At 42.3% G+C, this 115,343-nt stretch carries 95 protein-coding genes, 1 tRNA gene and 3 pseudogenes (1 of these 99 running past the window's edge); 52 read left to right on the top strand and 47 right to left on the bottom strand.

Annotation, left to right across the window (positions count from 1 at the left end; translation table 11 throughout):
• Nucleotides 1–878: 878 nt before the first annotated feature.
• The 5 genes from AC1F2U_RS00005 to AC1F2U_RS00025 all read left to right on the top strand — a co-directional run bounded on the left by AC1F2U_RS00005 (nt 879) and on the right by AC1F2U_RS00025 (nt 7,609).
• Nucleotides 879–1,742, top strand: a complete 864-nt coding sequence (locus AC1F2U_RS00005) for a hypothetical protein (RefSeq protein ID WP_480259273.1) — start codon at nt 879–881, stop codon at nt 1,740–1,742.
• Between the two features lie 342 nt (nt 1,743–2,084).
• On the top strand, nt 2,085–3,512 hold the full coding sequence (locus AC1F2U_RS00010; protein WP_480259274.1) for a hypothetical protein: 1,428 nt from the start codon (nt 2,085–2,087) through the stop codon (nt 3,510–3,512).
• Between the two features lie 880 nt (nt 3,513–4,392).
• On the top strand, nt 4,393–5,739 hold the full coding sequence (locus tag AC1F2U_RS00015) for a P-loop NTPase fold protein (protein ID WP_480259275.1): 1,347 nt from the start codon (nt 4,393–4,395) through the stop codon (nt 5,737–5,739).
• On the top strand, nt 5,696–7,393 hold the full coding sequence (locus AC1F2U_RS00020) for a tetratricopeptide repeat protein (RefSeq protein ID WP_480259276.1): 1,698 nt from the start codon (nt 5,696–5,698) through the stop codon (nt 7,391–7,393). The genes AC1F2U_RS00015 and AC1F2U_RS00020 overlap by 44 nt, the downstream gene beginning before the upstream one ends.
• 15 nt (nt 7,394–7,408) lie before the next feature.
• Nucleotides 7,409–7,609, top strand: a complete 201-nt coding sequence (locus AC1F2U_RS00025; protein ID WP_480259277.1) for a hypothetical protein — start codon at nt 7,409–7,411, stop codon at nt 7,607–7,609.
• Nucleotides 7,610–7,614: 5 nt separating this feature from the next.
• Here the strand turns inward: AC1F2U_RS00025 and AC1F2U_RS00030 are convergent.
• Nucleotides 7,615–7,686 (bottom strand): annotated as a pseudogene (locus tag AC1F2U_RS00030) (type II toxin-antitoxin system RelE/ParE family toxin); the annotation flags it as partial.
• A 133-nt stretch (nt 7,687–7,819) separates the two neighbouring features.
• A complete protein-coding gene (locus AC1F2U_RS00035) occupies nt 7,820–8,008 on the bottom strand; it encodes a hypothetical protein (protein ID WP_094347334.1) in 189 nt (62 codons plus the stop codon).
• A gap of 189 nt (nt 8,009–8,197) precedes the next feature.
• Here AC1F2U_RS00035 and AC1F2U_RS00040 point away from each other — a divergent pair, with 189 nt between their 5' ends.
• Both AC1F2U_RS00040 and AC1F2U_RS00045 read left to right on the top strand, forming a co-directional pair.
• On the top strand, nt 8,198–8,413 hold the full coding sequence (locus AC1F2U_RS00040) for a hypothetical protein (RefSeq protein ID WP_292819901.1): 216 nt from the start codon (nt 8,198–8,200) through the stop codon (nt 8,411–8,413).
• The gene (locus tag AC1F2U_RS00045) at nt 8,397–8,807 is read left to right on the top strand and encodes a type II toxin-antitoxin system VapC family toxin (protein WP_480259278.1); all 411 of its coding nucleotides are present in this window, start codon (nt 8,397–8,399) and stop codon (nt 8,805–8,807) included. Before AC1F2U_RS00040 ends, AC1F2U_RS00045 begins: the two co-directional genes overlap by 17 nt.
• A gap of 326 nt (nt 8,808–9,133) precedes the next feature.
• On the opposite strand, the gene AC1F2U_RS00050 is transcribed toward AC1F2U_RS00045, so the two are convergent.
• From AC1F2U_RS00050 to AC1F2U_RS00085, 8 genes are all read right to left on the bottom strand, one after another.
• A complete protein-coding gene (locus AC1F2U_RS00050; protein WP_480259279.1) occupies nt 9,134–10,999 on the bottom strand; it encodes an ABC transporter ATP-binding protein in 1,866 nt (621 codons plus the stop codon).
• Nucleotides 11,000–11,087: 88 nt separating this feature from the next.
• Nucleotides 11,088–12,086, bottom strand: a complete 999-nt coding sequence (locus tag AC1F2U_RS00055) for an aldo/keto reductase (RefSeq protein WP_480259280.1) — start codon at nt 12,084–12,086, stop codon at nt 11,088–11,090.
• 117 nt (nt 12,087–12,203) lie between these two features.
• Nucleotides 12,204–12,806, bottom strand: a complete 603-nt coding sequence (locus AC1F2U_RS00060) for a GDSL-type esterase/lipase family protein (protein ID WP_480259281.1) — start codon at nt 12,804–12,806, stop codon at nt 12,204–12,206.
• A 151-nt stretch (nt 12,807–12,957) separates the two neighbouring features.
• Entirely contained in the window at nt 12,958–13,626 is a 669-nt protein-coding gene (locus AC1F2U_RS00065) for a carboxylesterase family protein (protein ID WP_480259283.1), read from the bottom strand.
• Nucleotides 13,627–13,785: 159 nt separating this feature from the next.
• A complete protein-coding gene (locus AC1F2U_RS00070) occupies nt 13,786–15,324 on the bottom strand; it encodes an amidohydrolase family protein (protein WP_480259285.1) in 1,539 nt (512 codons plus the stop codon).
• A 252-nt stretch (nt 15,325–15,576) separates the two neighbouring features.
• Complete coding sequence (locus tag AC1F2U_RS00075; protein ID WP_480259286.1) at nt 15,577–16,941, bottom strand: LLM class flavin-dependent oxidoreductase; 1,365 nt, start codon at nt 16,939–16,941, stop codon at nt 15,577–15,579.
• A gap of 1,129 nt (nt 16,942–18,070) precedes the next feature.
• Nucleotides 18,071–19,672: a B12-binding domain-containing radical SAM protein gene (locus AC1F2U_RS00080; protein ID WP_480259287.1), complete on the bottom strand. Its 1,602-nt coding sequence runs from the start codon at nt 19,670–19,672 to the stop codon at nt 18,071–18,073.
• Nucleotides 19,673–20,347: 675 nt separating this feature from the next.
• Nucleotides 20,348–21,331: a CHAD domain-containing protein gene (locus tag AC1F2U_RS00085; protein WP_480259288.1), complete on the bottom strand. Its 984-nt coding sequence runs from the start codon at nt 21,329–21,331 to the stop codon at nt 20,348–20,350.
• A 284-nt stretch (nt 21,332–21,615) separates the two neighbouring features.
• On the opposite strand from AC1F2U_RS00085, the gene AC1F2U_RS00090 reads away from it, so the two are divergent.
• Complete coding sequence (locus AC1F2U_RS00090; RefSeq protein ID WP_480259289.1) at nt 21,616–22,683, top strand: DUF3616 domain-containing protein; 1,068 nt, start codon at nt 21,616–21,618, stop codon at nt 22,681–22,683.
• Nucleotides 22,684–22,713: 30 nt separating this feature from the next.
• On the opposite strand, the gene AC1F2U_RS00095 is transcribed toward AC1F2U_RS00090, so the two are convergent.
• A complete protein-coding gene (locus tag AC1F2U_RS00095; protein WP_480259290.1) occupies nt 22,714–23,118 on the bottom strand; it encodes an NIL domain-containing protein in 405 nt (134 codons plus the stop codon).
• A gap of 757 nt (nt 23,119–23,875) precedes the next feature.
• Between AC1F2U_RS00095 and AC1F2U_RS00100 the strand changes: the two genes are divergently transcribed.
• From AC1F2U_RS00100 to AC1F2U_RS00110, 3 genes are all read left to right on the top strand, one after another.
• Entirely contained in the window at nt 23,876–26,977 is a 3,102-nt protein-coding gene (locus AC1F2U_RS00100; RefSeq protein WP_480259291.1) for a response regulator, read from the top strand.
• Nucleotides 26,949–27,335 (top strand): response regulator, encoded by a 387-nt coding sequence (locus AC1F2U_RS00105; RefSeq protein ID WP_480259292.1) that lies wholly within the window; start codon nt 26,949–26,951, stop codon nt 27,333–27,335. Before AC1F2U_RS00100 ends, AC1F2U_RS00105 begins: the two co-directional genes overlap by 29 nt.
• Before the next feature lie 431 nt (nt 27,336–27,766).
• The gene (locus tag AC1F2U_RS00110; RefSeq protein ID WP_480259293.1) at nt 27,767–28,525 is read left to right on the top strand and encodes a sterol desaturase family protein; all 759 of its coding nucleotides are present in this window, start codon (nt 27,767–27,769) and stop codon (nt 28,523–28,525) included.
• 91 nt (nt 28,526–28,616) lie between these two features.
• On the opposite strand, the gene AC1F2U_RS00115 is transcribed toward AC1F2U_RS00110, so the two are convergent.
• Both AC1F2U_RS00115 and aroF read right to left on the bottom strand, forming a co-directional pair.
• Nucleotides 28,617–28,973, bottom strand: coding sequence for a hypothetical protein (locus AC1F2U_RS00115; protein ID WP_480259294.1), 357 nt, complete (start codon nt 28,971–28,973; stop codon nt 28,617–28,619).
• Nucleotides 28,974–29,301: 328 nt separating this feature from the next.
• Nucleotides 29,302–30,171: a 3-deoxy-7-phosphoheptulonate synthase gene (aroF, locus tag AC1F2U_RS00120; protein WP_480259295.1), complete on the bottom strand. Its 870-nt coding sequence runs from the start codon at nt 30,169–30,171 to the stop codon at nt 29,302–29,304.
• 996 nt (nt 30,172–31,167) lie between these two features.
• On the opposite strand from aroF, the gene AC1F2U_RS00125 reads away from it, so the two are divergent.
• From AC1F2U_RS00125 to AC1F2U_RS00145, 5 genes are all read left to right on the top strand, one after another.
• On the top strand, nt 31,168–31,662 hold the full coding sequence (locus tag AC1F2U_RS00125) for a hypothetical protein (protein ID WP_480259296.1): 495 nt from the start codon (nt 31,168–31,170) through the stop codon (nt 31,660–31,662).
• Between the two features lie 163 nt (nt 31,663–31,825).
• Complete coding sequence (locus tag AC1F2U_RS00130) at nt 31,826–32,473, top strand: pentapeptide repeat-containing protein (RefSeq protein WP_094347732.1); 648 nt, start codon at nt 31,826–31,828, stop codon at nt 32,471–32,473.
• 104 nt (nt 32,474–32,577) lie between these two features.
• Nucleotides 32,578–32,868, top strand: a complete 291-nt coding sequence (locus AC1F2U_RS00135; protein ID WP_480259297.1) for a hypothetical protein — start codon at nt 32,578–32,580, stop codon at nt 32,866–32,868.
• 95 nt (nt 32,869–32,963) lie between these two features.
• Nucleotides 32,964–33,818, top strand: coding sequence for a DUF72 domain-containing protein (locus AC1F2U_RS00140; RefSeq protein WP_480259298.1), 855 nt, complete (start codon nt 32,964–32,966; stop codon nt 33,816–33,818).
• Between the two features lie 82 nt (nt 33,819–33,900).
• The gene (locus AC1F2U_RS00145; protein WP_480259299.1) at nt 33,901–34,341 is read left to right on the top strand and encodes a hypothetical protein; all 441 of its coding nucleotides are present in this window, start codon (nt 33,901–33,903) and stop codon (nt 34,339–34,341) included.
• Between the two features lie 254 nt (nt 34,342–34,595).
• Here AC1F2U_RS00145 and AC1F2U_RS00150 read toward each other — a convergent pair whose 3' ends face one another.
• Genes AC1F2U_RS00150 through AC1F2U_RS00165 form a run of 4 tightly spaced genes read right to left on the bottom strand, consistent with a single transcriptional unit; the run spans nt 34,596 to nt 36,430 of the window.
• Entirely contained in the window at nt 34,596–35,075 is a 480-nt protein-coding gene (locus AC1F2U_RS00150; protein WP_480259300.1) for a VOC family protein, read from the bottom strand.
• A 17-nt stretch (nt 35,076–35,092) separates the two neighbouring features.
• On the bottom strand, nt 35,093–35,503 hold the full coding sequence (locus AC1F2U_RS00155; RefSeq protein ID WP_480259301.1) for a VOC family protein: 411 nt from the start codon (nt 35,501–35,503) through the stop codon (nt 35,093–35,095).
• 22 nt (nt 35,504–35,525) lie between these two features.
• Nucleotides 35,526–35,969 carry a YybH family protein gene (locus tag AC1F2U_RS00160; RefSeq protein ID WP_334893915.1) on the bottom strand — a complete coding sequence of 148 codons (444 nt, stop codon included), beginning with the start codon at nt 35,967–35,969 and terminating at the stop codon, nt 35,526–35,528.
• Nucleotides 35,970–36,004: 35 nt separating this feature from the next.
• Nucleotides 36,005–36,430: a YciI family protein gene (locus AC1F2U_RS00165; RefSeq protein WP_480259302.1), complete on the bottom strand. Its 426-nt coding sequence runs from the start codon at nt 36,428–36,430 to the stop codon at nt 36,005–36,007.
• 208 nt (nt 36,431–36,638) lie between these two features.
• Between AC1F2U_RS00165 and AC1F2U_RS00170 the strand changes: the two genes are divergently transcribed.
• The 4 genes from AC1F2U_RS00170 to AC1F2U_RS00185 all read left to right on the top strand — a co-directional run bounded on the left by AC1F2U_RS00170 (nt 36,639) and on the right by AC1F2U_RS00185 (nt 41,683).
• Nucleotides 36,639–37,799: an RNA polymerase sigma factor gene (locus AC1F2U_RS00170; protein WP_480259629.1), complete on the top strand. Its 1,161-nt coding sequence runs from the start codon at nt 36,639–36,641 to the stop codon at nt 37,797–37,799.
• Between the two features lie 571 nt (nt 37,800–38,370).
• Complete coding sequence (locus AC1F2U_RS00175) at nt 38,371–38,811, top strand: protein tyrosine phosphatase family protein (RefSeq protein WP_292740392.1); 441 nt, start codon at nt 38,371–38,373, stop codon at nt 38,809–38,811.
• The gene (gene chrA, locus AC1F2U_RS00180; protein WP_480259303.1) at nt 38,808–40,028 is read left to right on the top strand and encodes a chromate efflux transporter; all 1,221 of its coding nucleotides are present in this window, start codon (nt 38,808–38,810) and stop codon (nt 40,026–40,028) included. The genes AC1F2U_RS00175 and chrA overlap by 4 nt, the downstream gene beginning before the upstream one ends.
• 437 nt (nt 40,029–40,465) lie before the next feature.
• Entirely contained in the window at nt 40,466–41,683 is a 1,218-nt protein-coding gene (locus AC1F2U_RS00185) for a glutathione S-transferase family protein (protein ID WP_480259304.1), read from the top strand.
• Between the two features lie 83 nt (nt 41,684–41,766).
• Here AC1F2U_RS00185 and AC1F2U_RS00190 read toward each other — a convergent pair whose 3' ends face one another.
• The 5 genes from AC1F2U_RS00190 to AC1F2U_RS00210 all read right to left on the bottom strand — a co-directional run bounded on the left by AC1F2U_RS00190 (nt 41,767) and on the right by AC1F2U_RS00210 (nt 48,074).
• Nucleotides 41,767–43,074, bottom strand: a complete 1,308-nt coding sequence (locus AC1F2U_RS00190; RefSeq protein WP_480259305.1) for a CO2 hydration protein — start codon at nt 43,072–43,074, stop codon at nt 41,767–41,769.
• Nucleotides 43,075–43,208: 134 nt separating this feature from the next.
• Nucleotides 43,209–44,705 (bottom strand): NADH-quinone oxidoreductase subunit M, encoded by a 1,497-nt coding sequence (locus tag AC1F2U_RS00195; RefSeq protein ID WP_480259306.1) that lies wholly within the window; start codon nt 44,703–44,705, stop codon nt 43,209–43,211.
• Nucleotides 44,706–44,875: 170 nt separating this feature from the next.
• The gene (locus tag AC1F2U_RS00200; RefSeq protein WP_480259307.1) at nt 44,876–45,589 is read right to left on the bottom strand and encodes a carbonic anhydrase; all 714 of its coding nucleotides are present in this window, start codon (nt 45,587–45,589) and stop codon (nt 44,876–44,878) included.
• A gap of 51 nt (nt 45,590–45,640) precedes the next feature.
• Complete coding sequence (locus AC1F2U_RS00205) at nt 45,641–47,518, bottom strand: NAD(P)H-quinone oxidoreductase subunit F (RefSeq protein WP_480259308.1); 1,878 nt, start codon at nt 47,516–47,518, stop codon at nt 45,641–45,643.
• Nucleotides 47,519–47,888: 370 nt separating this feature from the next.
• A complete protein-coding gene (locus AC1F2U_RS00210) occupies nt 47,889–48,074 on the bottom strand; it encodes a hypothetical protein (protein WP_480259309.1) in 186 nt (61 codons plus the stop codon).
• Between the two features lie 380 nt (nt 48,075–48,454).
• On the opposite strand from AC1F2U_RS00210, the gene AC1F2U_RS00215 reads away from it, so the two are divergent.
• The 7 genes from AC1F2U_RS00215 to AC1F2U_RS00245 all read left to right on the top strand — a co-directional run bounded on the left by AC1F2U_RS00215 (nt 48,455) and on the right by AC1F2U_RS00245 (nt 54,759).
• Entirely contained in the window at nt 48,455–48,694 is a 240-nt protein-coding gene (locus AC1F2U_RS00215) for a hypothetical protein (RefSeq protein WP_094347747.1), read from the top strand.
• Nucleotides 48,691–49,149, top strand: coding sequence for an HNH endonuclease (locus AC1F2U_RS00220; protein WP_480259310.1), 459 nt, complete (start codon nt 48,691–48,693; stop codon nt 49,147–49,149). The genes AC1F2U_RS00215 and AC1F2U_RS00220 overlap by 4 nt, the downstream gene beginning before the upstream one ends.
• Before the next feature lie 156 nt (nt 49,150–49,305).
• A complete protein-coding gene (locus AC1F2U_RS00225) occupies nt 49,306–49,530 on the top strand; it encodes a hypothetical protein (protein ID WP_480259311.1) in 225 nt (74 codons plus the stop codon).
• Between the two features lie 75 nt (nt 49,531–49,605).
• On the top strand, nt 49,606–51,675 hold the full coding sequence (locus tag AC1F2U_RS00230; RefSeq protein ID WP_480259312.1) for a pentapeptide repeat-containing protein: 2,070 nt from the start codon (nt 49,606–49,608) through the stop codon (nt 51,673–51,675).
• A 58-nt stretch (nt 51,676–51,733) separates the two neighbouring features.
• Nucleotides 51,734–53,275, top strand: a complete 1,542-nt coding sequence (locus AC1F2U_RS00235) for an FAD-dependent monooxygenase family protein (RefSeq protein ID WP_480259313.1) — start codon at nt 51,734–51,736, stop codon at nt 53,273–53,275.
• A gap of 29 nt (nt 53,276–53,304) precedes the next feature.
• Nucleotides 53,305–54,009, top strand: coding sequence for an actin-binding WH2 domain-containing protein (locus AC1F2U_RS00240; RefSeq protein WP_480259314.1), 705 nt, complete (start codon nt 53,305–53,307; stop codon nt 54,007–54,009).
• A 42-nt stretch (nt 54,010–54,051) separates the two neighbouring features.
• Nucleotides 54,052–54,759 (top strand): actin-binding WH2 domain-containing protein, encoded by a 708-nt coding sequence (locus AC1F2U_RS00245; protein WP_480259315.1) that lies wholly within the window; start codon nt 54,052–54,054, stop codon nt 54,757–54,759.
• A 225-nt stretch (nt 54,760–54,984) separates the two neighbouring features.
• Here AC1F2U_RS00245 and AC1F2U_RS00250 read toward each other — a convergent pair whose 3' ends face one another.
• Nucleotides 54,985–55,407, bottom strand: a complete 423-nt coding sequence (locus tag AC1F2U_RS00250) for a lysozyme inhibitor LprI family protein (protein ID WP_480259316.1) — start codon at nt 55,405–55,407, stop codon at nt 54,985–54,987.
• Nucleotides 55,408–56,165: 758 nt separating this feature from the next.
• Between AC1F2U_RS00250 and crtR the strand changes: the two genes are divergently transcribed.
• On the top strand, nt 56,166–57,197 hold the full coding sequence (gene crtR / locus AC1F2U_RS00255) for a beta-carotene hydroxylase (protein WP_480259317.1): 1,032 nt from the start codon (nt 56,166–56,168) through the stop codon (nt 57,195–57,197).
• 172 nt (nt 57,198–57,369) lie between these two features.
• Here the strand turns inward: crtR and AC1F2U_RS00260 are convergent, their stop codons facing one another.
• Both AC1F2U_RS00260 and AC1F2U_RS00265 read right to left on the bottom strand, forming a co-directional pair.
• Nucleotides 57,370–58,296 carry a phosphodiester glycosidase family protein gene (locus tag AC1F2U_RS00260; protein ID WP_480259318.1) on the bottom strand — a complete coding sequence of 309 codons (927 nt, stop codon included), beginning with the start codon at nt 58,294–58,296 and terminating at the stop codon, nt 57,370–57,372.
• 85 nt (nt 58,297–58,381) lie between these two features.
• On the bottom strand, nt 58,382–59,635 hold the full coding sequence (locus tag AC1F2U_RS00265) for a DUF4912 domain-containing protein (RefSeq protein ID WP_480259319.1): 1,254 nt from the start codon (nt 59,633–59,635) through the stop codon (nt 58,382–58,384).
• Between the two features lie 650 nt (nt 59,636–60,285).
• Here AC1F2U_RS00265 and AC1F2U_RS00270 point away from each other — a divergent pair.
• Together AC1F2U_RS00270 and AC1F2U_RS00275 are read left to right on the top strand one after the other, a co-directional pair.
• A complete protein-coding gene (locus tag AC1F2U_RS00270; RefSeq protein WP_480259320.1) occupies nt 60,286–60,486 on the top strand; it encodes a hypothetical protein in 201 nt (66 codons plus the stop codon).
• 733 nt (nt 60,487–61,219) lie between these two features.
• Nucleotides 61,220–66,628: a translocation/assembly module TamB domain-containing protein gene (locus AC1F2U_RS00275; protein WP_480259630.1), complete on the top strand. Its 5,409-nt coding sequence runs from the start codon at nt 61,220–61,222 to the stop codon at nt 66,626–66,628.
• 246 nt (nt 66,629–66,874) lie between these two features.
• Here the strand turns inward: AC1F2U_RS00275 and AC1F2U_RS00280 are convergent, their stop codons facing one another.
• The 6 genes and pseudogenes from AC1F2U_RS00280 to AC1F2U_RS00305 all read right to left on the bottom strand — a co-directional run.
• On the bottom strand, nt 66,875–67,807 hold the full coding sequence (locus AC1F2U_RS00280) for a polysaccharide deacetylase family protein (protein WP_480259321.1): 933 nt from the start codon (nt 67,805–67,807) through the stop codon (nt 66,875–66,877).
• Nucleotides 67,808–68,385: 578 nt separating this feature from the next.
• Nucleotides 68,386–68,580: a 30S ribosomal protein S21 gene (rpsU, locus tag AC1F2U_RS00285; protein WP_480259322.1), complete on the bottom strand. Its 195-nt coding sequence runs from the start codon at nt 68,578–68,580 to the stop codon at nt 68,386–68,388.
• Nucleotides 68,581–68,703: 123 nt separating this feature from the next.
• Entirely contained in the window at nt 68,704–69,018 is a 315-nt protein-coding gene (locus AC1F2U_RS00290; RefSeq protein WP_292779617.1) for an RNA recognition motif domain-containing protein, read from the bottom strand.
• A 402-nt stretch (nt 69,019–69,420) separates the two neighbouring features.
• Nucleotides 69,421–70,281 carry a 3'(2'),5'-bisphosphate nucleotidase CysQ family protein gene (locus AC1F2U_RS00295; RefSeq protein WP_480259323.1) on the bottom strand — a complete coding sequence of 287 codons (861 nt, stop codon included), beginning with the start codon at nt 70,279–70,281 and terminating at the stop codon, nt 69,421–69,423.
• Between the two features lie 95 nt (nt 70,282–70,376).
• Nucleotides 70,377–71,234: a sugar kinase gene (locus tag AC1F2U_RS00300; protein ID WP_480259324.1), complete on the bottom strand. Its 858-nt coding sequence runs from the start codon at nt 71,232–71,234 to the stop codon at nt 70,377–70,379.
• Nucleotides 71,235–71,360: 126 nt separating this feature from the next.
• Nucleotides 71,361–71,894: pseudogene (locus AC1F2U_RS00305) on the bottom strand (PadR family transcriptional regulator); the annotation flags it as partial.
• A 343-nt stretch (nt 71,895–72,237) separates the two neighbouring features.
• Here AC1F2U_RS00305 and AC1F2U_RS00310 point away from each other — a divergent pair.
• From AC1F2U_RS00310 to AC1F2U_RS00325, 4 genes are all read left to right on the top strand, one after another.
• On the top strand, nt 72,238–72,651 hold the full coding sequence (locus AC1F2U_RS00310) for a hypothetical protein (protein WP_335009134.1): 414 nt from the start codon (nt 72,238–72,240) through the stop codon (nt 72,649–72,651).
• Nucleotides 72,652–72,670: 19 nt separating this feature from the next.
• The gene (locus tag AC1F2U_RS00315) at nt 72,671–72,862 is read left to right on the top strand and encodes a hypothetical protein (protein ID WP_480259640.1); all 192 of its coding nucleotides are present in this window, start codon (nt 72,671–72,673) and stop codon (nt 72,860–72,862) included.
• Complete coding sequence (locus AC1F2U_RS00320; protein WP_480259325.1) at nt 72,862–73,824, top strand: DNA polymerase III subunit delta'; 963 nt, start codon at nt 72,862–72,864, stop codon at nt 73,822–73,824. Before AC1F2U_RS00315 ends, AC1F2U_RS00320 begins: the two co-directional genes overlap by 1 nt.
• A 169-nt stretch (nt 73,825–73,993) precedes the next feature.
• On the top strand, nt 73,994–75,187 hold the full coding sequence (locus AC1F2U_RS00325; protein WP_480259326.1) for a Coenzyme F420 hydrogenase/dehydrogenase, beta subunit C-terminal domain: 1,194 nt from the start codon (nt 73,994–73,996) through the stop codon (nt 75,185–75,187).
• Between the two features lie 117 nt (nt 75,188–75,304).
• Here the strand turns inward: AC1F2U_RS00325 and AC1F2U_RS00330 are convergent, their stop codons facing one another.
• From AC1F2U_RS00330 to AC1F2U_RS00340, 3 genes are all read right to left on the bottom strand, one after another.
• Entirely contained in the window at nt 75,305–75,664 is a 360-nt protein-coding gene (locus AC1F2U_RS00330) for a VOC family protein (protein ID WP_480259327.1), read from the bottom strand.
• Between the two features lie 212 nt (nt 75,665–75,876).
• Nucleotides 75,877–77,526, bottom strand: coding sequence for a hybrid sensor histidine kinase/response regulator (locus tag AC1F2U_RS00335; RefSeq protein WP_480259328.1), 1,650 nt, complete (start codon nt 77,524–77,526; stop codon nt 75,877–75,879).
• Nucleotides 77,523–81,857: a PAS domain S-box protein gene (locus AC1F2U_RS00340; RefSeq protein WP_480259329.1), complete on the bottom strand. Its 4,335-nt coding sequence runs from the start codon at nt 81,855–81,857 to the stop codon at nt 77,523–77,525. The genes AC1F2U_RS00335 and AC1F2U_RS00340 overlap by 4 nt, the downstream gene beginning before the upstream one ends.
• Nucleotides 81,858–82,076: 219 nt before the next feature.
• Here AC1F2U_RS00340 and ldpA point away from each other — a divergent pair, with 219 nt between their 5' ends.
• The 7 genes and pseudogenes from ldpA (at nt 82,077) to AC1F2U_RS00375 (ending at nt 94,438) form a co-directional block, all read left to right on the top strand.
• The gene (gene ldpA / locus AC1F2U_RS00345; protein WP_480259330.1) at nt 82,077–83,246 is read left to right on the top strand and encodes a circadian clock protein LdpA; all 1,170 of its coding nucleotides are present in this window, start codon (nt 82,077–82,079) and stop codon (nt 83,244–83,246) included.
• Nucleotides 83,247–83,329: 83 nt separating this feature from the next.
• A complete protein-coding gene (locus AC1F2U_RS00350) occupies nt 83,330–85,063 on the top strand; it encodes a R3H domain-containing nucleic acid-binding protein (protein ID WP_480259631.1) in 1,734 nt (577 codons plus the stop codon).
• Between the two features lie 255 nt (nt 85,064–85,318).
• Nucleotides 85,319–85,723: pseudogene (locus AC1F2U_RS00355) on the top strand (IS4 family transposase); the annotation flags it as partial.
• Between the two features lie 403 nt (nt 85,724–86,126).
• Complete coding sequence (locus tag AC1F2U_RS00360; protein WP_480259331.1) at nt 86,127–87,749, top strand: tetratricopeptide repeat protein; 1,623 nt, start codon at nt 86,127–86,129, stop codon at nt 87,747–87,749.
• A 192-nt stretch (nt 87,750–87,941) separates the two neighbouring features.
• Nucleotides 87,942–88,445, top strand: coding sequence for an MOSC domain-containing protein (locus AC1F2U_RS00365; RefSeq protein WP_480259332.1), 504 nt, complete (start codon nt 87,942–87,944; stop codon nt 88,443–88,445).
• 44 nt (nt 88,446–88,489) lie between these two features.
• Nucleotides 88,490–88,579 carry a 3-alpha domain-containing protein gene (locus AC1F2U_RS00370; RefSeq protein ID WP_480259333.1) on the top strand — a complete coding sequence of 30 codons (90 nt, stop codon included), beginning with the start codon at nt 88,490–88,492 and terminating at the stop codon, nt 88,577–88,579.
• A gap of 390 nt (nt 88,580–88,969) precedes the next feature.
• Nucleotides 88,970–94,438, top strand: coding sequence for a trifunctional serine/threonine-protein kinase/ATP-binding protein/sensor histidine kinase (locus AC1F2U_RS00375; RefSeq protein ID WP_480259334.1), 5,469 nt, complete (start codon nt 88,970–88,972; stop codon nt 94,436–94,438).
• A 253-nt stretch (nt 94,439–94,691) separates the two neighbouring features.
• On the opposite strand, the gene AC1F2U_RS00380 is transcribed toward AC1F2U_RS00375, so the two are convergent.
• Entirely contained in the window at nt 94,692–95,492 is an 801-nt protein-coding gene (locus tag AC1F2U_RS00380; protein ID WP_480259335.1) for an RMD1 family protein, read from the bottom strand.
• A 229-nt stretch (nt 95,493–95,721) separates the two neighbouring features.
• Between AC1F2U_RS00380 and AC1F2U_RS00385 the strand changes: the two genes are divergently transcribed.
• Together AC1F2U_RS00385 and AC1F2U_RS00390 are read left to right on the top strand one after the other, a co-directional pair.
• Nucleotides 95,722–97,209, top strand: coding sequence for a CIA30 family protein (locus AC1F2U_RS00385; RefSeq protein ID WP_480259336.1), 1,488 nt, complete (start codon nt 95,722–95,724; stop codon nt 97,207–97,209).
• Nucleotides 97,210–97,288: 79 nt separating this feature from the next.
• Nucleotides 97,289–97,636, top strand: a complete 348-nt coding sequence (locus tag AC1F2U_RS00390; protein WP_480259337.1) for a hypothetical protein — start codon at nt 97,289–97,291, stop codon at nt 97,634–97,636.
• Nucleotides 97,637–97,837: 201 nt separating this feature from the next.
• Here the strand turns inward: AC1F2U_RS00390 and AC1F2U_RS00395 are convergent, their stop codons facing one another.
• From AC1F2U_RS00395 to AC1F2U_RS00405, 3 genes are read right to left on the bottom strand one after another with little or no spacing between them, the layout of a single operon-like run.
• Entirely contained in the window at nt 97,838–99,352 is a 1,515-nt protein-coding gene (locus tag AC1F2U_RS00395) for a GH3 family acyl-acid amido synthetase (RefSeq protein ID WP_480259338.1), read from the bottom strand.
• Nucleotides 99,352–99,960, bottom strand: a complete 609-nt coding sequence (locus AC1F2U_RS00400; protein ID WP_480259339.1) for an acyltransferase — start codon at nt 99,958–99,960, stop codon at nt 99,352–99,354. The genes AC1F2U_RS00395 and AC1F2U_RS00400 overlap by 1 nt, the downstream gene beginning before the upstream one ends.
• Nucleotides 99,957–100,709, bottom strand: a complete 753-nt coding sequence (locus AC1F2U_RS00405; protein WP_480259340.1) for a sterol desaturase family protein — start codon at nt 100,707–100,709, stop codon at nt 99,957–99,959. The genes AC1F2U_RS00400 and AC1F2U_RS00405 overlap by 4 nt, the downstream gene beginning before the upstream one ends.
• A gap of 319 nt (nt 100,710–101,028) precedes the next feature.
• Between AC1F2U_RS00405 and AC1F2U_RS00410 the strand changes: the two genes are divergently transcribed.
• On the top strand, nt 101,029–102,669 hold the full coding sequence (locus tag AC1F2U_RS00410; protein ID WP_480259341.1) for a purple acid phosphatase family protein: 1,641 nt from the start codon (nt 101,029–101,031) through the stop codon (nt 102,667–102,669).
• Between the two features lie 49 nt (nt 102,670–102,718).
• Here AC1F2U_RS00410 and AC1F2U_RS00415 read toward each other — a convergent pair whose 3' ends face one another.
• Both AC1F2U_RS00415 and AC1F2U_RS00420 read right to left on the bottom strand, forming a co-directional pair.
• The gene (locus AC1F2U_RS00415) at nt 102,719–102,985 is read right to left on the bottom strand and encodes a hypothetical protein (protein ID WP_480259342.1); all 267 of its coding nucleotides are present in this window, start codon (nt 102,983–102,985) and stop codon (nt 102,719–102,721) included.
• Nucleotides 102,986–102,994: 9 nt separating this feature from the next.
• Nucleotides 102,995–103,927, bottom strand: coding sequence for a serine hydrolase (locus AC1F2U_RS00420; RefSeq protein ID WP_480259343.1), 933 nt, complete (start codon nt 103,925–103,927; stop codon nt 102,995–102,997).
• A 9-nt stretch (nt 103,928–103,936) separates the two neighbouring features.
• Between AC1F2U_RS00420 and AC1F2U_RS00425 the strand changes: the two genes are divergently transcribed.
• The 3 genes from AC1F2U_RS00425 to AC1F2U_RS00435 all read left to right on the top strand — a co-directional run bounded on the left by AC1F2U_RS00425 (nt 103,937) and on the right by AC1F2U_RS00435 (nt 107,079).
• Entirely contained in the window at nt 103,937–104,665 is a 729-nt protein-coding gene (locus AC1F2U_RS00425) for a C40 family peptidase (RefSeq protein WP_480259344.1), read from the top strand.
• Between the two features lie 14 nt (nt 104,666–104,679).
• On the top strand, nt 104,680–105,693 hold the full coding sequence (locus AC1F2U_RS00430; RefSeq protein WP_480259345.1) for a glycosyltransferase family 2 protein: 1,014 nt from the start codon (nt 104,680–104,682) through the stop codon (nt 105,691–105,693).
• Nucleotides 105,694–105,825: 132 nt separating this feature from the next.
• The gene (locus tag AC1F2U_RS00435; RefSeq protein ID WP_480259346.1) at nt 105,826–107,079 is read left to right on the top strand and encodes an MFS transporter; all 1,254 of its coding nucleotides are present in this window, start codon (nt 105,826–105,828) and stop codon (nt 107,077–107,079) included.
• 39 nt (nt 107,080–107,118) lie between these two features.
• Here the strand turns inward: AC1F2U_RS00435 and AC1F2U_RS00440 are convergent.
• Nucleotides 107,119–107,192: transfer RNA gene (locus tag AC1F2U_RS00440), tRNA-Arg, on the bottom strand.
• 34 nt (nt 107,193–107,226) lie between these two features.
• On the opposite strand from AC1F2U_RS00440, the gene moaC reads away from it, so the two are divergent.
• Nucleotides 107,227–107,736 carry a cyclic pyranopterin monophosphate synthase MoaC gene (gene moaC, locus AC1F2U_RS00445; protein WP_480259347.1) on the top strand — a complete coding sequence of 170 codons (510 nt, stop codon included), beginning with the start codon at nt 107,227–107,229 and terminating at the stop codon, nt 107,734–107,736.
• Between the two features lie 151 nt (nt 107,737–107,887).
• On the opposite strand, the gene AC1F2U_RS00450 is transcribed toward moaC, so the two are convergent.
• On the bottom strand, nt 107,888–108,580 hold the full coding sequence (locus AC1F2U_RS00450) for a Uma2 family endonuclease (RefSeq protein WP_480259348.1): 693 nt from the start codon (nt 108,578–108,580) through the stop codon (nt 107,888–107,890).
• A 124-nt stretch (nt 108,581–108,704) separates the two neighbouring features.
• On the opposite strand from AC1F2U_RS00450, the gene AC1F2U_RS00455 reads away from it, so the two are divergent.
• The 3 genes from AC1F2U_RS00455 (at nt 108,705) to AC1F2U_RS00465 (ending at nt 109,885) form a co-directional block, all read left to right on the top strand.
• The gene (locus AC1F2U_RS00455) at nt 108,705–108,962 is read left to right on the top strand and encodes a hypothetical protein (protein WP_480259349.1); all 258 of its coding nucleotides are present in this window, start codon (nt 108,705–108,707) and stop codon (nt 108,960–108,962) included.
• Nucleotides 108,963–109,081: 119 nt separating this feature from the next.
• Nucleotides 109,082–109,390 carry a DUF3181 family protein gene (locus AC1F2U_RS00460; RefSeq protein ID WP_480259350.1) on the top strand — a complete coding sequence of 103 codons (309 nt, stop codon included), beginning with the start codon at nt 109,082–109,084 and terminating at the stop codon, nt 109,388–109,390.
• A gap of 279 nt (nt 109,391–109,669) precedes the next feature.
• Entirely contained in the window at nt 109,670–109,885 is a 216-nt protein-coding gene (locus AC1F2U_RS00465) for an acetyltransferase (protein WP_292731719.1), read from the top strand.
• An 85-nt stretch (nt 109,886–109,970) separates the two neighbouring features.
• Here the strand turns inward: AC1F2U_RS00465 and AC1F2U_RS00470 are convergent, their stop codons facing one another.
• Both AC1F2U_RS00470 and cobW read right to left on the bottom strand, forming a co-directional pair.
• A complete protein-coding gene (locus AC1F2U_RS00470; RefSeq protein ID WP_480259351.1) occupies nt 109,971–110,453 on the bottom strand; it encodes an ABA4-like family protein in 483 nt (160 codons plus the stop codon).
• Nucleotides 110,454–110,722: 269 nt separating this feature from the next.
• Nucleotides 110,723–111,763 (bottom strand): cobalamin biosynthesis protein CobW, encoded by a 1,041-nt coding sequence (cobW, locus tag AC1F2U_RS00475; RefSeq protein WP_480259352.1) that lies wholly within the window; start codon nt 111,761–111,763, stop codon nt 110,723–110,725.
• Nucleotides 111,764–111,870: 107 nt separating this feature from the next.
• Between cobW and AC1F2U_RS00480 the strand changes: the two genes are divergently transcribed.
• Complete coding sequence (locus tag AC1F2U_RS00480) at nt 111,871–113,106, top strand: tetratricopeptide repeat protein (protein ID WP_480259353.1); 1,236 nt, start codon at nt 111,871–111,873, stop codon at nt 113,104–113,106.
• A gap of 158 nt (nt 113,107–113,264) precedes the next feature.
• Here AC1F2U_RS00480 and AC1F2U_RS00485 read toward each other — a convergent pair whose 3' ends face one another.
• From AC1F2U_RS00485 to AC1F2U_RS00495, 3 genes are all read right to left on the bottom strand, one after another.
• Nucleotides 113,265–114,095 (bottom strand): acyl-CoA dehydrogenase family protein, encoded by an 831-nt coding sequence (locus AC1F2U_RS00485; protein ID WP_480259354.1) that lies wholly within the window; start codon nt 114,093–114,095, stop codon nt 113,265–113,267.
• A gap of 156 nt (nt 114,096–114,251) precedes the next feature.
• Nucleotides 114,252–114,656, bottom strand: a complete 405-nt coding sequence (locus AC1F2U_RS00490) for an acyl-CoA dehydrogenase family protein (protein WP_480259355.1) — start codon at nt 114,654–114,656, stop codon at nt 114,252–114,254.
• A gap of 338 nt (nt 114,657–114,994) precedes the next feature.
• Nucleotides 114,995–115,343: the end of an SfnB family sulfur acquisition oxidoreductase gene (locus AC1F2U_RS00495; RefSeq protein ID WP_480259356.1), read on the bottom strand. 860 nt of this gene lie beyond the right edge of the window; only the last 349 of its 1,209 coding nucleotides appear in the window; its start codon lies off the right edge, out of view; it ends in the stop codon at nt 114,995–114,997.

Below are 115,343 nucleotides of genomic sequence, written 5' to 3' on the forward strand. Positions count from 1 at the left end.
CCAATTCTAAATTATTGCTGGGATTCAATCAATTAATTAGTGCAATGAATCAATTTAAAACCTGTTATGCTTCTGGATAATTTCACTTTGTTACTACTTGCTTATTTCGGAAAGTGACAGAAGAGGGCTAAGTAAATCGGTAAGAATAAATCAAACTAGATTAAGTAATGTAAAAAATCTTGAGATTATTTTGTAGTGAGGGCTTTAGTCCTCTTCTGAGGGCTTCAGCCCTCACTACAAACCTTGAATTATTCACGCCGTTCTACTTAATATGATGCAGCGTATTGCAGTGTATTAGAAACCGTGCTATTTATTGTTATCAGTCTGGCGGTATTACATCGGCTAAAAGTGATAGAAGCCCGGTTAAACGCAAATTAATTAGATATCTAAAAATTTGGTAAATTTATCAAAATATTATTCATTGCAATATAATGTCTAACCAAGTTGAATTCTGTTATTAAGTAGGTAGGCGGGAAAATTCATAACTACGTTATTACGAGTGGAACAAAGCAACCGCAAAGGTTTTGAGCCTTTTATGCTTAGTTACATAGTTTAAGTTTATTTATCTACACCTACTTACAAACATATCAGTTAATTTTTTAAATTCTTGTCTAAAAATATCTACAAGTTTGATAAATATATCAAAATATTTTTCATTGTGTTTCAAAATTCAATCATATAAATTGTAAGTGTAAATAGGTAGTATTGATTAAGAATTGATTATCTCCACTTAACAAAGATAACCAAGTAATTTAATAGCTACTAACTAGTTTTGCTAACAATAAAGACAACAAAGCAGCCATGAAATAGACTTAATTTTTATCTATTTTATGTTGTGATGCTAGCAAAATCTTTATCCAATAATGAGGATTAATCTAATGGCAGAAAATCCAAGTAATAGTGGTAGCGGTAGCGGTAACTCCTCTACTAGTGGGAACAATTCGATTAGCCAATCACCCTTCGGTCGCTTGGAAGGAGTTGTCGGTAAAGAAGGTCTCACCAAGATATTTAGTGGTGTTGGTAATGGAGAAGGTGGTGGTGCTAGTGGCAGTAGCCCATTTGGTGGTGCCGGTGGTGCTGGTGGCGGTCAGCCTGATTTACCCTATGGTGGCGATCCTTTCGCTGGTGACAACTTCTGGAATATCTTTGCAGGCGGTGTCAACCCATCCAAAGTTGGTGGTAGCTCATCCACAGGCGGTGGTAACTCATCGGCAGGTGGTAGCCCATTTGGAGGCGGTAACTCATCGGCAGGTGGTAGCCCATTGGGAGGCGGTAACTCATCGGCAGGCGGTAACTCATCGGCAGGCGGTAGCTCATCGGCAGGCGGTAGCCCATTTGGAGGCGGTAGCTCATCGGCAGGTGGTAGCCCATTTGGAGGCGGTAGCTCATCGGCAGGCGGTAGCCCATCCCCAGGTAGTAGTAACCAAGGTAGAGACCCTTTGACTGGTGCTGCTGGCCAGACCTATGGTATTAGCACAACTGAAATACCGGACGGGTTAACTTTGAGGGATACTATTGACAAGCTAGTTAACTCAAAGCTTGACAAGGGAGTGGGTAGTGGACAAACCTCGCCATTTCCTACTGGTGGACAAACCTCGCCATTTCCTACTGGTGGACAAACCTCGCTATTTCCTACTGGTGGACAAACCTCGCCATTTCCTACTGATGGACAAACCTCGCCATTTCCTACTGATGGACAAACCTCGGCATTTCCTACTGGTGGACAAAACCCCTTCGCTTAATACAATATTTGCGAAAATCAGCAGATAAATAGAAAGGAACAATGATGAGTTCTTTAGTACGTAGTATGCTAGTACAGCTTGGCGCAAATAAACATATTATTCGATAAACCGGAAAAGCGTGTATTATCGCTGATGTGCCTTCTGCCTTGTTGTACTAGTTTGCTATTTTACGCCCGAAACTCTTCTCAGGTAAAGCTTTAGGCAATATCTTCTGTTAGTTTGACGGTAAGATTATTAAAGCCTTTATTTTAGAGAGATTTTGGGTTTAGCAAATTCATAATTGGTATAAGAAGTACTGAAGACCCCATAATTTTTTAACTAAAAATAGGAGAATTAGTGCTAATGGAAGCGTCTGCTGTCAATCCCATAAATGCTGGATTTAATCCATTAAGTGCAGGTGGCGCTAGCAACCTATATAACAGTAATTCCTTTGCTGCCAATGACAGTTTGTCTGCTGCTAAAGGCAGCCTGTTGACGGGTGGTAGCAATCTGTTATTAGGTAACGGTAACAATCCTATTCCAGGTGGCGGTATTAACCCGTTTGCAGGTGATGGTGGCAGTGGGCTTCAGCAATTAATCTTTGATCGATTAAAGTTAGTTTTGGGTGATAACTTTTTCAAAGGTATTGACAACACATTGGCAGGAGGTAGTAATCCTTTTGCAAACAGTGGTTATCCGATTCCAAGTGGGGCTACTAACCCTTTGGCAGGTAACGGTAATGCGATTCCAAGTGGGGCTACTAACCCATTTGCAGGTAACGGTAATGCGATTCTAGGAGGAAGTAACCCATTTGCAGGTGGTAGTAACCCGTTTGTAGGCGGTGGTAATGCGATTCCAGGCGGTGGTAATGCGATTCCAGGTGGTGGTAATGCGATCGCAGGTGCTGGAAGTCTGCTTCAACAATCGCCTTTCGATCCGTTGAAAGAAGTTCTTGGTAACAATATACCTTTTAGTAACACTGGCAATACATCTAATTCAGGTAGCCAAACCTTTAATCAGAGCAACGCACCGGTTGGGAAAGGTAATAAGAACTTTGGTAGTAATAACGCGACTATTGGTAATTTTAACTCGGATTATGGCAGTAACAGTGCAACCATTGGTAATGGTAACTGGAACTTTAATAATGACAACGCAACCATTGGTAATGGCAACTGGCTATTTGGAAAGAGTAACACAACCCTTGGCAATGGCAACTGGGATTGGGACAACGGCAGTAATAATGCAACACTAGGTAATGGAAATTGGCACTTTGGCAGTGACAACGCAACCATTGGAAACGGCAATTGGGACTTCGGCACTGATAACACAATTATTGGTAATGGTAACTGGGTTTTTACCAATGGAAATGAAATTATTGGTAATGGCAATTGGTTAACAAATACTGATAATACAAAGATTGGAAACGTCAATAATATCAGCAGTTTAAAGTTATCCCCATTAGGGATAAAAACTGATGTTAACAATCTGATTGACTCTCTTATAGGTAAAATAGGTCAAAATTTTCTTGGGTTCACAGGAGATTTTGATGAATCGAGTAGCCAAACCTTTAACCGCCTCATCTCTTCTAAAAGTGTTGGTAATGATACTGATATATCTAGCGATATTGAGCAACTTTTGGCATCACTCAGTCCAATTCAAGGAAATTTCATCAATTATCAGCCTGTGCAAAACCCTCAGCCTGTGCCAGAATCTGCTTCTTCAGTGCCATTGGTAGTAATGGGACTCGTGTGTTTGCTGTTGTCACTGTTTAAAAAACAACAATACTGTTAACGTAAATTCAATGTTTCTCAGCTGATTGCGATCGCATTTTCTGTGGGAGCATCCCACTTTTTTGTATGTCATTGCGAGCGAAACAAAGTGAAGCGTTCGCGTAGCGTCTCGTAGAGAAGCGATCGCAAAATCTCCAACTAAGAACTAGTCCATGCAATTGCTTGTCTGTGACACGCTGCGCGATCGCAATGACAGTTATTCTCGCAGTGCAAAATAAAAACTGGGACGCACCCCTTTCTGTTTCTCTACCAGGTTGACTTACAGCAGTAATTAGCGAGAATTGATGCTATCTGCGCCAAGCTATGCTCATGGAGACGGTTTGCGATGTCTACAACGGTCACTGAGCGGCTGGTGAGCGGAGTCGAACCATGCCGTTGGCGCAGCCGAAGTGACGCACTATAGAGCAACTCATAAGTTAATTACAACGATTGCTGCAATGATTTAAACGTTTCTTATAGATAAAGGAGCAATTGTTGCAAAGCATGGAGCCTTTGCAGCAATTGCTTATACATTTCTTGGAAATACTTAAACCTTTCTTATACATGACGCAGCAATTGTTGCAAAGTATGAAGCCTTTGCAGCAACTGTTTATACATTTCTTGGAAATACTTAAGCCTTTCTTATACATGAAAGAGCAATTGTTGCAAACGCTTCAATTTTGGCAACTAGTTTTCAGGGTTAAGCGAGTTATGAGTGCTGATACCAAGGAAAGGGGAGACAACGCATAGCTTTGGCTGTTTGGGATGCAATGAGTGTAGGAATCATAACTAATTTCCTTTCCTTACGCGCGGAGTGTTATGAGTTCTATAGCTGTGTTTGCTAAATTTGATGGGCGATCGCTTAAAATTTAAAAGTTGGTGATTGTTATCTGCTCAAAAGAATGCCTCACTCAAGTTTTCAGCGTGCGAATACTCTTAAAGCGGCTTTTTTAGCTTGTAATGTTGAGCCGCTTGAACCAGCAGAAATGGAACGGTATTATGTCGATCTGTCGCTGGTGCGGAAAACTTCGGCTATTGATAATGTCAGTACAGTTTTGGATTTTCAAGAAGCAGGTGATTTTACAACAATTTTATTTACCGGACATCGCGGTTGTGGTAAAAGTACGGAGTTAAAAAAAATTCAGAGTCTTTGGGAAAATAATTATCGGGTTATTTATTTGGAAGCCAATGAAGAGACAGATATTAATGATACCCGGTATACAGATTTATATTTGATTGTAATTAAACAAGTTGAATTTGAATTACGAAAATTAGGTTTGACTTTTAATCAAGATTTATTAAAAAGTTTTGAATCATGGTTTAAAGACATTACTCAAGAAAACGAGCAAAGTGTCGAAAAATCAGTCAACGTCGAGGCAGAAGCCACTCTCAGCCCTACTGCGCCATTTATCGCCAAACTAATGGTCAAATTGCTGGCACAAATTAAAGGCTCGGACAAGCAAAAGACAACTATTCGGCAAACTCTAGAAAAAGATTTATCTCGCCTCAAATCTGATACTAATCTGTTATTAAGCGACGCTTACGCAAAATTGCGGCAAAAATTTCCTCAATGTAAAGGTTTATTAATTATCTTCGATAATTTGGATCGGGTTCCTCCTGTCGTAGCAGAACATTTGTTCTTTGATTATGCGGCTCAGATGCAAGAATTAAATTGTACAATCATTTATACAGTACCAATTTCAATTCTTTGCTCGCCGAAAAATCCCCTAAATCAATTTGATGGTAATCCTCATATTGTGCCGATGATTAATATCTATGAATTTGAACGGCATAAATGCGATCTAAATTATCATCAGACGGGCTTAGATGCGATGGCAAGTGTAATTGAAAAGCGGGTTGATATTGATGCAATTTTTGAGAGCCGTAATCAATTATTAGAATTAGCAAAAGCAAGTGGTGGCCATGTGCGTCAGTTAATGCAAATGATGCGCTCTGCATGTCAAACAGCGAGTACCAAAAAACACGCAAAAATTATCTCAGAAGATATAGAGTATGCAGTTAAACAGCAACAATTTAGTTTTGAGCGGTTTATTCCTGAAGAACATTACGCTCATTTGGCTCAGGTTTGCTTAACTAAAAATGTCAGTAAAGATGAAATTGGACAATTAATGTTATTTAATACTTCCGTGTTGGAATATAACGGTGATAAACGGTGGAATTATCCAAATCCAGTGGTGAAGCGAAATGAGTTCTTCCAAGAAGCTCTCCAATCAGCACAAAAACAGTGAACTTCAAGCCGAAATAGGTAAATTTATTGCCTATAATCAAGATGAATTCGCTGAATTAGTGACATTTGTCGATTTTGCAGAAAAATTTACATTAGGTTTTATTGAAATTAACTTTACACCCGATATAGACTTATTAATTGCTGGATTGGAACAGAATCCTCAATGTCAAGAAATCCAATTTGTGGTTTTAGATTTTCCTGAGAAGAATTTGCGATTTCTGCGGGATGAGTTGTTGCAGCAATTAGCCAAAATTACTAAAGAAACAAATAAGAAACTTGTTTTATTGATTCTAAATTTAGAAAAATCTATTGGTGTTTTTGGAGATTATCCCCCAGTTTTACAGGATTTAAACTTCGTCCGTGATTCTTATCGTCAAACCGTACCCCATCCGCTTTTATTTATCTTGCCAGATTATGCAATTTCGCGGTTAGCAAAATTTGCACCTGATTTTTGGGCTTGGAAATCAGGTTTATTTCGCTTTAAAACTACAGAATTGACTAGAGATAGGGCAATTGCCAATACTCTGAATACAGACATAAATATAGAACGCTTACCAACACCAGAACAACAAGAACGTATCGACTTATTACATGGCCTGTTGATGGAATATCACCCAACTGGAGAAATACCCAGCCCAGAACATCTCCGCAGTTGCTGTAATATTTTAAATGAATTGGGCAAAGCATATTTAAGCCAGCACAAACCAATCAAAGCTAGAGAATATTTAGAAAAAGCTGGGAAAATTGCCAAGCAATTTCCTGATTATTCCTTAGAAATCGAAGTTATCAATCAGTTAGGTAAAAGCTATCAGCAGCAACGACAGTTTGAAAGTGCAAATAGCTATCATCAACAAGCTTTAGATATTGCCAAAAAGCAAAAAAATCGTTCTGCTGTCGCCAATTCCTTGTTTTATTTAGGTAATGTCTCTCTAAAGATGCGGCAGTTCCACCAGGCACGGGATTATTATCAACAAGCCCTGGAAATCAAAATCGAATTTGGCGATCGCTATTCGAGTGCTAGCACTTACCACCAGTTGGGAATGGTTGCCCAACAGTTGCAGGAATACGGCCAGGCACGGGATTATTATCAACAAGCCCTGGAAATCGAAATCGAATTTGGCGATCGCTATTTGAGTGCTAGCACTTACCACCAGTTGGGAATGGTTGCCCAACAGTTGCGCCAATACGACCAGGCACGGGATTATTATCAACAAGCCCTAGAAATCGAAATCGAATTTGGCGATCGCTATTCGAGTGCTAGCACTTGCCACCAGTTGGGAAGGGTTGCCCAACAGTTGCGCCAATACGACCAAGCACGGGATTATTATCAACAAGCCCTGGAAATCAAAATCGAATTTGGCGCTCGCTATTCGAGTGCTAGCACTTACCACAATTTGGGAGGCGTTGCCCAAAAGTTGCGGGAATACGACCAGGCACAGGATTATTATCAACAAGCTCTGGAAATATATATCGAATTTGGCGATCGCTATTCGCAAGGTCTCACGCTTTATTGTTTAGGAAGGCTTGCACAAGCAGAGCAAAACTATGCAGAGGCTAGGGCTAATTTGCAGACAGCGTTGCAGATATATGTTGAGTATCAAGATGAATATTGGTCTAAGGCAGTACGGGAGATTTTAGAGGGTTTACCGGAGTAAAAGGATCTGGGCGATGTGCGATGTCTAACGACAAGCCGCGTTGCGTCTACGCATTTGGGTTTTGTGGGGAAGGGCGATCGCGTTTGCTTGATTGGTTTGGGAGAGCGATCGCGTTTGGTTTGTGGAGGTGCGATCGCTATTCATTCTATACTTGGTGTAATTTCCTGTGCCCCATGTATAACAGCAAGTACATCAATTTGTTCGGGCTTGATGTAATAGATAATTCGATATGAACCTTCAATAACTTCCCGAATTTGCTCGGTTTCAAACTTTGGTACAATTCGACCAGATATAGGGAATTCGCAAGCTGCTAGGAACGTTTGGTTATACGGTCAATAATCCTGGTTGCGTACCGAGGTGAATTCTGGGCAATGTAAGTATAAATTGCAGATAGGTTTTCTACGGCTGTTTCTGTCCAAAAAACTTTCACTCTGGTAGTCCAAATTTTGCCCTAACTTCCTGTACGGAAATTACTTTACCAGCTTGACTCTCAGCAAGTCCAGCTTCCACAACTTGCCTAACATAAATCTCATACATGAGGTCATCCCATGTTGAGTTAGCAGGTAATTTATCAATTAGCTTTCGAGCTTCTTCTTTAATATTGAGCTTTTCCATAGAGATTACAGATAACTTGCTTTTCTATATTGTATGCTCAACGGGAATCGCGTTTGGGGTTTGTGGAGGTGCGATGTCTAACGACAAGCCGCGTTGCATCTACGGGTATTGGGTTTGTGGGGAGGTGCGATCGCTCTCCAGTTATCCTAAAAAGTTACAATGAGTATGGTATTTACAAGAAAGGTAGAAATGACTGCAAAAGACAAAATTCACGCTGAAATTGATAGCCTTAACGAAGAATATCTAGATGAACTATATCTTTTAATCCAAGATTTTGCCCAATCTAAACAACATCTTAAAAAACCGAGTTTCATGTCAAAATTAAAGCAAATCAAGATAAATGCCCCAGAGGATTTCGCTAGCAATCTTGATTCTTATCTAGCTGGGGATGAGGGTGAGAAATAAAATCTTTGTTGATACGTTATTTGTGGTAGCACTAATTAATCAGCGTGACCAATATCACCAGCGAGCCTCCGAATTAGCCGATAGCTTAGAAACTCAACCCTTAATCACAACTGATGCAGTACTTTTAGAAATTGGTAATGCACTAGCTCGTAACTACAAAAATGAGGCTGTTGAAATTATCGAGCATTTCTTTGGCTCAGATGAAGTAGAAATTGTGCGACTCACTCCAGAATTATTCGCACAAGCATTCACACTTTACAAAACCCATCAAGATAAAGCATGGGGTTTAGTTGATTGTATTTCGTTTGTAGTTATGAAGCAAGCTGAAGTCTCTCAAGCTTTAACTTTTGATCGGCATTTTGTACAAGCAGGTTTTCAAGCTTTAATGAGATAAGTTGGAAACTGAGTTGGTTTTGTTCACCACTAGAAGTATCATATAAAACTCATATTTAATTTTTGAAACACTCCAGTAGTGACGTGTCAAGGCTAAAATGTTGCAATAAATTTTCTTGTGGGGCGGGCAGCGTTCGACTGAGCGCTCACGCCGAAGTCTTGCCCGCAAATTAGGACGGGCTAGAAGCCCATCCCACAAGACTTTGCTAATGCACAAATTTAGTCTTGACACGCCACTACTTCAATTACATTAGTTTAGTTTTGTGGACTCTTTCTCGGACAATTCTTGAATTGAATTTGCAAATAAACCTCAAGTAGCGGCAAATGTCAAGCGATCATTCCCTCTTCGACGTTATCTGTGCCAGTACGAACCTCGTCGAGATTTTCCGGTAGAAATCCACCCGCTTGCATTTTCCATAATCTATAGTAAGCGCCGCCGAGTGATAGCAGTTTGGCGTGGGAACCATCTTCGATAATTCGACCTTTGTCAAACACCAAAATTCTATCTAGATGGACGATGGTAGATAATCGATGAGCTACGACGATGACCGTTTTCCCATTCATTGCTAAGTCGAGGGTATCTTGGATCGCTTTTTCAGTGATTGAATCAAGGCTAGAGGTGGCTTCATCTAAAATCAAAATCGGCGCATCTTTGAGGATTACCCGCGCAATCACAATCCGCTGTCTTTGTCCTCCAGACAACTTGACACCACGTTCGCCCACCAGAGAATTGTAACCATCCTTACTTTGAACGATAAAATCGTGAGCATGAGCCTTTCGCGAAGCCTCGATCGCTTCCTCATCGGTTGCATCCAAGCGTCCGTAACGAATATTTTCCAGCAAAGTGCGATGGAACAGAGATGGATCTTGGGGAATCAAGCTGATCTGAGCGTGTAAAGCATCCTGAGTCATATCTCGAATATCGACCCCATCAATGATAATCTGTCCAGATTGTGGGTCGAATAAACGCAGAATCAGATTGACAAAGGTGGATTTTCCAGAACCGGACAAGCCTACCAGTCCCACACGTTGTCCCGCTTGAATGGTGACAGAAAGGTTGTTGAAAACTTTCTTCTCATCTGTATAGTTGAAATTCACCCGCCGAAACTCAATCTTACCTTGAGTGATTGAGTGGGCGATCGCTTTCTCGCGATCGACCAACTCGTGCGGTTGAACGATGGTGAAGACACCATTGGCGACATTCCCAACATGTTCAAAAAATTCCAGAAAGCGGCGGCTCAAATTGCGAGCTTCACTGATGATCAACAGTGATAAGCTAGTTGCTACAACAAAGTCAGCAGTAGCGATCTTTCCTTGACTCCAGAGAAAGAGCGAGTAATACAAGGTGCTGATTTTCAAAATAGCTGCTGAGATGAACTGAAACCAGCGAATCCGCTCCGAGTACCAGTTGGACTCTCTCACGTGTTTGAGTTCGCGCCTTAATTGCTCATTCAAATAGCGCCGTTCAAAACCAAAGCGAGCAAATAGTCGGCTACTAGTGAGATTTGTGACTGTATCTACGATGATGCCAGTTGTCTCGCTTCTGGCGGCTGCGGCTTTCCGGGAGTAAAATCGGCAGCGAGTTGCCAGCCAAAACGAAATACTGATGAAGAGAACTGCCCATATTCCCACGAGTGCAGCCAGTGGAGGATAGGCGCGATACAGTATCGTCGTGGCGACGGAATACACAACAATTACTGGCATAAATTCAGTAATCATCATTTGCATCGTCTGGGTAACACCCAGAGAAGTTTCGCTAATTCGATGTGCCAATGCCCCGGAAAAACTGCTGCTTAAGTAGCGATGCGAATGGTGTTGTAAATAGGCATATAGCGATCGCACAATGTGCTGTCGGTGAATTGGATGGAGAATCGTTTGCAAGAGTCCAGCCGAGCGCCCAAATACCACTTCACCCACACTCAAGCCGATGAACAACATCAAGGGTTGCTTCATCGCATCAAAAATCGGCTTGCTGTCGCCCGTCGATCGCGCCACGCCCCGAATGATCTCGCCAATAGCATAAGGCAACATGATGCCACAGGTTGCGTGTATTACCTCCAGGATCACCATTAACACATACCACCAGCGAAACTGGTTCACGAAATACAAAATGAACCTGAATGGAGTTGATGGCAAATCTGGTGCATCAGGAGCACGTTGAAAAGATTTGGATTGTCTGGCCTTTTTCGTCATGAAGATTTATCTCGTAGCATCAAGCTGTTCTGCAAAATAAAAATGGACGGCTAGATAAACCGTCCGGTGTTGTTAAATAAAATCATTCCTAACGAAGAGAATCTCCTCTTCGATATTCGGCGGTTAGGTCGTCTAACTTTTGTTTCAAATTGTCGTCAAGTTTTAGTTCTAGCGCCTTGAGGTTGTCAGTAAGTTGTTCTGGACGGCTAGCGCCAATGATGGGGGCAGTGATAATGGGATTAGATAAAACCCAAGCCACTGCTAGGGTGGTGAGGGAAAATCCAGCGAGATCGGCTACTGTGCGTAATTCCTCGACAGTATTGAACTCGCGATCGCGCCAGTAACGCTCTTGATAACGTTCTGCGGCAGCACCTAACGTAAAACGCGTACCTGATGTGGGGCCTTGAGTAAAATTGTGTTTGCCAGTAAGTAGACCACCCGCCAAAGGATTGTAGGAAATTACACCCAGTCCTTCTTCTTTGGCGAGAGGCAATAGTTCTCGCTCAATTTCGCGGAATAACAGGTTGTAACGGGGCTGAATTGAGATGAACTTTGTTAAATTGCGCGTCTCGGCACGACCCAAGGCGCGGGCGAGTCGGTAGGCTAAGAAGTTAGAAACCCCGATGTAGCGCACCTTGCCAGCACGAACTACTGCATCCAGCGCTTCCAGAGTTTCATCGAGAGGGGTTGAAGCATCGTCAGAGTGTAATTGGTACAGGTCGATATAATCGGTTCCCAACCGTCGCAGGGAAGCATCGATCGCATCCAAAATATGTTTCCGCGAAGCACCCCGATCCCAAGGTGCAGGGCCGACCTGGCCGACGCACTTAGTAGCTAAGATAAAATGTTCGCGTTTGCCTTTGAGCCAGCGCCCAACGATTTCTTCGGTGCGTCCCGCAGTGGCAAGCCCGCCGCCAAGGGGATAAACGTCGGCTGTATCCAAAAAGTTGATCCCACCATCGGCGGCGGTGTCGAGGATTTGCCTGGAAGTTTCTTCATCGGTCTGTAAACCAAAGGTCATAGTGCCGAGACAGAGGCGCGAAACGGTCAATCCAGTTTTACCGAGGTTAGTAGTTGGTAAGGTCATAAAGATGTTGTTGATTGAGAAAATGTGGAAATTTTTAAATAGAATGCGATGCGATCGCAAAACTAAAAGCTTATGCAAGACATCGACTAAGCCATGATTAGCCCGATATCGGCATTTTTAAGGTGTGAACCAATTTAACCAACCTTCCCAGTTTTGGACGATCGCAGCAAATTCTGCATAACCATCTGCTTTTGGGTGAGCGCCATCATTGGCTTTTGCTTCTGCTAGCCAGATTGGTGACTTTACCAAACTGGAAAACACATCAAGATACGGAACATCTAGTTCATTACAAACCAACGCGAATTCCTCTGACAGATTGGCAAGAATTTGATTATCACCGCAGGGTGGCGGACTAACCATCAAGATCGGATAGAGTTGCTTTGCTTGACTTAAGATACTGCGAGCATTTGCGATCGACTCTGAAAGTTTGATTCCTTGCTGTTTACCCGCCCATCCTGAATCGTTTGCCCCAAAGGAAAACACTACTCGACCATCGGATTCTTTTGGGAGACGATAGGAAACTTCCGAGTACCAACGTTGTTTGAGATACCGACTTGTCTCTGCCCGCACGCCCAAGTTGTAATGAGTGATAGCGTATCCTCTTGACTCAGCATTGCAGCACGCTCTACCTGTCCAACCCAAAAACTCTGGATCGCCTGTGCCATTGACAAAGGATTCACCAATAAAACAAATTCTGATTTCTTTGCGATAATCTGACATAATTCAACTTAATTTTGCCGAAAAAGTTCGGTTTTGACTTGAGAAGCATTATGTTCATGATTCTAGAAGATATTAATATATTGTTATGTTAGGCAGGCAGAACGCTGCCTACCTCAGAGAATATTGCAAGTTAGTTTTTGAACATTTCACCTCAAGCAACTACAGAAATTTCACGGCGGTTCTGGGAAATTAGCCACTGTTGTAACTTTGGATCGCCGTATACTTCATCTGCAATAAAATGATCGCCTTCCGGTAGCACTGTCAAATCGACTTTCCCCCCAACTTTGCGTAAACGCTCAACAAAATTCTCTGTATCCTCAATCGGCAGATTTTTATCCTGTCCACCTTGGAATATCTGAACGGGAATGTTTTTGAGTGCAGCTAGTTCGCTTTCTGCTAATGTTTTTGGTACACGTCCAGACACAGGTACTAGACCGGCGAAGCGATCGGGATGTAAAGCAGCGATATGCCAGATCCCCGCCGAGCCTAAGCTGAACCCAGCCAATATCACCCGCGCTGGATCGACAGGCTGAGAAACGATCAGTTCATCAAGCAAAGCAAGCACATCATCTGCTCGATCTGCCCAAGTCTGTTCAGCCGGAATCTGGGGTGCGGCGAAGACATAAGGTAAGGAGTTGGATGAATCTACGAAACGAGGTAGACCCCATTTCAGCAGCACATTCAAATCCGTCCCGCGATCGCGTCCTCCATGCAGAAAAAGTACTAAGGGTGCAGGTTTGCTGGCATTGTTAGAAACAGGCGAGAACAGATAAGGCAAGGAACCATTGTTGGTGTCGTGAGAGCGTTGTTCAACAGGCATTGTTATGACTCCTAATTTGATTTGGGCATTGGGCAGAGGGGCAGAGGGGCAGAGGAGAAAAACATTACTCAACTTCTCTTCTGCTCCCTCATCTTGCCTTTTACCCTACTTAGTGCTAATTCCTAAGTCCTGAGTGAATTAAGAAGTACTCAGCACTCTTCATGCCACTACTAGGCTCTTGTCCACTTGTTTAGATTCGGTGTTACTTACCTTAGATTCGATCGCTGTACCCTTGAAGAAATCGGGGTTAGCTTGGGTGTAAAACTTGTAGGGATTAGCAAATACATAGGATTTGAAGTCGGCTTCGGAAATAACGCCTTCTTGTACGAGATCCCAGCTTTCAGCCAAGGGGGAAGTTAAGTCTGGCACATCCCAGTGACCAACATCGGAGGAATAGATGGCGTTGATTTTGACTCCCAAGGGATTGGCTTTGTCGTTGAATGCCGTAGCGATCGTGCGATCGTCGGACTCGGAACCAAAGAAGAAACTATTCACCCAGCGATCGCGGATGTCTTCAATTGTTTCAATGCCTGCGGCGGCAAAATCATCCAATTCGCTACCAATTGGCGCACGGCTATGACGGCTGAATGAAGCTCCTAGTACAGTCTTGGTCAATTCGTCCTTATCGAGGGAATGCCCTTGAGTAACTTCTGCACCGTAGCGCTCAAATATTTCAAACAACTCATCGGCATTCGTCAATGCTGGATTGTAATTTTCCAGTGCCTTGATATTGCGCTTTAAGAACCGATCCACCAAATGAATGTAGACACGCGCACCCCAATCTGCACCACCTTCCAGCATCGCTACGCGCAACTGGGGAAAACGCTTGGTAACACCGCCGAAGAACAACGCCTTCGCAAATGCTTCCGAACCATCGGCGAAGTGACCGATATGGTTGTTCATGTAGTTACTGATGGAGGAGCGACCAGTCCAGCCTTGACTGCCGTAATGGGTAGTAACGGGTACGCCAAGTTCCACGACCTTTGCCCAGAAAGGATCGTAGTCGTATTCACTATCTAATCCGTAGAAGTCGATATAAGAAGCATACTTGGCGATTTCGGGGAATTTATCAGCTGGATATTTATCAGCGATCGCTTTGATTGGCCGTTTCACACCGCCAGTGATATTAATCACCTTTAAACGCAGTGTTTTCACAGCAAACTCTAGCTCTTCAATGCCTTCTTGGGGAGTAGTCAAGGGAATGCCAGCAACCGGTGTCAGGCGATCGCTATATTTCCGGTAGATATCAGCATGATAGTGATTGACTGCACGTTGCAGCGCTTGACGATTCTCTGCACTCGCTCCAGCCGGTGCTAAAACATTGTTGGGAAACAGTACCGAATAGTCCGATCCTTGCTCCGCCTGACGCTCATAGAGGAGTCCGGGGAGGGTGTAAGTAGCGAGATCCAGTGTATTTTTAGTAACTCTAGCCCACCAAGGCGATCGGATTGTCCGGTTGTATTGACGTTCTTCAGGAGTTTGTTGATACCAGTCTTTACCGTTGCTCTTGGAGTTAAGACGGGAAGCTTCCGTCTTACGTAACTCATCTACGAGTTTCACGCCGCCGTACTTAGCGATGTAATCCTCAAAAGCTGGCGTGAAATCATTGGTATGAACATCGGTGTCGATTACCGGATAATCAAGGGTTGCTCTGATTGCAGCAGAGCGTGAGGTCTTCAATCGGCTATATTCAGTCATGTTTTTTCCTTGCCTACGGCACAAAAATTACAGGTTTTTTCAGCATCCAATGCTGCTATTGACAAATACATTTCTTGTAGAGACGGCGATTTATCGCGTCTCTCCTCTCCACAATCGCGTCTCTCGACAATTTTCAAATTCTCTAAGGTGGCGATCTACAGAAAGTGCAATTTAAAAGGTATGGCATAAGCATCCGTGAAAAATTCATTTACACTACAGCACTGTAAGCACAGTGCAGATATGAAAAGTCATTTACGCCAACACCAATCTTTCATCTAATTGTTTAGCGACAAAACGATTGGTTGGACGACGCAATCCCAGATTTTCACGCAAAGTACTGCCTTCGTATTCAGTACGGAACAGTCCCCGTTTCTGTAGAACGGGAACGACTAGGTTAACGAATTCATCCAATCCTGTGGGAAGGATTGGCGGCATGATATTAAAGCCATCGGCTGCACCGTTGTTGAACCATTCTTCTAGCTGGTCGGCAATGGTTTCGGGAGTACCAAGTATGGTGCGATGACCTCGTGCAGTAGCAAGAGAGAGATACAACTGACGCAGCGTAAGACTGCCACGAGTAGCTAAATCTTTGACTAGTTTGAGACGACTTTTGTTAGTGTTGGTGTCGCTGGGTAGTTCGGGAGCTACATCATCTAAAGAATATTTCGACAAATCCACACCCTTGTAATAGTTCTTTAAAATCCCCCAAGCGACATCGGGATGGATTAACGATTGCAGAAATTCGTACTTCTCTTGAGCTTCTGATTCGGTACGGCCAATGATTGGGAAAGCACCAGGCATAATTTTGAGATCCTCTGGCGATCGCCCATATTGTGCTAGCCTACCTTTGATATCAGCATAAAATTCTTGGGCATCGGCTAGGGTTTGATTGGCGGTGAAAATCGCCTCAGCAGTGCGTGCAGCTAAGTCCCGTCCCGATTCTGAGGCTCCAGCCTGAACAATCACCGGGTAGCCTTGGGGCGGACGGCCAACGTTTAAAGGGCCTTTTACAGAGAAATATTTGCCCTTGTGGTTCAATGTATGCAGTTTATCCGGGTCGAAATAGACCCCAGACTCTTTGTCACGGATGAAAGCATCGTCTTCCCAACTATCCCATAGACCTTTCACCACTTCCACAAACTCTTCAGCTCGTTCATAACGCTGGCTGTGTTCGGGGTGATGCTCAAGTCCGAAATTACGTGCAGCATTCTCATTCCCTGTTGTGACTACATTCCACCCCGCCCGGCCCTTACTCAAGTAGTCTAAGGAAGCAAACTTCCGTGCCAGGGTGTAGGGTTCTTCATAAGTGGTCGAAGCGGTGGAGATGAAGCCGATATTTTGGGTTACAGAGGATAAGGCCGAGAAGAGGGTGACAGGCTCAAAATGGGCAATTTTACCATTGCGATGCTGAGTTTCTGGAGCGCCGCCCCAGACTCCTGGACTGTCTGCTAAGAAAACTGCATCGAATAAGCCGCGTTCGGCAGTTTGGGTAATTTCTTTATAATGCTCGAAATTCAGACCAGCATCTGCTTGTGAATCGGGGTGTCGCCAAGAAGAGACATGATGTCCGGTAGCTTGAATGAATGCACCTAAACGAATTTTGCGTGTTGTACTCATGCTTTTTTCTTTTCTTAAAATTGCCTTAGCAGTAGCTCTATGGTTGGTATCGCTGATTTGTATATAGCTACGTCAGTTAGATTTGACTGTTACTACGAGAGGTTGGCTAATTCCTAACTGCTCAAATGCCTGACACATCTCGGTCAAATCCAGATGCCTACATGGCAAGTGACTGATGACAAGACGACAGCATTAGAATTTCAACCGCTGATATAAGTCCAAAAAATACTCGGATAGCATATCGACAAAATCTTTTCCCCATAAAACTTTGAGGTATTCGTGTCAGCTATTCAGGCATTCACCTGTTGCTACACACTGAATGTAATCATGGAATGCTCTCTAATAACTAAACTTACCGTTCAGTTACCTAATAATTGCTCAAAAACCAAATAACCGAATTGTAAGCAACTTTAATAGCACAGCAGAATTAAGGATGCTGCTGCTTGGTGCTCGAATTACCATAAATTTATCTAGTAATTTTACCCAGCAGATATGAGCCTACACGATCAATACAAAAAAAGATGTGCTGGTAATCACAATATCATGGAATACTAATTATTAGTTTTTCGAATATTAAGTATTACAAACTATTTGTTTGCGAACTATATAGTTATGTATAATCCCCAAAGCTGATTAGACAATACTCTAGGTTCGCTTGACCTCTCCCCACGGCTAGAAACTGCGGGTTTTCACTCTGGCAATTGTTCACCCTACTTAGTCCTGAGTAGTGAGTGCCTCAACAAGCGAGTGAATTAAGAATTACTCAGTACTTATGCAGTTGTTAGAGGCTCCGCCCCTTGTGGGCAGTCTTTCTACTCAGCATTCAGCACTCTTCATTGGTTTCAAGATTCTCTTTCATGGCAGCACCGATGGCATGAAGGCGACAAGTTTATCAATGTCATCTTCTCGAAATGCATTTGGGATGTACATAATGCTTTAACCTCAGTCTCATTCATCTGGATATGATAACGAGAGGTGTTATGGTTTTTGCGGTATGGATATAAGTTTAGATTATTCAACCACACTTAGAGATAATAATAGTCTATAAGTGTGATTGAGAAGGCGATCGCATCTGTTGTTAAAGACGGGGTTTAGTAGAAGTTTTAAACCTTGCTCTCAGTACTATGAGTTATTTTTTTAAGCTTCCTAATACTTCCATCACTTCTGCTTCCGGTTTTACCCTAGCTTCTGCTTCCAAAAATTCAGCCACTTGAGCCTCAATTTCATCTCGGACAATTTGGCGATACTCCAAGAAATGCTCAATTTGGGCACAAACGGCTAAGTAGCTACTTACCCCACCCGGATTATGCTGATACATACTCCACAAGTTGCGCCAAAATTGCCACCGCGTCTGACGACGTACACCTTGACGCCAACAAATAATCAGAAATGCTCGGAGTACTTTCCAGTTCAATGGTTTCTTGGCAGCTTTGCCCTTTTTCGGGTAGGTTGCTTCGCCCAAAAGCCGGAAGTGTTTGTATGTACGCTCCAAAAACCGCTCTGGCTCATACAAATCACAAAAGGCCTGCACATATTCACGAGCAATGTCTTCTAAAGGTCGAGTTGGGACAAAGTTCATCAACGTGGTTTGGTTGATGTTGGCAGATTTATTGCGGAGTCTTCCTTCCTTTTCTAATCTATGCCAAAGCGCTGTATCTGGAAGCGCTTGCAGCATACTAAATAACGCTGTGGGAATTGCTGTTTGCTCGACAAACTTGACAATTCGTGCGCCGGCTCCTACTTTCTCGCCATCAAACCCAATGATAAAGCCTGCCATGACTCGCAGCCCTGAGCGGGTAATTTTATTCACCGCCTCACTGAGTGAGTCTCGCGTATTCTGATATTTCTGAGTGAAAGTAAGACTTTCTTCGTCGGGGGTTTCAATTCCTAGAAAAACGGCTCCAAAATTACACGCTACCATCAAATCCATCAGTTCTTGATCTTGGGCTAAATCAACTGAAGCCTCTGTGGCGAAGGAAAAGGGATAGTTATGTTCTACCATCCAGGGCAAAAGGGACTTCAAAAATAATTTGACATTCCGCTTATTGCCGATGAAGTTGTCATCCACCATAAAAATACTACGCCGCCAACCCAGTTTGTAGAGACAATCAAGTTCTGCTAAGAGTTGCTCTGGGTTTTTGGTGCGGGGTTTGCGACCGTATAGCACAATAATGTCGCAAAATTCACACTGGAAGGGACACCCACGGGAAAATTGTACTGACATCTCTGCATAAGCTTCAAACTCTAGCAAGTCAAAGCGAGGAGTTGGAGTGTTGGTGACATCTGGTTTTTCACCGCCAGAGCGAAATATACCTGTGCGATCGCCGCGTGCGATCGCTGCTACAAATAAGGGTAGGGTGATTTCCCCTTCGTCTAATATCAAATAGTCAGCTCCTGCGGATGTCATTTCATTCGGTAGTGCTGTCGGGAAAGGCCCACCCACAGCGACTTGCTTACCTCTCTGCTTTGCTTCCAATATCTGAGAGAGCAAATCTTCTTTTTGCACAATCATCGCTGACATAATAACCAAATCTGCCCAAGCCCATTCTGCTTCTGTACAGACACGAACATTTCGATCTACTAGCTTGAAATTCCATTCTTGTGGTAAAATCGCCGCTACAGTTACTAAGCCTAAAGGCGGTAGCATTGCTTTACGGTCTAATAAAGCCAGTGTTTTTTCAAAAGACCAAAAACTTTTTGGAAAGCGGGGGTATAGAAGTAAAACGTTCATATTTGATGCTTATAAACCTTGATTTTCGTTGCTGGTTGAATTTATGTCAAACTAAACCAGTAGTGATAACACATTAGGGGAACTTCTATATCCACTAGCTGTAACTTCTACTATGACTGATTTAGACAAAGCAATATCTTGTAAGAGCGATTATTACTGTTTTTAGAGCAGGAAGTAGCTGAAAATTGCTCAATCACTGCAAGGAGGGCGATGTCTGGGACGGGCAACTCTTGAAGAGGCTACACCAACGCCTACGCAATTTCCGAAAATCCTCAAACATAGATGGTTAAAGGATTTACCCAGGGTTATAAACAAGTAGCAGTTCAATATCTGTGCTTTTTCTGACTTGGCAAATTGGCAACTCTCAGAAAACTAATTATGTTATTTTCAATACTATACAAGGTGTATTTGCACTTTCAAGCTATTTAGACGGGCTGCAACCCGTCTTTTTTATCCCTGGTCGTTTTAAAATCTCGTTAAATCTTGTTTTTGGGTAGCATTGAAAATGCTCTTTCGTTTCGATGCCGCTAATTTTATGAGCCAGCAGCCCACTAATCGGCATTCCCAGCCGGAGGCTGGGAACGAGGGAAGACATTGCCATGAAAATTAGCTGCCAGTGGAAGCGCTTGCCCTTTCTTTTACAACTTCAGTTTCTTTCTCAACAAAGAGTAACTTTTAACTGATTACTCCTGAAAGTGGGTGCAGTATTGTTAAATGAAAATTATGTCTGGTTTCAGTTTTCAGATACCGTTCTTGCAAAGGTTGCCACTGCTGCCACGATTGGTAACGATTTTCAGTTAACAAATTAGCAAGGGTGGGCAACTCAGTGTGAATTTCTGACTTATATACATCTCCAAGCCAGTCAGTTAAAACGGCACTATCTTGCATCATACCCAAAATTTCTTGGATATTTTTCACTTCTGTAATATAAGCTTCGTAAGAATCGCCATATAAGTCAGTAAACAACTCCATTTGATAGCGTATACGTTTAGCTTCTTTTCGCAAACTATGAAGACTTTCACCTTCTGTTGTCAATTGTTTTTCTATCTTTTTTGGTTTCCAGTTTCTCTGGATCTTCACTTCTGATTCTACAATTTCAGTACCAATTAGCCAACCTGGATGCAATAAGAAGTTACTCACTTCTGGTAAAAGTAAGTCTGGTAGTACTTGCTGAATGGCAATAGATGCCAAAGGTTGATAAGTAGGTTTTTCTAACCACTTATCCAATGCATCTTTTAAAGACTTGTAAGATTCATCGTTTAATGTTTTCTGTACGCTCGATTCTACATCTTCACGTTGTTTCGCCAAAGCTGTAAAAGCTGTTTGCAGCGATTCTTGCTCTTTGCGGGGTAAGTTTGGTTTGTAATTGTTTTCCAAACTTTCTTTGAGTACGTCTAAATCTCGCAGATTACCAAGACGACGGGCTATTTTACCAATATTTTTATCGCTGACTGCTTTCGGCACATCCACTGCTAGCCCAAACCGAGTTACCGCTGTGCGTAGGCGGCGCATTCCCACTCGCATTTGGTGTAGCGCTTCTGGATCTTCATCTTTTTTCACTGATTTTTCCCACTTCAAGGTTTTCTTAAAGTGTTTTTCAATCGCTTGGTAGGCGTAGTCACCAAGAGTTTTTACTGTAGGTTGTGTAGCTAATTTCATAATTGATCTGAATGATTACCTCATGAGGTTATTGCATAATAACAACGTTATTTAAAAATTTGGATCTACTTTTGATATTGTTTTAGCTATGGGATTGTCAGGTATGCTTATGACTATTGATAGTTGCATCCTATTTTATAAATATGCAATATCTGTCAAAGGTTTACAATCATGTCATCCCGTCAATTTGACATGAGCTATAGTTTTTAAAATACGATTTTACATAATAAAATATTATTATAATAGCATGGTTAGGATTTTTGTAAATATCAATATAATTTAAAATGCCAAACTTAGATTTGCTAAATCAAGTTTTATTGACTTTTGTAGATTCTTTTAAAGAGCATAGAGAAGATTTATCAGCACTGCTACTAACACATCAGCAGTATTTATGGTTGGGGTCAGATGAAACTTCAACTATTGAGCGTCTTTCTTTGGTTGATACTGATAAATTTACAGATCATCAACAATTTCGTGTAGCAGAATTTATCGATTTACCTGCACCAGAAGAGGAAGAAATTGATATAGAAGGACTGGCTTACGCTGATAATTACTTATGGTTTGTTGGTTCTCACAGCTACAAACGGAAAAAATCCAAACCCGAAAATACAGATGCCAAAAACTTTAAAAGGCTAGCAAAAATTGAATCAGAACCTAACCGTTACATTTTAGGACGAATTCCTCTGATAGACGGTAAGCTATTCTCATCTTGCCCACATCCCGAAAAGCCAGATGTGCAATTGACTGCCAGTAAATTAGAGGTGACGAATCAGGGTAATTTGCTGATGACAGCTTTAGCAGATGATGCCCATTTAGGCTTGTTTATTCAAGCAGCAATTCCCGGAAAGGATAATGGCTTTGATATTGAAGGTATAGGCATTTATCAAAACCGTGTCTTTCTGGGTTTGCGCGGGCCTGTATTACGAGGTTGGGCTGTGGTGCTGGAAATAGAGTTAGAAGATTCTACCCCTGGACTGATGAAACTAAAGCAAATTGGGGAATTAAAGGAGTTATATAAAAAGCATTTTATCTGGTTGAATGGTTTGGGAATTCGGGATTTGTATGTAGATGATAAAGATTTGTTGATTTTAGCCGGGCCAACGATGGATTTAGATGGCCCCGTGCAAGTTTATCGCTGGGTAAATGGTGTGAATTTGCGAGAAAATGTCTTCAGCAATCCCAGTTTTGTGCAAGATATTCCTTATGGGAATCGGGAAGATCATGCTGAGGGAATGACCCTGTTTCACGATGTAACTGGCATACCTTCGCTATTGGTAGTTTATGACTCTCCAGCAAAAAGTAGGCTGGTGGGTGATGATAGTGTAATGGCGGATGTATTTAAGTTGGGCTAACTTCAATTTTGGATTTGGGATTTTAGATTGTTAAATGTTAGTAGAGATTGCTTGTACGGGACAGGTGGGGATACACTGTTCGCAGACGATACAGCGCGATCGCGTGAATGTCAACTTGTACGTCTCTGGCTGGAGGGTGAGGGCTTCGGTAGGACAAACCCCAGTACACAAGCCACAGTGGACACACACATCCTCGTCGATCGCAATTTCGCCTAACGTCGAAGAAACATTAACATTACGCGATCGCATCCACTCGATCGCCGCATCTAATTGATCGATGTCTCCCGATAATTCCACTACCAGGTTGCCAATTTGATTTGGGGCAACTTGGGCGCGGATAATATTAGCGGCGACGTTGAACTCTTTAGCCAGTACGTAAGTGACTGGCATTTGCACGGCGCGTTTCGGGAAGGTGAGTGTTACTCGTTTTTTCACAGGTTTAGCAGAGGGTTTTTTCTGTTGTAGCGTATTGAGAGTTTCATCAGTCCTTTCCTACGGTAAGTTGCACGAACGAGCAAGGCAAGAGAAGGACACTGCTCCTACCTCAACATACATAGCACTATTTCCAAAAATCTTTGCAACACATAAATCGCCTGTAGGAGCGTACAGATGTCATTGGTGTCAACTTAACCTGAAAGCTCTATAATCTCCTGATATTAAGTCCACTCGCTTACCATCACTATCCGCGTCACCCCACCCCGGTTTTGTCTAAAGCCAAAACCGCCCCTCCCCTTGGCAAGGGGAGGGGTTGGGGGTGGGGTAAAGCGTATGCGGGACAGCGTTTGAGCTGAAGTTGACACCAATGTACATCTGTACGCCCCTACAAGATCGGGATTTCGTGTTATGGCGTTAAACTATAGCAATTCGTGCAGGAGTTACGAACAAAAAGATCCCTGGCTTCTTGAAAAAGTTCGGAATTTGAGCCTCTCTGTACTAGAAAAACTTGTAAGTAAGGTAGTATAAAGCTAGTGTCTGGAAAATGTTTTTTTCTCCATACCATCTGCTCTTGGGCAGGTAGCTAGAAAATCTAATTAAAATTAATCAATATTGATATTTCTTAATGATTTGAAACTGCAAAGATAGACCTTTTGGAAGATGCTTTAAAAATAAGTATTGATATTATATTAGACTTGCCATTTAAGTTAATTACTTGTTATCTGTTATATCCATTTTAACTTGGAAAGCTTTTAACATGAAAATTTTAGTTGTCGAAGATGACGAGTTAAATGCATACTCACTCACCACCGTTTTAACTAACCAAAACTACGCAGTTGAAGTTGCCAGTGATGGTGATACTGCTTGGAATTTTATTCAAACTTACGATTATGATTTAATCCTCCTAGATGTAATGTTGCCCAAACTAGATGGCATTAGTCTTTGTCGTCAAATCCGGTCTAGTGGTCTGCAAATGCCAATATTGTTATTGACAGGGTGCGATAGTAGTCATGAGAAAGCGATCGGACTAGATGCAGGCGCAGATGACTATGTAGTTAAACCCTTTGACGCAGAAGAGTTAATTGCTCGTGTTCGGGCACTGTTGCGTCGCAAAGGCGTAACCTCGCAACCTGTGCTGGAGTATGGTAGGTTGCGGCTAGACCCTAGTAGCTGTGAAGCGATGTATGCTGGAAAGCTACTGCCACTTACTCCCAAAGAGTATGCTCTTTTAGAACTATTCTTGCGAAATACTCGCCGGGTGTTTAGCTGCGGCATGATTTTAGAACATCTGTGGTGTTATGAAGACACTCCACAAGAAGAAGCTGTTCGCACCCATATCAAAGGGTTACGACACAAACTCAAAGCTGTAGGAGCGCCCAGTGATTTGGTTGAAACAGTTTATGGTATTGGCTATCGGCTGAAATTACTGGCAGAAGAGGAGAAGGGTAGCACTTCGGCTACGCTCAGTGACCGAGGGGAAGAGGAGCAGAGGGGCAGGGGGGAAGAGGAGCAGAGGGGCAGAGGGGAATTAGATTGTGAAAAATCCTTGGTTCCTAATCTCAAATCACAACAGCAAACATTAATGGCAGTTGCGGAAATTTGGCAGCGATTTCAAAAGCGGGTAGACGAGCAGGTGAGGGTGCTGGAGGAAGCGATCGCAACTTTAAATCAAAATAGTTTAAATCCCGATTTGCGATCGCTTGCAGTCAAAGAGGCGCATACCTTGGCAGGATCTTTAGGCACTTTTGGCTTGCCTCTTGGCTCAAAATTGGCACGCAATATCGAATTGTTACTGAGTTCTGGTCAAACCCTGAGTCAATCTGAGATTAGCAACCTCGAAAGTTGGGTAAAGTTATTGCGTCGGGAAATTGACGGAAACGACGCAGCGGCAATATCTGCATCATCAACGCCACAGGTATTAGAAACAGTCACACAATCGCTGCAAAATGCTCCATATTCAGAAACTAAAATATTGGTTGTGGATGACGATCCGCAAATTCAGGCATTTTTACAAATCTTACTTAGTCCTTGGGGACTAAAAGCGATCGCTCTTGAAGATCCGCGTCATTTCTGGGAAATCTTGGAAATAGTTACGCCAGATATGCTGATTCTAGATGTGGAATTACCTTATACAAATGGTATAGAACTTTGCCAATTAGTACGCAACGATTCGCGCTGGTGTGAGTTACCCATTCTATTCCTCACCGTCCATAGCGATGCCGAGATCGTAAATCAAGTGTTTAGCATTGGTGCTGATGACTTTGTAAGTAAGCCCATCGTCGGCCCAGAACTAGTAACCCGGATCGTTAATCGCTTAGAACGGATGAAATTGCGGCAGCGCGTCGTGCAGGGAGGCAGGGAGGCAGGGAGGCAGGGGAGCAGGGGAGCAGGGGAGCAGGGGGGCAGGAGGGCAGGGGAAGATAGGGAAGTGAATTCTTCCTTGCCTGGCTCATCTCTTAATTTACAAGCCATCAACGAACTGGAATTGCGAGTAGCAGAACGCACTGCTGAGTTAATTCGGGTGAATCAACAATTGCAGTCACAACTTGATGAACGTCAACGAACACAGGGAGAATTACGGTTCTCTCAAGCCCGATTTGCACGAATTTTAGATATTGCTGATGATGCAATTATTTCTATTAACGGGTTCCAAAGCATCACTTTGTTTAATCAAGGAGCAGAAAAGATTTTCGGCTACTCTGCCCAGGAAGTGATTGGACAGGGCCTTGATTTACTCTTACCGCAGCGCTTTTTTCAAGCGCATCGTCAACATGTGGTTGACTTTGGCCAATCTCCCAATGTTGCCCGTCGGATGGGAGAACGGCGTGAAATCTATGGACGCCGTAAGGATGGTACTGAATTTCCAGCGGAGGCTTCTATCTCCAAGATAGAGATGGCTGAAGAAATATTTTATACGGTTATTTTACGAGATATCACAGAGCGCAAACTAATTGAACGCATGAAAGATGAATTTGTCTCTGTTGTTAGTCATGAACTCCGCACACCTTTAACTTCGATTCACGGCTCTCTAGGAATGCTAGCCAGTGGTTTGCTAGCAACAAACTCAGAGCAGGGAAAACGCCTACTGCAAATTGCGACTGATAGCAGCGAACGCCTAGTACGTTTAATCAACGACATCCTAGACATTGAGCGCATCGAGTCGGGTAAGGCAAAGATGGAACCAGAAATCTGCAATATTGTTGACTTGATCGTTCAAGCAGTAAATGTCATGCAGCCTCTGGCTGACAAAGCAGAAGTGAAAGTATCTGTTTCTGCTATATCTGCCCAAATATTGGCAGATTCCGATCGCATTGTCCAAACATTGACCAATCTATTGAGTAACGCCATTAAATTCTCATCTGCTGGATCTACGGTTTGGTTGGGGGCGAAACCACAAGGAAATGAAGTTTTGTTGACAGTCAAAGATATCGGACGCGGTATCCCAACAGACAAACTTGAGAGTATCTTTGAGCGCTTTCAACAAGTTGACTCTTCAGATTCACGTAACCATGATGGGACTGGTTTAGGTTTGGCAATTTGCAAGAGCATTATGCAACAACACGGCGGACGCATCTGGGCTGAAAGTAAATTAGGTGAAGGTAGCACTTTTTACATCACTCTGCCATTAATTAGGGCTTTCCAAAATCCTGATTTAGAAGACTCTTCCAACATTCCCTTAGTTCATAGTAGTTACGAGCCAACTACAAATAGTCAACTAAGTCCAGATGCAGAATTTTTGAGCAATGGGCGTGTGACTACCAAGGAATTTGAACAACAGGTGATGAAATTACTTCAGAGCATTACCCCGAACCAACAAGAGGATAGCAGCGATGACAACAAAGCGAATTCTAGTGGTTGATAACGAGCAGTATATTCAAGAAGTTGCCAAGATTTGCTTGGAAACAGTTGCAGGCTGGAAAGTAGTAACTGCGAGTTCTGGTCAAGAGGGCATAATTAAAGCTGAGACTTACCAACCAGATGCAATTTTACTAGATGTGATGATGCCAGAGATGGATGGCATCACTACTTTTGAAAAGTTACAAGCCAATCCATTAACCAAAGCGATTCCAGTAATTTTGTTAACTGCTAAAATCCAAGCTTCCGATCGCCGTCGCTATAATCAGATGGGAATGATTAGTGCGATCGCTAAACCATTCAATCCTCTAGAATTAGCTGCTGAAGTAGCCGTAGCCTTGGGCTGGAGTCTAGAAAAGTAGAACAAAATCTATAGCAAATTAATTTATAAAATATAGACGTAGCGAAAAGTGATTTAAACGTTTTTTAGGTGTTAAAGAACACAATGGGTAAAATCAATTCAATTGTTGTTGAAATACCTCATAGAAACGAACGACTTAAATAAATTGTAACTAAGTTACAAAATTAGCTATTTACTACAATTTCAGTCAACCAAGAACCTTTTTTATGAATAGTAATAATTTATATTTATATATGCAATAAAATTAGTTCAATTTTTATTAACAAAAATTAATATATATTATCTGAACTACTTGATGTTGTAAAATAAGCAGTGGATTTTGTCGATTAACAAATTAAATCTTAATTTGGTTATTTTTGGTAATGAAGACCAAAAAAATTGGACATAATCAGCATTTTCATTTCACCAAATTAATCTTACGGATGGGTCTAATTGACGAATCACTCATTTTGGTATTATTGCTTTTTCTTTTTCGGTATCACTCTTGCCCGATACTTTCTGATTGCTGGCGGAGCATACTTGCTGTTTTATTTAATTTTAGGAAAGTCTCTTGCCAACAAGAGTTTGCGTTTGAAACCGTTGATGAATTCTTCCATTAAAAAGGATATTGAATTATCAGTAATCTCCACAGTAGTTTTTGCTATTTCTGGAGCATTTATGATCTCAGAGTATAATTTGGGGGCAACCCTGCTATACGCTGACATCTGGAAATACGGACTGTGGTATTTAATAGTTAGCTTTATTGCAGTACTAATTCTTCAAGATACTTACTTTTATTTTATCCATCGGATGTTTCACCATCCTCGAATTTTTAGATGGATGCATTTTGGACACCACCGTTCAGGAGAACCAACGCCCTGGAGTTCTTCTGCCTTCGACTTACCAGAAGCAATTGTACAAGCACTTTTTTTTGTAGGTGTAAGCTTCATAGTTCCCCTGCATTTCGTCACCTTAGTTGCCGCACTTATAACGATGACAGTATGGGCAGTGTTTACTCATCTCGGATTTGAGCTATTTCCCTCCTCATCTAAAAGTTACTGGATTGGAAAGTGGCTTATTGGTTCTATGCATCATTCCATACATCATCGTAAGTATAAAGTACACTACGGTTTGTATTTTACGTTCTGGGACAAACTGCTTGGTACTGAAGATCCTAATTATGAAAACGAAACCCACATAAGGGAGTTTTAACTATAGCAGTCCTAAATCATTTTTTTCTGTTGCCTGTCATTAGTCATTTGTCCTTTGTAATCACAAATGACTCTTGACAAATGACCACTGACTATTTAATTTTGGTCGAATTCTCAAGCTTGTTTGGATTCACCCAACGGCTGACAAATTCGTTGTTATGTTTGTACACCTTGATTTGCACTTGCTTGGAACTTAACTTGACTATTTCGGCGGGAATTCTTTGGACATCGCTAGAATCCGTGCGCGGCTTGTAAAGCCAAATCACTTTTTGCCCAACTTGAAAGCTGTTAGGATGATTAGTGAAAGAAGGCGTACTGTCTGCCCAAGAGGGGAAAGCAACTGCTAAGTTGATCAAAAGTACTAAGACCACTAGAGTGATTTGAAAAAGTTTCATAATCATCGCACTTGTCTTAGGTTTGATGGGGCAATCAATCTGCTGCTCTAGCATTTAGTTATTATCCTTCTTTAGATTCTCAGAGTTGAAAGATCGGTATACTAAAACTTCTTTGGGCGATTTAGTAAAATTTAAAATATCTACTGATTTCAGGATAAAACGACTTAGAGAATAAAATCAAATAGTCTTATTTGTTAAAACGATAACTTAGATTTATATAAAAGATTGTGTTACAAAAATACGTTTGAGAACAAATGCAATAGCTGAAGTAACAAGTTTATTTTACGAAAGCGATCGCTGTTTGCCATCAACCCAAAATAAATCTTTTGGCTGAGATATTGAAGCGATGCCTACGGCGGTAAACAACGCTTGAAGCTGAAATTTAAGCAGCCCAAAAAATCGGGGCAGGTTCCAAACCCGCCCCAACATCTGGTATAATACGCCCAACAGCTGTTGCCACAGGCTTTAAACTATCAACTAAATGCACCATATCTTCTAAAGAAAGCGCTTGACGGGCATCAGAAACGGATTTTTCTGGTTCTGGGTGACATTCAATAATTAATCCATCTGCACCACAAGCGATCGCAGCCCTAGCCACAGGTGCGACCAACTCCCGTTTACCGACGGCATGGGAAGGATCTACAATTACAGGCAAGTGAGTTATTTGCTTGAGTGCTGCCACTGCCCCTAAATCTAGGACGTTACGGGTGTAATCATCGAAACTACGAATACCTCTTTCGCACAACACCACATCAGGATTCCCGTGGCTGAGGATATATTCAGCAGCCATGACAAATTCTTCAATAGTCGCTGCTAAACCACGTTTGAGCAGTATTGGTTTACCAGCTTGTCCCAAAGCTTTGAGCAAATCAAAGTTTTGCATATTGCGGCTACCAACTTGCAGCATATCAGCGTGGGCGGCGACTACCTCAATTTGGGAAATTGACATCACCTCCGTGACAACTGGCATATTGTAATGCAATCGCACCCTGGCTAAAATCTCTAATCCTGACTCTCCCATACCTTGGAAAGCGTAGGGAGATGTGCGGGGTTTGTAGACACCGCCACGCAACCCCTGTACTGATGCAGTAGATAGCCTTTGGGCGACTATCTCCATTTGTTCTAAGCTTTCAACAGTGCAGGGCCCGCCGATAATTACCAGTTCTTTACCGCCGAAAGCGACTTCTTTCGAGATTTTAACGATTGTCTGGTGGTTGAGATGGGCTTGTGCAGCAAGTTTGGCATTAATCATGGTTATATTCTCCTGAAAAATTAAGTATTGGGAAAGAGAGGGCGGGGGGAAGGAGGCAGGGGGCAGAAGGCAGGAGGCAGAAGTTCTTTAATTTTGAATTTTGAATTGATTTCTCCCTTGTGCCTCTATTTTGCATTCTCAAATAACAACAAAAAAGCCCGAAACCAAGAGTTCCGGGCGCGTTCTGATTCATTGGCATGACGCTATTTACCCGGAATTTATTCTGGGCCAAAAGTAAAAGCCATAAAACCAACTAATGAAATAAGTCATGACAATGAAATTCTCCTTAAAAAAACAAAAACCGCAGAGTTTGCTCTGCGGTTCACCGGGCGGTTTCCATTAGGAAACTTAATTCACCCCCGGTGAACCACCCTAAACCAAAAATAAAAGTAGGAATTTGTGTTAAGCATTTGCGGGCTTTTTGCTGGAAAAATTAAGAAATATACCTATCTATTGTAAACCATAGCAGGAATAGTAAGCTTTGTCAAGACCTGCACAAACTATAAAAAAACGATAGACTCAGTACAACTCTGGGGATTAAGACTAATAACGCTTTGCACAATTCAAAATCACGCCCTGTTCTGATTATACTAGTTGCTTATTTGCGTAGACGAAAAAAGCGCCTTGTCATTAAACATCATAATAGTTGTATAACCTCAGAAGAAAAAGCCAGGATTGAGAAGTTGAAGAAGGCAGGAGGCAGGAGGCAGAGGGCAGAAGGAACAAGTAAAAAGGGGATTCAACCCCTCCTGACTTGAAACCACTGAACGTGAGTTCAGTGGGGGACTCAAACCCATGTTCCCTTTGGTCACAGGCTTCAGCGCAAAACAGTATTCCTTCTGCCTCCTGCCTTCTGCCCTCTGCCTTTCTTGTTAAAATATATAATTCTCCTGACTTCATCTTACGAAAGCTTATTGCAGGGAATTGACAACCGCCATACATTACTGCCCAAGTTCTCATTGACCAGATCAATTTTTTAGGATCATCTGTCTGATTATGCCCAGTTCCAAAATCTTAACCCAATCTTTCGACTATTATGGAGCTTACCCCTGCCCAGTCTGTCGAATAGGTAAGATTTCTCACATGCCATTGATGGAAGCTATGGCTTGTGACTTTTGCCAAGAGATTTTTACAGTCAACTTAGAGCAACAGCAAATCAAAATGCCTTCTAGGCAACCACCTTTAACATGGCGTTGGAATGGGTTTAGTTGGACAGAAGGCCAGTTGGAAGGTATGGAATTAGGTTGGGGTTATGGATTAGCAGCAGCAGTTTTTGTAATTCTTCCCACTACTCTAATTGGCATAGTAGCTTACTATTTTCCTGCTAATCTGAAGGAACCCATTACCTGGATGCCATATATTTGGACGATATTAACCTTCTTATCACATTTATCAATTATTGTTTGGATTTATATTGAAGTCTATCAGATTCCAGTTGCAGCATATTTTCGAGCGATCGCTCGATGGAGAAATGGAGAGATGGGGAGATGAGAAATCAATTAAAAATTAAAAATTAAAAATTAAAAACTTCTGCCCCCTGCCCCCTGCCTCCTGCCCCCTGCCTTTCCCAATGCCCCATAATCCATAACAAATGATGCAGCGTATAAATGACTCCATCACTCATAATTAAGTTGATTGTCCACCAAAATATCGTATGAGCGATCTGGAGCGGTACTATAGAGTTTTGGAATTAGAGCCTGGAGCTACACTTGAAGAAGTGAACCAGGCTTACAAAGATTTAGTCTTTGTTTGGCATCCCGATCGCATTCCCAAAGACAATCTCCGTTTACAGCAGAAAGCACAAGACAAGCTGAAAGCCATAAATGAAGCTCGTGAAAAGTTGCGTTCTCTAAAAACCAAACATCAAACCACACATCACTCACCGCCACCTCAACAGGAAAAACCATCTCAAACAATCCAGAAACCACCAAAGCAAAACTCAGACTTGAGTGGCAAAGACTACAGTCGGGCAAATTTGAGCAATAAAGACTTATCTGGCAGAAATCTAAGTTATGCCAATTTGAGCGGTGCTAATCTCAGCGACACTTTTATGCACAAAGTCAACCTCAGAGGTGCAAATTTATCTGAAGCAAATTTATTTCGGGCAAATCTACTTTTAGCCGATCTCAGGGAAGCGAATTTACGCGCTGCTAATTTGATTGGAGCGGATCTCAGTGGAGCCGACTTGCGAGGAGCCGACTTGACGGGAGCGCGGATTCGCTCTGGTGAGCGGCTTCTGGTTAAATTAGTTGGGACTAACTTAGCAGGGGCAATTATGCCTGATGGTTCAATTTATCAATAACTGAGGTTGCGCTAAAACATCAAAACCCTCATGTAGAGACGCGATTTATCGCGTCTAAAAAACCAATTATCCACACTACCTGTTTGCTTGCCTAAAACACTACAATGAGTACGCGATCTACTGAAAAGAGAAAGCAATATGCCTTTTTGCTTGCTGAATTTACCGAAATGAGAAAGCAATCAGGCATTTTCAGAAAGCAATATACCTTTTTACTTGCTGAATCTACCGAAATGAGAAAGCAATCAAGCATTTTGAGAAAGCAATATACCTTTTTACTTGCTGAATCTACCGAAATGAGAAAGCAATCAAGCATTTTGAGAAAGCAATATACCTTTTTACTTGCTAAATCTACCGAAATGAGAAAGCAATCAAGCATTTTGATAAAAAATCTATGATTTTTTTTTAACAAGTCGGTAATTTGACTTAGCTTTATCAATCCCTACAACCTGCGTGTAAAATTGAATATGATACATCAAGGCTTTTAGGCATTGTGAACTTTTTTATCGGTTGTGCTGTTTGGGCATATAAAGGTTGGGTAGGCGAACTCTATCCCCAAGGCACTCGCACTGCCGATTTTCTGAATCTCTACAGTCGTCGCTTCACCACTGTAGAAGGTAACACTACCTTTTATGCCGTGCCTAACCAAGAAACTGTAACTCGTTGGGCTGCCGAAACACCAACAGGTTTTGAATTTTGTCTAAAATTACCGCGAGATATTACCCATCAAGGGTTGCTAAAACCTTATATACCAGCTGCTTTAAAATTTCTGGAGGGGATGCGCCCTTTAGGTAAGCATCTTGGCCCAATGTTTGCCCAGTTACCACCCAGTTATACACCTGCATTACTTGACGATTTGACCAACTTTCTAGAAGCTTGGCCGCATACAGAAGCACCCCTAGCAGTGGAAGTTCGGCATCCCGACTGGTTCAAAGAACCCCATGCTAGTAATTTGACGGCACTTTTAGAAAATTTAGGTGTCGGAAGGGTACTGTTAGACTCGCGCCCCATTTACACTGGAGATGATGACCCCCAGTTGCAATCGGAACGGCGAAAACCTAAATTACCGTTGCAATTGAGTGTGACAGCACCTTTTACTCTGATTCGGTTTATTTCTCATCCGAATTTATCAGTGAATCAGCCATTTATGGAAGAGTGGGTGATGCAGATTCAGCAATGGTTACAGATGGGAGTGCGAATTTATTTCTTTGTCCATTGTCCAATAGAAGCGCGATCGCCCAGTACGGCTCGTCATTTCCAACAGCTATTGGAACAAAGTGGTACATTAATTCCACCCCTACCTTGGAATAACCTTGAGCATCCCCCCAATCAACTCAGTTTATGGTGAGCGTATTTAGTAGATAATTGGGGTTGTAATACTTTTCTGTTAAAGAAAAATTTTTAGAGTAGTTCTACCAAAGGAGGTTGAGATGAGTCGTCTTCTTTATGAAAACTCAGTTTCATATAAAGGATATCTCATAATTCCATTTGTTTTTGGCAAGGCGGATAATTACGAAATTTATTCGTATAAAATGCTATCTGAAATTGGGCACAAAAGCAAATTTCACAAAGCAGAAAATCCAGCAGAAATCTATGGAAGTGACGTTAGTAACATCATTGATATTGCTAAAGAGCATATCGATAAAAATTCAGAGTTTGTTCCTCGCGGGGATAGTTTTAAGTCTCGCTATGTTTATCGGAACAATTTGATTATTATCTTCCAAGAAGGAGACAAATATTTTTATGACCATTACCCACCAGAGTTATTGAATAATATTGCAGCTCCAAAGTTATTCAAATCTGAATATGAATGTCTGAATTGGATTAAGCAAGGGTTTGATGGGCGATATGTACGGCAAAGAGCGGTTTGAAGCAGGTACTGACTTTTCACGGTATCTGGAAAACCTCTCTCTAAATCTCTCTCCTAAAAGGAGAGAGACTTTAAATTTTCCCCCTTCCCTACGAGGGAAGGGGGTTAGGGGGTTAGGTCAATCGTTAGCTTTTCCACATAACGTGAAAAGTCAGGAAGCAGGTAGGAGTATTTGCATTTGTGTATTACAGCTATTTACTTGAAAATAGCTGTAATTTGGAATTTTGCCTTGCAGTATTATTTAGATGTCTGCAATTAACCTTGATTTATTGCGCTTGGCTCCATGTAGATAATTTCCCAAATGTGGCCATCTAAGTCAGCAAATCCATGTCCATACATAAAACCGTGATCTTGCGGTTCATTGTAGGTTGTTCCACCAGCAGCGACAGCCTTGCGAATCATTTCATCAACTTGTTCTCGGCTCTCAGAAGATAAACACACAAGCACTTCTGTGCTTTTTGTGGCATCACAAATTTCTTTGGGAGTAAACGTCTTAAACTTCTCATAGGTCAAGAGCATGACGAAAATGTTTTCGGACACAATCATACAGGTGGCAGTTTCGTCAGTAAATTGAGGATTAAACTCAAAGCCGAGTTGAGTAAAGAACTCGATCGATTGATTGAGGTTTTTAACTGGCAGATTAACGAAAATTTGAGTACTCATGGGTTCTTCTTTTGAATTATTGCACAGTGAAAGATCGGCGAAGCGCTGAGGTTTTACAGGGAAGACGCCCATAAGCGCCTCCCCACAAGTCAAGAAGTTTTCTGGCAGTTGACCATCCAGGGAATGCCGAATCGATCGACCAACATACCAAAGCGGACAGACCAAAAGGTTTGATCGATTGGCATCTTCACTTTTCCGTTTTCTGCTAGGGTATGAAAAATGCGTTCTGCCTCCGCTGGCTCGTCAACGCTGATTTGCACGGAAAAGCCTTGGGGTGTTTCAAAATATCCAGGCGGACTGTCAGACCCCATCAAGAGGCGATCGCCCAGATCGAGGCAGACGTGCATGATTTTGTCATGCCATTCGGCAGGTATATGCTCGGCTGAGGGCGCATCTCCGTGGGTCATCATCATGACAATTTTGCCGCCAAGACAGTGTTCATAGAACTTGAACGCGGCTTCACAGTTGCCGTTGAACATGAGATAAGGATTGAGTTTCATGGCGTTGCCTCAGTAGATTAGCCTATGGGTTGAGCGTAAATACAGCTTGAGAAGTCTCTGGATCGAATGGAACCGAGAGATGTTCGTGTAATATCTGCCATTCGCCTTGATTTTTCTGGCAGACAGCGGTGACGCGCATCCAGGTCTGCATTGCCGGATGGTCTTGGCTTCCTGTGAAGCGAAATAGCCAATGTGCAACCGCTAAGTCTTCACTGGCGGTAATCTTCAGGTCTCGTGTTTCAATCTCAAAGGTGTCGGGGAAGTAAGGCAAACATTCTGACCACACTTGACGCCAAGCATCTTTTCCTTGGGTTTGGAAAGGAGGTTTAACATCGAAGACGATAACCTCGTTGGCATAGTGGGACATGATTTGCTCAACATCCTTGGCACAGATAGCGCGTTGTTGCTCGGCAATTAGTTGGCGAATCTGAACTTCATTAGTTGCGATCGCGCTTTTGGTTGTCATTGTCATCTCTCCTTTTAGGTTGAGGTTGAATGCAGTTACGAATTTTCTGGCAAGCCTGCAACTTCAATCACAGGTCGAATTTCAACGGTGCCGACGTGCGCGCCTGGAATCCGCGCGGCGATCGCGATCGCTTCGTCGAGATCCTGAGCATTAATTAGAAAAAAACCGCCTAATTGTTCGCGAGTTTCTGCAAACGGCCCGTCAGTTATTAATGGTTTGCCGTCGCGCACCCGAACGCTGGTTGCAGTGGCCACAGGGTGGAGTGGGGCGGTTGCGAGATACTGCCCCTTCGAGTTGAGTTGTTGTGCCAGTTGCGCGGATTCTAGATAACAATGTTCCCGTTCAGTTTGGCTCAGGGCATTTTCTTCCAGGTAAATCAGCAGCAAATATTTCATGGGGTTGTTTCCTTTATTTCCCTTTGCCAGTAAGTCGAACCGTGCTGACTCAAATCGACACTCCACCAAAAATTTTTATCGTTTAGTACGATCTGGGTATACCTCCCTTGTTTCCCTTTGTTATTAAGTCGAACGGTGCTAACTCAAATCGACACCTCGCCAAAAATTTTTTATGTCAGGTATAATCCCAAACGGAAAAACAGACGTAAAGCAAGCGATCGCCTCCCTTTATCAGGCTGAATGGGGGCGAATCGTCGCCATCCTCATCCGGTTGATGGGGGATTTCGATGTGGCTGAAGAAGCGGTACAGGAAGCCTTTATAGCCGCCGTGAATCAATGGCAGTCGAGCGGCGTGCCCGATCTCCCCCGTGCGTGGATCGTCAAAACAGCCCGATACAAAGCCATCGATCGCCTCCGACGGCGGACACGGCTGACGGAAAAATTGGAATGGTACGCCGCCTCCGGGTTAATCCCAACCCGCGAGGAGCCAACTTACGATACAGACGAAATTCCAGACGATCGACTGCGGCTGATCTTTACTTGCTGCCACCCAGCACTGGCGATCGAGGCGCAAGTAGCTTTGACGCTGCGGATGCTGGGCGGACTTGAAACAGATGAAATTGCGCGGGCGTTTCTCGTGCCCACGGCAACGATGGCGCAACGGCTGGTGCGTGCCAAACGCAAGATTCGGGATGCAGGTATTCCCTATAAAGTGCCGGACACAACCGATCTGTCTGTGCGGGTAGACGCAGTGCTGACGGCGATCTATTTGATTTTCAATGAGGGCTACGCGACGACTAGGGGCGAGACGATGATGAGGGCTGACCTCTGCACAGAAGCGATTCGGCTGAGTCGCCTCGTGAGGATGTTGATGGCACCGCAACCGCCCTCAGAAGTGACTGCACTCTTGGCGTTGATGTTGCTGCACGATTCCCGACGCGATGCCCGTCTGGATGAGGCAGGCGATCTGGTGTTGCTCGAAGATCAGGATCGTAGTCGCTGGAATCAACAACAGATTGCTGAAGCGCTACCGCTTGTTGAAGAGGCACTGCGGGGCGAGATTGGTTCGTTTGCAGTGCAAGCAGCGATCGCGGCACTACATTGTCAAGCAGCACAAGCAGAAGAAACGGACTGGTTACAAATTGTCCGCCTCTATGATTTGCTCGAACGCTTGCAGCCCTCGCCGATTGTCTCGCTGAATCGGGCGGTGGCAATCTCAATGATAGAGACTCCTCAGACAGCTCTCGAACTCATTGATGGGCTTGCTCCCCAACTTAATGACTATCATCTATTTCACGCCACCCGTGCCGAGATGCTGCGCCGCATCGGAGCCTCAGCGGCAGCCGCAGAGAGTTACGCGATCGCGCTCATGCTGGTTACAAATGATAGCGAACGCCGCTTTCTGGAGCGTCGGCGGCGCGAAGTTCAGCCCTAACGTCCAGCATCACCGGACACGCGAAGAATTATTGATTTTATTGACAAAAACGTTCTGCTTTTGCTGGCTATCCTCTACTGCAATGCGATCGCAGAGTGAAGATAGATACAAATCTAAAGACTTTATTAAATAGCTACCCAGGTAGAAAACGGGTAGTTCTCCGCTATCTTTAAGCAAGCGATTCAGGGATGATTAATTCTATAGAAAAGCGCTAGCACAAATTTTAGGCTGGCATTTAATAAACCGCATATAAATCAAAGCCCTGAACTTTTATCAGGGCTTTTTAAATTTAAGCCGAGCGATCGCAGCCTTTTGAGTCTGATTATTTCGTTGAAGCGATCGATTATTTATACAGTAGTGCTAAAAGACTGATAGCAATACTGGAAAAATTGATGCTGCGAGAAAACTGTGATTTTCATGTAATTCAAAAAATAGAAGCTGCTTTTCGTCAGTATTCTTTCCTCGGTCAAAGCATTTGCATTTTAGGCGAAAGCACCCTACAAAAATTGCTTTATAAATAGTCTACAGAATAAACTACGATAAAGCTATCGGAATAGTGCCTTTAAAAATTATGAGCAACACTAAAAAAGTTAGTGACGACTTGAGCGCTGCCGGACAACTAACTTCTGAAGAGTTAAAACAGGCAGCCCAAGAGGGATTTAAGTCAGTGCTGAACCTGCGTTCTCCCGATGAAGCAGGTTTTCTTAGTGACGAACAGCAGCAAGCTCAAGCGGCTGGACTACAATATGCCAATGTCCCATTAAAGCCTTCAGAAGCAAATCAAGAGCAAACAGAGTTAGCAATTCAGGAGATTGAGAACTTACCCAAACCAATTTTAATTCACTGTGCTGCTGGAGCAAGGGCTGGTGGTATTGCCTTGATCGCCAATGCGATTAGTGAAGGTCTGACTTATGAGGAAATTAGTCAGAAGGCTCAAGAGCTTGGTTTAAATTTAGAACAACCTCACCTGAAGCAATTCCTACTTGAAAAGTATATTGCCAAGCAAAAATGACTAACTCAGCACCAAGTCGTTTGGGCGAACTCGCCAACCTGTTTTTTAAACTGGGCGTCATCGGCTTTGGGGGGCCGGTTGCCCATATAGCCATGATTGAAGATGAAGTGGTTAAGCGGCGTCAGTGGTTGACAAGGGAGCATTTTCTAGATTTGCTGGGCGCAACTAACCTAATTCCTGGGCCAAATTCTACAGAAATGGCTATCCATATAGGATACATCTATGCAGGATGGCTGGGGCTGATTGTGTCAGGTGTCTGTTTTGTCTTACCTGCGGTTCTAATTACTGGCGGGTTTGCTTGGGTTTATGTTGCCTACGGTACTCTACCCCAAGTCGCTCCTTTGCTTTATGGCATTAAACCGGCTGTTTTAGCAATCATCATCAATGCTCTGTGGGGCTTGGCCAAAAAGGCTGTGAAAACTCGCCAATTGCTAGTAATTGCTTTCGCTGTGGCATTGCTGACATTGTTATTCAAATTAAATGAAGTAATTGCCCTATTAATTGGGGGATTGCTGGGGATGGTTTGGTTACATTCTGGCGATAAACACGACAAACCAGGAGATAAAGCTAACTTTCTGATTGCTAGTCTCAGCACAGGTGCGACTTTGAAAGCATCGGCTGTACTTGCGGCATCGGTAGCTACTGCATCTACTGTAGCCAATGTTTCCTTATGGCAATTGGGTTGGTTTTTTCTCAAAGTTGGTAGTGTCTTGTTTGGTGGTGGCTACCTTTTGGTGGCTTTTCTGCAAGGGGGATTAGTTCAAGAATATGGCTGGCTGACACAACAACAGTTATTAGATGCGATCGCAATTGGTCAATTTACCCCTGGGCCAGTACTTTCCACTGCTACGTTTATCGGTTATGTCATTGCTGGCATACCTGGCGCAATTGTTGCCACAATCGGAATTTTTCTACCTTCTTTTGTTTTCGTTGCTGCCCTGAATCCTCTAATTCCACGCTTACGAGCCTCTTCTTGGACTAGAGCATTTTTGGATGCTGTGAATGTTAGTGCTGTAGCCTTAATGGTTGTTACTACTCTGCAACTGGGAGCAGCGACTTTAACATTACCACAAGCCCCATTTGTAGATTTTCTCGGTTTAGCGATCGCGATCGTCTCAGCCATTCTAGCTATTCACTTTCGCATCAATGCTGCATGGCTAGTTTTTGGTAGCGCCTTTATTGGATGGGGTGCTTCACTCTTGGGCTACACTCGATGAAGTCGTAGGGGCGCAAAGCCTTGCGCTCCTACCGCGTCGTCTATTTACCTGAAAATAGCTGTAAGCTTTTTATCCTCTCGAATTGATAAAGATTTTTCTGATTTTGACAGCTTAAGTAAGTCAAAAAATAGATACATTAAATCTTGCTTTCAAACTACTTTCATGTGATAATCACCATTAACTACTGTAAATTTATAGATTTACAGTAGTTAATGGACAAGGTTCAAAAATTTAGCTTTTTATCTATTTAAAAATAGATGTAGGTTGGGTTGAGCAAAGCGAAACCCAACATTGATAGAGGTGTTGGGTTCCGTTCCTCAACCATCCTACAATTTTTTTGCAACAATGTAGCCTTGCTACGCCAGTATTTATATTTACTTTATAAATTAGCTCGGACTCATTTGTGGAAATAAACTTAACTTAAACCAAGGTGAAATATGTCAATTCAAGACACAGTATCTAGTTGGGAAAAACTGTTAGAAATTGCCCAACAAAATACCCCGGCTCGACGGGTGCGTAGACCAGGGCAATCTCCTTCTACTGCCCCCATTCCTAGCAGTCTTCATAAACTGCCACCAGATACAGAACCGCCAGTACTGCTCTACCGCGATACCAACTCTTGGTGTCCATTTTGCGAACGGGTTTGGTTTGCTCTTGAAGAAAAAGAAATTCCCTTTGCAACAGAGTTTATCGATTTGACTAATAAGCCTAAATGGTATACCGATATAGTTCCTACAACCCTTGTCCCAGCAGCGAAAATTGAGGACAAGTTAGTTTATGAATCCAAAGATATTCTGTTAGCCTTAGAAGAACGATTTGGGCCAACCTTGCTTCCTGAAGACCCAAAAGAAAACGCTGTTGCTAGGCAGTGGCTTGATGATGCTGAAACCAATGGTGTGAGAGATATCGCCTACCAATTTCTCAGACAACCCCCAGAAGATCCGAATGAATTAGCAAGTTTACAGGCAGCTTTTGAAGCGAAATTAGACGAGCTGGAGCAACTTCTCGGAAAGTATCCCGGCCCCTACTTTTTATCAACATTTAGCGTCGTAGATATTACTTATAGTCCCCATTTAGACAGATTGGCGGCTAACTTACCCGTTTATCGCGGATATCAACTCAAGGGAAATCCCCGCTATCCTCGGATCAACGCCTGGTTTGAAGCGCTCAAACAGCGTCCCGCTTATCACCGCGTCAAATCGGATGATATCACCAACAATTTACTTTTGCGTCGCCGATGGGGCGTGACTCCAATCGGCAATCCCTTACCTCTTGACTCAGCAGTTAGCCAAGAAATCCAATTTCGGGCGGAAGCGGCTGAGAGGTTGACTGATAACCGAGAAGTTGCTTTAGGAGATATTCTGAAAAACTCCGGGGTGCAAGCATTAGCAGTCAATGGCGACACCACAGCCGTTAAAGAGGCGGTTGATTTTCACCTCAGATTGCTGGCTGACTATCTCATCAATGGCAATGGTGCAGCATTACCGTGGGGTCGCGTGGGTGGTAAAGACAATGCCGATCCGACTGCGGCTGCGGTTGGTGCCATCACACTCGCCTATGTGAGAAATCGCATCTGTGCGCCACGGGACATGAGCGCTGGTGCTGCAACTGCATTCCGGGCAGCAGCTGATAAAGTGTTGGCATCTCTTTATTAGCGATCGCATTTCCAAGTCATTTGCAAAAAAATGTAGAGACGTAGCAGTGATACGTCTCTACAAAGGTTTTAGATGGAGATATTTTATCGATAATCTTGACTTTGAATGCTCCTTAAACGAGCAGCATCACGAATATCGTAGTCAGCACGAGTAAAGCGATTTAGCTGCATTTCAAAAAAGTCTCGATTAGCTTGTAAATGCTTGGGATTTTCGTCATCTAAAGGATATAAAAGTGCAGTTCGCAAAGCTTGAATTACCGCAGAAGTGACACAGTACATTGAGCGTTGAAAACTCACTCCTAACTGAATCAACATATCTTCTTCACCCCGGCAATGTTGGCTGTAGTAATCCACAAGATATGGTGGCAAAAAATGCAACATATCTTGCATTAATAATGTCGGGGGAATGCCAGCAGTACCCACTGGGAATACATCAGCGTAAAGAATGCCATAGTGAAAGTCCTTTTGGTCTTCCGGCACTTGACGCGCTTGAGCATTATAAGATTTTGTGCCTCGGAAGGGTGCAGTGCGGTAGAAAACTGCTTCTACATAAGGTAATGCAGCTTCATATAGCCACATGAAACCCTTGGATTTGGGGACAATTTCGTAGCATTCGCCACGAATATAAACGTGATGGTAAATGGGACGACCTGCGATCGCAAATATACCATTAACTAAGAAACTCATCGCCTCTGGGACGCTGCTAATGGTACCTTCATCATAGCGATCGGACATTTCAAAAAATACTGGGGCCATGACTTCCCAGAATAAGCCCAGGTTGGCGTAGTATGACATTTGGCGGCACTGTTCCAAAAACATATCGGGGAACAGCTTGTAAAGCCCCAGCATGACGGGGTTCCCTTGGAAGTAAGCTTTAATTGCTCTGTCGGCGTTGGCTTTGTATTCGTCTGAATCGAGGTAAGGGTCAAATTGTCCACCCATCCCTCTGTGCCACAACATCGCCCGCATACAAGCTTCTGCAAATTCCATGTTAATGCGATCGTGCAACAAGTGATGCAACAACTTCGGCATTTTAAAGGTTTCACCCTTTTCAATAAATGCCAAAAGTTCTGGATGTGCAGTAGCTTCGCCGCGCCAAATTCGTAAATCGGCATCGTCGCCGGCGTAATGATTATGCAGTTCTAAATACTCTTTGGGCAAGAAGTATTTAAAGAAGGGAAGCGGGTTTAAAAATTCGCGTTCGGCAATATAAAGTAGGTCACGCCAGTAAAAATCCATCGGCACAGCATAAGCTTTATATAAACCGATGATTTGCATCAAATTTTCTGGAGTATCGGGTAACATTGCACCGCCTGCTTCTAAGCGGTGGATTACTTCGGCAAATTCATGCGTTGAAGGGGGTAATTTAATTGCTGTTTTAATTGCTGTCATGATAATCGTAAATTGGTAGAGACGCGATTTATCGCGTCTGGGGGATAGGTTTTGAAACGCAATTTATCGCGTTTGGGGAGATAGATTTTGAGACGCGATTTATCGCCGTCTCTACAAGTGTTTTGATGTATTTTTTATTTCAGCGCTACTTCAGAGATTACGGTTTTTTCTAAGGGGGGAATTGCAGCCACCATTGTTGTAGTTGTGGATTCACTCCAACGCACTAACCAAGTGGGTTGTACTCCTAAAAAGATGATGAAAGCTGCCAAAATTAAAGCGGGGATTTTTTCAGGCCAAAGGACTTTGGGATAGTAGGCAAAGTTATCGAGTCTGCCAAAACAAGTGCGGTTGAGGAGGATGACAAAATAAACTGCGGTTAATCCACTAGCCACTACACACAAAATTGTCGGGATGGGAAAAGCAGAGAAACTACCTTGAAAGACGAGAAATTCGGCAATAAATCCTGTTAAACCGGGAATACCTGCGCTAGCCATCCCACTTAAAACTAATAAAGCGCTAATTAAGGGTATACCGCGTATAGGACTCATTAAACCATTGAGTTTATCTAACTCGCGGGTGCCAACTTTGGCTTCTACAACTCCCACCAAGTGAAAGAGAATCGCCAAAATGATACCGTGGCTGAACATTTGGGCGACTGCACCAACGAGTGCTAAGGGAGTACTAGCGGCACCAGCTAGCAAGATATAGCCCATGTGACCAACGGAACTGTATGCTACCATGCGCTTGATATCTTTTTGAGCGATCGCAATTACTGCCCCATAGATGGCGCTGATTGCTCCCCAAATTGCTAAAGTCGGTGCAATAATGCTCCAAGCATGAGGAAACATACCCAACCCAAATCGCAGCAATCCATAAGTTCCCAGCTTTGCTAACACGCCACCGAGAAGAATGGCAATTGGTGCTGAAGCCTCAACGTAAGCATCGGGTAGCCAAGTATGGAAGGGAATTAAGGGAATTTTAATCCCAAAACCTAATACTATTCCTGCTAGTAAAAGGATTTGCTTTGTTGTTGACAGATTTTCTGTAGAGACTGCATCAAAAGCAAAATTGGTAGAACCACTAAGCCATACCATACCCAAGAATGTCGCCAGAATTAAGGCTCCTGAAACAGCAGTATAAATCAGGAATTTCATCCCAGCATAACCCCGTTTTGCCCCTCCCCAAATAGAAATTAGCAAATAGAAGGGGATTAATTCTAGTTCGTAAAATAGGAAGAATAGCAGCAAATTCTCTGCTAAAAAAGCACCTGCAACTCCTCCACTAACTAATAAAATCATGGAGTAGAACAGCCGGGGGCGTTCAGTTTCTTGACTACTGCTGTAAATAGCAATCCAGGTAAGCAGGCTATTTAACACCAACATCAAGATAGAAAGCCCATCAACACCTATTTGATAGCTCAAGCCAAGGGTTTCGTTCCAGGGTAAATACTCTTTAAATTGCATTCCTGGATTGCTGATATCAAATTTTAGTAGGATAAACAGGTTCCAGAAGAGAACTATTCCGGAAAATATTAATGCTATTAAACGAATGCGATGCTTAGGTATACTTCCAGGTAATATTGCTATGATAATAGCAACGAAAATCGGGAGCCAAATCAAGACACTTAACATGGGAATTTTGTCCTTTGTTCTTTGTCATTTGTCTTTTGTCCTTTGTCCTTTGTCCTTTATGACTCAATACGCTTCAGTAGGATAATTTTTAGGCTTAACTGAACTGTATTTCTTGATGACTTACTTATTCTTAGCCAATGACTAATGACAAAGGACAAAGGACAAAAAAGCTAACTTACTACACTGATTCTTCCAGTATCTAAATCGTAATAACTACCGACTATTTTCAGTTTTTCTGCTTTGATTAACTCCGATAAAACTGTCGATGATTTCAATTTTTCAACTTGCGCCAAAATATTTGCTTTACAAGCATTTGCTAATTTATCTCCTGATTGATCTTTTGAGCTTTCTACACTTGGTTTAATTGCTTCAAGTAAAGTTCCAATTCGCCCTGGCACTTGAGCGCCTTTGATTGCAGCCTCTACCGCACCACATCTTTCATGTCCCATTACCATGATCACTTTAGTACCTAATACTAAGCTACCAAATTCTAAGCTACCAATTTGCTGTGTCGTGGCAATATTACCAGCTATCCGGCAGACAAATAAATCTCCAAGTCCTTGATCGAAGACAATCTCTGAAGGAACCCGTGAATCTGCACAACCGAGAATAGAAGCAAAGGGCTTTTGACCTTTGGCAATTTCGACTAAACGTGATTGAGTTTGGTTAGGATTGCGACGTTTTGCTTTAACAAACCTATCATTTCCATCTAATAACTCTTGCAGTGCCTTATCGGGTGTAATATCATCTGGTACTGATTTTGTTTCGGCTGCAAGTAAGTTTGAGCTAAGTCCGGCTGTCAATACACCTGTACCGATCGCACCTGCACCAAACTTCAATAAACCTCTTCTGGAAAGATTGATTTGGGGATGTTGTATGCTCATGAAATTCTCCTCACAATATTAAACTGTTAACTTTTAGTAGGATTGTTACTGCTATCCAATTGTCGAGATTTGAAAAACCATATTTAAAAATTGCATTCCCCAAAATGGCCAAGTTACCCACATTCCTAAAAGACTTACTCCTAGAAGAACAGTGAGTGCATAAAACTGGGTTTGCCCAGAGTTGCTATATTTAAGACCTTCGCCACCTAATAGCGAAAATAAACCAACGAAATTAACGATGCCATCGACTACAAAGCGGTCAATCATATCGGCAAGTTGGGAAATTTTGGCAACTCCAAAAATTATGGTCATTTTATAGAGTTTGGGGGTATAAAAATCGTATGCGATTAAGTCTTGTAAACCTTTCCAAGGCAGGCGAATCGGTTTGGGAATATTGCTGAAATAAATCACACCAGTGATACCGCAACCGAAAATACTTGACAAATTTAAAAGTAGTGCGACATCTTTATTTAGGCTTGCCCAATCTGGTAAAAGTGATAAATTTTGCAAGATGAAAGGAAGATGTAGATTAAAGCCAAGTAAAATCATTGTTGGCAAAATCATCGGCCAGTGAGCTTCAGGCGATCGCTGTGTCATTTGTGTAGCTTTACCGCCAAAAAGTAAAGCGAATTCTCTGGTCAAACTCACGGCTGTCAAAGCATTTACCGCGATTATTACTCCCACTAACCAAGGTTGAGTTTCCCACAGCTCATCTGCTAATTCCATCAGCGCCCAAAAGCTACCCAGTGGTGGAAAACCAATTAATCCCAAACTGCCTACAATAAAGGCGATTCCGGAAATCGGGCGACGCTTCCACAATCCACCCATTTGGGTTACGTCTTGGGTGATGCTATTCCAGATAATTCCGCCCGTACTCATTACCAATAGTGCTGCGGATATGGCGTGGGTGAGGACTAATAATAGCGCCGCTTCGTCTTGTTGCACTCCCACCGCGATGAATACTAAACCCATGTATGCGCTGACAGAATAGGATTGACAGCGTTTCATATCGATTTGAGCGATCGCAATTAAAGAAGCACCCACGGCTGTCACCGCACCAATGGCAACCATCGCCGAGGAAGCTATGGGCGAGATGGTTAACACTGGTTGCAATTTAATCAGCACCCATGCACCACTAGCTACTACTACCGAGTTCCGCAAAATGGTACTGGGAACCGGGCCTTCCATCGCTTCATCTAGCCATAAATGCAGGGGAAATTGGGCACATTTACCCATCGGCCCAGCAATTAAAGCTAAACTTACCAATGCCATAGTTGTCGGGTTGACGTTAGCAGTAGCCGCCCACTCAGCTAATTCTGTATAATTCCAAGTTCCAGCTAAAGGCCATAATGCCAACACGCCCATCAGCAAGAATAAGTCTCCCACCCGCTTGGTTAAAAACGCATCTCTTGCACCTGAAACTACCAATGGCTGGCTAAACCATAAGCCAACTAGTAGATAGGTTCCCAGCGTCAGTACTTCCAGAATTACATAGCTGAAGAACAAGTTATTACACAAAGCAAGGGCACATAATCCCGCTTCAAATAATCCCAATAATGAATAGAAGCGTCCCCAACCCCAATCCATTTCCATGTAACCGATCGCATAAATTTGCGCCAGCAAATTCAAGCCAGTAATCACAACCAAAGCACCGACACTGACTGAGGATATATCCAAAGCAATGGTTAAGTCTAAACCAGCTGTAGATAACCAAGGAATAAATACTTCTTGGGCTGGATAATTCCAAGTTGCTTGTAAGGCGATCGCACTATGTACAAACGCCAAAAATGTCATTACCAAATTTACGTAACCTGCCGGTCTTGGCCCTGTTTTCCGAATGATCCCTGGCGACCAAGGGACAGCTAACAAGCCACCTATTAAGGCATAGCACGGAACTAGCCAAACAGTCTCTAGTAGAAACTGAGCCATCTAACTCACCTCTATAATTGTCATTAAAAATTTGTGGTTTTGAGTCAACTGGCGTTGATCCCTGTTAACCCAGCGACGATCTACGACGGACTACGCCTACGCAGAACATACAAATTTATGTTTATTTAATTTTGTTAAAAACAGCTTACCGTTATATCTGTCAAAAGGGAATTAGTTAATTAAATAAATTTAGGATAATAACTCTAATTATTTCTTATATAATCAACTATTTCAACAAGAAATAATAGGTATTTATTCTTATCTATGTATCGAATGAGGGATGAATCAATAGTTATCATTAGTTTTATCAATTCATATAAATGACAAGAGACGCGATTGATTGCGTCTCTACAAATCGACTAAATGTGATTTATATTTGGGTGATTTTGTCAACCTGCCAGTGAGAGATAGTAATGGCAGGTGGTGAATTAACTTGGCTGATGGGGGCGGGTTTCATATCTCGGTAGTCCAGGAGTTGGACTACGATGAGGTAGGCGATCGCTAAAATCACCGAAATCGCACCTGTAAGAATGGCAATTATTTTCGAGCGTTCCATCAGTATTCCCTGTAATGCAAGTTATTGTGCAGTGTCTATATCCACATAATAGACTTGGCTATAGTTTCTGGGTGTGAGCGAACCGCAGTTTAGCAGATAAAATATTAACAAGCTGAAAGTGACATTGAGCGATCGCTATGACAACGAAACAAGCTATCTTTGACGCTATTGAACAAAGCGAACGCTATTACCAAGAAGCCACAGAAGCTTACCAATATGCGTAGACGCATTCGCAAAGCGTCTCCAAGAGTTGCGGCTTGTCGTCAGACATCGCTGAAAATGGGCAAATTTATACAACAGACTTATGTTCTTGACGAAACGATTACTTTCTCGCTGTTAAAATACCACCAGTCCGCTAAATTAAACGAGACATACAGCTTATGATTACTCAAATGATGGTTCAACCTTCATTCTGGGTAGATTCTGGAATCAAACTCAGTAAAGTTAGGGACATATATTTGTTTAAATTTACTGAAGAATTACAGTCTCGACTCGAAGAATTGTCTGAGAAAAAGAAAGCTGGATTGCTAACAAGCGAGGAAGATGCTGAATTGGCAGGCATCTTGGAACTTGATAGAATTTTTACCTTGCTTAATGCCAAAATCATTTCTCAATCATGACAGTTAATGATTCCACCAAAAAATTAGTCAGACAAAGAGCGAAATTTCTTTGTGAATACTGTCATTCTTCAGAAGAAGCAAGTGCTGCTTTATTTTCTATTGACCATATTACACCGCAGTCTCTTAAAGGTTCGGATGACCCTGATAATTTGGCATTAGCTTGTCAGCGTTGCAATGGATATCGCTACAATTTCACCACTGGAATTGATCCAGATACAGGACAGATGCTACCTCTATTTAATCCACGCCAGCAAAAGTGGTCTGACCACTTTATTTGGTCAGCAGATGGTCTAACAATTATTGGCATTACTTCTGTAGGACGAGCTACAAGTAATCGTTTAGACCTCAATGATGAACGTCATAATGAAGGCTCTATTGTCAAAGCTCGTCGTCTTTGGATCAAAGGTGGTTGGCATCCACCTGATGAAGACGCGCAACAAGTAAAAAAGTATTGATCGCTAAAATAACAGAAATCGCACCTGTAAACTGTTATAGAATTTTTAGCCGCCAATTCATCCCGCATTATTTATGCAACGCCGAGCATTTTAGTTATGTAGAGAATCTCATAGTAGAACAGTGGTAATCAGTGGCTGTAGTTCAGCATTGAACCTTTGAAGCTCAACGTTGACCTTCTGAGGCTCGACGTTGACCTTCCGAGGCTCGACGTTGACCTTCCGAGGCTCAACGTTGGCCTTCTGAGGCTCGACGTTGACCTTTCGAGGCTCAACGTTGACCTTCTGAGGCTCGACGTTGACCTTTTGAGGCTCAACGATGACCTTCTGAGCCTCGAAGTTGCGCCTTTTATCCTCGAAGTTGCACCTTTTAGCCTCAACTAACAAATATATCTAACCATTGCTGAATATACAGGGGTAAGGGTGTAGTAAAATTTGCTCACCTCTGTAAAGTGGAACATGGCTTTAGACTTCTCCGGTCAAAATCTCCGAGGACGCAACTTCAAAGGTAGACAAGACCTTGCGGGTGCAAACTTTAGCTATGCCGACATCCGAGGGGCAAACTTCACTAACGCCAACCTGACAGGTGTAAACTTCAGTTATGCACAAGCTGGATTGCAACAAACTTGGAAAATAACTTACATAGCCCTTTTCTCGTTGCTGTTTTTATTACTATCAGGATTTTTCTTATATTTAATTGATTATTTTGTGCCATTAATATTTAAAGCCTCCAGTTTAGAAAAGCAGATTGCAAGCTGCACTACTTTAATCCTATTGATTGCCTTCTTTTTAAGTACGATTTTTCAAGGAGTAGGATCTGGTTTAGAAGCCTTCGCTTTCGCTTTTACCGGAGCTGTAGGCGTGGCTGCCTCTGTCAAAGGCGGAACCGTAGCTGCTTTTACTGGAGCGGCAGTTGGAGGCTTAAGTGTAGCAGTAGTTGTAATCGTAGCCGTAGCCTTCGCTGGAGCCGTAGCTGCTTTTACCGAAACTGTAGCCGCAACCGGAGCAATAGCCATAATTGTAACCTTGTCCTCAGCAGTGGCTGTATCCTTTGCCAAACCTACTTCTGGCAAAATCATAGCAGTAATCGTAATCATAAGTGGAGCCTTAGCTTTAGCCTTTGCCGTAGCCTTATTTAGCATTTACATCGGTTGGCGAGCAATGAAAGGAGACGAAAAATACGCTTTGATTCGCAATATCGCTGTTCGCTTTGCTGCAATAGAAGGTACAAATTTTTGTGGCGCTAACTTGACTAATGCTGATTTCACTGCTGCGACGCTTAAAAGTACAGATTTCCGAAACACTATACTTACTAATACCTGTTGGCATCAAGCCAAAATGCTTGACCGTGTTCGTCCTGGTTTAACTTACCTTCAAGACTCACAAGTACGTCAACTGCTGGTTACAGGACAAGGACAAGACAAAAATTTTGACCGTCAAAACCTGCAAGGTGTGAACTTACAAAAAGCTAACTTAGCAGATACTAGTTTTATCGGCGCTGATCTTAGTGAAGCCAATTTGCAAGATGCCGATTTGTCAAGAGCAAAGCTCAAGCAAACCCAACTAGACGGCACAGATTTAACAGGTGCAACCCTGACCGGAGCCTTCATTGAAGATTGGGGCATTACAAATACAACTAAATTGCATGGGGTGAGGTGTGAATATATCTTCATGCGCTTACCAACCAAAGAAGACCCCGACCCCCTCCGCAAACCTGATAATAAACGAGAGGTATTTGCAGACGGGGATTTTGCCGACTTTATCAAGCCAATTTTTGACACCCTCGATCTTTACCACAATCAGGGCGTTGACCCCCGTGCTGTTGCCATAGCCTTCAAAAACCTTGCCGAAAAACATCCCGAAGCCGAGTTAGAAATCGTGGCAATGGAGAAACGCGGCGATGATAAAATCTTGCTCAGAGCCAAAACCGCCGCAGGTAGCGATAAATCTCAACTGAGTGCAGAATATTTTGATGACTATAATCAACTCAAAGCTTTATCGCAGAGTCAGCAATTATTGCTGGTAGAAAAAGATCAGCGCATTATTAGTTTAGAAAATATGGTAGATACTGCTCTCAAGCAGCCGAAATTTTATACTCAAGGAGATACAAATATGTCTGATATCAGTGGCATCAATATTGAAGGCAGCAGTAATGTTAGCGGTATCGCAGGCAATAATTCTATTGCTAATCTAGGAACCATTAGCGGTAACGTGAGTATTGCCCTCAATCAGTTACCTGATGCAACCGATGCCGAGAAACCAGGAATCAAAGAATTATTGTCGCAGTTGCAAGATGCGATCGTCCAATCCACATATTTGTCAGAAGAAGACAAAGCCGAAGCGCTAGAACAGGTGAACGCTTTGGCAGAAGCGGGTAAAAATCCTCAAGAATCCACCAAGCAAAAGACGGCGAAAACTGCAATCACCATGTTGAAAGGGATATTTACAGGCTTACCTGCTGTTGCTTCTCTGGTTGAATCGACTAATAAATTATTGCCTGCGATCGCAAAACTATTTGGTTTGGGATAAAGGCGTTGTTCCAGCAAAGATACGATCGATACTAGTAACTCTGCTGGAATTAAACCCGATGTCTTTAACTGAAGAAATTCTTTCCCAATTACCCGGCGATGTTTTAGGAGGATTGCGCCAAGGCGATCGCATCCTCGCATCTCTGCGAGAAAACACCGCACCAGTGCCAACGCTAGTTAAAGAAAGTCAACAGTCTTTAGGCGATATCGACTTCGATGTAATTATCTGCGGTGGCACTTTGGGCATTTTAATTGGTTGCGCCTTGGCGGTGAAGGGACTGCGGGTAGCATTGCTGGAACGGGGAATTCTGCGGGGGAGGGAACAAGAGTGGAATATTTCTCGCAAAGAATTAGATGTATTTGTGGAATTAAACTTGCTGACTGAGGAAGAATTAGCAAGTGCGATCGCCACTCAATATAACCCAGCGCGAGTAAGTTTTGCTGGCGGTACAGAAGTTTGGGTAGAGGATGTCTTGAATATCGGCGTAGATCCAGTTTATCTACTTGCTACTTTGAAAACCCGATTTCTCGCCGCCGGGGGAAAGTTATTAGAAAACACACCCTTTACCGAAGCAGTGGTTCATCCCGATGGGGTGATGGTAAATAACCAATTCAAAACTCGCTTATTAATCGATGCGATGGGACATTTTTCACCCATCAGCCAACAAGCACGCCAAGGCAAAAAACCAGACGCGCTGTGTTTGGTGGTGGGAAGTTGCGCTCAAGGTTTTCCAGATAATAACTCAGGCGATTTATTATTATCATTTACATCTTTGCAGAATCAATGTCAGTACTTCTGGGAAGCTTTCCCAGCTAGGGATGGCAGAACCACTTACTTATTTACTTACATGGATGCAGAACCTCAACGTTTGAGTTTAGAAGCTTTATTTGAGGAATATCTGCGTCTTTTACCAGAATATCAGGGAGTGGAATTGAGCAAGCTGAAATTTCAACGGGCACTATTTGGTTTCTTTCCCACCTATCGCCAAAGTCCGCTAAAAACTCCTTGGAGTCGCATTCTACCAGCAGGAGATAGCAGTGGTAATCAATCTCCCTTGAGTTTTGGTGGTTTTGGGGCAATGGTGCGCCACCTGAAGCGTTTAACTTATGGCATTTCCGAAGCGCTGGAAACAGAACAATTATCTGCAAAAGCGCTAACACTGCTGCAACCTTATCAGCCAAGTTTGACTGTCACCTGGTTGTTTCAAAGGGCGATGAGTGTTGGTGTAAATCAGAAAATTGCCCCAGATCAAATTAACCAATTACTCTCAGCAGTATTTCAAGAAATGCAACAGTTGGGTACACCAGTGCTAAAACCATTTTTACAAGATATAGTGCAGTTTTCGGCACTAACGCAAACACTGTTAAAAACTGGTTTATATCATCCTGGAATAGTTGCCAAGATAATTCCGCAAGTAGGTTTGGCAAGTTTGTTAGATTGGATGTTACATTACAGTAATTTAGGTGTATACACTGCCTTGCTTTTGCTAAGTCCGATGCTAGAAACATGGATTAAGAATCAAGCAAATGAACAACAATATTATTGGCATCGTTTGATTGATGCTTGGAAGTATGGTTCTGGCGGTGATTACTTAGATTAAACTTAGAATTTTATCGGTGTGAGGATAATATGATAGAACGGAAATCATCAGGAATAAAATACTTTGCAGTGCTGATTGGATTCTTGCGCGATCGCCAAGGATTTCTAGAGGAAATTCGCCAAGGTACGAGATTACCAAATAAAATCATTTCGCTCTTGGTTTGCAGTTCCTTATTTATTGCTGCTTATGGTGCAATTATTGGTGCATACCATAGTTGGATGCAAGCTATATCTTCCGCCATTAAACTTCCAGCCCTTTATTTAATCACACTTTTGATTTGTATCCCGACGTTGTTCTTTGCTAACATTATTTTTGGTTCAAAGCGGACTTTTGCCCAGCATTTAGCATTAGTATTAACTGCGGTTTCAGTCACGAGCGTACTTTTATTTAGCTTTGCTCCAATCACACTCTTTTTCTTAATTACCACTAATAATTACCAATTTCTAATTCTGTTAAACGTCTTTATCTTTGCTATCACTGGATTTATTGGTGTTTCGTCTTTATACCAAGCCACAAGTTTAGTTTTAGAACAAGATAATGAAGGTAGTAAAACCCGCCAGAAAATTTTACAATTTTGGCTATTTCTTTACGCCTTCGTAGGCAGTCAGTTAGGATGGACTCTCAGACCGTTTTTTGGCACACCTGGTTCTGTGTTTGAACTATTCCGCGAAAGAGAAGGTAATTTCTATTTAAGCGTGATTAAATCTCTTAGCTATCTCTTTGGATTCCGTTAATTAGTCGTTAGTAATTCCATAAAATATACAAACTAAAGAAATATGCTGAAAAAGCAAAATCGCGGAATTCAACAATTTGGAGTTTTAGTTAATTTACTGCGCGATCGCCAGTCATTCTTAGAAGAAATTCGTCTGGGAATCAGATTACAAAATAAAATCACTTCTCTATTCGTATCTAGTTCCATTTTCTTTGCCCTTTATGGAGGAATTATTGGTGCATCTCACAGTTGGGCCCAGGCATTATCGGGTGCTATTAAGCTTCCGGTATTCTATTTAATTACACTGATTATTTGTTTCCCGACGTTATTCTTCTTTAATGTTTTGTTTGGTTCTCGGAGCAGTGTTTTACAGCATTTCGTTGTATTACTCACATCTGTGTCAGTCATTAGCGTACTTTTATTTAGCTTGGCACCCGTTACGCTATTTTTTCTAATAACTACACCCGATTCTTATCAATTTTTTAAACTGCTGAATGTGTTCATTTTTGGCATTACAGGCGTATTTGGCGTGAAGTTCCTGTATGAAGGAATGCAGTTACTTTCTCAACAAGATGAAGTTGGTAAAAAAACCCGCACCACTATTTTAAGATCCTGGTTATTGCTTTACGCCTTTGTTGGTATGCAGTTAGGATGGTTTCTCAGACCGTTTTTTGGTGCCCCTGACTCTAAATTTGAGTTATTTCGGGCGGTGAAAGGAAACTTTTATTTAGATATTGTAGCGGCGATTTCCGAAATTTTAGGTTTGCGTTAATCTCAGAAAAAGATAAATACTCTAGTTACCAGTGACAACTAGTAGTTAAAAACTTTCCTCGTTCCCAGGCTAATGCATTCATTAAGTCTCTGACTCAATAGATTTCTTGCACAAATGCAAATTTCAAAGTCCCTCTCCCAAGCGTGGGAGAGGGATTTAGGGTGAGGGCTTTAAATTCATGCAACAAGTCTAATCTCTAAAAGCTTCTTCTTGCCTGCTTTCAGCTTAAGGGTCAGTTTTCAGATATTCTTGTAATTGTTGGGTACGCAGTTTTGTAGTATCTTCCAAACAACCAAAATAAATGGTAGAGGCAATACTTCCGCCCTCATATCTGCTTCTTTCAAACTCACAATTTGTATCTCGAAACTTTATCCATGCAAGTTGGGCAGCAATCAATTTTTGTTTTCTAGGTCTTTCTAATGAAGATATCAATTGTTGATAAACCTGATTCAGTTTTTTATCTGCATTCTGATAAGACAACTTCGTACATTCATTAATTGCTGCTTGAGTTTGAGGATTATTGCAGTTGAGCTTTTGAACTAAGCGCATCTCAGATAAATCAGGCGTTGTGCCTGCTATTGTCATGGCGAGGGGATTTAAACTGCTGAGAGTTAGTATACTGGACAAAACTAGTAATAATTGACGCATAGCAAAATCTTTGTTATTAAATATAGAAATTCGATCTTTTTGGTGGTCTCGAACTCAGAATCAGAGTAGAAAGTGGTATGCTCCACGAAGAAGTGTCATGGTTTGTGCGAAGCTTTCCCTATTCTGCCTACCAGTAAACTCCAGTGATGGAGTTTTGGTTAAAAGAAGAAGACAGCAATTGCATGGAATCGAAAGAGAATAAGCGATCGCTAGTATATATACTTATTGCATCATCCAGAACAAGGGATGAAATTTTTATTTAAGCAAATAAAATATATTTTTTTGTTAGAAGTATGATATCTGTGTCGAAAATATTTTTATTATACGCCAAATATCGATAAAACTCTTGCATTGATCGTTAAAATAACTGTATTCTTTATATTGTTGAAAATTGTTTTTCACAAAAGCAATAACAAAGCACAATTTCAGCACATCGCAAAAAACATTGACTGGGCAAATCGATAAATGTCGATATCAAACCAAAATCTATGTATGCCGTTGTTGCTGGCATTATGAGTAACAGGAGCAACTCTCGAAATCAAAAATCAAATATTTTGTTTATGCGTGTAGTGTAGCAAGGAATTCAAAATTTTTACTATTCCCTATCTCTTACAGTCCATACCTAATTTGAATAGAGAAGAGTATTGGCTAAATTTTCAATCTTTTCATCTCTCTAATCGAGGCAAGAAATCTATTCTGTGCTGGCTGAGTTTGGGATTTCAAACCCATTTTATCAACGAATCAAGACCAGGAAAATTATGACCTCTTTAGATCCTAATTTTTTTGACATCCCGGACAAAAGCCTAATCATCATCAACCCAGCCGTTGATGACTATAAAAAGCTAAATGGCAACAACTTGGAAGTCATCTTTAAAGACGTAGTAGATACAGAAGTAAGAACGGTAACTTCAAAAGCAGAAAAACTGCTGAAAGCTCCACCAAAGGAATTGTTAGCGCCTCCTGGTGATTTCAATCCTACACTACTACTGTTTTTAGCATCTGTGACAGTACTGGTGTCATCTCATTGCGGTTACTGGCTTTGGCAATGGCCAGACTGGCTGTGTTTTGTTTCTAACACTATTGCTTTGCATTGTGCTGGAACAGTAATTCATGATGCTTGTCACCAATCTGCTCACCGCAATCGAGTCATTAATGCCATATTAGGGCATGGTAGCGCCCTGATGCTAGGGTTCGTTTTTCCAGTGTTTACACGAGTACATTTGCAGCATCATGCTCATGTCAACCATCCCAAAGACGATCCAGATCATTTTGTTTCTACAGGTGGCCCGCTGTGGATGATTGCATTTCGATTCTTGTCGCATGAGGTGTTTTTCTTTCGACGGCGACTGTGGCGCAAATATGAGCTATGGGAATGGTTAATTAGCCGCTTAATTGTTGTTGCAATTTTTTATATCTCAGTTCAATATCATTTTTTAATGTACGTTCTCAATTTTTGGGTTGTACCTTCTGGTATCGTGGGATTAATACTAGGCTTGTTTTTTGATTATTTGCCCCATCGTCCCTTTGTTGAACGCGATCGCTGGAAAAATGCTCGTGTATACCCTAGTCCAATTCTTAACATCCTGATTTTAGGTCAGAACTACCATTTAATTCATCATTTATGGACTTGTATTCCCTGGTATAAATATCAGTCTACATACTATCTAATGAAGCCTTTGTTAGATGAAAAAGGCTGTTATCAAACTTCAGGGTTACTGCAAAAGAAAGACTTTTTAGAGTTTATTTACGACATCTTTGTAGGAATTCGCTTTTTTCATCAAAAAAAATAAAAACCAAGATGAATACCAAAATCGTAAATAAGCATTGACTTGTGAATTAGTCATTAGTTATTGGTCAATAACCAATGATATCAAGTGCGGGTAATGACTTATTAAACCCGAATCACCCCACCCCGCCAAAGCATCGGGGAGGGGTGCAATAAATGTGGGAATTATAACTATTTTATTTTTTGTAAATCAAAAAAACTGAACCAATTGGCCCAAGGTTTTCTACATAAGTTTTCTGGTTGTAATATAATCCTGGAGACATACCTCCATCAAATAAAATCCCTTCTTGAATCTTTCCTAAACAGTTATTGCTAGCAATGCCTTCCAAAACATTATCAAACATATCTGGCAATAACTCTTGATTAAGTTGAGATAATTCAATCTCGGAATTAGCTTTCAAGTCATTAACTAATAAGATTACATAGCCTTGATTCGTAATAGCTGCTAGAGAGCGATTAGTTGCATTTTTACAAGCAAATTCTCCCAAATCTTCACAAATATCTTTAAACTTACCCTGACGATAGAATCTGCCATTACCGCCCACTAAATTGTAATTGAGAATATCGTTTGTTCTTCTGCCAGCTTGAATAGTAGCTTGTCGCTGCTGAGGTGTACCTCCTGATATGCCAAAGGAAGAACGTTTATTTTTAAATGCTCCTGAATACTCTACGCCACGAGAAATATTTAAGCCTTGGGGTTTATCATCAGTATCTATATAGTCGGCATTAATTGCGGCAATAGGTAGCTGTCCGTTTAACTTGGCATTCTCATCAGCGATCAGTTCATGAAACTGTTTTGCTACATATTCTTTACGCAGTTTCCCTCTACTATCTTTGGCGTAAAGTTTATGAGATAGACCAACATTAACTTTGAAATCTAATTCTGCTGATTTGGGATTAAAAATAATTACATTGTTAATACCTTTAGGATTTTTTTTACCTTGATTATTGGCTTTAAAAAAATTAATACTGAACTTGGCATCTTTGCCAGGGCAACTTTTAGACGCTTTTGGGACTAAATTTGCTTCAATCTTTTGACAACCTGATAATAAGCTTGCACTGATTATCAAGATAAATAATAAAAATAATCTTTTTGTAGACATAATAATACAAAAAAAACCGCTACAGAATTACTATAGCGGGGAATAATTTAAAATTTCAGTCTGGAGTCAATCTCAGAGCCAAAATTTAAGAGAACCATTCTAAGACAGCTTCTTCTTTGGTGTTAGTATTCCGAGATGGTGTCTCACGATTAAATTTCATCTGAATCGATCGGGTTTGCTCGCCATCAGCAGCTACAGCCAAAATTGGGTAGTCAATTAAACCATCCTGGAAGGACATCTGGAAGCGGAATGTTCCATCTGGATTTAGCTTAATTGGACGGCCACCAATGGTTACAGTAGCATCGGGTTCGGTTGCACCGTAGACTATCAACTCAGCATCGGCAATTAACCAGAACTGGCGCGGACGCACTGGTACGGCAGAAGCCGAGAAGCCAACACCTGACATTCCTGCACCGGAAGCGGTTAAGCCAGATACGGTAGGAGTTGCCCACAGACCCACACCCGATGGGAAAATGTAGGAGCTAATGACTTGTTCAGGACGCGCTGCACCTTGTTGGGAGCCAAAGATAGAACCAGCAACCCGTTGTGCTTCGGCAGATTCTGCTAAACCAAATATTTCGTCGTAGATGGGGTTGCCGTTGCCATTCACAACAGCATTACCATTAGCGGTAGTTGCAATCTTCTTGGCAGGAGGAACTAGTTCGTACTGTGTCTGACCACGTAAATCTTCTTCAAAATTTACAGTGATGAAGACATCCTCAATCCAGTCAGAAGGATAGACGGGAGGAATGTGTACTCTACTAGAACGAGCTAGTACTAACCAGCGACCATCAGCAGCACGATAGCCGATATCGATCGTATAATCGCGATCGCTAACTGGAACTGGTAGATACCATTCTCTAGCTAGTTCATCAGCGGGATATTCTTGAATGCTATGTGGGCTTTGGTATTCGATATCGATGTCGGTGACATCATAAATCCGTAGTGCCAGTTGTTGTCCGCCTTGCCGACGCAGTTCCTCTTTGTGTTCATTGGCAACATCCCAGTAAGTGTAAGCCCATTGAGGATCGCGCGGTAAGAGTACAATCCGGCTTTCACCATAGCCAGAGGGCAAATCTGCGAGTCCTTCATCAACATCAGCTAAAGATCCACCAGTACGATCTTCCTGACCTAATTCAAACTTTGCAGCTTCCACGGTTTCTTGTGCCTCCAATGAACGAGATGGACTGAGTAAGTTTTTGCTACGCTGGACTTCTTGTATTGATGTCAGCAGTTGTGATTTACGCATTCGGCTATAGCGAGAGATGCTATATTCGCTAGCAACTTTGCGTAGTTGGCGTAAGGTCATCTCCTCTAGTGGCGGGCGTTCTTTTGCCATTTATTTGGCCTCCAGTAGTTTAAGCGGTAAATGATTTCCCCTGGTTAAAGAATGCTATGTAAAATCTCATCCATTCCAGATGAATTTCTTATTCCTGACTCCTGGTTTTGCCCAGTTTTTAAGTTTTTTAATCTGTTTTTAAATTGAGCCAACATCCTTTCAATTCCTTATGATGCCAAAATCAGCATTTCTTTGGGATCGGAGGATTTCTATTTGTTAAGTCTATATTAACCACTAAGCATATCTAGGGATCAAGGGGTCAGAAGTAGGTTTTTTGGCTGTTTCACGAATTTATCAGCCCTTCTGGGATCTCATTGTCATGAAAACATGACAATAAGGGCACTCTACGTGTTTAGTAATAGGCAAAATGTCAAGTTTTCATGACATTGCTTTCTGGGTTAGCCAAAAATCCCAATTCTTGAAGAAGAATTCAGAAGTCAGAATTTAGGAGCAAAGCCAAAGACGCTGCCCTATCAACTCTTTCGTTCAAAATTCATTCTGATTTCTGGCGACTGACGCCTTTATTCAGTTTCGTTAAGCGATCGCCTTTCTCACCCACCGTTATCTGAATTTAAGTCCCAAGATAGTGTGTACCCCACCATAGAAGAACTTAAGCTTGGCATATAAGTTTAGGGTTTAGGGAAATAGTTATGAATAAGGAAACAGTTCCTAGTCAAGCTGAAAAGTCTAATCCAGAAGGCGATCCATCACAATTAAGTGCAGAGGTATTGGACAAAATCAAACATCCTGCGAGAATAGATGATGTTATTCGAGAGCAATCACCAGAAGAACGTAGAAGTAACCCAGCTTTAGTACCAGAAATGATTGACGATCCATCTGATAATGATTGATTAGGTTTGCAAAACAGCAATCGAAAAGCTCAGATTCGCTACTTCTCTACAAAGTAGCGAATATTGTTAGTAATGTGTTGCTATTCAAGATTATGTAGTTATTCTCGATATATTTCCGGCATGTTGATGTCTAATAGCACAGCCTGAGTATCAAATTTAACTTGATGAATTCCTGGATAAAATTATTTGATAACTTTGCATAAACCTAAGCTTTATTCATAGATATTTTGTCAGTGTGTTCGTATATACATTTCCCCTTCTAACTAATAGGAGGCTAAATCACCATTGTCATCTATACTAAGTTAGATTATGGAAAGTTAAAGTTTATAACCATAGTCGTATATACAGAAGGGATTATAAAGTCATTTAATAAAATATTGCTGGCTTTCTGAAAGATAATATTTATACCAATTCTTTTGAAGATGCACATAATATTCTAAATAATTTTCTTAATACCAGCAAAGTTTCCAAATCTCAAAACGAACAAAACTAACGTCTGGTGAAAAATTATTAATCGAAATAAATTCAGGAATTAGACAAAATCATGAAATAACATAGACGCACCACAAATGCGTCTTATTGGCGCAGCCTCTCCTCGAAAATACAAGCAGCTTGCCACAAAGTTCTTGCGTAAGTCCTGATATTGTGAAACCATAAATTGTAACTTGCTGATACAATTAATTAATTTGTCTCTAGCCTCACTCCAGAAAAATTACTGGTACTAGTAACAATGATGACGCGATCGCCAAAATCAAAAAACAATCAGGAACCATCTAATCGTCGTCTGTGGCTCCTGCTTTTAGGACGTACCAGTTTGGCTCTGGGTGGGGTTTTACTAGTCGGAATTATAGTTGGTGCTTGGTGGGCTAGAAGCTATGTATACAAAGATTTAGCGCCGTTAGTACAGCAAAATCTTGAGCAATTACTGGGGCGTCCAGTCAAAGTTGGGAACGTTGAACGTTTTTCGCTTTCTAGTCTAAGATTTAGCTCTTTATCAATACCAGCAACTGCCACCGATGCAGACCAAGTGGTAGCAAAAGCCTTAGATGTGCAGTTCTCGCCGTTGCAACTTATTCTGAGCCGAAAACTAGCATTAAATGTCACCTTAGTTCAACCCAATGTCTACGTTCAACAGGATAAAGATGGTCGTTGGGTGACAGCCCAAGTTAAGGCTGGGGAGGGACAAGGCTTTATTCAAACTGAGTTGCAGTCACTTCAAATTCAAGATGGCAATATAGAGTTGATGCCATTCACTGCACCGACTAAACCCAAAGGCTCAGTCATATTAGATCGAGTTGGTGGTATTGCCAGATTTTTCGATCGAAATCAAAGGATCGGTTATGACTTCAATACTCAACTCACCAGGGGAGGGGCTGTTAAAATTGTTGGCGAAACCCAACTAAAAGCTCAACAAACTAACCTCCAACTTTCAGCACAAAATTTACAAGTATCTGAGATCGCTAGATTAATTCAGTTACCGATCGCTCTGCAAGCAGGATATTTAAATGCTGATTTAGGGGTGCAGATTCCACCCAAACTATCAGACATCGCAATTACGGGAACAGCTACAGCTAATCAAATCACCGCTAAAATTCAAAATATTCCTCAGCCGGTTTCTAATTTTAATGGGAAATTTCTATTTCAGGGTCAGACAGTTACTTTAGATAATCTGAGTACGAACTTTGGCAAAGTTCCCATTCTGGCAAATGGAACAATTAATACTCAAACAGGTTTTAATGTTTCTGCTCAGATAAAACCTGTTACTGCGAAAAATATCTTAGATACCCTGAAAGTAAATTCGTCAGTCCCAGCAAGTGGCGAAATTCAAGCAAATATTAAAATACTAGGCGCACTTGAGCAACCAGTCGTCAGCGGTACGGTAAGTAACACCAAACCGATTCAAGTCGATCGCGTTCAATTTAAAACCATCAACACTGATTTCCGCTTGAATGCATCTCAAACTGCATCTCAACTTACTGTCTCCAATCTAAAAATAGTCCCCGTAGCTGGCGGTCAAATTATCGGCGGCGGTCAAGCTAATCTGGGAGCCAAAGATGAGGTAATATTTAATGCTCAAGCTGATGGGATATCAGGAGATATACTAGCACGCAGCTATGGCGTTACTCTACCGATCGCGGTGGGGAATGTTTCAGCAAAAGCTCAAATTTCTGGCTCACTTCGCAAACAGCCTTTAAAACTTGATGTTTCTAATGTTCAGATAACGCCGCCAGCCGGAGGGCAAATCACAGCTAATGGTCAAATTCAACTCGCTCCCCAAGGTCAGGTAGGCGTAGATATTCAAGCTCAAGGTATCCCAGGAAATGCGATCGCTCAAGGTTACGGTATTTCAACTCCAATTAATGTTGGTGGTATATCTGCGAACGCTAAAATTAGTGGTTCTCTGGGTACACCGTTAAACGTCAACGTTTCTCGCGTTCAAGCAAATCCAGAGGTGGGAGGGCAAGTCACAGCTAGCGGACGAGTTCAGCTTGCACCTCAAGGTAGAGTAGCGTTGAATGTGCAAGCAAAAAATATACCAGGAGATGCGATCGCTAAAGCCTACAATTCTTCACCCTCGATTACCATTGGGAATGTCTCGGCAAATGCCGATATTTCTGGTACTTTGAGCAATCTGCAAACAGTAGCACGGGTGCAAGCGCCTAGTGCCACCTATCCCACTAGTGGACGAGTTGTTGTTACCAAACAAGGAGAGAATATCGTCTTTCCCGATGCGGTTGTGAACGTCGCAGGCGGGACAATCAGAGCCACAGGTCAACTTGCACAACAACGCTGGCAAGGATCTGTCAAAACTTCTCAAATTCAACTCAGCCGTTTCTCACCACAACTGCGAGGACGGCTGAATAGCAATATTCAGCTAGCTGGCACAACCCAATCTTTCCAGCTTGCGGATATTCGCGCCGCCGGACAAATCAGCCTTCCCCAAGGAGTCGCGCAACTGGCAAAACCACTGACTGCACAATTTCAGTGGAATGGACAGCAGATTATAGTTGAAAACGCAAGTACCGCAGGATTTAGTGCTAATGGTGCGATCGCTATTCAGTCTCCCCCAACTGGCGCACCCCAAATTGCCGGATTTGATTTAAATGTACTGGCGCAAAATTTCAACCTACAAAATACTGGCTTTAAAGTTCCTGGGGACGTAGCAATAGCAGGGCGACTTGATTTTAATGGGAAAGTTACAGGAACTCCAGATGTACCGCAAGCTAATGGCAATATCCGGCTGCGGAATTTCAATGTGAGTAACTTGGCGTTTGACCCACTTTTAACCGGAAATGTGAATTTTCAAGGGGGACAAGGAGGAAGTCTGCGACTAGCTGGGAAACAAGATCGGATTGCGCTTAACTTAGGTGCAGATTATCGTCCCACTTCATTTTTAGTTAAACGCGATGAGGCAGTTACTACGGGTAGAACTGAGGGAGATAACTTGATAATCAACGCCCAGCAGTTTCCCATCGCTCTTGTTGGCGGCTTTTTACCTAACAATCAATTGAAACCACTGGGCGGGCAATTATCGGGTAATTTAGTTGTCAATCTAAATAATTATGCCATTGCGGGAGATGTGGCGATCGCAGGGCCTCGTGTTGCCAGAGTTGCAGCAGATGAATTTCGCGGCAGCATCAATTATGCCGATGGTACTGCTAGCTTGGCTAATGGTCAATTGCGGATTGGCGATACCAACATCGCTCTCAGTGGTAATGTGCAAGCAGGGAATGACCCGCAATTTCAATTCCAAGCTAATTTTGCCGAAGCCAAAATCCAGAGACTTTTACAAGCGTTTAATATCTTCGACTTTCAAGACCTTAGTACTGGGTTGCAGCCTCCAACGTTAGCTGGAGCAGAAGCACTTCCAACTGAATCTATCAGTTTGCCCGATGCAGATTTGAAAACACAGTTAGCATATTTCTCAAATATTACAGCAGCGATCGCTAAAGAACAGCAAGCTCAAACCAAACAAACCCCATCTTTACCCAGCCTTGCAGAATTAACAGGTGCTTTAAACGGAGCAATTACAGCCAATGGCTCATTAAAGTCTGGGTTGAATGTCGGCTTTAATTTTCAAGGTGCTAATTGGCAATGGGGTAATTATTCCATCAATCAAGTTGTTGCTCAAGGCACTTTTGCTGATGGTATCGTCACACTTTCGCCCTTGAGTGTGGGGATTGATCGAGGACTAGTGGCCTTTTCGGGACAGTTAGGAACTGAGCAAGTATCTGGAAAGTTGAATGTAGCCAGTCTACCTTTATCACTTTTAGAACCTTTTATCGAAAAATACCCCGTAGATATCACTGGTAATGTAAATGCTGATGCCACCTTGGGAGGTAGTTTGCAAGACCCCAGAGTTCAAGGGCAAGTGGCGTTAGCGAATGCGACTCTTAACAAACAACCTGTACAAACAGGACTAGTGAACTTTGATTACAACAAAGCTCGCTTGAATTTTGATAGTACCTTACTCGTGACAGGAACGCAGCCAGTTGCAATTACAGGTAGCGTACCTGCACCGTTACCTTTTGCCAAAGTGCAACCTGATAGCAATCAAATCAACATCGACGCCAATGTGCAAAATGAAGGATTGGCACTGTTAAATCTGTTGACCAACAATCAAGTAGCTTGGGTAGATGGTCAAGGAAAAGTCGATTTAAATGTTCGAGGTACTTTAAACGAACCAATTATCAATGGCAACGCCACACTTAATAATGCAACCTTTAGCGCTGAAGCTTTATCTGAACCTTTAACGAATGTCACAGGAACAGCGCTATTTAATGGTACTACGGTAAGCGTTGAAAATATCCAAGGTAATTACAATCAAGGGCAAGTAACTGCATCAGGTATCTTGCCAATTTTTGATGCTCAACAAACCGCAGCGAATCCCCTGACAATATCAATAGCAGACAAACTCAATTTTAAGCTTGCAGGACTGTATGAAGGTGGTGTTGGCGGCGATGTCGTGATTCGCGGCACAGCGTTAAAACCTGTAATTGGTGGAGAGATTCAACTGAGTGATGGTCAGGTAATTATTGGCAACTCGCCTACTACTGCTAAAAAATCAGCAGCTACAGCAGAGGCTAATACTAAAGTCATAAATTTAGATAGACAACAGGTTAACCCTAATGTCACACCGACAGCAGAGAATAACGCTAACCCAGTAGCTACAGTGGACGGAAGCACTAACCCAGTGGCGACAGCAGACGCAAGCACTAGCGCCGCAACTCCACCTAATTTACCTGTAGAGTTTGCAGATTTAAAGTTGATTTTAGGCAAAGATATTCGGGTTACAACTCAGTCCCTACTCAGCTTTGTACCAGGAGGAGCGGCATTAAGTCAGCCCCTATTGAGGTTTGACGCAACAGGCGGCTTGACTATCAATGGTACATTAGCCAAACCACTTCCTGAAGGAGTTATCCGTTTGACAGGAGGACGACTGAGCTTATTTTCCACTGAGTTTACCTTGGCGCGGGGCTATGAACAAACTGCGCGGTTTACTCCAAGTCAAGGACTTGACCCGACTTTGGATGTCCGACTGACCGCAATTGTACCGGAAGCATCAGCAAGGAATACTCAAACTTTGGAATCACCATTGTCTTCTGAAGTCAGCGATGTTTCTGTAAACAACTTTGGGACTTTACGTAGCGTTAACGTTCAAGCTAGGGTGAACGGGCCAGCTAGTAAATTGGGTGACAATCTAGAACTGACGAGCGAACCTAGCCGTAGTAAGGGAGAAATAGTTGCGCTGTTGGGTGGATCAATTCTGGGTTCTTTCGGTCAAGCAGATGCAGGCCAAGGGCTGACTAATTTCGCTAGTTCTACCATTTTAGGTAGTTTACAAGGAACTATCACTGCGATCGGACAGGCTGTTGGTTTCAGTGAATTTCGGATATTTCCGACTCCAACTATTGATAATGAAGAATCAAAAGCATCAAGAGCTTCAATTCTTAATTTATCAGCGGAAGGTGTGTTTGATATTAATAAAAATTTCTCTGCCTCTTTATCACGCGCTCTTTCTAGCGATGACTCTTTCCGTTTCAATGTCCTCTATCGAGTCAATGACGAAATTCTGATGCGAGGCTCAACTGATGTGGGGGATGACAATCAACTTCAAGTTGAGTATGAAACTCGATTTTAGATTGGTGCATTGGCGCATTGTTTAGTCGGCACAATCGCATTGCTGGCCAATAAACTAACTAATTACCGGGACAGGATATCACTCAATACTGTTTGGTTAAGGCAAGAGACGCGATGAATCGCAGGCAAGAGACGCGATGAATCGCCGTCTCTACAATAATCAGTCCTTTGTAGAGACGGCGATTTATCGCGTCTTTGACGAGCAATAATTTTCATCAAAAAACCTTAACTGAACCGTATTGGGATATCACTGATGATTAAGTTGTTGGTTTGAATGTTCTTGATTTGTTACTACAGGTGATACTGCTGTCTCCACACTTTCTTCTTGGGCTTGTATTTCCAGTAGTTGGGGAATTGTCACAAATCTATAGCCTTCGGCTTTTAAACCTGCGATCATTTCTGGTAAAGCCTTGACAGATTTAGAACGGTTGCCGCCCCCATCGTGCAACAGTACAATTGCACCGGGTTTTGCATATTTCAGCACATTTTTGACCAGCCCCGTAACTGGAGGCGAACGGCGTTCAGCATCTCCCGATTGTTCTGACCACATCATGACAGCGTACTTCTTGCTTCTGGCATATTCGGCTAGTCCATTATTCAGAAAACCGCCAGGAGGACGAAATAGAGTAGTTTTCTCTCCGGTAGTCTTGTAGATGATCTCTGCTGTACGATCGATTTCACTAGCCGCAGTAGCTAAGTCCATCTTGCGATACGAATGATGCCATGTGTGATTACCAATTATGTGACCATCAGCAGCCACTTGCTTGGCAACTTGAGGAAAATATTTGACCATTTGCCCAATCATGAAGAATGTCGCTTTGACATCATTTTTCTTCAAGATTTCTAAAATCTGTGCCGTATTTTTGGGGCCGGGGCCATCATCAAAAGTTAGGGCAATAACTTTCTCATTCGCTTTTAGTTTCCCTTGATAAACGATTGTTCCCTGAAATGCCTTTGGCACTTCATTCATCTGTTCTGTGACTGGACTTATATTCTCTGCATCTGCACTCATCAGCTTGTTATGACTAGCTTTAGCACTCTCGCTTTTTGGCTTGAGAATTCCCAACAAATGCTCAAATCCGCTTGTGGTTAAAAGCAAGCTGATACCTAAACTACTAGCACTAGTAACCAATATAACAATTATTATTTTCAGTACTAATGATAATTTACGACTAGACACATTAAATCTCCTCAAATATTAGTTATTGGGGATTGGTTTCTCCCTGATGTTCCCATACCTTATATCATGTCCGCGCGATCGCTTAGTTAAACTGGAATTACCCGGACTGGATATTATTCCTAGCCTGTTGTAATTAATATATCTACTGCTGAAAGAAAAAAAACAATAAAATACCTTAAAACATTCCAGCTAAAAGATATCTCAATTTAATCTGTACTAATTTGCTACCATTATTAAACTGAATAAAATAATACTCAGTAAATTTAGCTGACCAGTAGAGCCAGCAATGATAGCAGTATAACCGTAACTTGGAGAAATGCTAGGTAGTCATTATTCGCTATTTGCTTGCGATCGCACGCGATGTGCAATTTACTTTCCAAAGATGAAAGTCCCACCCTATGCTTAACCGAGAGATTGTGATTGTATCTCTTGCCAGGGTGGAACAAATGTTATCTATGGAAGAATACGGTTCAATTATTGATGTACGCTAATTACTTGTGGCTTGCCAGTGCTATGGCAACAATGAATGAAGAGATGCTGGCTAGATGTCAAATCGAAGGGCAAATTTGCTTGGACTTTTAATTGAAGCGAGAACGTTGTTGACGACGTTGTTTGTGCCTAGCAATTTCTTTACGCTTCTCTTTTTCTATCGGCGTCTCAAAGTGACGCTTTTTTCTCATATCTTGGAAAATTCCTGCTTTAGAAACTTCCCGTTTAAATCTTCTCAAGGCTGATTCAATACCTTCATTCTCCCCTAAAACTACTTGTGTCATTCTCATTCCTCCTTAATGTGGATGAATAGTTCAAGGCTAGATACCAAATAAAATATTCCAGCAGAATCGAGCCTTTGGCTTTATCTGCTGGAGACTCTAAATGTGAAATTTTCAGGAATTGACTTAGTAGCGATTATTGTTGCGGCGGGCATTATTACCGCCACCCCAGCTACCGCGAGAGGAGTTACTTCTTTCCTCACGAGGTTTAGCTTTGTTCACTTTCAAATCACGTCCCATCCACTCAGCACCATCAAGTGCATCAATGGCAGCTTGTTCTTGTGTGTCTGATTCCATTTCCACAAAAGCGAACCCACGCGGCCGGCCTGTTTCCCGATCTGTGGGAAGTTGAACACGATTTACTGTTCCGTATTCTGCAAAAGCCTGCTTTAGGTCATCTTCTGTAACCTGATAGGACAGGTTTCCGACGTAAATTGACATAGAAATCTCCGAATTCAGGGAGTGTAGAGAGTTAAATTCGGAGAGACGGTTTTTAGAAATCAAAACGAGTTACTCAACCGAAAATAATCTTTATGTCCATGAGTGTAGCACAGCATTCAGCCTTTGAATATTGCCTGATAGTGAATTTTATTCACAAATCAAACCTTTAAAGACGGTTTGCAGACTTTCTAAAGACTGGCTTTTTTTGGTTGTACTATATAAAGTTACACTTTTAATCGGAAATCGTAATTAACTCGCGATCGCCCAGATATTTAGTGTTTTCAAAATTAAGTTGTGGACTAAGAGCTAAAGATTATTATCGGTAATCGGATTAATCATACCACGATCGACAGTCTTAAAAGCAAATTAATCTAAATTAAAAAATATTTATCCTCAAGTACGTTAGCTATGGTCAAACTGCGCTAAGATATCTTCTGCTTTCTTACATAGTACTTCGTGATATTCACCATTACTAGCTAGCAAACCTCCCCATTGATTGATATCACCAGTGTTATACTGCAACGCAGTGCCGTCGAAGTGAGTAAACTGACCACCGGCTTCTGTTAAAATCAATTCTGGAGCAGCGATATCCCAGTCTTTGGGCGCAGACTTGCCGGAAAGGGAAATGTAGATATCTGCCTGTTGCTCGACAATGGTGGCAATCTTACAGCCAACACTACCCACAGATTTCTGATTTTGACAGGGTAAGTTTTGTAGCAGATGATCTAAGCGTTGGTTGCGGTGAGAGCGACTAACGACTAAGGTTAAATCTTCAATTCGTTTACCCGATGATACTTGTAAAGGAACAGATCCGTCACAGGTTTCTACAAATGTACCCCCGCCTTTGGTAGCGTAATATAACTTTTGAGCCTCTGGTACTGCCACCACTGCCAACACTGGGCGTGTTTCTTTGACTAAAGCAATGTGAACTGCATAGTCGCCAGTTTTTTCGATAAAATCTCGTGTACCATCCAAAGGGTCTATTATCCATACCCAAGGGGCAGAAGCTTTTTTACCACTACTTGACGATTGATAAGTTTCTTCGCTGATGTAAGCAAAATCTTCGTTACCCAAAGTTGCTTGTAACCTCTGCAAAATGTATTGACTCACAGCTACATCCGCAACAGTGACAGGCTCATTCTGCTTATATTGAATTTCTAAGTTAGGGTCTTTTGCAGTGCCGTCGTAATACGATCGCAGTATCTCTGCTGCGCCCCAACCTACCTCACGAGCGATCGCTAATATTTCTTGTAAATCTTTCATTAATTTGGCCTATCTAAAAATATGTATAACGTGATTAGGGGCGCACAGCGATACTTAGTTTAACTAATTACGAATTACGAATTACGAATTACGAATTATCTTAAATTCATCCAGCGTCGAGTACCAAAAAATTTACAGGAATCAGCAGCAATATTCGCTGCCAGTGTCAGTGCATCAGTAAAGCTTTCCGTTAAAATGTAATTGCAGAAAGCACCGTGAAAAATATCTCCAGCCCCTAACGTATCAACCGCTTGAATCTGCGGCACATCTACGATACCAGTTTTAGCGCCACTCAAGTATTCAATTGGTTCTTGTCCGTGGGTAATGGCGATGTGAGGAATGTCAAATCCACTGAGATAGCTAAAAACGTCTTCTCCAGTTTGGCAGTTGGGGGGATAAAAATTAGCTGAACAGATAGCATAATCCACAAACGGTAGAATTTGCTCAAATCCCGGCTTCCAACTACCACCATCGATCGCTACTGGGATATTATTGGCTTTAGCCATTTGAGCTATGGAATCACCAACCGCCATCTGATGTCCATCAATCAGTACTATATCGACATTCTGCAAAATATCTGGCGGGATAGATGCGCTACTAGCTTGAGTTTTGACAGCATTGATCGAAACCACAGCGCGTTCACCTGTGGTTTGAGTGACAATAATCGAAGATACAGGCGGTACTAAATCAGTGCTAGGCTCAAGGTCTGCGATCGCAACTTTGTAATTTGCCAAGTCATCTCGAATGAGCTGCGTCATTGGGTGAGAACCTACTACACCTAAGACTGTAGCCTGATTTCCTAAATAATTGAATGTTACAGCCGCGTTTGTTGCTGGGCCGCCTGCCGCTACAGTATAGTCAGTAGCGACAATCTTCTGATTATTCTTAGGGGCAGAGTCAGCAAGGTAAATCAAATCTAAAGTTACTAAACCTACAAATAATCCATGATTCATCTGCTCTTTGGTTCAAAATTCAATTTTGAATTCTGGCTCACTTCGACTCCTTTCGACTTCGCTTAAGGCAAGTCGCTCTGTTACCTCCTGACTCCTGAATTCTTTCTTGGTAAATGGATATGACTCTTGGCGACTGACAACTTCGATAGCTGTCTTCAACCAATCAATATAAGTTTCTTCTCTTCGGATTACCAACTCCAGCACCAACCTTTGCATCACCTGCTCGCGGTTGGCAGATTCATCACCGAGTGATGGCAAATCGATGGTTTCACATTCAGCCAGCTTTTTGCTTCGAGCCGTTAATTGTTGCTCCAGTAGGTGAATGATGGTTTCATTCGACAACTGATCTGCAAAATGCAACTGGACGAGTAAAGGTTCTCTGATAGTCGGTAAGGGCTGATGAATCCCTAGCCATCGCCTAAATTCCGCTTTCCCTTGTTCCGTCACACTGTAAACTTTGCGGTTGGGGCGATCGTGTTGAATCTCAATGTTACAGGTAATCCAGCCTTGCTCAACTAGCTTATCGAGAGTTCTGTAAATTTGTGCCTGATCTGCTGGCCATAAATGGGCAACGCATTGATCGAAGCAGCTCGTTTTGAGGTCGTAGCCCGTCATTTCTTGCTGCTGAAGAAGACCTAAAATTACATTTGCTAGCGACATGAAGATGGTTTTCCCATAATTGATATTTTCTCGCTCGGTTTTACACTGTGTACTTCTTATAATTTTATGTTAATATATGATTAATCAAATATAAGACATAACGGTTATAAAAAGATATGCTCATTATAATGCTTCTTAGCAAGGAAACCAAATAGATAAAAAACTCCATTCACCAAGGCATGGGGAAGAACAAAGGAATAGGTTAAAGGTTACAGGGTACAGATTAATTCCCTATCACCTGTTACCTGTCAGCTCTTTCCCAATTCCATCCCAATGCCCAATTCTCAATGCTTAGAAATTATTTAAGCCATTGAAGACCATTGTAACGAGAGGATAAGTAACATTGACTTCTAACACACTTACAGAAAGAATACGTCAGCATCAATATCTGCGCGATTTACGAAATAAATTACTCCACCTTCACAAGATGTTGCTGGAGACAGAACGCATTGCCTACGAACAGATTAGTGGACGAGTATCAAGTGGAGAACTTCTTCAGCTAGTCATCGCTCACGAACAATTTGCTTGGCTACATCGCATTTCTGAGATGGTTGTGCAAGTTGATGAAATGCTCCAAGCAGATGAACCGATATTGCTGGACGATTTCCAAAAATTGATTGCTGATGTCCGTACACTCATTGTACCGTTAGAGACGGGTAATACCTTCGAGAGAAAGTATTACAACGCTCTCCAGCGCGAACCTGGTGCTGTGTTGGCACACGCGGAAATATCCAGATTTCTCACATCTAAGGTTTGATTGCTAATTTAACCAAACAGTGCTGAGTACAAAAAAATCGTACTCAGCACTCATCAACCAACTGCCACCAAAGGTTGAGGTATTTCAGCTTTATGCCATACCGATTTCCCTGTTAGCAGTTCTACAACATCCATTCCCAATCACACCTGGTACACTCGGATACCCGGCAATTGCTCCGACGAAAAACAGGTTAGATAACTCTGTCGTATAATGACTAACGATCCATTTGCAGCTGTTATCGGACAACAGCAAGCTATAGAATTACTCACTCAGGCTGTCAGACAAAACCGGGTTCCTCCAGCCTACTTATTTGTGGGGCCAGATGGTGTAGGCAGGAGTTTAGCAGCCAGATGCTTTGTAGAATTGCTATTTTCTAATGGGATGGGAGTCACTGCGTCTTTACAAAACCGTTTGCGTCAAGGCAACCATCCAGCTTTATTGTGGGTGGAACCAACGTACCAATACCAGGGACAACGATTAACAGCAGCAGAAGCAGCCGAAAAAGGACTGAAGCTTAAAGCATCGCCTGTAATTCGACTAGAGCAAATTCGGGGAATTACCGAGTTTTTAGGTCGTCCGCCCTTGGAAGCGCCGAGAAATGTGGTAGTGCTGGAAGAAGCCCAAACAATGGCAGAAGCCGCAGCCAATGCTTTACTTAAAACCTTGGAAGAACCGGGACAGGCGACATTAATTTTAATTGCACCTACACCTGAGTCTGTGTTGCCGACTTTGGTATCACGCTGTCAACGCATTCCTTTTTATCGCTTAAATGCACAGTCTTTGGCTGTTGTACTCACACAAACAGACCATCAGGAAATTTTGCAAAATCAGGCAGTATTAAACATAGCAGCTGGTAGTGCTGGAAGTGCGATCGCATCTTATGAGCAATTACAAGTTATTCCTGATGAGTTACTCGAAGACTTGAAAAAAGCGCCCAAATCTTACCGTAACGCCTTAGAGTTAGCCAAAAAAATTGATAAGGATTTAGATACAGAAGCACAACTGTGGTTAGTTGATTATCTTCAGCAATTCTACTGGCAGCAGTGGCATCAACCTAGTATTATTAACGAGCTAGAACAATCTCGGAAACACTTGCTTTCTTACGCTCAACCACGGCTAGTTTGGGAATGCCTGCTTTTATCTGTGTATCAAAAATCAAGTTCTATACAATAATTAATTCGTAACAAAATAAATTAAGCAAAACTCTGCGTTACTTTGCGTTTACTTTGCGTCCCTCTGCGTTTCAAAATATTACAATGTCTTGTTCATCCTCTATCGTCAAGTTCATAGCGAGTAAAGGTATTGTAATAAAAGCGATTCCTGGATAAAACAAAAAGTTTATATGACCTCAGTTTCTCCTCACAAAAAAGCCAGAGCCTTAAAACCTACCAGCCGCCGCCCTGCGAAAGAACTCTGTAGCGAGTGTGGGCTATGCGATACATACTATATTCACTATGTCAAGGAAGCTTGCGCTTTTATTAATCAGCAAATAGGCGAACTTGAACAAGAAACACACACGCGATCGCGCCATCTTGAAAACCCCGATGAACTCTACTTTGGCGTTCATCAAGACATGATAGCTGCGAAGAAACAACAACCTATCGAAGGCGCACAATGGACGGGTATTGTGAGCAGCATTGCCATTGAAATGCTCAATCGCGGCTTAGTTGAAGGTGTCGTCTGCGTGCAAAACACCAAAGAAGACCGCTTTCAACCCATGCCAGTCATCGCCCGTACCCCAGAAGAAATACTAGCAGCACGGGTAAATAAACCAACACTTTCTCCGAACCTTTCCATATTAGAACAGGTGGAAAAATCGGGAATGAAACGGCTGTTGGTAATTGGTGTTGGTTGCCAAATCCAGGCATTACGAGCCGTAGAAAAACAACTTGGTTTAGAAAAGCTGTATGTTTTAGGTACGCCCTGCGTAGACAACGTTAACCGCGCCGGATTGCAAAAATTCTTAGAAACCACCAGCAGATCGCCTGATACAGTTGTGCATTACGAATTCATGCAAGACTTCCGGGTTCATTTCAAACATGAAGATGGCTCATCAGAAACAGTGCCTTTCTTTGGCTTGAAGACTAACCAACTCAAAGATGTCTTTGCCCCATCCTGTATGAGTTGCTTTGATTACGTCAACTCCCTAGCCGACTTAGTTGTTGGCTACATGGGCGCACCCTTCGGTTGGCAATGGATTGTAGTTAGAAATGACACTGGTAAGGAAATGCTGGATTTGGTGAAAGACCAGTTAGACACCCAACCAGTAACGTCTAAAGGCAACCGAAAAGAAGCCGTACAACAAAGTATTCCCGCTTACGATAAAGGCGTTACTCTGCCGATGTGGGCAGCAAAATTGATGGGTGTGGTAATCGAAAAAATCGGCCCCAAGGGTTTAGAATATGCGCGATTTTCCATTGATTCTCACTTTACTCGGAATTATTTGTATGTAAAGCGCAATCATCCAGAGAAATTAGAGGCACACGTTCCAGAGTTTGCCAAACGTATTGTTGGGCAATATAAATTACCAGAATAGAAGTGGGGCATTGGGCACAAGGGGCAGAGGGGCAGAGGGGCAGAGGGGCAGAGGAGAAAGACTTACTACTACTAATTCTCCCCTGCTCCCCTGCACCTCTGCTCCCCCTACTTCCCCTCACTGCTGACTCAACTCGATAACATTCCCATCAGGATCTTGAGTGAACAGGGCAGCGCGACCGGAGGCGCTAGCTTGAATGGGATAATTTTGATTGAGGAATTCTTGTTTGGCGGCGTCTAAGTCAGCTACTGTGAAGGCGACGTGGGGATTACGTCCCCATTTTTCGTTTGGGTTTTCTGTAGGGACAGTGGTTGCAACTATCAGGTGAATTTGATAGTCACCGACTTGATACCATGCACCAGGGTAGTTTAGGGAACGATCTATTTTGGATAATCCCAATACTTTGCCATAAAAATGTTCAGAGCGTTCTAAGTCAGTCACAAGAATCGCTGTATGGAGACTTTGGGTAATCTGCATTGTTAATAAGATACTAGTAAGATGCGATCGCGTTTATTTAGATTTTGGCGTAGTTTGAACTCTTTCGGTGAGTGAGGGTGGCAGGAGGAGAATTAATAAGCAATACTTCGGCTTCTCTACAAGACGCTGTTCGCGTTCGCGGTTCCTGAGCGTAGTCGAAGGGCAGTACAAGTGCCTAATAACAAAGGACAAATGACAAATGACAAATACCATTACAAACTTAAAGGCAGTTGAACTGTAAACGTTGTCCAGCCCTGAGAACTGGTAACTTCAATCGTGCCTTGGAGATATTCTACTAACTTCTTAACCAATGTTAAACCTAATCCTGTGCCGCTTTGTTGCCAGCGTTCCCGTTTCGGGTTGCCGTAGGCATCGCTTTCAGGAATCCGGTAAAACGGCTCAAAAATTCGAGATTGTTCTTTTTTCGGAATTATCACCCCAGAATTGCTAATTGTGATTTGAAAATAAGGAACTTGCAAATTATGTAATACACCAGATTTAGCATCCTCATCGCTCGGACTTTTTGTGATATAAATTAGCTGAACGTTTAACGCAATCTGTCCATCAGGCGGAGTATATTTACAAGCATTGTTGAGTAATTCTGAGACAATTTCAGTCAGGCTAGCCAAGTCTGAAACTAAAGGTGGTAAATCTGGAGAAACACTAACTTCAAAAGACTGTTGTCTAGCTTGAGCGCGTTCTTGAAAATACTCAACAACGTGAGGCAGCCAGTTTTGGAGTTGAATTGATGTTAATTCCAATGGATAGACATCTGCATCAATCATTCGTAGATACAGTAAATTGTCTACCAAATCCAGTTCTTGTTCGCACTGTTCGCGCACAATACGTAAATAGCGGGCTATAGATTCAGATGGAGAAAGTGTGTTTGAATTTAAGATACCCTGCCGATCGAGAATATTTTCTAGCACAGAGATTGCCATTTTGATGTTTGACAAGGGCGTTCGCATTTCATGAGAAGTGGTTGCCAGAAAATCCTCTTTTAATTGGTTCAGGCGTTGAAGTTCTGCCACACGAATTTCTAGTTGTTGGGCGCGTTCAGCTGCGAGATTGCGTTCTTCCATTAACCGTCGTTGCGTATCATCCCGAAAAACAAATACGGCTCCTGTAACTACACCATTATTATTTATCAGGGGAGTAGCGCTATCAGCTATTGGTATAGTTGTCCCATTTCTAGCAACTAGTAAGACGCCACCGCCTAAATATATAGTAGTTTCTTGTTGGAGGGCTGCGATGATTGGATTTTCTATCGGTAGCTGAGTTTGTTCATCAATGATTTTGATAACTTCTGTTAACGTCTTGTCTTTAGCTTCATTCCATTGCCACCCTGTTAGAGCTTCAGCTACCTGATTGATGTATTTAATATTTAATTCAATATCGACTACAATTACCCCATCGCCCATTCCCCGAAGTACAGAACTCAAAAATTGCTCGCGATCATAGCGATTTAAGGCTGTTTGAATGGCAACATAAAGTTCTTGCTCTTTAATAGGTTTGAGAATATATCCAAAGGGGGATGTCAGCGTTGCTCGCTCAACAGTACTTTTATCAGAGTGCCCGGTGACGTAGATAATCGGAATTTGCAATTGATGCCAAATTTGCTCCGCTGCCTGGATGCCGTCCATTTCACCCCGTAACCTGATATCCATCAAAATCAAGTTTGGGCGTAATTCAGCTGCTTTAGCAATTGCCCCTTCAGCAGAATCGGCAATATCTAAAACAACATATCCTAAAGATTCTAAACTTTCTTGTAAGTTGATAGCAAGTATATATTCATCTTCAACAACAAGGACTCGAACTGTCTTTTTTGTCTGTGTGTTTGATGAGATGTCAATTATATTCATGTCCGGCTATTTGTAAAAGTAATTTTGAACTCTGTACCCTGTTGAGAGTCAATTTCAAGTTTTCCTCTTAGCTGCTTGACTAAACCCTGGACAAGGGTTATACCCAGTGTTTTAGTTTTCTTACTATCAAAGTTTTCAGGCAAGCCAACACCATTATCTCTAATAATGAGTGTTAAAGTAGATTCCGATTCTTGATAAAACTTAACCTCAATTTTGCCCCCACGATTACCAACAAAAGCGTATTTCAAAGCATTAGAAACCAGTTCGTTGATAATCAAGCCACAAGGAATGGCGGTTTCGATGTCAAGGCTAGCATTATCAACTTGAATATTTAGTTGAATCTGGCTGGAACTGACATTATAGGAATCAAATAAATGAGTTGTTAAATCTGGAATGTATTGAGCGAAATCAATATCAGCGAGGTCTTCAGAACGGTATAGTTTTTCATGAACTAGGGCAATGGAAGCAATGCGATTTTGGCTATCGCGCAAAATAGCTGTCACTACAGGATCTTGTGTTCGTCTGCATTGCATTTGCAGCAAACTGCTGACAATTCCTAAATTGTTCTTAACACGATGATGAATTTCTTTGAGTAATACCTCTTTTTCTTTCAGAGAGGCTTTGATTTTTTCCTCTGCTTGCTTTTGCTCGGTGATATCTTGTTGGATAGCGACAAGGACGCTTCCATACTCAGGATGTTCAAAAACGGAAGCGGTAGCGCTACACCAGAACGGAGTGCCATCTTTTTTAATATTATGGACTTCATAAATTGCTTCACTGTGTTCCAAAATAGCAGCACAAATCGCCTGACTAATATCTCCAGGTGTATGACGTTGATCGCCGTAGTTGACAATCGACACGTGCTGACCGATTAATTCACTAGGGTCATAACCAAACATCTGCTCGAATTTAGGATTGGCGTAGACAAACACGCCATCTTTAGCACGAACTAGGCAAATTCCCTCCGCCATATTGCGGGTAATGACTGCCTGCAACTCTAACATTTGTTCAGCGCGTTTGCGATCGCTGATTTCAACTGCCACAATGCCCATGCTAATAGGTTCATCAGCTTCAGACTGAATTGGAAAATAGGAAGCTAGCCAAGTCCTGATTAAACCTGGAAATTTTGGGGTTTCTCCACTGATTTCCAAATCCAGAATCGGTTCACCCGTGGTTAAAACATGTTGAAAGAGTTGCTCTTGCTTTGGTGCTATATCAGGGACAATCTCCCACGGTGTCTTGCCAAAATGCTCTGCTGCGGGAATGCCATTAATTTCTGCTAATGCTTCATTAATCAATGAATAACGTAGTTCCCGATCGAGAATGGTTATACCAACAGGTGCATTATTGATGAAGGTATCCAATAACTTTTGCTTGTGAGCCAGTTCTCGCTCTAGAATCTTGTGTTCACTTATATCAATAATTACCCCTAACATCCGTACAGGTTCGCCTGCTTCGTTGTAAACACCACGCCCTTTCCCTGTGAGCCAGTGAACCTTGCCATCGGGAAAAATCACTCGATATTCACCTTGAAAATTAATATGTTGTGCCAGTGCATTTGATACAGCCTGTTCGATTCGGTCAACATCCTCTGGATGCACGCGATCGCGCCATAATTGATAATTGGCTGCTGATATTTCTGGATCTAAACCTAACAAACGATAATGGTTGTCGTTCCAGATAACTTCGCCTGTTTGAACATTCCAATCCCAAAGACCGATGTGGTTAAATTCCAACGTTAGTCTCAGTTGTTCTTCACTTTTGGCTAAGGCTGCTTCGGCTTGTTTGCGTTCGCGTAGCGCGGCTTGTCGATCGCTGATATCCCGATGAGTACCAGTCATTCGCAGAGGATTACCATCTGCATCTCGCATCACAACCTTACCGTAGTTGGCAATCCATTTGCATTCGCCTGACTTAGTTCGGAGTCGATAGTCAAATTTGTACGGTATTGAACTATCCTTGAAGTGATCTGTCAAGATTTTCTTCACCCAAGGGAGATCGTCTGGATGAACTAATCGCTGCCAGGTAGTAAAATCCTGTGGGAGTTCATCAAAGCGGTATCCGAGCATTTCTAAATAGTGAGGGCTGTAATAAACCTGTCTAGTCAAAATATTCCAGTCCCACAAAGCATCTCCAGAAGCCTCAAGGGCTAATTGTAGTCGTTCTTCACTTTCTCGGAGAGCGATTTCTGCTCGTTTGCGATCTTCTTCATCAGTGATTCGTACCAGTTGCATCACAGTACCAGCGACCGTAATTTGTTTGACTGCGATGTTTCCCCAAAAGGGTTTGCCCTGCTTAGTAATATATTCAACTTCTCGACTCCAAAACCCTTGCTGGTGAATTTCTTCCATAAAGGTGGCAATCTCATCGGAAGTGAACGGTTGTTTTTGCAGAGTGTTAACTTTAATGTTAATTAATTCGGCTTTACTAGAGGCTGCAAATAGCTCCACTGCTCGATCGTTACAGTCAGCGATCAGTAATGTTTCAATATCTACCAAAAAAAGCGCATCAGCGGATTCGTTATAAACAGCTTCTAGCAAGTCACGACTACGGATGATTTCTAACTCAGTTTGTTTGCGTTCTGTAATATCTATAACTGCTCCCAATAGTTTAACTGGCTGTCCTTGAGCGTCATAAGCTATCTCTGCTTTTGATTCAACATAGCGCACTGAACCATCAGGTTGGATAATTCGATACTCAAGATTGAAAGGGGCTTGTTGAGCGTAGGTGTAGCCAGTCGTAGACATCGCCTGTTCCAGTTGAGCCTCTATCCAGGCGCGATCGTCTGGGTGAACTATTTGAAGAAGTTCCGTTTGGTTGGGTTCGCCTTGAGTGGGATTCAGGCCAGAGATGCGAAAGGTTTCTATTGACCAGGAGCGCTTTTTCGTTTCTAAATTCAATTCCCAACTGCCTACATGGGCGATTTGTTGAGTAGTAGCTAGCAGTGCTTCACTTTGTTGGAGTTTTTCTTTAGCCTGTTTGAGTTCGGTAATATCTCGCCCTTCTGGAATCAACAAAACAACTTGACCTGTCTCATCTAAAAGCGGACGGAGTGAAAAATCGACTGTTGCTATCCGATTATTTGCACCGAGAACATCAACTTCATAGCGGATAAACTCCCCTTGGGCTGCACGAGCGATCGCTTGTTTTAATTCTGCTTGAGTTTGCGGTGAAATTGTCCACCAGTGTGCTTCCCAAAAAGGGCGATCGATCGCATCTTCTAGTTTCAGTCCGGCAAAACTTAGCGCCGTCTGGTTCGCTTCCAGTAAAATGCCAGCTGGCGTTAGCAGTCCTATGAACTGGAAAGTATTATTGAAAATCGCACGGAAACGGCGATCGCTTTGGTGCAATTTGGCAGTCCGTTCTTGTACCTTCGCTTCTAACTCGGTGTTGAGGGTTTGGAGATGGTGGTAGAGTTCGGCTTGTTGGATAGCGATCGCTAGTTGCACCGTTATTTGCTTGAGCAATTCCACCTCAAATATCTGCCATTGTCGCGGGGCAGAACATTGATGTGCGATAAATAGCCCCCAAAGTTCAACTGCTTGAGTCTCCTTGCTCTCTAACAAAATCGGGACAACTAAATTCGCTTTCACCTGAAACTGTTCCAAAAATTGAATATGGCAGTCACTTAAACCTGCTTCGTAGATGTTTGTGGCTGCCCAAATTTTTCCTCGGCGATATTCTCCCCCCTGATTTTCCTGAAAACAGGTATCTTCAATCTCCAGTCCGAAGATTGGTGTCCATTGGGGTAATACCGACTCCGCGACGATGTTGCCCCGCATTTGAGGCGTAAATTGATACAGCAGTACCCGATCGGCATCCAATAACTGGCGGACTTCTTGAACACTCGTGGCAAGGATATCTTCAAGCCTCAACGATTGGCGAATATTAAGAGCGATCGCTCCTACTAACTTTTGTTGTTCCTGTTGCTGTTTTAGCTGCCGCATTAGCCGCATTTGCTCGATCGCCCCATGAACCGCTCGGCGTAAATTATCAGAAGTCAGTTTTCCTTTGACTAGATAATCTTGCGCCCCACTTTTGATCGCTTGGACTGCGATCGTTTCATCTCCCTGTCCAGTCAGTATAATTACTGAAACTTGGCTGCTGGAAGTTTGTCTCTGTAGCTGAGTAAGAAATTCCAGCCCATCTAAATCTGGTAATCGATAGTCTAACAAAATCACATCCGGTATTTTCCCTAGACAAGCTTGTAGCGCCTTATTTCCAGACTCAAATTCATAAATATCATAAGTGTAGCGATCGTCCCGCTCTAGGAAGCGTCGATACAAAGCTCTATCTTCAGCAGAGTCTTCTACAAAAAATACAGTTGTCATGTTGTCGGCCTCCTAAGACAGCTGTGGGAGTGGGGAGATGGGGGAGCAGGGGAGCAGGGGAGCAGGAAGTTTTTCTCCTCTGCCCCTCTGCCCCTTTGCCCCTTTGCACCTCTGCCTCTTCTGCCCCATGCCCAATTCAATAAACCCTAAATCAACAAATTCGGACTTTTTCTCGATCGCAGACTACTATTTTTAGTCGCATAAACGCATAATAGAATAGTGACTGATCTGTTCCTACCTTTACAATCTCTCAAACAAGGTGACTGGTTCAAGCTGATCTGCGGAGCCAGCTTCCAGCATTTGCCGGCAGTCAGAAGTTTAACGTTAGCCTATACTTTGGCGGGCGCTGACTGTATAGATGTTGCAGCTGATCCAGCAGTAATTGCAGCAGCGCAATCAGGGCTACAAGCAGCCAAATCTCTGGCTAAGGATGCCCAAAAGCGAGGCTTTGACTACAAAGGCAATTTACCCTTTTTGATGGTCAGCCTAAACGATGGAGAAGACCCCCATTTTCGCAAAGCAGAATTTAATTCTCATGAGTGTCCTACAGACTGCCCTAGACCCTGCGAACGGATTTGTCCGGCACAAGCGATCGTGTTTGACAGTATCAAAGAAGACTTTTCAGGAGTAGTATCCGAAAAGTGTTATGGCTGCGGTCGTTGCATCCCAGTTTGCCCTTATAGTATAATTTATACAGCTTCATACGTGACAACGCCGGGAGCGATCGCGCCATTGGTAATGTCAACGGGAGTAGATGCCGTAGAAATCCATACAAAAGTCGGGCGATTGGCAGAATTTGAGCGATTATGGCAAGCAATTTCACCGTGGGTCGATAAACTAAAGTTACTAGCCATCAGCTGTCCTGATGGTGAAGGGATGATTGACTACTTAAGAACGCTCTACGACAAGATTGCCCCACTCAAGGGTGCTTTAATTTGGCAAACCGATGGTCGTCCGATGAGTGGTGATATTGGCGATGGCACCACAATAGCCGCGGTGAAATTAGGGCAAAAAGTTTTGGCAGCTAAGTTACCAGGATATGTGCAGTTAGCAGGCGGCACAAATAAGTATACCGTTGCTAAGTTAAAAGCGATGGGACTGCTCAAAGAGGCAGGGGAGCAGGGGAGCAGGGGAGCAGGGGAGAAAGAAGAAATTTTCCCCTCTGCCCCTCTGCCCCTCTGCCCCTCCGCCTCCATCGCTGGGGTCGCCTACGGTAGCTACGCTCGCGTACTGCTGTCACCAATTCTCGAACAGTTAGAGAATAAGGAGGTAAGTAACACCAATGTGAAGGCGACTATTCGCCTAGAAGAAGATGAAGTATTGCTTTGGCAAGCTGTAGAACTTGCCCATTCTCTCGTTTCCCAGATCAAGTCACAGCAGGAGCGTTAATTGCTCGTTCGGAAAAATACCCAGGGCGGGTTCTCCTGCACGCAAATGTCCTCGCTATCTCTAAAAACGTCACCATAGAACGCATGACGATTACAGACGATCTCCAAAAGTTATTAGACATTTTGCCCCAAGACCTGCAACAAGTACTAGAGAGTCATCCCAAACGAGATAGTTTAGTAGAAGTGGTCTTGGATTTGGGTCGTCGCCCAGAGGCTCGCTTTCCTAATCAAGCTGAGTATTTGAGCGAAGTACCCGTTACTCAAGAACAAATAGATGATTGCATTCAACGAGTCGGAATCTTTGGCGGAGATAATCGGGCAGGAATTGAGCAAACTTTGCATCGGATCAGCGCTATTCGCAACCGCACTGGTAAGATTATTGGCTTGACCTGTCGCGTTGGTCGGGCGGTATTCGGAACCATTGGCATGATCCGCGATTTGGTAGAAACTGGTAAATCGATTCTCATGCTGGGGCGTCCAGGCGTGGGTAAAACTACCGCCTTACGGGAAATTGCCCGTGTTTTAGCGGACGATCTGCATAAGCGAGTGGTGATTATTGACACCTCCAACGAAATCGCTGGGGATGGTGATGTTGCTCACCCCGCCATTGGTCGCGCTCGGCGGATGCAAGTGGCTCATCCAAACGAACAGCATCAGGTGATGATTGAGGCAGTAGAAAACCACATGCCAGAAGTCATTGTCATTGATGAAATTGGCACGGAACTGGAAGCTTTAGCGGCTCGTACCATTGCGGAACGGGGCGTACAGTTAGTAGGTACTGCCCACGGAAATCAGATCGAAAATCTGATTAAAAACCCCACCCTGGCTGATTTAGTTGGGGGTATCCAAGCTGTGACCTTGGGAGACGATGAAGCCAGACGGCGAGGCTCTCAAAAGACTGTTTTGGAGCGGAAAGCCCCACCTACCTTTGAAATTGCGGTGGAAATGTTGGAACGCCAACGCTGGACAGTACACGAAAGTGTTGCTGACACCGTAGATAATTTGCTGCGGGGGCGTCAGCCTACTCCACAAACGAGAACCGTTGATGACCACGGCAAAATTGCGGTTACACGTCAGTTAGCTGTTGTCAACGGTCGTGGTGGACAGCTAGGAACAGTGGAGGATTCTTTCCCACCGGCGCGACCGTCTAATGGCTGGCGTTCATCTGGACAAATGGTTGCACTACCCCAATTGCCTGTAGAACGGGTAACTGGGCGCAGTGAGTTTGACCGTTTACTAGATGAATCTTTCAATTATTCTGAAAGCATTGATTTGGATGCTGCTACAAGAGTGCCAGGGCCCAATGGTGAAGATTTGCCACTGCACGTTTACCCTTATGGGGTTAGCCGTCACCAACTGGAACAGGTGATTAGCGTGCTAACTTTGCCCGTGGTCTTGACAAAAGATATAGATACTGCTGATGCAATTTTGGCATTGCGATCGCACGTCAAAAACCACGCCAAATTACGCCAAATGGCCAAAGCTCGTCATGTACCCATCCACGTAATTAAGTCCAGCACTATTCCCCAAATTACCCGTGGTTTGCGGCGGTTGCTGAACATTGACGACCCAGAGATGGCCGATGATAGAGAACTACAATTGTTTTTGCACAATGGTAGCGATGATGAGATGGATGCTCTTGAAGAAGCTAGACTTGCCGTTGAGCAAATTGTGATTCCTAAAGGACAGCCAGTCGAGTTATTGCCACGTTCTCCCCAAGTTCGCAAAATGCAACATGAGTTGGTAGAACATTATCGCCTCAAGTCGCATAGTTTTGGCGAAGAACCAAATAGAAGATTACGGATTTATCCGGCGTAATTTTAATAACTCTACCAAAGAGTTTACTTACAATGTACACACAAGCCTTTGTCAAGGTAATTTACGGTTAGTCTCATAGATAGCCCCTGAGAAACCTCACCCTGTCCTCTCTTTAGTAAAGATAGGACAGGGTGAGGTTTTGGAGGACTTTTGGGTAATCGGATAACTTATGTGTACAACGTAACCTTTTAGAGAAAAGTTTATGTATTTGAAAAGCGCTTTAACCATCAAAAATCGCTAAAATCATTATCTATACTCAAGCTAATTGACCAACAAGTATGGGCAAGAGAAAAGGAAACTATTGGCATTGCTAAGAAGCGTCGGCAACGAGAAACTAAAGATAAAGAAAGTCAACGTTGGTTAGATGCTGCAACAGTGACACAAGAGGTAATACCAACAGATATCCAGGTAGTGACTATTACCGACCGAGAAGGGGATATCTACGACTTATTTGCCATGCCACGAACAGGAAATTCCGATTTTTTGATTCGTGCCACCCATAATCGACGAGTTGACCATGAGACTAAGTACTTAGATCAAGCGATCGCTGAAATATAACCCTGCGGCAGAATCATTGTCGAATTACAGCGCCATCCAGAACGGGAAGCACGACTTGCCACATTGACATTACGCTTTGCCACTTTAGAGATTCAAGTACCACTGAAGATCAATTTCCTCTCCTGTTAACGATCGCCTACTGTAATTATTTCCCATCACAGCGAGTGTCCTAAATGTCAAGTCCACCCTTTTTGTCTTTTCCTAAAAGCATATTCCTGTAACAGTTACAGCAATGTTAAGAAAGATCCGGGTAATGGATAGCTCGCTTGCGAGGAGGGGGGACTGGAGTCGGTGAGAGGCTTGGGGTTGTGATTTTCGGCCATTTGCGATCTTGGTGGTTAGCTAATTAATATTTCATGTATTATTCCCAGCGATCGCACTCTCCCAACTCTTCAAAACTCTGGCATAATCAGACATGGCTGCACCTAAAAAGCTGATTTAAAGGTTTACGCCAACTGGATATATTTAATAGAATAATCTCATCAAAAGATTCGCAGAAACATAAATGGACTGGATTACACTACTGCGATCGCTACAGTCTGATTTTATTAAAAGGTTAGCATCTGGTTGTCTGCTTCATTGTGAAACAGAAGGTCAATATAGTGAATTAACTATAATTTCTGGAGAGAGGTTAAAAGCACTACGGGAATTTTGCTGGCAGATGGCTGAGAAATATAAGCGTGTTTTACCAGTGCGTGATGTTTTTCTTAGCTATCTCAAAGGTAAGTTAGGTGAAGAAGTTGTCAAAGAACGTTTAGCTGATTTTATTACCGAAGTCGATTATGAAAAGCGATTTGGCGGCGATGGTAATATAGATTTTACCTTGACTTCTGACCCATCTATTGGTATAGAAGTTAAATCTCGTCATGGTCGCATTGACAGAGTTAGATGGTCAATTAGTTCTGAAGAAGTTGAAAAAAATGCAGTTGTAGTTTGCATTTTAATTCAAGAAGATGTTAGTGAAGCACAATCTGAGTATCACCTTTTTTTAGCTGGCTTTCTCCCAACCCAGATGATTAAGTTGAAGACTGGTAAAATTTCTTTTGGGATAGAACAATTACTATATGGTGGTGGTTTATGGTGTTATCTAGAACAGTTACAATCTTCTATAAATAAATCTTCTCGGCAACAACCACCTATTTATAAATATCTTCCGAAACAGGAAATTCTATCTAAGCCAACTAATCATCAAATACTCAGATCTCCTTTTCAGCCTGAATATCATAATGAAGATTTAAACATATTTTATGTAAAACTGGGTGATGAATGCTTTCAAAAAGGAGAATATACAAATGCAATTACTAACTATAATCAAGCTTTACAAGTTAATCAAGGGGATGTTGATATTTTATATTATAAACGAGGTTTAGCTCTCTATCAAATAGGAGATTACGAAGCTGCGATCGCAGATTATTCTCAGGCAATTCAGAGGAATATTCATGATGCTAAATCTTACAATAAACGAGGTTTAGCTCTCTATCAACTGGGGCGATTAGAAGAAGCGATTAATGATTATACTCAAGCTATTAGAATTAATCCTAATGTTGCCATAACCTATAAAAATAGGGCTGAAGCTCGTTCTCATGTTGGAGATAATCAAGGAGCAATTGAAGATTATACCCAAGCTATTAAAATTAATCCTCATTATGCTGATGCTTATAAAAACCGTGGAATTAATCGTTATTTGTTAGGCTCTCAGCCAGGATTTCCTCAAGCAATCAAGATTAATCCTCAAGATGCCATAGCTTATAAAAAACGTGGGAATGCTCGTTCAGATTTAGGAGATTTTGAGGGTGCGATTGAAGATTATACTCAGGCAATCCAAATTAATCCTAGTTATGCTGATGCTTATTACAACCGTGGGAATGCTCGTTCAGATTTAGGAGATTTTGAGGGCGCAATTGAAGATTATACTCAGGCAATCCAAATTAATCCTAGTTATGCTGATGCTTATTATAACCGTGGCAATATTCGTTTAGAAATTGCAGATAAACAGGGAGCAATTGAAGATTTTCAAAAAGCAGCAGATATCTATTGTAAAGAAGGTAAGCTAGAAGCACTCAAAGATACACGAGAAATAATATTAGATTTAGAAATAGAAGAATCATTAGATATTTTAAACTTCTAGATAAATACTATATAAAGTAATTTCCAAAGTGTGTTTACCATCTGACTGATTTTAGTTGATTTAGGTAATGTTGTTACTATGCGATCGCCTCATTTCAGAAAACTGTATGATAAACGAATATCTGCTTAACAAGCATATCACCCAGTTTTTATCCTGTAAGGAGTCCACTGCTATGAATGCAAATATCTGAAAATGAAACTTATCTCTGTCAACGTCGGACTTCCACGGGAAGTTACCTGGAAAGGGAAAACAGTTAGCACTGGCATTTTCAAAGAGCCAGTTAGCGATCGCGTTACTGTGCGATCGCTTAATTTGGACGGGGATGGACAGGCTGATTTAACCGTTCATGGAGGAGCAGATAAAGCAGTTTATGTATACCCATTCGAGCATTACGAGTATTGGCGGCGTGAATTGCCTGACACAGAACTGCCGTTAGGTATTTTTGGTGAAAATTTTACGACCACTGGATTGAGAGAAGAAGAAGTGAACATTGGCGATCGCTTTCAGATTGGCAATGTCAGGTTAATGGTGACACAACCTCGCTTACCCTGTTACAAACTGGGGATTCGCTTTGGACGACCTGATATAGTTAAGCAATTTCTCGCAAGTCGTCGAACCGGATTTTACTTCCGTGTTTTGCAAGAGGGCGAAGTTGGAGCCGGAGACAATTTAGAGTTGGTGAGCCGGGATAATTAATAATAAATAATAACATCACGGTTGCCGATATCACTCAACTTTATGTGCGCGAGCAGGATAATCCAGAGTTACTTCGCCGCGCTACTCAACTTGAAGCTTTACCCCAAAGTTGGCGCGACTATTTCCAGAGGTAATTAGGTAATTGACACTCTCACCGCCACAGCGTAGCTTTGGCGGGGTGGGGTTCTTCAGGTTTAATAAGTAATCTAGCGAACATAATATTAGATATCTTTTATCGAGAAACTAGCTCTTGCGAAAATCCAACGATTCTTTTGTTGCAGAGAAAATAGGCGTTGGCTTTGATTCGTTGTGTCATGTCTTTACTTGCGGCTGCGATAAGATAAGCGTTAGTTCATTACAGGTCAAAAACACGCGAAATATAGTGAAAATAAAGTAATAATATACACTTTGAATTAAAATAATTCATGTAACATCTCGTAAAAATATGCTTATTTTTGTCTCAGATGTTACAAAGCTAAACTTGCATGGGCATATTAAGAATGCTTATATTGCAAGAGAAAACAATGACAGCTACTTTATCTGGTTATCAACTCCTCGAAACCCTTCACTCCGGTAGTAAAACCGTCATTTATCGTGGACGGCGAGAAACCGATAATGTCTCTGTGGCGATCAAAACTCTTCTGTGCGAACATCCACCACTGGAAGATGTTGCTCGACTGCGCCACGAATATCAAATCATTGAGTCACTGCGAATTCCTGGCATTGTTAAAGCCTACGAGTTAAAGAATTATCAGCATGGTTTGGCTTTGGTTTTGGAAGATATTCCAGGTTGCTTGCTCAAAGAAATGATTGCGACTCAAAAAACTACCTTGATTACTTTTCTTAAGGTGGCGATTAATTTAGCACAGACTTTAGGAGAGCTACACGCCCAAAAAATTATACATAAAGATATTAAGCCGCACAATATTTTAATTAATCCCGAATCAGGGGAAATCAAACTGATTGACTTCAGCATCTCCTCGCGCCTCGATCGAGAAAATCCTACCTTGAGCAATCCTAATTTGCTTGAAGGTACACTTGCCTATATGTCGCCTGAGCAAACAGGCAGAATGAACCGGGTGTGCGACTATCGCACCGACTTCTACTCGTTGGGTGTCACCTTGTATGAAATGCTAACTGGTACGCTGCCGTTTCATGCTAGTGACCCGATGGAGTTGATCCACTGTCACATCGCCAAAATGCCAGTTGCACCCTGTAGTGAAACCGTGTGTCGCGTTCTGGAAGATGTGCCAGAGGCGATTAGTGCAATTATTTTGAAGTTGTTAGCGAAAACAGCAGAGGAGCGGTATCAAAGCGCTTGGGGACTGAAAGCGGATTTAGAGGAATGCTTGTTTCAACTTCAAGTGATTGGCAAGATTGAAAACTTCGTACCAGGGAGACGGGACAAATCTGGGCATTTTTTGATTGGACAACAACTCTACGGACGCGAAGCAGAAGTAGCAACATTAATGACTGCATTTGAGCGTGTGGCAGGAGGTAGCAGCGAACTCATGCTCGTCTCTGGTTATTCGGGCATTGGCAAGACGAGTGTCGTCAATGAAGTTCATAAACCGATTGTGGGGGCAAGAGGTTATTTCATTGCAGGCAAATTCGATCAGTTCAAGCGCAATATTCCATACACGTCGTTGATTCAGGCGTTCCAATCTTTGAGTCAGCAATTACTCACCGAAAGCGTTGCCCAAATCCAAGGGTGGAAAAAGAAACTGTTAACCGCGTTGGGAGAAAATGGGCAAGTCATTATTGATGTGATTCCCGAAGTCGAACTCATTATTGGTACTCAGCCACCTGTAACACAATTGGGAGCGACAGAATCTCAAAATCGTTTCAATCGCGTCTTTGGGCAATTTATTGGGGTATTCACGAACCAAGACCATCCCTTAGTTGTCTTTCTGGATGACTTGCAGTGGGCAGATTCGGCATCACTGAACTTAATTGAGCTATTGATGACGGATACTGAGCGCAAATATTTATTGCTAATCGGGGCATACCGCGATAATGAAGTGTCGCCCACCCATCCATTGATGATGAGTTTGTCCAAAATTCAATCTTCTGGTGCGGTGGTGAATAACATCGTCTTGTCATCATTGCAGTTAACGGATGTAGAAACGTTAATTGGCGATACATTGAATCATATAGAACGCAGTCAGCCACTAGCAGAATTACTATTCCACAAAACTGGAGGAAACCCCTTCTTCTTAACACAACTGCTGAAAACCCTACACCAAGAAGACTTACTAACATACGACTTCCATTCAGGAGTATGGCAATGGAATATCCAACATATTCAAGCAATCGGCATTACTGACCTGAATGTGGTTGAACTGACAGCGAGAAATATTCGCAAACTGTCATTAGAAACGCAACAAGTTCTGAAACTGGCTGCTTGTATTGGTAATACTTTTAACTTAGATGTATTAGCGATCGTTAACGAAGCATCTTCTCTAACCACTGCGGCGCAATTGTGGTCAGCCCTGCAAGCTGGGTTAATTCTGCCGTTAAATCAGGATTACAAAATTCCCTTAGTCTTTAGTCAGGAAGAATCTGACGGAATTAATTTAACTGATGTCAAAGTTGATTACAAGTTTTTACATGACCGCGTACAGCAAGCGGCGTATTCTCTGATTCCCGACGATCGCAAGCAAGCAACGCATCTAAAAATTGGTCAATTATTGCTGCAAAATACGACACCAGAAGAACGCAAAGAAAATATATTTGCTTTAGTTAATCAACTCAATTACGGTACTGATTTACTGATATCTGAAAGAGAAAAATATCAACTTGCAGAACTAAACCTCATCGCCGGTCAGAGAGCAAAAGCAGCCACAGCCCATGATTCCGCCATCAAATATTTGCAAGTTGGTTTGGGACTGTTAGCAGAAGCAAGCTGGAAGTGTGAATATGAACTGATATTAGCACTGCACTCAGAAGCAGCAGAAGCAGCTTTTTTGAGCGGTGATTTTGAAGAAATGCAGAGATTGTTTGAGATCGTACAAAGCCGTGCTGTAACCCTACTGGACAAAATTAAAGTGTATGAAGTCCAAATGCAAGCTTATATGGCGCAGAACAGGCTGCTAGAAGCGGTTAACACAGCGCTACAAGTTTTAAAGCTGTTAGGGGTGGAGTTTCCTCAAGAACCGAACGCGTCAGATATTGGGCAAGGATTGGCGGACACTGCGGCAATTTTGAGTGGAAGGCGAATTGAGGATTTAATTGAACTACCTCAAATGAGCGATCGCTATAAATTAGCAGCCATTAGACTTTTGTCAAGTATCTTTGCTCCTGCATATATTGTTGCTCCTGCACTGTTGCCCTTGACGGTGTGCAAACAAGTACAATTATCCGTCGAATATGGTAATGCTGCCGTTTCTGGGTTCGCTTATGCCAATTATGGTTTTCTTCTTTGTGCCATTGTAGGAGATATTGATTCAGGTTATAAATTTGGTCAATTGGCTTTAAATCTAGTGTCAAAGTTAAATGCTCAAGAAATCAAAGCCAAGACAGTTTTCATCGTAAATCTATTTATCCGACATTGGAAAGAGCATTTGAGAGAAACCTTAGAGCCTTTGATGTCAGGTTACTCTAGCGGAATGGAGACAGGAGATTTAGAATATGCAGGCTATTGTCTACTACAGTACTCCTGTTTAGCTTACTTTAGCGGTAAAGAACTGACTGTCCTTGAAAGAGAAATAGCAAGAAACAGAGATGCTATTCATAAAATTAAGCAAGAAACAGCGCTTAATTATATAGAAATCTATTGGCAGGCTACCTTAAATCTACTGGGAAAAAGTGAAAATCCCTGCCTTATCAAGGGTGAAGCCTGCGATGAACAGATAAGGTTGCCACTGCACCAGCAAGCAAATGACAATGCGGGAGTTGGCTACATATATTTGAATAAATTTTTGCTTTGTTATTGGTTTGAAAATTACTCGGAAGCGATTGAGAATCTCGCTATAGCGGAGAAGTATTTAGATGCAGTGGTAGGAATGCCCCTTGTTCCTGTATTCAATTTTTACGATTCTTTAGTACGGCTAGCGGTGTATCCCAATAGCCAAGAATCGGAGCAAAAGGCCATCCTCGATCGCGTCCAAGCTAATCAAGAAAAAATCCAAAAATGGGCAGATTATGCGCCAATGAATCATTTACACAAATTCTATTTGGTAGAGGCAGAACGGCATCGGGTTTTAGGCGAAAAAATCGAAGCCATCGAGATGTATGAAAAAGCGATCGCACTTGCTAAAGAAAACGAGTATATCAATGAAGAAGCGATCGCTCACGAACTCGCTGCCAAATTCTATTTGTCATGGGGTAAAGAAGCCATTGCCCAAACATACATGACAAATGCTTACTACGCCTACAGCCATTGGGGTGCTGTTGCTAAAGTCAAAGATTTAGAAACACGCTATCCGCAATTAATTTTGCGGTCAAATACAGAAAAAATAGAAACGAATTACCTACACACTCTTCAAACAAGCTCTACGACTACTGGAGGCGCTCACATTCTCGATTTTATGACAGTGATGAAAGCTGCACAGGTGCTGTCAGAAGAAATGGTGCTAACTCAGTTGCTCGAAAAATTGATGAAGATTGTCGTCGAAAATGCTGGCGCTCAACAAGGTTACTTTATTGCCAAGCACGAGAATCAATGGATGTTAGAAGCGACGGGAATAGTTATAGGTAAAGAGGTTAGTGTTGTTGTCAACACAGAGGATAAAACTAATTCACCCTTACTCCCGATTGCCTTATGCAACTATGTGGAAAGAACTAGAAACAATCTGGTTTTAGACAATGCTGTTAAAGACTCCCGTTTTGTGGCTGATGCTTATATCACCACTTACCAATCCAAATCAATTTTGTGTTTGCCGCTGATTCACTCTGGCAAGTTTACTGGTATTATTTACCTGGAAAATAATCTCATTTCTGGTGCTTTTACCCCAGAACGGGTAAATGTGCTGAGTCTGTTGATAGCACAAATTTCGATCGCGATCGACAACGCCCGTCTTTACACCAACCTGCAAGCTTACTCGGAACAACTAGAAGCTAAATCACAAGAACTCGAAACTAAAAATGCAGCTTTGCAAGCATCCGAAACGCGAGAGCGAGAAAAAGCCGAACAAATCGAAAAATCTCTGTATAAACTACAACAGACTCAGGCTCAACTTGTGCAGACCGAGAAAATGTCGAGCTTGGGACAACTGGTAGCTGGGGTTGCTCACGAAATCAACAATCCAGTCAATTTTATCTTTGGCAATCTGACCCATGCCAACAGTTACACCCAAGAGGTGCTAAGACTGCTGGAACTTTATCAGAAGCATTACCCATCTCCCCATCCAGAGATTCAGGAAGAAGCAGAGGCGATCGATCTAGAATTCGTGCTAGAAGACCTGCCGAAGCTACTGTCTTCTATGTGGGTTGGGGCAGACCGGATTCGGCAAATTGTCGCTTCTCTGCGAACTTTCTCACGCATGGACGAAGCCGAAATTAAAGCTGTTAATATTCATGAGGGCATTGATAGTACCATAATGATTCTGCAACATCGCCTCAAAGCCAAGTCAGATCGTCCCGCTATTGAGCTTATTAAACACTACGGTAATTTGCCCCAAGTGGAATGCTATGCAGGGCAGCTAAATCAAGTATTTATGAATGTGTTGAGTAATGCGATCGATGCTTTAGAAGAGTCATTAACAGACAATCAAGGACAAATAAAAATTCCAACTATTACTATTCACACTGAACAAGTTGACGCCCAGCAAGTCGAAATTCGGATTGCAGACAATGGGATGAGTATACCAGAGCCTGTTCGCCGTCGCCTGTTCGATCCTTTCTTCACCACAAAACCTGTGGGTAAAGGAACAGGTATGGGCTTGTCGATTAGCTATCAAATCGTTACCGAAAAACATGGTGGTTCACTCTCTTGCACTTCAGAACCCGGCGAGGGAGCGGAGTTTCAAATCCGTATTCCAGTTTGTCAGTAAGTTTGCAAGAACATTGCTGGGTAGTGGTAAAGAAGAAGGGTGTAGGGGATAGGGTGTGGTCTAGTGAGGACGGCATTGATAGGGGCTTGAAACCCCGACCAGTGCAATCGCCTTAAAAGACGGGGCTTTTACCCAAGGGTTGTTGGGGCTATTTTCCCCCACATCATACAGAATTGATATGAGGAGCGATTTCTCGCACTGAATTTTAAGTAGTTGCGATCGCTCCCTCGCCAGCGCAACCCTAAATTTAGCTTTAGCCTTTGAAAAGGATATCGTACAGTGATAGTAAAACCTCTACCACAATTAGAATCACCACATACCACTCTACTCGCTGACTACTGCTATGCTGCATGAACTCCAGCACCGTTTGGGCGGTTTGGGCAATTAGCTCTAGTTTACGTTCCAGCGCATGGTGACGCTCGCGGATTTCGTATTCATCTTCCAAGCGCAGATATAAGTTTTCTAGCTGTGGAGATTCCCAGAGTAACTCCGGCTTATCGATAATTTCTACTTGACCCACAATCTTATGTTGAACTAATAGGGTAGTCCCAAGTTGACGCAGTAATTCCCGGCTTTGTTGTCTACTCCTGTTTTCACGCTGGAGACTAGCTGCAAATGGTTCAATTTGATCGAATACAGTCGCTAGGCTGGTTTCATAGTGAGACAGTACAACACTCTTGGCGAGAATATCAGCCACTATTTGCAAGCGTTCTATACTCAATTCATGCAGTAAAATTTTTCCTTCCTTAGCTCGTTCACTCTCTGTAATACTGAGATGAACTTCCACCTCTTCTGTTTCCGGGTCGGCAAAAGGGCCGCTAATTTGAGAAGATAGTTTGCTCAAAAAGGCTACTTTTTCTACAGGCTCAAGGTTAAACAGGACAACTGCACCATAGGCCAGCAATACTGCGTACCCTTCCTCACCGACTTTAACCAATACTGGCATACTCGCCAAGGAAACGTAATTCTCCAGCGTCTGTAAATTAATACCTTTACCAAGGAATAGGGCCTGGGCTTTAAATCTATCTTTGTCATTAAAAAGGAGTTTTTGCATTATTGCCCGGAAGCTATATTCTGCCTGCTTTACTGCTCTGGTAGCGATAGTAATTTATGCCTGTTGTCAGAAATAACTACAATCTCAGCTTACCATTTCGTCTTTCCCCTACATCCCATACCCTGTTTTAGATACTCTTGCGCGCTGAATAAATTACAGCGCTTTTCAAGTAATTGAACGACACTTCCTCCAAAATTGTTAGAGTGAATAAAGTTATGAGGACGCAAATATGACTGACAAAAATCGTTCTCAATGGGACTTAGGCAGGTTTATCGAAACCCTGACTTACTTTGAGGTAATTCCTTTCCTTAACTGGGTACAGCAATTAATCCAAGGTCGTCCTAAGGATAATCAATATAGACCCAATGGAGGAAGAAAGGTGGGTGTAATATTAGTAGCAGGTGCAACAGGTGGTGTCGGTAAACGAGTCGTCCAGCGATCGCTCCAACAAGGTTATAAAGTTCGCGCTCTAGTTCGAGATATTGACAAAGCGCGGTCAATTCTTGGTAATGATATCGATTTAGTAGTTGCGGATATCACGCAACCAGAAACTTTAACTCCTTTAGTTATGGCTGATATCCAAGCTGTAATTTGTTGCACAGCAGTACGCGTACAACCAGTTGAGGGAGACACAGCAGATAGAGCCAAATATTATCAAGGTGTGAAATTTTACCAGCCAGAAATTGTTGGTGACACTCCCGAAAATGTAGAATATCAAGGAGTGAAAAACTTAGTCCAAGCTGCGGCAAAATATCTACCCCAAGCGAAGGAAAAACTAATATTTGATTTCACCAAGCCATCAGCAGAATTAAAGGATAACTGGGGAGCGCTGGATGATGTTGTCATGGGTGGCGTGAGTGCCAGTAATATCCAATTAGTAGAAAATACAGCTTTATTTGCGGGTAATGTCTCCACCGCTAACTCTGGCGGATTTGTTTCTGTCAGAACGAAGAATTTTGATCCACCTTTCAACTTATCTAGTTATGAAGGTGTGAAATTGCGTGTCAAAGGTGATGGTCAACGCTATAAAATATTTCTACGGACAGATACAACATGGGATGGTATTGGCTATAGCTATTCTTTCGATACCGTAGCTAATACCTGGATAGATATTCACATTCCCTTTGCGGATTTGATTCCCGTCTTTCGAGCAAAAACTGTCAAAGATGCGCCGCCACTTGAGCAAAGTAGAATTTGCTCAATCCAACTGATGTTGAGCAAATTTGAACATGATGGCGCTTTAAATCCGAAATTTTCCCCAGGTAGTTTTACCTTTCAGATGGAATCAATTAAAGCTTATGGGGGGGCAACTTTACCACAATTTATTCTCGTCAGTTCAGCAGGTGTCACTCGTCCCGGTCGTCCTGGCATTAATTTAGATGAAGAACCGCCAGCAGTGAAATTAAATGAGCAATTGGGAGGAATTTTAACTTGGAAGTTGAAGGGAGAAGATAGTTTAAGAGAAAGCGGAATTCCTTATACAATTATTAGACCTTGTGCTTTAACTGAAGACGCAGGAGGTAAGGAATTAATATTTGAGCAAGGTGATAATATTAGGGGCAAAATCAGTCGTGAGGATGTGGCAGAACTTTGCGTACAAGCGTTAAAACTAGAAAAAGCTTCTAACGTCACATTTGAGGTTAAACAGGGAGAAAATACTGTCAACTCTATCGATTGGCAGAGTTTATTTTCTAACTTACAACCAGATAAGAGATGAAATATCTACAGACTTTTAGTCTGTAATTATCCCAACAAAGTTTGGTTAGATAGACTGTTCTAACAAGTCAGCTATTGGTATGAAAAAAATCAAGGTGCTAGTAATCGCCGGGATTTTAGTAACAATTCTTTGGGGCAGTTTTTTTTCTCAAACTGCCTCATCGCAGCAAGTAGAGTCCCGCATCTACAATCTGGAAGCGGACTTGAATCGTGTTGAGTCGCGGTTAAATCAGTTAGAGTCTCAGCTAGGTAGAACTCGCCAGTCTCCATCTTCAAGAACAACACTTACCCCACGACAGTCAACTGGTTCTAGAAGGAACTTATCACAGCAAGATCCGATGTTCGATCGGCTTGCAACTTTGGTGATTGAATTGAAGCAACAAGTTAATAAATTAGAGGCACGAGTTGCTAAATTAGAATCGCGCTAAATATTTAATCAAATTTTAAAAGATTAGTACCGCAAGGCGGAATTAAAAATTAAAAATTAAAAATTAAAAATGAACACATTAAGGTGAGAGACGCGATGAATCGCCGTCTCTACAATAATTAGTTTTTCGTGTTGACGGCGATTTGTCCCATATTTGCGATCTAAAATTTTCATCAAAAAACCTTAACAAAACCGTATTGAGCTATTTTTGGGCAATGTTCAACTTCAATTCTTGTAAAAGCTCAGTGCTAATGGGTGATGTTGCCAGAATTGGATGCTTAATACCTCCCCAAATACTTCCAGTGCGGATACGATGGGAAACTAATATTTCAGGAATTTGACTAGAGATTAAAACCTGTGGTGGTGCGAGTTGATCGATGGCTCGCGCTCTTTTGTAATGATACGATTCTGATAGAGCCAGATCGAGTTTTTGAGCGATAATTTCTGGGGTTTCTTTTGCCGAATCTAATAATAGAATATAGTGCGGAGGATCGGCAATCGGCATCAAACTTTTAAAATTAGTTTCTTGCAAGTTCAACTTAATAAGAGCATTATTGACAAAGGTTTCTTGCAACTTTTCGCCCACTAAATCGCTAATGGCTTGATGTCGTCCGAGAAACTCTAAACAGGGAGTGTGGCGATAGTAATGAGTTACCCGGATGCGATCGCCAATTCGATAACGATACAAACCCCCTTTTTGCGATAAAATTATCTTGTATTCCTTGCCAATGTTGAGTTCGTGTAAACCATACAGCGAACCAGCATCATCCTCGAACTCGAAAAACAGTTCATCGAGAACCGGCACACATCCCCCAGCGACAATCAACGGAATCGTCATTGGTGCTTCCGTTGCGAGTAGTCCTTTCCCTTGAATTAATACACCTGGAAATTGCGATCTTAATCCTTGCGCTCGATCTGCTGCATTGGCACTATCCCAGCAAGAAATCAGCTTCAAATTTGGCCAGAGTTGCATCCAGGGAATATTACTTTCGCACAGGAGTTGCAGCCGATGATGTGAAATCCGGTTGTGTAATTCTCTTCGCAATAAATCTTGATTTTCTTGAATATATTTTAAATGTACTTGCAGAAAACTAGGACTCCAAATAGAGATAATTTCTAGTTTTTCAGCCTCTAATAATGCCAAAACCAATTGATGTTTAAATACATTCGCATTATGCAGCCGATTAAGTTTATTTGGCATCACCAACCAAGGACGCAAAAACCAACGTAACCAGCCGTCTAAGTAATCTAGATCGTTCTGTAAAGTTTGGCTATCATCTACATTTAATTGCGGCGAGATACAAGCATAAAGTTTGCCTGTAGAAAATCTCGGGCCATGTACAATCAGATCGTGTGCCCATACACAGAACATTTGATTAAACGATCGCCGCAAAGATTGAGTATAAGGAATCCATTTTACTGCTCCACTACTACCAGAGGTTTTTTCGTAGAACAAAATCGGTTCTGGTGTAAGGGAAATTTGCTGCTGGTTTTGATTTAAGTAAGGTTCGAGTGTATCATAATCTACAATTGGTACGCGCTGCCAATCGTCTACAGAATGAATCTCCAAAGTTTTACCATACTCACTTTTGATTAGGCGATCGCAAATCTCCTTTTGTACAGATGTCTGCGTTAACTCTGGGTTATCTAAAGCTCGATCGAATCGCCTCGCCGCTGGTGCGAGAATTTGCCCAAAAAGCTGAATAATCGGACGCATTATTGCACCTTTTGATTAGGATAAATGTTGCTGGCTGCTGGTAAATAAGAACCATCACAAATGACTACACCAGGAGCAAGGTGAGATCCGGCTCCTACAAAAACATTGCTGCCGATCTTGACTTTTTTGACATACAACATTAAATTTTGCTTGCGGGGTTTAATGATGTGAGAATAGATACCAACACCATGCCCGATAACGACGCGATCGCCAATTTCTAATAAACTGCGATCGGCAATTTCTAAACCTGGTGTCCAGTATACATCTCGCCCCACTTTAGCACCCCACAATCGCAACCAACAGGAAAACACCCCTGGAATCAACCGCAGCACTGCTTCCAACACTGGAATTGCAATAAAAATTACTTGGATTTGATGACTACCCCACCAGGAGTTATATTCTTTATTTTGTAGATAACTAATACCTTCCCGCACAGGATAAACCCATTCATGCAAGCGGTAAACTAGCACTGGTAGCCCATAAATAGAAAGGAATACTCCCAGAATGCTGAAGATGTTGGGTGAATAGGCGAGATAAACTATTGCTGCCCCAGCTAGCAATAATACAAAGGCGGGAAAAAACAAAAGAATTTTACTTATAACAGTCATGAAAATGGAAATAAAAGTTTTTGGAACAAGTTTAATGAGCTAGAAATTCCGATTATAGATGGCATTTTTTTGCTTTCATAATATGTCCCATGTAACTTATCCCAAATTTTTAGATTAGCCCCATAGTTATAATTGTGGATTTCACGGCAATGATGCCAAGCATGATCCTGTGGCAAGATTAACCAAGAAGATAAAAATTGATAAAACCAGCTATTTTCAGGAATTATCAAGCGGCTATGTCGCCATAAATCTAAGGCAGAAGTGAGACTTACTCCAAGTACATAACCTGTTGGATCGGCTAAAAGATACAAAAATAAAGTGTGTATCCATAAATAAACAATTAACAAACTTGTCCAAAGTGTGTTGCGAGAAGTTCCTAATACATCCATCTGAGTAACAGTATGATGAACTTGATGAATCTTCCAGAAAGATTTTGTATGTAATAAACGATGATTCCAATAATATAAATAATCAACCACAACAAAACTGATAAGAAAACTCGGAATTAATGATAATTTTAAATCTCCTTGCTGAGTTGGTAATAAATTTTGATAAAGCCAAAAAACGAAAGTAGCTTGTAATAAGGGAATCAAAATTCCTTGAATCATTAGCCCTGTACCATCAAGCAACCAATCTTCATGACTTTTAACTTGAATTTCAGTTTTTCCAATTTGATTGGTAATAGTCCAACCAACTAATCCGATAAAAGAGCCAAAAATTAGTAGTTGTGAAAAAGTTTGTATTTCCACTTTTAATTACTCACGCTGATATTGAATTTAGCAACTAATTGCCCTATCTGGTTTACTTGCTGCTGACGTTTTAATAAATCCGGTAGCTGCTGGAGTAATTGTTCGGGATTTTGCACACATTTCTTATATTTTCCTCCTGCCTCCTGCCCTCTGCCTCCTGCCTTCCTTGATAAAATGCCTTCAGTCGGTGATTACCCTAAAATTTGGTGTGTTACTCATGCTCAGACGCAAAAGCCGCCGAAAAATTTCCTCAGTAGTTATGCTTGTGCTTGTTATATGCTTTACTCTGGTAGGTGTGCGTTCATTTGGGCAAACAATTATGACATCAGCACCCCAACTGCTCACCGACCCATTTTTGCAATTGCCAACTGCAACTTCAGTGCAAGTAGTTTGGTTTACTGAATTTGCTGGTGTTAATCACACAGTAACCTACGGCGAAAATCTCAAACAAACTGCTAGGGCAAGTACTACCAAACTCAGTCGCACGCGTGAAGACCAACAATCAAGAGTTGCAAACCAAACCCAAGACGGACAAGTTTATCAAAAACCCGTCCAACGGGACATTTGGCGACATGAGGCTGAGGTAACTGGGTTAACTCCTGGTGTGCGGGTTAACTATCGTGTTACAAGTGTGCAAGAAGAGGGCAAAAGTGTTGACAGTGATGTTTTCAGCCTTGCAGCTACTCCCAAATCAGATACACCACTTAAAATTCTACTGACCTCAGATCATCAATTAAAGCCGATGACAGCGGCAAATCTGCAAAAGGTGGTAGAAACAGTGGGGCGAGTTGATGGCGTGTGGTTTGCTGGTGATTTGGTCAATGTTAGCGATCGCGCCTCAGAATGGTTTGATGATAATGGTGGTAGTGCGTTGTTTCCTGGTTTACAAGGTCGTGCTAAATATGAAATGACGCACGACGGTGTTAAGATAACCTACACTGGTGGACAAATAATTCAACATACACCCATGTTTACTTGCATTGGCAATCATGAGGTGATGGGGCGCTTTGCCAGGACGGGAAGTTTAAATGATGAATTTGATGATACAATTCCCCGTGCCGTCGCTCAAAAAATCTACCCAGAGAAATCTTTAATCGATAATTCTTTTAATACTAATACCTACGAAGAGATTTTCTCTTTACCAAAAAGTAAAGAGGGTGGAAAAAGGTATTATGCAGTTAGTTTTGGTGATACGCGTTTGGTGGTACTGTACGCTACGAATATGTGGCGAACTCCCAAATTAGATGGAAAGTTTAAAGGTAGATATCGAGAAGCAGAAAAGGATTTAAATAATCCTGAGGATTGGGGTTATGGACAAGTGATTTATGAGCCAATTGCTAAAGGCAGCAAGCAATATAATTGGCTAGAGTCGGAACTTAACAGCCCTGAGTTTCAACAAGCAAAATACAAAGTTGTGATGTTCCATCACCCACCCCATACTTTGGGTGATAATATAGTTCCTGCTTATACAGAACCATTACAGATAATTGAACGGGATGGCGGCAATATCAAAGCAGTGCGTTACGAGTATCCCAAAGACGCAGATTATATTATCCGCGATGTTGTCCCAATACTTGAAGCAGCTAATGTGCAATTAGTATTTTATGGGCATTCCCATTTGTGGAACCGCTTTGTTAGTCCCAGTGGAATGCACTTTCTAGAAACATCTAATGTAGGTAATAGTTACGGCGCTGCTTGGGGTGATAGAAAGCGAGAAGTACCAATTGGATATCAAGAGGATTATGTTAAGCTTGGCGATCCCAATGGGTTAGAACCGATAGTGCCAACAATTGCCCCAATGCTTGGTGAAGATGGAAAGCCGATGCCTTATATTGCGAGTAATGATATTACAGTTTTCAGTATCTTTGATACGGGGACGGGTACGATAAGTAGTTATCGCTTTGATACTCGCAAGCCTGATTCGGAAGTTTTGAAGTTTGATGAATTTAAGTTGAAATAGCCAAGGCAATGGAATTCGCAGCTACACAAACAAAGTCTGCCTCCGCGGACTAAGTACAGCATTTCATTAATTCGTAGCGAATTAAATTTGGCAATGCCAATGCATCGACTAACAATGCCAATGCATCGACTGACAATGCCAATGCATCGACTGACAATACCAATGCATCGACTGACAATGCCAATGCGTCCCCTTGCATTAAAAACGCTATGATTTTACGCAAAGCTGTACTCAAAAAATTGAGGGTTTGAACCCACGGAGGTCGGTTTTGCCTGTGTAGACGAGGTTTATAACTGCCGATTGCACCTAAGTTCATAGGAGTGGATTATAGACTAGCGATCGCATCGGCAATTAATTTAGAAACAAAGGGCAAAATAGCCTGACTCTTAGCCTGCGCTTTCCCTTCAGTAAATACCACTAAGAGATAAGGGCGCTGTCCTGGTAACTCAATATAGGCAGCATCATGGCGAACTTGACTTGTCCAACCTGCCTTTGACCAAATTTGAGCATTTTCAGGGAGTCCACCGCCTAAAAAACCTGTTACCTGATCTTCCTCTCTGTCAGTGGGCAAATCGTTGAGAGGACGTTTGAGTAAAGCCATCATAGCTTGCGATCGCGCACTTGAAACCGCCACTCCACCTACTATACTATGCAGTAACCTAGCGATCGCATTTGTGGTCAACATATTGCGATTTTCCAGTAACTCTCCCACGAATGCCCGTTCTCGTCCATAAGGGCCCTCACTCCAAGTTTTTTGACAGACGTTTATTGTCTCCATTTCTTCCCAACCCAAGGATTGGTAATAGCGGTTAACAATATTACGCTGATATTTCCAGGTTTCAAAGGGGCCGATTGGTAATTCTGGCCCTGATGTGGTGCCACTCAAAATATCCACAACCAAGCTGGTAGCATCGTTACTAGAATCGACAATCATATCCCGCAAGGCTCGCTCCAACTCCTTGGAAGTTTGACTCATGCCTTTTTCTAGCCATTCATTTACCGCCACCAGGTAAAATAGCTTGACTATACTAGCAGGATAAATCCGCTCAACACCGCGATAAGTGAAACCACGAACTGGATGATCCCAAAAAGCGTTGGGAGTTAGCGCCCCGCCAGTATTTACTCGCACTGGTGGATCGTAAACAACCCAAGTCAAGGCAATTTGGTTACGTGCTAAGGTCGGAAATGCTGCCCAAGTTGCATCTAAAATGCCATTACCAAGATTTTCGAGTTGTTCGTCTTTATTAAAAAAAATCATTCTCTGATAATGTCCTTTAATCTAAAATCCAAAATGGTTCGACTGAGCGAAGCCGAAGTCCAAAATCCAAAATCAGGGGAGTATCAGTGTTTAGCTGACCTGAATTTATATGATTCTCCTGAATGTACGCGTTTAGCAACTCAAGCCGCATCTGGGCGACATTTGTGGGTAACATCAAATCATCAAAATTCGGCGGTTGAGGTGTATTTATGTGAAGATGACTATCCAGGATGGCTATCTCTTTCAGATTTTGATTCATTACAATCTGCTACTGTACCTTATCAGGCTGCAACATTTTCTGAATCGGAGATTAAAAAACTCCTAGCAGAGATTATCGCCTTTACCCAAAAAGCGATGCAACAATCAAATTATTATCTTTGGGGTGGTACGGTTGGGCCAAATTATGACTGTTCTGGGTTGATGCAAGCGGCGTTTGCTTCAGTGGGTATTTGGCTACCTAGAGATGCTTATCAACAGGAAGGATTCACTCAACCAATTACGATTGCAGAATTAGCAGCCGGGGATCTGGTATTTTTTGGAACTAGTCAAAAAGCCACCCATGTCGGGCTTTATTTGGCGGATGGTTATTATATCCATAGTTCTGGGAAAGAGCAGGGGCGGAATGGGATCGGAATTGATATTCTCTCGGAACAGGGAGATGCGGTTAGTCAGTCGTATTATCAGCAGCTGCGAGGTGCTGGTAGAGTTTTGAAGAGTTACGAACCACAGAGACGCTGAGGGCGCTGAGGCTTATGAGGAGTGGGTTGGTTTCCGAAAGGAGTAGTGAGGAAAATGGGGCGATTTCAGCAATTGTCCCAGATGTTTCGGTGGTAGTACCAATACATGACGAGGTGGAGAGTTTGCCGCTTTTACTAGAAGCGATCGCCTCTACTTTATCTTCTAGTCAGGTAAATTATGAAATCATTTGTGTAGATGATGGTTCTACAGATGGTTCTGGGGATTTTCTCAAAGAACAGGCGCAAATCCGCACTGATTTAAAAGCGGTGATTTTGCGTCGCAACTACGGACAAACTGCGGCGATGGCTGCTGGATTTTATTATGCAGTCGGTAAAGCGATCGTTACTTTAGATGCCGATCTCCAGAACGATCCCGCTGATATCCCCATGTTATTGGCAAAGCTGGATGAGGGTTACGATTTGGTGAGTGGTTGGCGGCAAAAACGCCAAGATGGTGCTGTAAATCGGTTACTTCCTTCCAAAATTGCCAATTGGCTAATTCGCCGCACCACTAGCGTGAATATTCATGACTATGGCTGTTCGCTGAAAGCCTATCGTTCAGAACTTTTGGCAGATATGAATCTCTACGGGGAGTTACATCGATTTTTACCTGCTTTGGCGTACATCGAAGGAGCTAGAATTACCGAAATACCTGTACGTCATCACGCCCGCCGCTTTGGTCGTAGTAAATATGGAATTTGGCGGACATTCCGGGTATTGATGGATTTGTTAACCATTCTGTTTATGAAAAAATTCCTTACCCGTCCGATGCACGTTTTTGGGCTGTTGGGCTTGATTTCAATGTTTTCGGGTACTGCGATCGGAATTTACTTGACTTTCGTCAAATTGGCTTTAGGTGAGATGATTGGCAATCGCCCTCTGCTGATTTTAGCAGTTCTCCTGCTACTAACCGGAGTACAGTTGTTTTGCTTCGGACTTTTAGCAGAATTGCTCATGCGTACATACCACGAATCCCAAGGACGGCCTATCTATCGCGTGCGAGAGGTGGTAGCAAAAAATGTTAAGTAGCGTAACAATAGTAGTCATAAGTCATTAGTCATTAGTCATTGGTCATTAGTAAATATTGGTTGACTCTAGACAAAGGACAAATGACAAATGACAAAGGACAAAGGACAAAAAACTAGTTAAATTGCATCTACCTTGAAAGCATTTAATACATTTAATGCCGAACTGCGGCGTAACCTGCTGATTTTATTTACGGCAGGTTTATTATTCTGGTCGAGCATATCTTCGCTCTTGCCAACTCTACCGCTTTACATCGATGATGTGGGCGCAAGCAAGCAAGAAATTGGGATTGTGATGGGCAGTTTCGCCATTGGGTTATTGCTATCTCGCCCAATGCTGGGACGGTTAGCCGATGAACGCGGTCGCAAAATTGTCTTGTTGATTGGTACGATCGTAGCTGCGATCGCACCCTTTGGTTACTTGGCAACCAAATCAATTGGGTTATTGATCCTAGTGCGGATTTTTCACGGCATTAGTGTTGCTGCTTTTACCACTGGCTACAGTGCCTTAGTTGCAGATTTAGCGCCCGCCCAAACTCGTGGTGAAATCATTGGGTACATGACCCTAGCAACTCCCATTGGTTTAGCAATTGGCCCTGCCTTAGGTGGGTATTTAGAAGCTACAAGTGGTTACGGAATATTATTTCTGTTATCCGCCGAATTGGGTTTTGTCGCCCTCTTGGAGATTTTACAAGTTACGAATCCGCCAGTGCAAACGCAGGAGCAAACTCAGGGAGAGGATCGCAAATTTTGGCAAATTTTGGTCAGTCCACGGGTGAGAGTTCCAACTTTAGTTATGTTGCTGGTTGGTTTGTCTCTTGGTGCTGTACATACTTTTGTGTCGTTGTTCCTCAAATCCACTGAGGTAGACTTCAATGGTGGACTGTTTTTTACAGCTGCGGCAATTTCTAGTTTTAGTATCAGGATATTTGCTGGCAAGGCAAGCGATCGCTTTGGGCGTGGTTTGTTTATTACCTTTGGGATTTTTTGCTACGTTTTGGCGTTAATACTGCTGTGGCAGGCTTACAGCCCGATCGTTTTCTTACTGGCTGCGATCGCTGAAGGTGCTGGTGGTGGTACACTGATCTCGATGATGATTACGATGATGGCAGACCGTTCGCTGCCGCAAGAACGGGGGAAAATTTTTGCTATCTGCATAGCCGGACTCGATCTAGGAATTGCGATCGCTGCTCCTCTTTTGGGTATTATTGCAGAACTTGTAGGCTACCGCGATATGTTTGGCTACGGTGCTGCGATGACTTCTCTAGCACTTATCCTCTTCCTCACCCGTTCGAGCAAAAACTTATCCAACTCACTGCGCTTTGCACTAGGTCTAGCTCCAGATGCTTACGCTTTGAAAAACTTAAAAGTTAGGAGCGATGAAATTTAACTCATCACTCCTAACTTTCAACTCTTAACTTTTTCAAAACGGGCGAGGAGGGATTCGAACCCCCGACACCGTGGTCCGTAGCCACGTGCTCTAGTCCACTGAGCTACACGCCCTCACCGACAATCTATATTAACACGTTCTAACCAAATGGCGCAAGATAATTTTCCAGCTAATTTTGCCAACTTAACCCATCTAGATCCCCAAGGACAGGCACAGATGGTTGATGTGTCTGATAAAGCACCCACCATTCGCCAAGCAGTAGCCGCTGCCAATGTGCGAATGCTGCCAGCCACGTTCGCTGCCATTCAAGCCGGAAATGTCCCAAAAGGGGATGTGTTGGCAACTGCAAGATTGGCTGGAATTATGGCAGCCAAGCAAACAGCCACTTTAATTCCTCTGTGTCATCCGTTGCCTTTGCAAAAAATCGCAGTCGAAATCACACCCGATCCCCAACTACCGGGTTATCAAATTCAAGCCACAGTCAAAACCAAAGCTGAAACCGGTGTAGAGATGGAAGCCTTAACTGCCGTTTCTGTCGCTGCTTTGACTTTATACGATATGGCAAAAGCTTTAGAAAAGTCGATTCAAATTGAATCGATTCGTTTAATAAGTAAGAGTGGCGGGAAATCAGGAGATTATTCGTCGGTAGAGCAATAAGTTAGCTATTGGGCATTGGGCATTGGGCATTGGGCATTGGACACAAGAGGCAGAAGTACAGAGGTGCAGAGGGAAAAACTAAACTTACTGCAACCTCTCCCCTGCTCCCCTGCTCCCCTGCTCCCCTGCTCCCCTGCTCCCCACTCCCCAATTACGGAAGATTATCAGGATCGATGCCGAGATTACGCAAATATGCTGCTAACTGTTCAGCGCGTTGGCGTTCTTGTTCAGCGCGTTGACGTTCTTGTTCTACCAATAACTCAGCCTGTTCTACCCGTTGATTGAGTTCCAAGGAATTCAAAAATCTCTGTCCATCTGGACGGTAAATTACTAACTCTCCAAGCCCAGTTTGAAATCTAATTCCCAAACGGGGACTGAGCCAACTATCCATTTGCCATAGCTTATTCAAATGGTTGTTTTGCCGCAACCAGCCATCTAGTTGAAAACTTTCAGGGTCGTATAAATAGTATTCTTCAACACCATAGGTATCATAGAACTCCAGCTTACGCTCCATCTCCTTGGTATCATTACTATAAGAAAGAATCTCAAAGACTACTTGCGCCGGGATATTGTCTTCTTGCCACTGACGATAGGAACGACGTTTTCCCTTTGATCTACCGAAGACAACCATCACATCAGGTGCAGTCGGTGTAATCAGCCGAGAACGGACAGGATACCACAGCAAATCTCCTGCAATCAAAACATTGTCATTATTAGCAAACAGAATCTCTAAATTCTCCTTAATCAGGACAATCCAACGATATTGCTCTGTATTGTCTGCCATTGGTTTGCCGTCGCTATCTGGATAGAGGAGATCGGGATCTATTTGCTCAAAGATAGTCATAGGTTTTAACCCAGCTGTGCTTGGCTTCCAATTCAATTATGACTGCTTCTAGAAGTCTAATAGCAACGACTGCACTAAAAACCTTAGAATGAGTAGGGTGTATTTAAATCTGTAACAAATATTTATGCCTCCTCGTTGGCCTCGCAAACCCGATCGCAAAGACCCTGATTACCGCAAGATAGATGACCGGATGAATTTTGCCATCCATGTGGCGATCGCTGCTTGTATTAATTCCGGGTTGTGGTTTTTCCACATTTTGAAAGACACTACCTGGGAGTGGCTGCCTTTGGTAACGTTAAGTTGGACGGGAATAGTGTTAGCACATCTGATTTATATTAGTGCGATCGCTAACTACACCGGAACTCCACCAAAATCCACCTGAAGATGGATTACTCATGCTGGGGCGATTGTAACCTCTGGTAGTAGGATTAGCCTGTTAATTGAGCCATAATGTAAAAAAGCCTGAGATTTCGCACTTTTTCTTAATGTAGGGTTATTTTTATGGCTAAGACTAACACCACAGAATTACTAGAGGCCCTAGCAGCTGAAATTGGCGAAAATGTCTATATAGACATTGCCAAATGGCATCTTTACTTATCTAATGCCAAACTGCACACCCTTGTTGCGGAACAGTTGTATCCCTTAATTACTTCCAACAATGTAAGTGAAGATCGAGTTTTAAAAGTCTTGAAATCAATTCCAGTAAAAATTGGCGGCGGTAGAAGCGAACTTCCTTTAAGTAATTTACTGCCACTGCAATGTCAAGTAACATTAGTTGATATTTTAGAAAAATATCAACGCGAAATCTAATATCTATAACCAAGATTATTTGAATTAGACAATTTTCTCGGTCAGCATTCCCCGATTAAATTTGCAATGCTGAATTGAGAATTAATTTGTTCTATCAATCTTATAAAAATAAAAACCACAGAGACACATAAATGAATTTCGTGTAATTTATGTGTTTATATTTGGTAAAAATTTCCTTTAACAATTAAGGAATCTCGACCTTCTAAATTGGTTGAGACGAGAATGAGTTTATCTTAAACTTGCTCTTAACTTTCATGCAAACTTATTGAGGCGATTTCTATGCTTTTACAAGTCAAAGATAGTGGCGAATTGGTAAAAATTGTTGAAATTCAGGAATTAATTGACCCGAATACTGATGTTGTTCAGGCAAAAGATCAAGAAGGTCAAGAAGAACAGCAACCTGAAACTTTTAAAAAACAAAATCTTGTTTTTCCTTCAGGTGAAGTTCTGCCACGCTGCTGGATAGATGCTGACTATAGACACGGCAACGGTTAATGATTTTAAAATGAGATAATTGGTAAGGGAAGTAAACTATTAGCAATTATCATTAGTAGGGGCGCACAGATGTGTGCCCCTATTGCTATGTGCCAGTTGATGGTACTTCTTGTTCTGTTAATGTCGCCTTTTCATTCTGCTGAAACTTTGGGAAAAATCTCTTAGTAATCCAGTCAGTTAAAATGTGAGACAGTAATCCCAACGGTCCAGCGAACAAAGATAAAGCCAGAGAGTGAATTGTCCAAACACCTGTTTTCTGTCCTTCCCAATAAATCCAGCGACCGACAAATAAATCCATCACTAAAAAATGAATCCAACCTGTTGCCGCAGCTGTTTCATCTGCAAAAAATCGCGCAATATCAGCTAATTGAGGATTCGATAAAGCTTGAGCATTTTCTGGAGTAATGCTGTTAATAAACAAATATAAATATGTCCCTGCTAACAGCACAAATGGTAAATATGATGACATTATCTGTCGTGTCACTTTCCAGTTCGGCAATAAAATCATCAACGCCCAAAATGGTAATACGAAAAGATTGGCAACATTAAATATTTGAGAAATCGTCATATTTTTGCAAAATCAAGAGTGAGGGTTGAAGTTAGAAGGTATAAGTTAGAAGTTAGGAGTTATAAGTTAAGAGTGAAAATTAGGAACTTTTATTTATTAGTATTGTTTGTCCTTTTAAATTAACTAATACACAATAGCGGAATAAATTTACCATTTTAAGTTGCTCCAAACCACATAATATTTGATAGATATAGAGCAAAATATCCTTGTTACAGGTAGGTAAACTTCCGCCGTATTGTACTAGTTATACTTAACTCCTAACTCCTAACTCATAAAGCTACAAGTTGTGATTCTATTTCTGAAGAATTCAAATCACGCCCGATGAAAACTAAGCGCGTTTGCCTAGCTTCTTCTGGTTTCCAGGGGCGATCGTAAAATTTATCAAATCGGGTTCCCACACCTTGCATCACTAAGCGCATGGATTTATTAGGCACTGCGACAAAGCCTTTAATCCGATAAATTTCTTGTTGTTGTACCAATGTTTGCAACTGCTGTTGCAGCTTTTCGGGATCAAAGGTACGATCCAAAATTAAATTAGCGGAAGTAATTTCTTCGTCGTGATTGTGCTCTTCTTCGGTATCGTGATGACTGGGACGAGAATCTAAATTGTCTTCAACTGCGGCTTGGAATCCTAATAATATAGATGCGTCTAGTTGAGAACGATCGCTCTCGACAATTTTCACCACTCTAGGCAACTCTTGCTTAATCAATTCCTCAACTCTGGCTTTTGTCTCGGCATCCACTAAGTCAATCTTATTTAACACCACCAAGTCTGCACAAGCAAGTTGGTCTTCAAACAGTTCTTGCAAGGGTGTTTCGTGTTCTAGATTATCATCTGCTTGGCGCTGGGCTGCGATCGCATCTGGATCGCTAGCAAATGTCCCGGCTGCAACCGCCGCACAATCTACCACGGTAATCACCGCATCCACAGTGGCGGCGTTACGAATTTCTTGCCAGCGAAAAGCCTTGACCAGTGGTTTTGGTAAAGCTAAACCAGAGGTTTCAATCAAAATGCAGTCGATGCTATCTCGCCGCTTAATTAACTCTTGCATCGTCGGGTAAAACTCTTCCTGCACGGTGCAGCATAAGCAGCCATTAGTTAATTCAAAGATATTAGTGTCGCCCTCACCATCTTCGGGGCAAATTTGACAGGATTTCAATAATTCGCCATCAATACCGAGTTCGCCAAATTCATTGACTAAAACGGCAATACGCCGTCCTTCGTTATTTTGTAGCAGGTGGCGAATTAGGCTGGTTTTTCCACTACCCAAGAAGCCTGTGATTACTGTGACAGGAATTTTCGTAGCCATATTTTTGCCTGATTTACCCAGTATGGTAAGTTTTACGGGTTACAAACTTAAATACTGAGATTAAGCTTGGTTTGAAGATTGACTTAGTTATTTTAAGCTGAAAGTCTATGGTAAACCTGAAAATATTCCCGTTTTTGTTGAGTTTAGGTTTGGCTTTAATTCCTCAAATCAGTGCGGCACAAACGGTAGAGGAGCTGGAACAAAAAGCAACATCTGCCGAAGAAGTGAAAAATTATGAAGAAGCCGCTAATATTTGGCGGAGTTTGATTGAACGGGATGCCAAAAATAGCTCTGCTTACGCCAAACTGGCAGATATCCTATCTAACCAAGGGAAGATTGCAGAGACGATCGCTGCTTATCGTCAAGCGTTGCAATTAAATCCCAGTGCTGATATTTATGTCAATTTAGGTAATTTTCTCGCAAAAAAGGGACGACCGACAGAAGCGATCGCCGCTTTTCGTCAAGCTATCAAACTTGAGCCTGACAATAGCACGTATTACTACTACACTTTAGCTTCACAGCTGATGGAAATTGGTAATACACAGGAAGCACTCTTAGCTTACCGTCAAGCGCTGAAACTTCAGCCGGATGCAGATAATTACAACAACTTAGGTAATATCTTGCGTAAATTAGGCAAACGAGAAGAAGCGATCGCTGCTCACCGCGAGGCCTTGAAAATTGATCCCAAGAGTTATCTGGCTTACTACTATCTGGGTGACATGCTGGAATATAAAGAAGCCGTTGATATCTATCGTCAAGCAAATAAAAATGACTCCACAAATGAAGTCTATTATGAGCGTTTGGCATCACTTTCATTAGAGCGTGGCTTCGTCAATGAAGCGATCGCTGCTTACCGCCAAGTAATTAAAATCAAACCTGAGACTTCAACATATATAGAACTGGCCGATATCTTGATGAAACAAGAAAAACCAGAAGAAGCGATCGCTCTTTACCGCCAAGCTGTTGCCAAAGAACCTACGGATTATTATTACAGTAAATTGAGTGAAGCACTCGCTCAACAGGAGAATCTAGATGAAGCTCTGGGAATTTGCCAAAAGGTGGTAAAAACTGGTGAAGGCAGTTATGACACCTGTTCCAATATAAATTTGCCACTTTACAAGCAAAAAGGCTTTACTGCTGTCATGGCTTTTTATCAGCCGCTAACAAATATGATTCCACGTCGCAAAATGGCTGAACTTTACATCAAACTTGGCCGAGAGATTTCCTATGATGAAGGTGATAGCTCAAAACAAGAGGCCACAGAAGTTTTTCGGCAAGCATTAAAAATAGATCCAGAAAATGCTGATGCTCAAGACGCTCTCAAAACCTTAATCGCTGAATAAAGAATTTCTAACAAATAAATTCAACGTTGCTGAATTATAGGATGATTTCGCCCAGAGAAATAGTTCTCACGCCGAAGCCTTGGTGAAATAATCGATATAACTCAATACCAAAACCTAATGTAGAGACGCGATTTATCGTGTCTTGAAAGACCGATTATTTATGAATAAAAATTAGGTTTTGGCAGTTCATCATTTAACGCCCAATTCCCGATCTCTTGAATTTTGTAATCTACCGGATCGTGGAGAGTGAACGTGCGGAGATTACGCCAATAGCGATCGAAGCCGTACTTTGCTGTAGTAGCGCGTGCGCCCATAACTTCAAAAATGCGGTTGGTAATGTCTAAACCGACTTTAGTCGCTGCAACTTTGGCAGTAGCGACGCAAAGCGAGCATTCCCCACGTTGTTCGGCGGTGAGTGACCATTCTTTTTCCCAAGCCGCTTGTAGTAATTCTCCTGCTTGCTCAGTCAAGCTCTTAGCTGCTTGGAGTTCAACCCATATTTTGCCATAGTGCTGGAGGATGTAAGGATCTTGGGTTGCACTTTCTACACCTGATGTCAGCCAAGGTTTTGTATTAGTGGCAGTATATGCTTTAGCAGCTTCAAATGCTCCTTGGGCAATTCCCAGGTAGATATTAGCAAGATTCAATTGAGTTAAGCAGGCGCGAATAGTGTTGAAGGGTTGACTGGGTTTGTCTCTACTACCAAGAATTTCGTCAGGGTACACCAACACATTTTCAAAAGTAACACTACCACTATCTGTTTGACGTTGCCCGATATTATCCCAATCATCACGAACAGTAACGCCTTGCCGTTGGGTAGGAATTACCAAAATATTCAATTCACCAGTTTCTTGATGAATGGCAGTAATCGGCAATATATCCGAGTCTTGAGAGCCAGAGCAAAAGCTTTTAATCCCGTTGAGACGGAAATAATCATTTTCCGGTGTCAGAGTAGCTCTTTTATCTAAAGGGTTAAGGGCGAATGGCACTAAGAAAAGATGAAACTGAGTCAGGGCAGGGTGTAGGATGTAGGGTGTGGGGTTAAGGGTTGGAAGAAGATGTTGTTCTATTTGATGCGCTAAAATTCAATTTTCTTAAACACACTCAGCCTACACCCAACACCCTATACCCAAAAGCCACTAATATCAGGGATTTACGCTTATCAAGCGTGCCATTCGGTTAAGGGCATTGCACCAAAACCAATTATTGTGAATAGTTTCGGAGTAATATCGCTGTTTTTGCTCTGCCGAACCAAAGACATGCGGAATTACTACACCTAGATGATGGTAAGAAAAGACGTGAGCAATGGAACTATCAACCTTAGCAAACTCGCGGGTAATTTGCAGAACGGTAATCCAGCTTTGCCCTAAACCGCCGTACTCTGTGGGTACGAGCAGTTTCAGCAAGCTACTTTGGCGCAAGCGATCGCGTTCATGCTTTGGTGTTCCCCCTTTGGTATCCCGCTCTACAGCCGTCTGGGCAAATTCTTGTGCTAAAGACTTAGCTATATCGAGATAATTTTGAGACTCTTTCGTTTCGATTAATTGCATACTTTACCACTTCTCCTATAACTTATTGTGAGAAGTAACTATAAATTTGACTGGAAAACTTTGAATTTAAAATAGTTTTACATCGTGATCTAAGTCAACTTTGTTTCCAAATTCAGTTGAATAATTTGACCAAAGATGAGTTCAAAAATATAGCTAATGACAGCAATTATAGCAATGAAAAGCAGTCCTTTAAATGGCTGGCTTTTCCAAATGCTCTGCCTCTGGGTTGGGTTTGCAACGCTCATCGTATCAACTTAAAGAATGTTGGATTTTTTAAGGGTAAAGCATTCTGGTAAATGTTAATTCTGAAAGCTTCACCCCAGTAGAAAATGCTGCAATTACAACCAAGGATGGCGCGGGGGATAGACACCATTGAGGAAGTAGTTACCAACAGCGTAGTATTTCCAACGCACGGGATCGTGGAGTGTGTGAGCGCGGGCATTTCGCCAGTGGCGATTGTAGTTGAATTCCTCCAATGTGGACTTAGTACCTGCTAGTTCAAACAACTTGTTGGTAGCTAATAATGCCGCTTCGGTGGCTAAAGCTTTGGCTTCAGCCACTGCGATTGATGCTTCAACTACCTTGGGTTCTTCTAAACCTGACTCGTTGGCGATGTCCAGAAATTCGCCTGCACGACGCAGCAATGCTTCAGAAGCGTGAACCTGAATTTGGACATTGCCTAAGTTA

The sequence above is a fragment of the Nostoc sp. LEGE 12454 genome (assembly GCF_056620565.1).

Excerpts from the sequence above, each read along its gene's own strand:
- AC1F2U_RS00150 (WP_480259300.1), bottom strand. The coding sequence starts at position 35,075 with ATGGGCGTCTTCCCTGTAAAACCTCAGCGCTTCGCCGATCTTTCACTG.
- AC1F2U_RS00375 (WP_480259334.1), top strand. The coding sequence starts at position 88,970 with ATGACAGCTACTTTATCTGGTTATCAACTCCTCGAAACCCTTCACTCC.
- AC1F2U_RS00185 (WP_480259304.1), top strand. The coding sequence starts at position 40,466 with ATGTCAATTCAAGACACAGTATCTAGTTGGGAAAAACTGTTAGAAATT.
- AC1F2U_RS00425 (WP_480259344.1), top strand. The coding sequence starts at position 103,937 with ATGTCCTTTAATCTAAAATCCAAAATGGTTCGACTGAGCGAAGCCGAA.
- AC1F2U_RS00350 (WP_480259631.1), top strand. The coding sequence starts at position 83,330 with ATGACGATTACAGACGATCTCCAAAAGTTATTAGACATTTTGCCCCAA.
- AC1F2U_RS00205 (WP_480259308.1), bottom strand. The coding sequence starts at position 47,518 with ATGGCTCAGTTTCTACTAGAGACTGTTTGGCTAGTTCCGTGCTATGCC.
- AC1F2U_RS00325 (WP_480259326.1), top strand. The coding sequence starts at position 73,994 with ATGACCTCAGTTTCTCCTCACAAAAAAGCCAGAGCCTTAAAACCTACC.
- rpsU (WP_480259322.1), bottom strand. The coding sequence starts at position 68,580 with ATGACACAAGTAGTTTTAGGGGAGAATGAAGGTATTGAATCAGCCTTG.
- AC1F2U_RS00015 (WP_480259275.1), top strand. The coding sequence starts at position 4,393 with ATGCCTCACTCAAGTTTTCAGCGTGCGAATACTCTTAAAGCGGCTTTT.
- AC1F2U_RS00470 (WP_480259351.1), bottom strand. The coding sequence starts at position 110,453 with ATGACGATTTCTCAAATATTTAATGTTGCCAATCTTTTCGTATTACCA.
- AC1F2U_RS00235 (WP_480259313.1), top strand. The coding sequence starts at position 51,734 with ATGTCTTTAACTGAAGAAATTCTTTCCCAATTACCCGGCGATGTTTTA.
- AC1F2U_RS00365 (WP_480259332.1), top strand. The coding sequence starts at position 87,942 with ATGAAACTTATCTCTGTCAACGTCGGACTTCCACGGGAAGTTACCTGG.
- AC1F2U_RS00340 (WP_480259329.1), bottom strand. The coding sequence starts at position 81,857 with ATGACAACTGTATTTTTTGTAGAAGACTCTGCTGAAGATAGAGCTTTG.
- AC1F2U_RS00020 (WP_480259276.1), top strand. The coding sequence starts at position 5,696 with ATGAGTTCTTCCAAGAAGCTCTCCAATCAGCACAAAAACAGTGAACTT.
- AC1F2U_RS00160 (WP_334893915.1), bottom strand. The coding sequence starts at position 35,969 with ATGACAACCAAAAGCGCGATCGCAACTAATGAAGTTCAGATTCGCCAA.
- AC1F2U_RS00115 (WP_480259294.1), bottom strand. The coding sequence starts at position 28,973 with ATGCTAGAGCAGCAGATTGATTGCCCCATCAAACCTAAGACAAGTGCG.
- AC1F2U_RS00075 (WP_480259286.1), bottom strand. The coding sequence starts at position 16,941 with ATGAGTACAACACGCAAAATTCGTTTAGGTGCATTCATTCAAGCTACC.
- AC1F2U_RS00135 (WP_480259297.1), top strand. The coding sequence starts at position 32,578 with ATGAGTACGCGATCTACTGAAAAGAGAAAGCAATATGCCTTTTTGCTT.
- AC1F2U_RS00035 (WP_094347334.1), bottom strand. The coding sequence starts at position 8,008 with ATGGAAAAGCTCAATATTAAAGAAGAAGCTCGAAAGCTAATTGATAAA.
- AC1F2U_RS00170 (WP_480259629.1), top strand. The coding sequence starts at position 36,639 with ATGGGGGATTTCGATGTGGCTGAAGAAGCGGTACAGGAAGCCTTTATA.
- AC1F2U_RS00420 (WP_480259343.1), bottom strand. The coding sequence starts at position 103,927 with ATGATTTTTTTTAATAAAGACGAACAACTCGAAAATCTTGGTAATGGC.
- AC1F2U_RS00100 (WP_480259291.1), top strand. The coding sequence starts at position 23,876 with ATGAAAATTTTAGTTGTCGAAGATGACGAGTTAAATGCATACTCACTC.
- AC1F2U_RS00070 (WP_480259285.1), bottom strand. The coding sequence starts at position 15,324 with ATGACTGAATATAGCCGATTGAAGACCTCACGCTCTGCTGCAATCAGA.
- AC1F2U_RS00065 (WP_480259283.1), bottom strand. The coding sequence starts at position 13,626 with ATGCCTGTTGAACAACGCTCTCACGACACCAACAATGGTTCCTTGCCT.
- AC1F2U_RS00295 (WP_480259323.1), bottom strand. The coding sequence starts at position 70,281 with ATGAAAGATTTACAAGAAATATTAGCGATCGCTCGTGAGGTAGGTTGG.
- AC1F2U_RS00050 (WP_480259279.1), bottom strand. The coding sequence starts at position 10,999 with ATGACGAAAAAGGCCAGACAATCCAAATCTTTTCAACGTGCTCCTGAT.
- AC1F2U_RS00450 (WP_480259348.1), bottom strand. The coding sequence starts at position 108,580 with ATGACTATCTTTGAGCAAATAGATCCCGATCTCCTCTATCCAGATAGC.
- AC1F2U_RS00245 (WP_480259315.1), top strand. The coding sequence starts at position 54,052 with ATGCTGAAAAAGCAAAATCGCGGAATTCAACAATTTGGAGTTTTAGTT.
- AC1F2U_RS00105 (WP_480259292.1), top strand. The coding sequence starts at position 26,949 with ATGACAACAAAGCGAATTCTAGTGGTTGATAACGAGCAGTATATTCAA.
- AC1F2U_RS00055 (WP_480259280.1), bottom strand. The coding sequence starts at position 12,086 with ATGACCTTACCAACTACTAACCTCGGTAAAACTGGATTGACCGTTTCG.
- AC1F2U_RS00155 (WP_480259301.1), bottom strand. The coding sequence starts at position 35,503 with ATGAAACTCAATCCTTATCTCATGTTCAACGGCAACTGTGAAGCCGCG.
- AC1F2U_RS00395 (WP_480259338.1), bottom strand. The coding sequence starts at position 99,352 with ATGCGTCCGATTATTCAGCTTTTTGGGCAAATTCTCGCACCAGCGGCG.
- AC1F2U_RS00410 (WP_480259341.1), top strand. The coding sequence starts at position 101,029 with ATGACATCAGCACCCCAACTGCTCACCGACCCATTTTTGCAATTGCCA.
- AC1F2U_RS00455 (WP_480259349.1), top strand. The coding sequence starts at position 108,705 with ATGCCTCCTCGTTGGCCTCGCAAACCCGATCGCAAAGACCCTGATTAC.
- AC1F2U_RS00040 (WP_292819901.1), top strand. The coding sequence starts at position 8,198 with ATGACTGCAAAAGACAAAATTCACGCTGAAATTGATAGCCTTAACGAA.
- aroF (WP_480259295.1), bottom strand. The coding sequence starts at position 30,171 with ATGATTAATGCCAAACTTGCTGCACAAGCCCATCTCAACCACCAGACA.
- AC1F2U_RS00190 (WP_480259305.1), bottom strand. The coding sequence starts at position 43,074 with ATGACAGCAATTAAAACAGCAATTAAATTACCCCCTTCAACGCATGAA.
- AC1F2U_RS00320 (WP_480259325.1), top strand. The coding sequence starts at position 72,862 with ATGACTAACGATCCATTTGCAGCTGTTATCGGACAACAGCAAGCTATA.
- AC1F2U_RS00265 (WP_480259319.1), bottom strand. The coding sequence starts at position 59,635 with ATGGCAAAAGAACGCCCGCCACTAGAGGAGATGACCTTACGCCAACTA.
- AC1F2U_RS00005 (WP_480259273.1), top strand. The coding sequence starts at position 879 with ATGGCAGAAAATCCAAGTAATAGTGGTAGCGGTAGCGGTAACTCCTCT.
- AC1F2U_RS00390 (WP_480259337.1), top strand. The coding sequence starts at position 97,289 with ATGAAAAAAATCAAGGTGCTAGTAATCGCCGGGATTTTAGTAACAATT.
- AC1F2U_RS00290 (WP_292779617.1), bottom strand. The coding sequence starts at position 69,018 with ATGTCAATTTACGTCGGAAACCTGTCCTATCAGGTTACAGAAGATGAC.
- AC1F2U_RS00400 (WP_480259339.1), bottom strand. The coding sequence starts at position 99,960 with ATGACTGTTATAAGTAAAATTCTTTTGTTTTTTCCCGCCTTTGTATTA.
- AC1F2U_RS00250 (WP_480259316.1), bottom strand. The coding sequence starts at position 55,407 with ATGCGTCAATTATTACTAGTTTTGTCCAGTATACTAACTCTCAGCAGT.
- AC1F2U_RS00270 (WP_480259320.1), top strand. The coding sequence starts at position 60,286 with ATGAATAAGGAAACAGTTCCTAGTCAAGCTGAAAAGTCTAATCCAGAA.
- AC1F2U_RS00220 (WP_480259310.1), top strand. The coding sequence starts at position 48,691 with ATGACAGTTAATGATTCCACCAAAAAATTAGTCAGACAAAGAGCGAAA.
- AC1F2U_RS00125 (WP_480259296.1), top strand. The coding sequence starts at position 31,168 with ATGCCCAGTTCCAAAATCTTAACCCAATCTTTCGACTATTATGGAGCT.
- AC1F2U_RS00045 (WP_480259278.1), top strand. The coding sequence starts at position 8,397 with ATGAGGGTGAGAAATAAAATCTTTGTTGATACGTTATTTGTGGTAGCA.
- AC1F2U_RS00060 (WP_480259281.1), bottom strand. The coding sequence starts at position 12,806 with ATGTCAGATTATCGCAAAGAAATCAGAATTTGTTTTATTGGTGAATCC.
- AC1F2U_RS00085 (WP_480259288.1), bottom strand. The coding sequence starts at position 21,331 with ATGAAATTAGCTACACAACCTACAGTAAAAACTCTTGGTGACTACGCC.
- AC1F2U_RS00195 (WP_480259306.1), bottom strand. The coding sequence starts at position 44,705 with ATGTTAAGTGTCTTGATTTGGCTCCCGATTTTCGTTGCTATTATCATA.
- AC1F2U_RS00200 (WP_480259307.1), bottom strand. The coding sequence starts at position 45,589 with ATGAGCATACAACATCCCCAAATCAATCTTTCCAGAAGAGGTTTATTG.
- AC1F2U_RS00335 (WP_480259328.1), bottom strand. The coding sequence starts at position 77,526 with ATGAATATAATTGACATCTCATCAAACACACAGACAAAAAAGACAGTT.
- AC1F2U_RS00130 (WP_094347732.1), top strand. The coding sequence starts at position 31,826 with ATGAGCGATCTGGAGCGGTACTATAGAGTTTTGGAATTAGAGCCTGGA.
- AC1F2U_RS00175 (WP_292740392.1), top strand. The coding sequence starts at position 38,371 with ATGAGCAACACTAAAAAAGTTAGTGACGACTTGAGCGCTGCCGGACAA.
- AC1F2U_RS00480 (WP_480259353.1), top strand. The coding sequence starts at position 111,871 with ATGGTAAACCTGAAAATATTCCCGTTTTTGTTGAGTTTAGGTTTGGCT.
- crtR (WP_480259317.1), top strand. The coding sequence starts at position 56,166 with ATGACCTCTTTAGATCCTAATTTTTTTGACATCCCGGACAAAAGCCTA.
- AC1F2U_RS00080 (WP_480259287.1), bottom strand. The coding sequence starts at position 19,672 with ATGAACGTTTTACTTCTATACCCCCGCTTTCCAAAAAGTTTTTGGTCT.
- AC1F2U_RS00415 (WP_480259342.1), bottom strand. The coding sequence starts at position 102,985 with ATGAACTTAGGTGCAATCGGCAGTTATAAACCTCGTCTACACAGGCAA.
- AC1F2U_RS00210 (WP_480259309.1), bottom strand. The coding sequence starts at position 48,074 with ATGGAACGCTCGAAAATAATTGCCATTCTTACAGGTGCGATTTCGGTG.
- AC1F2U_RS00465 (WP_292731719.1), top strand. The coding sequence starts at position 109,670 with ATGCTTTTACAAGTCAAAGATAGTGGCGAATTGGTAAAAATTGTTGAA.
- AC1F2U_RS00145 (WP_480259299.1), top strand. The coding sequence starts at position 33,901 with ATGAGTCGTCTTCTTTATGAAAACTCAGTTTCATATAAAGGATATCTC.
- AC1F2U_RS00360 (WP_480259331.1), top strand. The coding sequence starts at position 86,127 with ATGGACTGGATTACACTACTGCGATCGCTACAGTCTGATTTTATTAAA.
- chrA (WP_480259303.1), top strand. The coding sequence starts at position 38,808 with ATGACTAACTCAGCACCAAGTCGTTTGGGCGAACTCGCCAACCTGTTT.
- AC1F2U_RS00240 (WP_480259314.1), top strand. The coding sequence starts at position 53,305 with ATGATAGAACGGAAATCATCAGGAATAAAATACTTTGCAGTGCTGATT.
- AC1F2U_RS00490 (WP_480259355.1), bottom strand. The coding sequence starts at position 114,656 with ATGCAATTAATCGAAACGAAAGAGTCTCAAAATTATCTCGATATAGCT.
- AC1F2U_RS00380 (WP_480259335.1), bottom strand. The coding sequence starts at position 95,492 with ATGCAAAAACTCCTTTTTAATGACAAAGATAGATTTAAAGCCCAGGCC.
- AC1F2U_RS00300 (WP_480259324.1), bottom strand. The coding sequence starts at position 71,234 with ATGAATCATGGATTATTTGTAGGTTTAGTAACTTTAGATTTGATTTAC.
- AC1F2U_RS00460 (WP_480259350.1), top strand. The coding sequence starts at position 109,082 with ATGGCTAAGACTAACACCACAGAATTACTAGAGGCCCTAGCAGCTGAA.
- AC1F2U_RS00010 (WP_480259274.1), top strand. The coding sequence starts at position 2,085 with ATGGAAGCGTCTGCTGTCAATCCCATAAATGCTGGATTTAATCCATTA.
- AC1F2U_RS00215 (WP_094347747.1), top strand. The coding sequence starts at position 48,455 with ATGATTACTCAAATGATGGTTCAACCTTCATTCTGGGTAGATTCTGGA.
- AC1F2U_RS00430 (WP_480259345.1), top strand. The coding sequence starts at position 104,680 with ATGAGGAGTGGGTTGGTTTCCGAAAGGAGTAGTGAGGAAAATGGGGCG.
- AC1F2U_RS00230 (WP_480259312.1), top strand. The coding sequence starts at position 49,606 with ATGGCTTTAGACTTCTCCGGTCAAAATCTCCGAGGACGCAACTTCAAA.
- AC1F2U_RS00260 (WP_480259318.1), bottom strand. The coding sequence starts at position 58,296 with ATGTCTACAAAAAGATTATTTTTATTATTTATCTTGATAATCAGTGCA.
- AC1F2U_RS00090 (WP_480259289.1), top strand. The coding sequence starts at position 21,616 with ATGCCAAACTTAGATTTGCTAAATCAAGTTTTATTGACTTTTGTAGAT.
- AC1F2U_RS00275 (WP_480259630.1), top strand. The coding sequence starts at position 61,220 with ATGACGCGATCGCCAAAATCAAAAAACAATCAGGAACCATCTAATCGT.
- AC1F2U_RS00385 (WP_480259336.1), top strand. The coding sequence starts at position 95,722 with ATGACTGACAAAAATCGTTCTCAATGGGACTTAGGCAGGTTTATCGAA.
- AC1F2U_RS00330 (WP_480259327.1), bottom strand. The coding sequence starts at position 75,664 with ATGCAGATTACCCAAAGTCTCCATACAGCGATTCTTGTGACTGACTTA.
- cobW (WP_480259352.1), bottom strand. The coding sequence starts at position 111,763 with ATGGCTACGAAAATTCCTGTCACAGTAATCACAGGCTTCTTGGGTAGT.
- moaC (WP_480259347.1), top strand. The coding sequence starts at position 107,227 with ATGGCGCAAGATAATTTTCCAGCTAATTTTGCCAACTTAACCCATCTA.